Here is a 90,048-nt window from a genome sequence, read left to right on the forward strand (position 1 = left end):
ACAGCAAATGGCAATATGTCACCGATTAAATATGAAATATCTCAAAAGAGAGTGTCCGGTTGGAGTTGACCAGAACAGTCGGAGCAGTTTTAAGAAGAAATTCTCGTTAAACTAAAACGAAGGCGTTTTTATGCGTAAATCAAGATATGCCGACAGTCAGATATTGGCGATATTGAAACAGAATGAGAACGGCTTAGCCGTTCCTGAGCTTTGTCGATTAGCTTCAATACGACCCGCTGTGCTGACAGAAATGCTGGCTTTACTCGCTGCGACTTCTTGTGTGAAATACTCTCGTAACTTCATATATAACCTGATTTGCCTCCCAATAATGTGATGGCCCGACACTGAATTCCCTCCGAATTTCATTATCGAATCTTAACAGAGCGACCGTTCAAGATAGTTGTCTCTATTTGGCCAAGTTAATAGTCGCTTAATAGCTTGCCCTTAAATTTTAGAGTCCAATAAATCTAGAACTTTTTGTTTATGTGTAGAAAAGTCTATTTCTGTCATTAATTGAAATATCAACTGTCTAATTTTTAATGAACCGGTTATTTTTTTTGTTCTGGTACCATTATTTAGTACTTTTTTGGATTGTTTAAAATTACCTCGTAGAAACACGGAAATGTAACAACTATTGTCAAATGCTATATATCTTTCTGCTGGTATATTGAAGACATGTTCTTCTAAATCAATATTTTGTAGAGCTCTGTACTTAGGAAGTATTAGATTACATTTCTGTTCACTAAGGCAGGATAAGATCGCCACTCTTGCTAAAAATAATGGACTATCAAATATTTTTTCACTTTTAATCGCGGGTGACTTTAAATATGTAATCCCATTATAATCGAGAGGGGAGGCTTCATCGGATTTCAATGTGATTATGGTGTTTATTTTTCCTAATACGCTGGCATTTTTCAAGTCTTCTAAATGATATATTGCATAATCTGGAGTTTTTTTATACGAATCTAATTGCTGAGTGCTTAAAAAGTCAATTTTGTTAATCCATGAGAATTCACTATCTAGAATAAACTTCAAACTTTTCGTAAATATTGATGAGTCTGTAGCAATTAATATTGAACAATTTCCACAGTGGTTCTCTAGTTTCTTGCTTTCTCTTTTAATTATATTGAAAGAGGATACATCAAAATCCTCTTCTTCATTATCTTTCATTAGGAATTTGATATTTCCAATAGTTTCTAACCATTTTTCTTTTGTTTGGATAAAAGCCTTTGGTACGGACTTGGAGTGCTGAGGTGTGTTTTGTAACTTACTTAACAAGGCATTCGCATAATTTACAGTCCCATACAAATAATAAAATAATAACGACCTGCCATTTTTATATGATGTAAATAACATTTCTTTTTGAGAATTAATCAGTCGATTTACATCTTCTGTGGTTTTAAGTTCTACTACTAATAGTGACTCTAAAGCTTCAAGTTCTTTTATTAACAACTCTTGAGAGTAATGTTTGTCAAATTTATTGGTGAAGTTCGCGAGGCTATCTGTTGAAAAGACAACGGTTTTTAGTTGCTTAAGCAATTGCTGTTTTTGCTCAACAGTTGAAACGATTAATAAATTATCCGTTCTTATGGGTAATGTACCTTTAATTTTGGCCCCATCACTGCAGTTGTAAAAAGTTTGGTCTTTAGGTTTTGAACTTGTGACTTGTTCAATAACTTGCCTAGACACTTTAAATTCGTGTTTAGTATTAACGGTTGGGCGAAAATTGCCGGGTACAATTAACGAAGTATTGTTTTTCTCAGCATAGTCATAAGTCTCTTGTCCATTTTTTAGATAATAACCTGACGACTTTGAATGGTGATGTTTAACATCTACAAACCCCAGGTCAACGCCTAGTAGATAAATATTAGTAAACCCAATGGTGCTAAATAAGTCGATAGCAAAATTACTTACAGTGGGAAACGCATTGAGTAGTGTTGTAAAGTTCTCGCGACCTAATACGTTTAATGCAGATATGGTTGAGGATTCGCCTTCTTTAAACGCTATTAAAACATCCTTGTATAAGTCGCAAGTGTCGGGATGGATACCATTACACGATATAAGGGTAATGTTCTTTAAGTAATCTAAATCGCCTATTAGCACAGCCCAATCAAATGTGCTTCTGTTTTGCTCAATCTCTGCATGAAAGTCTGGGGTAATTCCATGTATATGCAAGGCTTGTAGTGCAGTGCCACAGCTAACTACAATGGCTTGACCTTGCCATTCTTTAATGGCTTCGATAGAGCTGTCTAAGGACGGGCCGTTACCAACGATAAATATTGGAACTTCTTTATCGTCATAACTAAGTTTACTCGTGGGATTTGCGGCCAATACAGGGATCTTCCGCTTCATGCTTTCTTTTGTATGAGCGATACCATAATAGGCGTGGTCGAAGTATTCACCCATGGATATCACTATTTGCAACTGCTCTCTGAGTTGGCTGATTGCAGAGTTTAAAGAGGCGTTGTAGTAACTTTGATAGAAGTATGTGCTATTTAGGATATAGGGGCCAATTGCGTAGAATTGCCTTAGTAAGTCTCTGAATAAATTTGTGCCGTCATCACCTATATTAAGGTAAATACGCGACTCTGATTCTTTGATTGTTTCGAATATATTTTGCCAATCGAGCGCAAATAGAGAGGCATAGAAAAAGTCAGGGTTGGGTTCACAAATGAAGATTTTTTCTACTGTATGTTCTATAAGTAATTTTTCTAATTGATAGCCTACCCCCAGTCCAAACATAATAATGGAAGGGACTTTATCAGGCAATGCACCGACTTCTTCTTTGGCCTCCTCTAATAATTTTTGTGTTTCATTAACAAATTGGTAGTGAATATAGTGCGCTAATTTCTTTCCTGTATAACCTAAAATTAAGCCATCTTTATTAGGTTGTTCGTTAAAGTTATCAAAATTCAAAAAACAATCTTGTTTGGGCGAGTCACCATACCAAGTATTTAAACATTCGGCCTTCAGTACATTTATTTCTGTAGATTGGCTCTTAATCGGCAACCATATTTTCGGTTTATAATCTTTGTACTGTGCATAAATATTCGGGAAGTATTTTTCGAATGCTGCTAAATTTTGCTTGAATAAGGAGTCTTGAATAGATACCGCTGACTGCGTTGATAAATCAACTTTAGGTGTCCAATTCGGTATGTATTCTAGATGATTTTTGACTGGCGAAATGGTAAAGCCACTATTGCATATATCTTTCCAACTACGTTCACATACATCACGATAAACTGAGTCAAAAACCTGATGATTGTAATGCTTATAAATATGAAAATGGGTAATTTCGCTGTGTTCTTTGAGTTCCGTTACATCACTTATTAAATCTCTGCCGTCTTTTTCAATCTGAAGAAATAATGCAGTTCCTTTTTCTTTCGCTAGAGCAAAAATATCTGACCATGAGATAGCCATCGTTGAGCATTGAAAGTATTGAATTTCAGGCTCATAAATGATCAAGTTTTTGATCGTACGCTCTTCGAGCAAACGCTTTATATGAAGCCCAAGACCACAACCTAATATAACCAGGCAATCGATCTCTTCTGGCATAGGGCTTTGGGCGTGTTCAACTTTAAAAGTCTTAAGCTGAGTAAAATCGAAAGGATCTGTTGGCGATTCGGTTTGAATTACATGTCCATTTGGATGAATGAGATTGATACGCGGACTGCGGCGCAGAGCTTGGAAAACTTGTTGCTCTATTTCTTGTTGTGGATGAAAGCCATAAAGTGTTCTGCCTACGCCATAGTCAACTATGTTCGTTTCACCATACTTATTGTTAAACAAAGATAAATTACTGAGCTTAGACTCAGTAATATACGGAAGAAGCGATGGGATATTCCGCTGAAATGCATTGATGTTATTTCTGCGTGTTTCAACAATTTTTTTGGCCAGAATATCATCAAGAGAGGCTTGTTTTTCTTCATCTTTTTCTAAGTGTAGACGTATATTTTTTAGCATGGCTCACTTAATTATTTTATGGGTTTTTAATTTAACTCATTTCGAGTGAAGGATATGAGTATTACTTACTAAAAATAGATATTTCAAGCTTAGCAAAAACTAGGCCTGTTTAGTTGTCGGTTAATTGACACAAAGTTTACCTAAGCAATTTTATAAAAAACAGGCTCGAGGGATTTGTACTTTTTATAATACGCACGCGGTATTAAAATATACTGTTTGTTATTAAATTGCATACACAACGATTGCTTACTTTTTGACCCATATATTGCTACACTCAAAAAAGGTTTTGAAGAGCTGCTAGGTGCAGTTCTGAGGAGGATAAATATGATTAACTTAAATACTGAATCGAACTCATCTTTGTTGCAGCAAGTTCAGAACAAGCAAGAGTCGATTTTTGAGAAGCTCGCATCAGGTAAAAAAGTTAACAGTGCGGCTGATGGCGCTGCAGCTCAGCAGATAATCGATCGGTTGACCTCTCAGGTAGAAGGTAACCGTCAGTCGGTTACAAACGCTTATGATGGTGTGTCGTTAACACAGGTAGCTGAAGGCGGCCTTTCTGGTATAAATGACGATGTGAGTCGCATTCGAGAGTTGTCAGTTCAAGCCGGCAATGGCATTCTCAATGATGCTGACCGACAAGCTATTCAAGCTGAAGTTACCCAACTTCAAGATAATATTTCGCAAACTATCGAGCAGACTGAGTTCGCAGGAAAGTCCCTTTTGAGCAGCGATAGCAATATTGACTTTCAAGTTGGGGCAAATGCAGGGCAGAAAATCGGTGTTGGCACACAAGATATCGCAGCTAATTTGACTGATGTGCTAAATGTCGATTTAAGCACGGCGCAAGGTGCGGAAGATGCACTGCTTGCCGCTGACGATGCCGCAGAGTTTATTGGTGCCGCTAGAGCGGATTTAGGTGCCACGCAAAATCAGCTTGAGAGCGCAGCACGCAATTTAACAGAATCTAATATAAACGTTGCTGCCGCTCGCGGTAGAATTCAGGATACCGACTATGCGCAAGCGACAGCTGATAGCGCATCAGCTAACATATTAGGGCAAGCGAGCATTTCGGTTCAGGCGCAGGCAAATCAACAACAAGGGCAAGTGTTAAGTCTATTGAACGGTTAATAACTGAGCAGATAAAAAAAAAGGTCATTTTTGACCTTTTTTTTTGCCGATTAAATGTCCAAATAGAGACTAAAAGCGTTAGCCATTAGTGTATAGCGGTTTTTTTAACTTGTTGTTATTATTAATATTTATTTTTTATTCCATGCGTAAAGATATTTAGGGTTCATTCCTCTATTGCTATCCACCAGTGTTTGGTTAAAATTAAAACCAGAAGTAAAACAGTTAATTAACAAGAAAAGATTGAGGGATGCATGAGTAATATTCTGATTATCAGTGGGCGACCCACGCTCGGGCATAATCTGAACACCATATTGACCTTTTTAGGCGAAAGCAGTTCTGCTATCGCCTTTGAACAGGCTGTCAGCACCCTCAAATCTCACTCAATATTTGATGCAGTATTGATTGACGCATTAAATATGGAATTGGCAGGTGAACTGTGTGATAAATTTCCCCAACAGCCTTTTATTTTAGTTGGTGATAAAGATCCTAATTTTAAGTCAGGTGCTAACCGAGTAGGCGCCGTTGACGAAGCAGTAACTTATCCCTTGTTAACGCAAATGCTGCATCGTTGCCAAGAGCACCGTCGTATGCAGCCCAACCGTAAAACGACACCGCAGAACAAAACAAAATTGTTTCGTAGTTTAGTCGGCAAAAGTAAGCAAATACAAAGCGTACGTCATCTTATTGAGCAAGTAGCTCCAACAGACGCTAATGTGCTTATTTTAGGTGAGTCGGGTACGGGTAAAGAAGTTATCGCGCGAAATGTACATTACTTATCGAAACGCGGTAACAACACCTTTATTCCTGTTAACTGCGGAGCGATCCCTGGAGAGCTGCTTGAAAGTGAGCTTTTTGGTCATGAAAAAGGCGCGTTTACAGGTGCTATAAGCGCACGTAAAGGGCGTTTTGAGCTCGCTGAAGGTGGCACTTTATTTCTGGATGAAATTGGCGATATGCCTCTGCAAATGCAAGTTAAATTATTACGAGTGTTGCAGGAACGCACTTACGAGAGAGTAGGCGGCATGAAACCTATTCGTTGTGACGTGCGTGTGGTGGCAGCGACGCATCGAAACCTCGAGGAAATGATTGAACAAGGTCGTTTCCGTGAAGACTTATATTATCGTCTCAATGTTTTTCCTATCGACAGCCCCGCATTACGCGAGCGTCACGAAGATATTCCACTATTATTGCAAGAGCTAGTTTCAAGAATGGAACGTGAAAATGCTCAAATTAAATTTACTGAAAACGCCATGAAGTCGCTAATGGAACATAGTTGGGCGGGGAATGTCCGAGAGCTGTCGAACCTCGTTGAGCGATTGATGATCCTTCATCCTAATCAGCTAATTGACGTTGGAGACTTACCGCACAAATATCGCCATTTAGATGTGGATGATTATGAGCCGGATTATCCAGAAGAAGTCCTAGAGCGGGAAGCTCTCAATGCGTTATTTTCGGCGGATGCACAAAGTGACGATGACGACGATGAAGTGGTTGATGACAGTATTAATTCTACCGAACTGCCGCCGGAGGGAATTAACCTCAAAGAATATATATCTGAAATGGAAGTCAGCTTGATTTCCCAAGCACTGGAACAACAAGATTGGGTTGTAGCCCGTTCTGCGGAAGTATTAGGTATGCGCCGTACCACACTCGTTGAAAAGATGCGTAAGTACGATATAAGCAAAGCTTAAACCCTTCATAACCATTTCTCATTCGACAAAAAAATGACACCTTAATATTCGCAAGTTACTGATTATAATCATTTAATTTATTGGCACAGGATGTGCTTACCTTATTGCTGTATTCAATCTGTCTAAGTTTTGACGTGAGGAACATATGGCACTAAGTAATTTACATACCGTAACGGCTAAACAGACGCCTTCCCAAAATGGGGCTGTCATATCGTTTTCTAATTCCGTCGAGTCTGCGAACGCCACGACTCAAAGCGCCCAAGAAATTCAGGCTTTGCGCCAACAAGCCACGCGTTTAGAGCATCTACTACAGGTAATGCCTGCAGGCGTGGTGGTTATTGACGGTAAAGGTTTTGTCAAACAGGCTAATCATTTAGCCAGATCATTGTTGGGTGAGCCTTTAGAAGGCCAAGTTTGGCGTAATATCATCAAACGCTCTTTTCGGCCTCAAGCAGACGATGGCCACGAGGTCTCTTTATTTGATGGGCGCAAAGTTAAATTGTCCATCACCCCTTTGGTCAATGAACCAGGCCAACTTATTGTACTGACAGATTTAACTGAAACTCGTCACCTTCAGCGACGTATTGGACACCTTCAAAAATTATCATCTTTGGGTAAAATGGTTGCGTCTTTGGCCCATCAAATTCGTACGCCTTTATCTGCTGCTATGCTTTACGCCGCTAACCTCGCGAGTAGTGATTTACCGCAAGAATCACGACGCCGTTTTAGCGAAAAACTATTGTCGCGACTGCGTGATCTTGAAGGGCAAGTGAATGATATGTTGCTGTTTGCAAAAAGTGGCAACGAACAGGTACTCACTGATATCTCACTCGAAGACATGATGCTAGACGTTAAGGCGGGTAGCGAAGCTATGCTCAATAGAAGTAATGCCGTTTTTGATGTTATTTTGCCCGATCCTAATATCCATTTCATAGGTAATAAAACGGCGTTATGTGGCGCTATTCAAAACCTAATCCACAATGCTTTAATTGCCAAGCCTTCGGATGCAAGGATCGTGTTCAGTGCTGAGCGTGACCCACAAAAACCGGATTGCATGCGCTTAACGGTTACGGACAATGGGCCTGGAATTAGTGAAGATAAAATTCAGCATATATTTGAACCGTTTTTTACTACTAGAAGTCAGGGCACTGGATTAGGTTTAGCGGTTGTAAAAACGGTCGTTCAATCTCATCAAGGTGAAGTCTCTGTATCAAATTTAGTTTCCGGTGGCGCGTGTTTTAGCATAGTGCTGCCCATTTTAACTCGAACCGGTGATGAACATTTACCCGCCGGAGCCACAAGCAATAACGCCCAACAGGCGAGGGGTTAATTATGTCTCAAACAACGATTTTAATTGTCGAGGACGATGCAGGTTTACGAGAGGCGTTGGTTGATACTTTGTTGCTCGGTAACTATAACGTGTTAGAAGCTGATTGCGCCGAGCGTGGAATGGTTATGATGGCCCAAGAGGCAATTGATCTGGTGGTCAGCGATATTCAAATGGGCGAAATGAGCGGGTTATCACTTTTGCGCAGTTTGAAAAATAAGTATCCTAATGTGCCAGTGTTGCTGATGACAGCTTACGCGACAATTAATGATGCTGTTGTTGCCATGCGTGATGGCGCAACGGATTATTTGTCAAAACCCTTCGCCCCAGAAGTCTTACTTAATCTAGTAGGCCGTTACGCACCTGCACAAAAGGTACTGTCTTATAGACCCATTGTAGCGGACCCGACTAGTATTAAGTTATTGAAATTGGCTCAGCGCGTAGCACAGTCAGATGCAACGGTAATGGTTTTAGGGCCCAGCGGCTCAGGTAAAGAGGTACTGGCGCGATATATACATGACCAGTCGTCTCGTGCTGATCAGCCTTTTGTTGCCATAAATTGCGCCGCCATTCCTGAAAATATGCTTGAAGCGACGTTATTTGGTTATGATAAAGGTGCATTTACCGGAGCTATTCAAGCTTGCCCTGGCAAGTTTGAACAGGCCCAAGGGGGTACCATTTTGCTCGACGAAATTAGTGAAATGGATTTAGGGTTACAAGCTAAGCTATTGCGTGTACTGCAAGAAAAAGAAGTGGAACGTTTAGGTAGCCGAAAAATGATCCCCCTTGATGTACGTGTGGTAGCAACAAGTAATCGTAATATTCGCCAGACGGTTGAAGATGGTTTATTTCGTGAAGATTTGTATTATCGCTTAAATGTATTTCCGTTAACATGGTCTCCTCTTGATAAGCGCCCAGGTGATATTGTGCCATTAGCAGAGCATCTGGTTGTGCGCCATCGCAGCAAACAGGGGGCGGGTAATATCGGCTTTTCGTCATCTGCTCGCAGTAAAATGCTGCAACATAATTGGCCTGGTAACGTTCGTGAATTGGAAAACGTTGTGCAACGAGCATTAATTTTGTGTGATGGTGAAAAAATAGAAGCTGAAGATTTAATGTTGGAATCTGTTGAAAGCGACTTGAGTCAAAATACTCAGCATATTATTGAGGAAGACGAGAGTAAATTAGGCTCAGAACTACGCCAACAAGAGCATCAAATCATTTTGGATACGTTACAATCTTGCCAAGGGCGTAGGAAAGATGTAGCAGAGCGACTTGGCATAAGCCCTCGTACATTGCGTTACAAACTGGCTAAAATGCGTGAAGTTGGGATCGACCTTCCTGCTTGATTAATAGTCGTTAACGGCATAATGGTATTGTCATCGAATAATTATCTACCGCCTATTTCCTAGGCGGTTTTTCTTACCTGATCTATTTTCCCAGTAATCCATCACGTCAATAAACCGTCATGGCATAAATCATTCTGTTTTCAGCCTTTAAATTATTGATATATATAGAATAAATTACTTGGCACTAACTTTGCTTTTGTCTTAAGTAAGACATAAAACCGTCATCTCGTTATTACGCCAGGAGCGCATCATGGATATCAAAGCACAGTCACTTTATCAAGATATGCAAAGCATGGCTTTACAAAGTAAAGCAGGGCTTGGTGAGCTTAATCCGGCCAGCTTAAACGGCGGACAAGTTAATCCTTCCGGTCAGAACTTTGCCGATATGCTTGGTCACGCTCTTGAGTCAGTTAATAGCATGCAGTTAGATGCGAAAGGCCAAGCGGAACGTTTCGAAATGGGTGATAAAAGCTTGAGCTTAGCGGACGTAATGTTGGCTAAAGAAAAGTCAGGAATAGCGTTCGAGGCGACGATTCAAGTACGTAACAAAGTACTGGAAGCTTATAAAACAATTATGAACATGCCGGTTTAGGAGCTAACACGTGGCTGAAGCAACAGGTACAGAATTGGCAATGAGTAACGCCAACGTAGATCAATACTCAGGCGGTTCAGATGCAGAGCAAAAATCTGGATTTATGGACTCATTGGGTTCGACTGATATGGTTCGTCAACTCACTTTAGTCGTGGCTTTGGTTATCTGTGTGGCTATCGCGGTGTTCATTATGATTTGGGCGCAAGAGCCTGATTATCGTCCATTGGCGAGAATGCAAACGCAAGAATTAATTGAAACGTTAGACTACTTTGATCAAAACCAAGTTGACTATCGCTTAGAAGGCAACACTATTTACGTCAGTTCTGATCAATACCAGAACATTAAGCTTGGGATGGCACGCCAAGGTTTGAGTCAAGGGGCCTCAGAAGGCACCGACATCATTATGCAAGATATGGGATTTGGGGTAAGCCAAAGGGTCGAAAAAGTACGCTTGAAGCATGCCAGGGAGCAACAGCTCGCACGAACGTTAGAAGAAATGAGTGCTGTCACGCGGGCTAAAGTGTTATTAGCATTACCAAAAGAAAATGTATTCGCTCGTCGCGAGAAAAAAGCCAGTGCCACTGTCGTTATCACGCCAAGACGGGGAGCTGTTATATCAAGTGAAGAAGTAAGCTCAATTGTCGATATAGTGGCCTCTGCCGTTCAAGGGCTAGAGCCTGAACGTGTCACGGTTACTGATAGTAATGGCCGGTTACTCAACTCAGGTTCACAAGACAGTGAAGCTGCGCGAAGCAAGAAAGAATTTGAAATGGAGCGCAAACGTGAAAGTGAGTATTTGCAAAAAATTGATTCGATTTTAATTCCAGTTCTTGGGTTAGGTAATTATACCGCGCAAGCAGATGTGACTATGGATTTTACCGCGGTAGAGCAAACTAAGCGTAGTTATAATCCTGATTTGCCAGCGATTCGTAGTGAAATGACCGTCGAAGATAACAGTATCGGTGGCGTCATTGCGGGCATTCCTGGCGCCTTAACCAACCAGCCTCCGCTTGATTCGAATATTCCGGAAGAAGCTAATTCTAGTAGTGCTCAAACGTCTACGCCGGGACGCAATCACAAAGAAGAAACCAGAAATTACGAACTGGATACCACCATCAGCCATACTAAGCAACAAACGGGTGTTATTCGTCGCTTAAGTGTATCTGTTGCGCTGGATCATGTTGCCAGCGTAGCCGAAGACGGCACAAATACATTTGTTCCTCGTTCTCAGGCTGAGTTACTTGATATTCGCCGCTTATTACAAGGTGGTATAGGCTTTGATGTGACCCGTGGGGATTCACTTGAGGTAGTCAGCATTCCCTTTAGTCGCGAAGGCCAGGTGGCGTTTGAAGAGCTACCTATATGGGAAGATCCCAAGTTTATGCCAATTCTCAAATTGGTTATTGGCGGGTTAGTTATTATTGTACTTATTTTAGCGGTTGTACGCCCAATGTTACGGAAACTAATATACCCTGAAGATACTAAGACAAATGATGACTTTGATGCCGATGAGGGACTAGACTTAGGTGATGAAACGATTAGTATGCTTTCGCAAGAGTTCGATGATTCTCAAGTTGGATTTGCGGCAGACGGCAGCTTTATGTTGCCAGATTTGCACAAGGATGAAGATGTACTCAAAGCCGTGCGAGCCTTGGTGGCAAACGAGCCTGAGTTATCGTCTCAAGTGGTAAAAAATTGGTTATTACAAGACGAATAAATATCGCTAATGTATGCAACGCATACCTATGTTACGAGTAAGAGATTAACACCATGCCAGATGAAATAGCAGCACCTGAAACGACTGGGGATAGTGGTTACGACGTTGGTAAATTAGAAGGCGTTGAAAAGGCTGCCATTTTGTTGCTCAGCTTAACGGAAGAAGACGCGGCACAAATACTTAAACATCTTGAACCTAAACAGGTCCAAAAATTAGGGCAGGCGATGGCCCAAATTGAAGATATGACGCAGTCAAAAATCACCGCTGTGCATAAGCATTTTATAGATGAAATTCAAAAATACAGTACGATTGGCTTCCAAAGCCAAGACTTCGTTAAACGTGCGTTAACCTCCGCTTTAGGTGAAGACAAAGCCGCTAACCTTATCGACCAAATTCTAATGGGCACAGGTGCTAAAGGTCTTGATTCACTTAAATGGATGGATTCTAAGCAAGTGGCCAGCATTATTCGCAATGAACACCCACAAATTCAAACCATCGTAATGTCTTACTTAGACGCGGAGCAATCAGCTGAAATTCTTGCTCAGTTCCCTGAAAAAGTGCGCTTAGATTTAATGATGCGCGTCGCTAATCTAGAAGAAGTTCAACCCGCTGCATTACAAGAATTAAATGAAATTATGGAAAAACAATTTGCCGGGCAAGCGGGAACCCAAGCTGCCAAAATGGGTGGCTTAAAATCTGCAGCCGATATTATGAACTACTTAGACACCAACATCGAAGGTCAGTTGATGGATGCTATTCGCGAGCAAGACGAAGAAATGAGCCAGCAAATTCAAGATCTTATGTTTGTGTTTGATAACTTAGCAGATGTAGACGACCGAGCGATTCAAGCTATTTTACGAGAAGTGCAACAAGATGCATTACTCAAAGCGATTAAAGGCGCCGATGAGGCACTGAAAACTAAAATCACCTCGAATATGTCTAAGCGTGCGGCCGATATGTTGCTCGATGATCTAGAAGCACTTGGTCCCGTGCGTTTAAGCGAAGTCGAGGCTGCGCAAAAAGAAATTTTATCCGTAGCTCGTCGTTTGGCTGATGCAGGTGAAATTATGCTTGGTGGAGGTGGCGGTGATGAATTCCTATAAGCTTGTTAATAGTAGCCGTAAGGTATGAACGATTTCGATAGTGAGCAAGATGAATCAGTCAGTGCTTGGGACTTACCTTTCGTCGAGGATGAACGTAAGGCCAGTGATACCAGTACGAATGCGTTAAACAAACGTTCGACTTGGAAGTATGAACCCCCCGAACAAGATTCAGAAGAAGAAGATCATTTCACTCCTCCTACTGCGCAAGAAATTGAATCGATTAGAGCTGCCGCACAAACTGACGGGTTTGAAGAAGGGCAAAAAGAAGGCTTTGAAAAGGGTTATAAAGAAGGACTCGAACAGGGCAAAGAACAAGGGCTTACCGAAGGCTTAGAAGAGGGAAAGGCGCAAGGACTCGCAGAAGCAAAGGAAGCAATTAATCAGCAATTGGAAAGTTGGCAATCGCTGCTAGCTACGTTACACAAACCGGTAGATTTGGTAGAAGAAGAGTTACAAAGAGAGTTAGTTTTATTGGCGGTATCTTTGGCTAAATCTGTAATTCGAGCTGAAGTTAAAACTAACTCAGATATTATTTTTAATGCTATTAGTGAAGGTATTAAAGCGTTACCAATCAATGAACGCGAATATCAAATTCATTTGCATCCAGATGACATTAAGTTAGTTAACGAACACTTTAGCGAACAGGAAATTGAAAAACATGGTTGGCAGTTGATCGAAGTTCCGACGTTGTCTCAAGGTGGTTGCGATATCGTAACGCAAAGTAATGCGGTCGACGTGAGCGTAGAGCGCAGAGTTAAAGATGTACTGGACAAATTTATGTTGGAGCAAGGCTTAGATACCATTCCCTCTGGCGAGGATGACTAGCTAGCGATGACACGCAATATATTAAAAAATATTAAAGCGTTGCAACAACAGGTGCCAAAAGCACCCGTTGTTGCAGCGGGTAAGCTAGTTCGAGGTATTGGTTTAACGCTGGAGGCCGTAGGCTGCCATATGCCAGTTGGAAGTCAGTGCTTAATTCAGACCGTAGACGGTGAGATTGAAGCTGAAGTAGTAGGATTTGCTGAGCATATTACCTACTTAATGCCCACTCAGGCAGTGAAAGGCATAGTGCCTGGCTCGCGAGTTCAACCTTTAAATCGTGAGCAAGGTTTACCTGTTGGTATGTCGTTATTAGGCCGAGTGGTCGACGGTAATGGCCAGCCTTTAGATGGGTTAGGCGCCATTAAAGCAGAGAAGCGTGTGCCCTTAACACGACCACCAATGAACCCGTTAACTAGAAAACCGATTAAAGAGCCACTAGATGTAGGTGTTCGAGCGATTAATAGCATGATTACTGTCGGTAGTGGTCAGCGCATGGGCTTGTTTGCAGGTAGTGGAGTAGGTAAAAGCGTTTTGCTTGGAATGATGACTCGTGGCACAACCGCCGACGTCGTCGTTGTTGGGTTAGTCGGTGAGCGGGGCCGAGAAGTGAAAGAATTTATTCAAGATATTTTAGGTGAGGAAGAGCGCAAAAAATCTGTGGTGGTCGCCGCGCCAGCTGATACATCGCCCTTAATGCGCTTAAAAGGATGCGAAACAGCGGTTACCATAGCGGAATATTTCCGCGATAAAGGCATGAATGTGTTGCTGTTGATTGACTCACTCACACGATACGCCATGGCGCAGCGTGAAATAGCATTAGCTGTCGGTGAGCCGCCCGCGACGAAGGGATACCCACCGTCTGTTTTCGCGCGTCTTCCCGCTTTAGTAGAACGTGCTGGAAACGGAGCAGAAAATCAAGGTTCAATTACAGCGTTTTATACCGTTTTGACCGAAGGCGACGATTTACAAGACCCCATCGCGGATTCAGCTCGAGCTATTTTAGATGGCCATATTGTGTTGTCACGAGAGCTGGCAGATTCGGGTCATTATCCGGCTATTGATATTGAAGCATCTATTAGCCGAGTTATGCCAATGGTGGTCAGCCCTGAACATCTTCAAGTTGCTAGGCGCATACGCCAAGTTTATTCCACTTACCAACGAAATCGCGATTTGATAAGCATAGGTGCATATACACGAGGTAACGACCCAAGAATTGACTTGTCCATAAAGGCAGAACCGGCGATCAATGCCTTTTTACAACAAGGTATGCAGCAAATTATATCTTTTGACGAGAGTGTTGAAACCATGAGTAAACTAGGCACAGGGTTAGGTCCAGCATAGCATTTTGTGGTAATGGTCTAATTTACTCGAAGACAAGCACATTAATGAGTAGCAACCGCTAGATACTAACCGCACCGAGTTAAGCTTAATAAGGAGCTCACTATGGCCGTGAATAAACAATTGCAAATGGTCGCCGATTGGGAGCGACGTAAAGAACAAAAAATGGCGACGGATTATCAGCTTGCTCAACAAAATGTGATGGATAACCAAAATAAACTTACTGGTCTTGAACAATACCGAGTTAACTACTTAAAAGAAGGGATCCGCAAGGGGCAGCTCGGTATAGCTGGGAAGAACTTTGGTCAACATCAATCATTCGTCGGTAAAATAGATGCTGCGTGCGAGCAACAAACTAAGCAAGTTAGTAATGCCTTAGTCGTAGCAGAACAACGTAAAACCCAATGGTTAGCACAACAGCGCAAGCGAAAAGCGGTAGAGATGTTGCTTGCCAAACAGCTGCTAAAAATTCAGCACCGCCAAGATAAAGCTGAGCAGCAAATGCTTGACGAGTTAGCGTTACAGAAATTCATCCGCTCAAAATAATGTTTATATCATCACTATCTTGTGTACTTTTCCGTTCAACTCAACTTTGTAACCTATGCTTACCCACTATCATTTAGTCGGAATAATTAATTTTATTCAAATTGGAACGAACATTGCTGTAATGGGTTACAAACGTAAAAACAATAAGGTTTTGTGATGAAAATACTATATCTACCATTCTCTATTATTGGTTTTTTCATCACAACCAACTGTTTTTACGTGATTAATTTACTATTTGCACGGTTGTGCCGAGGAGCTTAAATGCTGCAACAAATTGCCACCACTAAATCAGAGATTGCCGCCTTTACGGTAGAAGTTAGTGATGAAACAATGGCTAAACTGCAAAATTCTGAAGAATTTGCTTCTATGCTTGCTAAAGAAAATGCCCTGCACAACTTGCCGAAAGGGGCTGAGGTAAAAGCGAATGATACGAGCAATGCCGCTCAAATAAAGGCTACTGTATCTAAAAGTGAAACTGAAACTGAAACTGAAAGTAAGAGTAAGAGCAAAAACGAACCAAGCACTGAAGATGTTATCCCTTCCGAAAAAAACGATAAAAGTAGTTCGGACTTAACAGTTGGCAAACACGATGTCATCACTGGCGAGGCATCAACCAGTCTAGAAAATAAAAATAATGTTGTCAGGCAAAAACTGGTCAATGAGCCACATGTTTTATTACCCCATAACGTGACAAAACCAACTGCTAATGAGGCAAGCGATAAGACAATTAGTGAGGTTGACGTTAAAGTGCCAGGTGAAGAGGCAAATGGTATTGGCCTTGTCGTTGATGACACAAAGCGTGATACATCTAATGTCTTATCAACGAATACTGTGACTCTACCTTTAAACGATGGTGGCGAAATAGGCAGTCGAGAAGACAACAATAATGGCACTCATTGGTTGTCTATTGTTGAAAAATTGGTAGCAAGTAGTCTTGGTGATGATGCAGAAATTAGCCAAGTGCCTGTTACTGGTGAAGAGCTACCGCCGGTGATAGAAATAGACGATACAAATCTTCTCGGCAAGATTGAAGGTAAGAAGCAGGCTGCACTTCATACTCTATTGAGTAAAATAAACAATATGGTTGCCGAAACTAAAGACGTTGAGCAAGGCAATAATATCGTTAATACTCCTGTACTTGACGACAATAGCGAAATGTTGACCTTGCTGGAGAATAACCCTCAACTTTTTGAAGCACTAAAGCAGTTGCTATCAAGCCAAGAGAAAATGACTGCCAGCCCTAATATTGAAGAAATTGATAGAAATACCCAACTTCACACTTTGCTGAATAATGTTAATTTGGACATAGAGCCATCACCTGATGTCAATCCAGAACTTGATGTCAGCCCAGAGCTTAATGACGAAGAATTGACACACTTGGCCGATGTTCTATTTACCTTTATAGATTCAGAAAAAATATCATCGAGTACAGAGGCAACACCTGTCTCGAATTTATCTCCTTTTGATACAGCCGAGCAAATACCTTTAGAAAATAACCTCGCCTTGCAAGACACAAACGAGCCTAAGCAAAGTGATGATGTGAATATTGATACCGCTTCAACTAATAGTCATATTGTCCCTCCGGACAGCGATGTAATGGCGCTAAACGGCGAGCTCACCCAACAGGAATTAGCCTTATTGGAGAGCAACCCTGAATTGCAAACACTATTGCAGCTGCCCCCCGAGAAACTGGAGCAGGCGTTGTCGTTGTTAGCGAAACAATTTCAGCAGATAAATGGAACCGGAACTGAGAAAGAAGTTTCAGTTCAAGAGCGTCAAGATGTTAAATCATCAACTGCGTCGGAACTGACTATGCTGCGTCCTACAGCTGATTCTGCAGGGCTACCTGAATTCGTCGCAGCGCTCAAAGCGGGCTTAGCAGAAGTTAAAGTGCAGTTGGAAAAGGGACGTGAGCCGGGAATCGATTTAAAAGGTTTAGTGAGCGACGCCATTAAAGCGTCACCAGAGTTGGCAAGCAATATGCTTTCAGTCAAACCTGAACAGGTTGATTTGGCAACACGCTCAGTACTTCAGGTACTCGATGTCGCTCAGCTTATGAGCACAGCATTGGAGCAGTCAGCCCATCAGCAATCGGTGAGTACCACTTATCGAGAGCAAGGCATTAATATGGTTGAGCACAGTAAGGCAAGCCAATTACAGCAGGGGCAATTAGATAAATCGCTTAATCTGACCAAACCCGAAGCCCATCAACAGTTGGCCGAAAAGGTGCGTTTTATGGTTAATACCAACCAGTTGGTTGCGGATATTCGCCTAGATCCTGCTGAGTTAGGCTCGATGCATGTGAAGGTGACCGTGACAGGGGAATCTGCCAATGTCAGTTTTATTGTTCAATCTGCTCATGCAAAAGAAGCGATAGACAATGCTGCGCCTAGATTAAAAGAAATGTTAGCTGAGAAAGGAATAGAGTTAGGCCAATCATCAGTAGAACAAGAGTCTAATGAACAACAAGGTGAGCAACAAATGGCTGGTCAAAGAGATGGCACGGGTACTAACTCAGGATTAACAGAAGCCGATGTACCCGAAGGTGTATTACAGCAACCTATTGTTAATGGCGCATTAGGTGGAATAGATTACTTCGTTTAACGCAATGCGTTATGGGTTATCCATTGCGATTTTCTGCGTAAGCACGATAATACTGGCAAATTATTATACAAGGCGTGGTCATGGCTGAAGAAGAATTACAAATGGAAGAGGGCGGCAAGAAGAGTAAACTTATGATGATTATCATCATCGTAGTTGTATTACTTCTTGGTGGTGGTGCCGCTGCATATTTTTTACTCGGTGGTGAAGATGAAGCAGCCATGGTAGAAGGAACCGAACAGGAAATGGTTGAAGGTGACCAGGGCGAACCATCAGCTCAGCTTAAAGCGGGGGCCGCCTTGTATGTGTCAATCCCTAATCCAATCACATTTAATGTTCCAGGCACCGGTAGGGACCGATTAGTTGAAATTAAAGTTCAATTGATGGTGCGTGGCAGTGGCGCAGAAGAAAAAGTTAAAATGCACATTCCGTCGATTCAAGGAGCATTAAATCGGGCATTTAGTCAGGCGAATGCCGACGATTTAGTAACCGAGGCTGGTAAGGCCGCCATTCGCGTTAACGCCCTAAAAGAAGTACAAAAAACTTTGAAAGATGTCGCGGGCAATGAACTGGTAGAACAAGTATTGTTTACCGGTTTTGTAATGCAATAAGAATAAGCGAGAAAGAGTTTGAGCGATTTATTATCCCAAGACGAAATCGATGCGCTACTTCATGGAGTAGATGACGTTGATGAAGACGACGTTGAAGAGGCTATTGCAGATGGCACCGCTCTTGAATATGACTTTTCGTCACAAGATCGAATTGTTAGGGGAAGAATGCCAACTTTGGAGATCGTTAATGAACGATTTGCCAGACACATGCGGGTCAGTTTGTTCAACATGATGCGCCGTTCGGCTGAAGTGTCGATTAACGGTATTCAAATGATTAAGTTCGGTGAGTATATTCACACCCTGTTCGTGCCGACAAGTTTAAATATGGTGCGTTTTCGTCCTTTAAAAGGCACGGGACTGATCACCATGGAAGCTCGTTTAGTCTTTATACTTGTGGATAACTTCTTTGGTGGAGATGGGCGCTATCATGCCAAAATTGAAGGCCGAGAATTTACGCCTACCGAGCGCCGTATCATTCAAATGCTGCTCAAACTTATTTTCGAGGATTACAAAGAGGCTTGGGCGCCAGTAATGGATGTATCCTTTGAATATTTGGATTCAGAAGTTAACCCTGCAATGGCCAATATTGTTAGTCCCACAGAAGTTGTCGTTATCAGTTCGTTCCATATTGAACTTGATGGTGGTGGTGGCGATTTCCATGTGTCATTGCCTTACTCGATGCTTGAGCCGATAAGGGAGTTGCTAGATGCTGGTGTGCAAAGTGATAAGGAAGATACCGACTTGCGCTGGAGCAAGGCCCTCCGCGATGAGATAATGGACGTAAAAGTCGAGCTATCCACCCATATGATGGATTTAACCCTTAGCTTGAAAAAGATTATGGATCTTAAAGCGGGGGATATTATTCCTATTGATATGCCGGAACACATCACTGTGATGATTGAAGAATTACCTACTTTTAGAGCCAAATTAGGTCGCTCGAGAGATAATTTAGCACTTAAAATTACCGGAAAAATACCGAGACCCACATCGGTTAAATCGGAATTACAACTATTAACCAAAGGCGGTCGCAGAATAGATAGTGACGCCGAGTTACAAACCCTTGAAGATGATTTGTAACCAATCAAGAGGCAATTATTATGAGTGAAGAAGACGGCGTAGACGATTGGGCTGCAGCTATGGCTGAACAGGCCGACGTAGAAAGCAAAGATGGTAAAGCGACTGTTGCCGAATATGACGAGCTCGAAGAAGACAAAGACATATCGCCGGCGGAAAAACGTAAGCTAGACACGATTTTAGATATACCTGTGACTATTTCTATGGAAGTCGGTCGTAGCCATATCAGTATTCGAAATTTACTGCAGTTAAACCAAGGATCAGTTGTTGAATTAGACCGTGTAGCCGGTGAACCACTAGATGTGTTAGTAAATGGCACGTTGATTGCTCATGGTGAAGTAGTAGTAGTCAACGATAAATTTGGTATACGATTAACTGATGTCATTAGTCAACTGGAAAGAATCAAAAAACTCAGATAGACAAACCTCTTATAAAACAAGGGTTTGGATATTACTGAGCCCTCTGTTTTTAGCCCCTAATTCAGCTCTTGCTGAGGCAAAAACTCTCTCTGATCCCACTTCAATAGTGTCAATTTTTCTATCCTTACTGCTGGTTATAGCGGTGATTTTTATGTTGGCGTTTATAATGCGACGGTTTAACGTCACTGGTGGAAGTACAGGTCAACTTAAAGTCATTGCTTCTCTTGCTGCTGGCCCAAAAGAACGCGTCTTAGTCATTGATGTGGGAGGTGAGCAGCATCTTATTGGTGTGACAGCGCAAAACATCAACCATTTAGCTAAGCTAGATAACCCTATCGCGAATGATAAGCCCCCATCAGGTGAGAATTTTAAGGACAAGCTTAGTCTGTTTATGGCTGGAAAGTTACAGCCGACTGCCAATTCTGGCGCGAAAAAAAGTGCGGGAGAGCGCGATGAATAAGGTGATTCTAATTTTACTTGCAGGAGTTTTAATCGCCATCCCTAGTTGGGTATTCGCGGAGCCGGGTATTCCTGCATTAACCATGACTGAAAATGCGGATGGTTCACAAGACTACACGATGACATTACAAGTCGTGGCCATTATGACAGCGCTAAGTTTGCTGCCTGCTTTTATCATGATGATGACATCATTTACGCGCATCATCATAGTGTTATCAATTTTACGCCAGGCGATTGGCCTACAGCAATCGCCATCTAATCAGATTCTGATTGGTGTTAGCTTATTTTTATCAATGTTTATTATGGCGCCGGTGTTTGACAAAATTAATGAAACAGCGTTGCAACCTTACCTAAATGAGCAAATTACATCTATTCAAGCATACGAATTAGCCAAGGAGCCTTTGCGCGGTTTTATGCTCGCGCAAACCCGGGTGAAAGACTTAGAAACCTTCGTAAAAATAGGGGGCTATGAAGACCAGTTTCAGGAGCCAGCAGATGTGCCCATGAATGTGTTGATCCCTGCGTTTGTGACCAGTGAGTTAAAAACAGCTTTTCAAATTGGCTTTATGTTGTTTATTCCTTTTTTAATTTTAGATCTCGTGGTTGCCTCTATCTTGATGGCGATGGGGATGATGATGTTGTCGCCCATGATAGTGTCGCTACCGTTTAAATTAATGCTATTTGTACTGGTAGATGGTTGGAACTTAGTTTTCGGTACACTGGCTAATAGCTTTGGAATGGGGACTTAATCATGGCACCCGAGGTCTTTGTCGATATCCTAAAAGAAGCGCTCAATATGGTAATATTGTTGGTTTCAGCCATCATTTTGCCCAGTTTATTTGTTGGCTTGATTGTGGCAGTGTTTCAGGCTGCGACCTCAATCAATGAACAAACGATGAGTTTCTTACCGCGCCTAATTGTGACCCTTTTATCGCTCAGTTGGGGTGGCCATTGGCTCGTTCAAAAATTAATGGATTTTACCTTCACTATGGTTGAACGGATCCCGGAAGTGGTTGGTTAAGATGGAGTTTTCAGCGGACATTATTACTCAGTTTATGGGTGACATGTTACTGCCTTTTATGCGTATATCGGGCATGCTGGCGACAATGATCGGCCTCAGTGCTAAGACAGTGCCCACTACCGTGCGCGCATTACTAACCTTATTTATTACCCTTATTATTATACCCGTTATTCCGCCCGTGCCTGTGGCAGAGGTTTTTTCAGTGAGTACATTTGTATTAGTTATTCAGCAACTGATCATCGGTATTTCATTAGGCTTTATTTCCTCTATGGTGCTTGATACGTTTGTACTCGCTGGACAAGTTGTGGCGTTACAGACAGGTCTTGGTTTCGCATCCATTGTCGATCCGGTAAACGGTATTAGCGTTCCAGCAGTCGGGCAGTTTTATTTAATATTAGCCACTTTGCTTTTTTGGGCTCTTGATGGTCACTTAGCTATGATCCGCATGGTAGTCATGAGTTTCAGCGCATTTCCAGTAGGAGAGGCTTGGCTGCAACCTGAACAGTTTAGAGAAATTGCCCACTGGGCTGGCTGGATGTTTATTTCAGCACTAACCTTGTCGTTAGCCCCGATTGTATCGCTATTGATTGTTAATTTAGCCTTTGGCGTTATGACTAAAGCCGCACCGCAGTTAAATATATTTAGTCTAGGCTTCACCATCGCCCAGATCACAGGTTTGGTGATTATCTGGATAACTATGGATAATTTTACTTATCACTTTGAAATGCAGTGGGACCGAGCACAACAAATGATGTGTCAGTTGGTCAATGTATGTCCATAATGGAGGAGGGGCGTCATGTCTGATGCTAACGAAAAAACAGAAGACCCCACAGCCAAAAAAACAACTGACTCCCGAAAAAAAGGCCAGGTTGCTCGCTCAAAAGAGCTTTCTACTGCTTTAGTTTTAGTATTCAGTGCCGCCGCTTTTATTATGATGGGCGGGCAAATTGCCAAAGCGGTATATATTGTTTCCCAGCGTATGTTCACTTTGTCTAGGGACGAAACATATGATTTTACTCATATGTTTCAAGCATGGGGTTATGCCATTGAGGCTGTTAGTGGGCCTGTTATGTTGTATATGGTGATTATTACCGCGGCAGGTATTTACGGTAATATTGCATTGGGTGGGTATAATTTTACCTGGCAAGGTGCTGCGCCAAAGGCAAGTAAGCTCAATCCTATTGCTGGTATCAAGCGTATGTTTGGTATGAATGGTTTAGTCGAGCTGCTAAAAGCGATCGCTAAAGTGTTTGTGATCATGGGGATGGCCTACGTCGCAATGCTCGTTTTTAAAGACGAAGCTCTTCATCTTGACTTGGAGTTATACCCACAGAATTTGTTTCACGCTATGGATCTCATCTCATGGGCATTTCTTATGTTGTGTTGTGCGCTAATTCCTATCGCGGCGATTGATGTGCCTTACCAAAGCTATAAGCACAACAAAGAAATGAAAATGTCTAAACAGGAAATAAAAGACGAAAATAAAAATGCCGAGGGTGATCCACAAGTTAAAAATCGTATTCGCAGACTACAATTTCAGGCTGCAGCAAATCGTATGATGCAAGAAGTGCCGACTGCAGATGTGGTTGTCACTAACCCGACGCATTATTCGATCGCGTTGAAATACGATCAGCAGGGCAATCGAGCGCCTGTCCTTGTTGCCAAAGGAGTCGATGAAATGGCAATGCATATTCGAAAAATTGCTGGTGCTCACGACGTGCCGATTGTTGCTTCACCTATGTTAGCTCGTGCAATTTATTACTCCACGGAAGTTGAATCTGAGATCCCAGCAAAGCTATTTATGGCTGTAGCTCAAATATTAGCTTATGTCTTTCAATTAAAAGCCTATAAAAATGGCAAAGGCAAACGTCCTAAATCGATACCAAAAGACCTGCCTATCCCTTATGAATTAAGGCGTTAATGCAGTTGTTAAACATTTTGACAGCTCATATTTGTGGTGAATTGAGTTAGTTGGCGCGGTAGTTGCTTTATCAAGTTATACGTCCGCTAGGTGTCAAAAAATTCGCATTATGCAACTTACTGCTTATCTAAATAGTTTCGACAAAAGCCACTTCCAGTCAGTGATGTCTAAGATGGGTGCTCCTTTGGTCTTACTGGCCATCATGGGTATGGTTATTTTGCCCATGCCAGCGTTTCTTCTTGACGTTCTGTTCAGTTTCAATATAGCTCTATCCTTGGTTATTATCTTGGTATCGGTGTTCACTAAGAAGCCAGTGGACTTTGGTATTTTTCCACTGGTCTTGCTGATCGCCACTGTTCTGCGCTTAGCCCTAAACGTTGCATCTACTCGTATTGTGCTCCTTGAAGGGCATGAAGGCGGAGATGCGGCCGGTAAAGTTATCCAATCATTTGGTGAAGTGGTTATTGGTGGTAATTATGCGGTAGGTATCGTGGTGTTTGCGATCCTCCTTATCATTAACTTTAAAGTAGTCACCGCAGGTGCAGGTCGTATTTCAGAAGTGAGCGCACGTTTTACGCTAGATGCGATGCCTGGCAAGCAAATGGCCATAGATGCAGATTTAAACGCCGGTTTTATCGACCAAGACGAAGCACGCAAGCGCCGTTTTGAAGTCACCAGTGAAGCGGACTTTTATGGTTCAATGGACGGTGCATCCAAGTTTGTAAAAGGAGATGCGGTAGCGGGCATGTTTATCATGCTGATCAATATTGTGGGTGGTTTATTTATTGGTATCTTTCAACATGACTTGGCTTTTGGGCAAGCTGTTGAAATTTATACCTTACTGACGATTGGTGATGGGTTAGTCGCGCAAATTCCGTCGTTACTCTTATCGGTGGCGACAGCGATCATTGTGACCAGAGAAAATGATTCACAGGAAATGGGTCAAGAATTAACAAGGCAGTTGGGTAACCGTCAAGCGTTGTATATTACCAGTGGCATCCTTTTTGTTATGGGTATAGTACCGGGTATGCCTCATGTGGCCTTTCTTGGTTTTAGTGCGCTAGTCGGCGGTTATGCTTATTACCAACAGTGGAGTGAACAGAAACGCGCTTCTGCCCCCCAAGAACTTGTGCCTGTGCCTGAACGTGGTAATACCCAGCCTGCAGAAATTAAAGAACTCGGCTGGGACGATGTTCAGCACGTAGACACAATTGGTCTTGAAGTTGGTTATCGTTTAATTCCGCTGGTTGATAAATCGCAAGGCGGCGAGTTATTGACGCGTATTAAAGGAGTTCGTAAAAAATTATCGCAAGAATTGGGATTCCTTATTCCTCCGGTACATATCCGCGACAATCTAGACTTAAGCCCAAATAATTACACTATTTCAATGCTAGGTGTTACGGTTGGCGAAGCTGAAATTAGTCATGATGATGAGTTAGCTATTAACCCAGGCCAAGTATTTGGCAAGTTAGATGGCACAGTAACTAAAGATCCTGCATTTGGCCTAGATGCTGTTTGGATAAGAGCCAATCAGCGAGAGCATGCACAAACGTTAGGGTACACGGTTGTGGATAGCGCAACAGTGGTTGCGACTCATTTGAGCCAGTTATTGACTAATAACGCCTATCAGTTATTAGGCCACGAAGAAGTTCAGCAACTATTGGATATGCTCGCCAAACAAAGCCCTAAGCTGGTAGAAGGTTTAGTGCCAGATATTCTTTCATTAAGTACTGTGGTGAAAGTACTGCAAACATTGCTTTACGAAGGAGTGCCGATTCGAGATTTACGCACAATAGTACAAACCTTATGCGAATACGGCCCGAAAAGTCAGGATCCGGATGTATTGGTCTCAGCATTACGTATTTCTCTTAAACGTTTAATCATTCAAGAAATTAACGGCGGTCAAGCTGAACTACCAGTCATAACTTTGGCGCCAGAGTTGGAACAGATGTTGCACCAGTCTCTTCAAGCAGGTGGTGGGGATGGCGCTGGTATTGAACCTGGTTTAGCTGAACGTTTACAAAAGTCGCTAAATGATGCCTCTCAACAACAAGAATTAGCCGGTGAGCCTGCCGTATTATTAACGTCAGGTATGTTACGCCCAGTGTTATCACGATTCTTGAAGCACGCAGTACAAGGTTTACATGTATTGTCATACCAAGAAATTCCAGATGACAAACAAATAAAAATAGTCAGTGCGGTAGGTCAATAGTCCGTCACGAGATGTAAGTAGCAAGGGGTAAATTGTGAAAATTAGACGCTTTTATGGCAAAGATATGCGAGAAGCATTGAAACAAGTCAAAGATGAATTGGGTGATGACGCTGTCATTATGTCCAATAAAAAACTTAATGACGGTGTGGAAATTGTTGCCGCTTATGACAGAGAGCCGACGGTAAGCCCGAAACACGCTGCCCCAGCATCCGCACCTAAGCGTAAGGTTGAATCTACTCCAACGCTCAGCGAAATTATTGGTGACAGCGGACCTGATAGCTTACGTGCTCTTTTGGAAAAGCAAATAAATGCCAAAGAAGCGTCATTGCAAACTCACAAGCCAGAGGCTGTGCAAGCACAGCCACAACGTAATGCGAATCCACCCCCAGTTGCTCGGACTGCCGCTCCCCGAGTGCCTCAGCAAGAAGATGCACTTAATGAGATGCGTCAAGAACTCGCGTCGCTTCGAAATGTATTACAGTTTCAAGTGGCCGGTTTGATACAGCAAGATAAAAGCAGAAATCATCCATTGCACGGCTATTTAACCAATAAGTTACAGAAAATGGGCATTAGCCAAACGTTAGCTAATGAAGTGGTTTCGTATACGCCTGCAAAAGCTGATGAGCGTCAAGCTTGGTTGTTTTTGTTAAAGTTATTGGCAAATCGTATTCAGACTGAAGAAAGTAATTTGTTAGTAAAAGGTGGTATTGCGGTTTTAATGGGCCCTACGGGTACAGGTAAAACAACCACAGTTGCTAAATTAGCGGCACAGGCTGCGCAAAAGTATGGCGCTGAAAACGTCGGCTTAATAACGATTGATAGTTACCGTATTGCTGCTTATGAACAAATTTCTACTTACGCTCGAATCATTGGTTGCTCGGTTAAAAAAGCTCAAAATGCTGAAGAATTATCCGATTTGTTATTCCAGTTTAGAAATAAGCGTCTCATACTTATTGATACTGCGGGTTTTGGTCAAAGAGATGTTAGACTGATCAAACAGTTAGAAACGCTGAAACAAAGTACCACGTCAAACATCAGCAGTTATCTAGTGATGCAAGCAAATAGCCAGTATCAGGTTATGCAGCAAACTATAAAAGCTTATAAACAGATTTCGTTACAGGGTTGTATTTTCACCAAATTAGATGAATGCTACAGTCTTGGAGAGGCGATTAGTGCAGCCATCGAGCACAAATTGCCCGTGAGTTTTATAACCGATGGCCAAAAGGTTCCGGAAGACTTAAAAGTGGCTGAAGCAAAATTTTTGATTACCAGTGCCGCCAAGCTTTATAAAAAGCATGTATTAATTCATACTAGTGATAATTCATTAACTAACACAGCAGTGGCAGTATGATTGAGGACCAAGCAAGTAGCTTAAGAAGAATGAATCAATCGCGATTAATTAAAGTGATCGCCGTGACCGGAGGCAAGGGGGGAGTGGGTAAAACCAATGTCACCTTGAACACCGCAATATCTATGGCCCAACAGGGTAAGAGAGTGATGGTGTTGGATGCGGATTTAGGCTTAGCTAACGTTGATGTATTACTGGGCTTACGCGTCGTGAAGAATCTTTCGCACGTATTGTCGGGCGAGTGCACTCTGGACGAAGTGTTAGTTGAAGGTCCCTACGGCATTAAAATTGCCCCAGCGACCTCCGGTAGTCAGTCAATGACTGAGCTCACACCTACAGAACATGCAGGATTAATTCGAGCCTTCAGTGAACTCCGTTCACAAATCGATGTATTGATTGTTGATACTGCGGCAGGTATTTCTGACATGGTACTGAGTTTCTCGCGCGCAGCTCAAGACATTCTAGTCGTCGTGTGTGACGAACCCACTTCATTAACTGATGCTTACGCGTTGATTAAAATTCTGAATAAAGAACACGGCGTCTTTCGTTTTAAAATTGTGGCCAATATGGTGCGCAATATGCGAGAGGGGCAAGAACTATTTAATAAATTAACTAAAGTAACAAATCGCTTTTTAGATGTTGCTTTGGAATTGGTTGCCACCATCCCATTTGACGAGAATATTCGTAAATCAGTGCGCAAGCAAAAAGCGATAGTTGAAGCTTATCCGACTTCTCCTGCAGCGATAGCGATAAACAAATTAGCCCAGCAAGCGGCCAGTTGGCCGGTGCCGTCGCAACCAGGGGGACATTTAGAATTTTTCCTAGAGCAGCTTATTGTTAAAAAAGCAGTAGGCGACATCCGGTGAATAACAAAGCGTCTGCGTATCAGCAGTTAGATGATAGAAATGCGTTAGTGGAGCGTCATGCGCCATTAGTAAAACGTATTGCACACCATTTAATAGCGCGCTTACCTGCCAGTGTTCTGGTCGATGATTTGATTCAGGCGGGTATGATTGGCTTGCTTGAAGCTTCACGTAATTTTGATGGCACCAAAGGGGCGAGTTTTGAGACTTTCGCTGGTATTCGCATCCGTGGCTCCATGCTTGACGAAATACGTAAAGGGGATTGGACTCCCCGTTCAGTGCATAAAAATGGCCGTGCCATTACCAGTGCGATCAATCAAGTCGAACGTGAAACCGGGTGCGATGCTAGGGATGTTGATATCGCTAAAAAACTTGACGTGAGTATAGATCAATATCATCAGATGCTCGGGGAAGTTAATGCGGGAAAAATTATCGGCATAGAAGATTTGGGGGTGACCGAAGATGTGGTGACCAACGAACAATCCAAAGGCTCTGATACTCCGTTTGAAGATTTACTCCAAGGTTCGTTTCAAAAAGCCTTAGCCCATGCAATAACGACCCTACCTGAAAGAGAAGCGATTGTATTGTCGCTTTATTATGACGAAGAATTAAACTTGCGCGAAATAGGGGATGTCTTAGACGTCAGCGAATCGCGTGTTAGTCAAATACATAGCCAAGCGATGTTAAAACTAAAAAGTAAAATGCAAACTTGGCGTATTGAAGAATAAAACAAAACTCACAAATACTGTGATTTGCCCTGAGCGGAGATTATTTTGGACAAAAACATGAAAATTTTGGTTGTTGATGATTTCTCGACTATGCGTCGTATCATCAAAAACCTGTTAAAAGATTTAGGGTTTACCAACATTCAAGAAGCGGATGATGGAAGCACAGCATTGCCTATGCTGCAACAAGGTGATTTTGATTTTGTTGTCACTGATTGGAATATGCCAGGCATGCAAGGCATTGATTTACTTCGTGCGATTCGTGCAGATGAAAATCTGAAACATACGCCTGTGTTAATGGTGACTGCTGAAGCTAAGAAAGAACAAATCGTTGCCGCTGCACAAGCAGGGGTTAATGGTTATGTCATCAAACCGTTTACTGCAGCAACACTTAAAGAGAAGTTGACAAAAATATTTGAACGTTTAGGTTAATTTAGGCTTTTCAGAACAAAAAGGAAGGCCATATGACCTCAAGTTCTGCTCCAATGTCGTTAGAAGATGCAAAGCAACTCGTTGTGATGCTTGAAAATGGCGATAATCAAAGCGCTAGAAAATTACTCGATAGTGTCAGTGACAGTAATTCAGTTGAATTATTTGAAGAGGTGGGCAAGTTAACTCGTCAACTTCATGATTCGCTTAATAACTTTCAACTCGATGAACGTATCGCTAACTTAGCAAACGAAGAGATCCCCGACGCCAAAACTCGACTTACCTACGTTATTGAAACCACTGAGAAAGCGGCGAACCGTACGATGGATCTTGTTGATAGCAGCATGCCGATTGCAGAAAAATTCAACTCGGAAATAAACGCAATTCTCCCTGAGTGGAAGAAACTATTGGGTCGTGAATTAGCGGTAGGTGAATTTAATACCTTGTACCATCGTCTAGATACTTTTTTAGAGGAAGGTGAAGCTGAGTCGAGGAAATTAAATGAACTACTTACTGAAATGCTACTTGCCCAAAGCTACCAAGATATAACAGGACAAGTTATTCGTCGTGTTATTGAACTGGTTAAAGTAGTGGAAGATAGTTTAGTTCATATGTTAACTATGTTTGGTGGTGCAGAATCGCTGGAAATAACTCATATATCTGATAAACAAGCCGATAGTGTTAAAGCGGAAGGCCCTATTATCGATGCCGCTAACCGTGACGATGTCGCATCTGACCAAGATGATGTTGATGATTTACTATCAAGTTTAGGATTTTAGAGGCGTTAGAATATGGCGTTTGATGTTGACGAGGAAATTCTTCAAGATTTTTTGGTTGAAGCCGGTGAACTGTTAGAACAGCTTCAGGAGCAACTCGTTGAATTGGAAAACAATCCACAAGATGCAGAGTTACTCAATGCTATTTTTCGTGGCTACCATACCGTAAAAGGCGGCGCAGGTTTTCTTTCGCTCACTGAGTTGGTGGATATTTGTCACGGAGCCGAAAACGTATTTGACGTAATGCGCAATGGGCAACGTACTTTAACACCAGAACTTATGGATATTATTCTTCAAGCTACAGATGAAGTGGTGGCTATGTTTGAAGATGTTAAATCCCAAAAGCCGCTTGTGCCAGCGAGTCAAAATTTACTCGATACCCTACATCGTCTTAGCAAGCCTGAGTCAAAAGATGACATCGCTAACGTCGCACAAGCAGAATCACAAAGTAAAGCCGTACTGAAGTCTGAGCCTGCTACTAAATCAGAATCGGATGATTTTGATGAATCTGAATTTGAAGCATTGTTAGACGAATTACATGGTAAAGGCAATCCGGTTAGTAAAAGTGCCTCTGGTCAGTCTTCAGCTGTCGCCTCTGGAACCGCAGACGATAACAACGATATCAGTGATGATGAATTTGAAGCTTTACTCGATCAGCTTCACGGAGAAGGCCAATTCGGTGAAGGTCAAAATACCTCATCAGATAAGCTTGAAGCGCCTGTTGAAGTACCTACGGCGAAAACACTTTCAACTGATGATGAGGATATTAGCGATGATGAATTTGAGGCTCTGCTAGACCAGCTACATGGCAAAGGCAAAGCGCCTACCACTGATACAAAGCCCGATCCTGTTAAACCAGTTGTACATGAAAAACATAAGTTAGATTCAGCCGGCAGTGCTAGTGAACCCAGTGTGCCTTCGATCGCGCCTACCCAAGCCAGTGCACCTATAACTAATTCGCAGCCTGAAAAAAATAAACAGGCGGTGGCCAAACGAGAAGAAAAACGACCATCGGTTGCGCAGCCAGAAACTACGGTACGGGTTGATACTAAGCGCTTAGATCAAATTATGAATATGGTCGGCGAGTTAGTATTAGTGCGAAATCGATTACTTAGCCTTGGGTTAACGGTAAACGACGAAAGCATGTCTAAAGCTATCGCCAATTTAGATGTTGTGACAGGAGATTTGCAAGGCGCGGTAATGAAGACGCGAATGCAACCTATCAAAAAAGTGTTTGGGCGTTTTCCTCGAGTTGTTAGAGACTTAGCCCGCACATTGAATAAAGAAATTACCCTTGAGCTTGAAGGTGAAGAGACTGATTTAGATAAAAACTTGGTTGAAGCCTTAGCGGATCCATTAGTGCATTTAGTGCGTAACTCGGTAGATCACGGTATTGAAATGCCTGCAGATCGTATTGCCGCTGGCAAGCCTTCATTAGGAACCGTCAAATTATCAGCATCTCAAGAAGGGGATCATATTTTACTTAGCATCATCGATGATGGTAAAGGAATGGATCCTGAAAAACTTAAAGAGATTGCGATATCTCGGGGAGTACTTGATACCGACGCCGCTGCACGTATGTCGGATGAAGAAGCTTTTAATTTGATTTTTGCCCCCGGTTTTTCTACTAAAACCGAAATATCCGAAGTGTCAGGCCGCGGTGTAGGCATGGATGTGGTTAAAACCAAGATCAATCAATTAAATGGTTCGGTTAAAATTGATTCAGTGCTAGGTAAGGGGACAACGTTAGAGATCAAAGTACCGTTAACCCTAGCCATATTGCCGACATTAATGATAGTGGTCGGCGATCAAACGTTTGCTTTACCCTTAGGCTCGGTTAACGAAATAATTAATATGGATATGAGCAAGACTAATATGGTTGACGGACAGTTAACTAAAATAGTGCGTTCTAAAGCGATACCCTTATTTTATTTACGTGAGTGGCTAGTGCGCAAAAATGCTAAAGCAATACCGTTAGACCGCTCGAAAGGACATGTAGTTGTGGTACAAATTGGTACTCAACAACTCGGTTTTGTCGTTGACGCGCTTATTGGACAAGAAGAAGTAGTCATTAAACCACTAGATGAATTACTGCAAGGTACGCCCGGAATGGCGGGGGCAACGATTACTAGCGATGGTGGTATTGCGTTGATCCTCGATGTACCTGGTTTATTAAAACATTATGCTAAGAAAAAGGCTGATGCCATTCGGCAAGCGCGATAATCTCGAGGTTTTGAAAGAAGATACATGGCTTATAAGATTTTAATAGTTGATGATTCGATTTTTTTTAGGCGCCGTGTAAAAGAAATTTTAGAGCAAGACTCAAGTTTAGAAGTGATTGGTGAAGCCAGAAACGGGCAAGAAGCGATTGATATGGTCATTCGGCTCAATCCAGATGTAGTGACCATGGATATAGAAATGCCCATTATGGACGGCATAACTGCGGTTAAGAAAATTATGGCGCGTAAGCCAGTGCCGATTATTATGTTTTCGTCTCTTACCTCAGAAGGTGCTAAAGCCACGCTCGACGCACTGGACGCGGGCGCCATGGATTTTTTACCTAAGAAATTCGATGATATTGCCAGTAATCGTCGTGAAGCAGTTGCGCTGTTGCAAGCTAGAGTTAAAGGTCTTTGCCGCAAACATCATGGATTTCGTTCTTCAATAGCGGCTGTTGCGCCACCGAAAGCTATTTTGTTTAATAAGCCTGTTAGACGCAATACCAGCAGCTCTGCGGTGCAATCAACCAGAAGTTCCCCGGTTTCTGTAGCTGCTTATGCTTCGTCGTCTGCAGGGATCCCATCAGGCAAAAAATACCGCTGTTTAACGATAGGTACGTCAACCGGTGGGCCAGTTGCTTTGCAAAAAGTGTTGACCAATATCCCGAAAAATTTTCCTTATCCTATATTTATTGTTCAGCATATGCCTGGCGCTTTTACGCGTGCATTTGCTGAAAGGCTAAATCAACTGTCTAAACTTACTGTGAAAGAAGCCGAAGATGGAGAAACTGTTGAGGCCGGTGTGGCTTATTTAGCGCCTGGTGGGCGTCAACTGATAGTTCAAAATGATAGTCATAGAGTGAAATTTAGTGTTTATGATGCGCCAGACACTGCCGATATATTGTATAAGCCCTGCGTGGATATCACCTTTGAGTCAATTGCCAAAGTTTATGCTGGAGACGTGCTAGGCATTATTCTCACTGGTATGGGAGCTGACGGGAAAATAGGCGCTACTGAGCTGAAGAGAAAAGGCGCAAAAATTTGGGCTCAAGATGAAAGAAGTTCAGTGGTGTATGGTATGCCACAAGCAGTAATGTCTTCAGGGATTGCCGAAAGAGAGTTTTCTATTGATTCATTCGAAAGCAATATTGTAAAGGAAATGGTTTAGCGTGTTTTGTCCTGGCTGCCCAGGCAAATGTATTTATCTGCAACGCGACCAGAAAGCCACTAAAAGGTAATTAACGTGAAGGTGTGGACTGTTGCAAACCAAAAAGGGGGGGTCGGTAAAACTACGACAGCAGTTACCCTAGGAGGTTTGCTCGCGCAACGTGGGGCAAAGGTGATTTTAGTAGACACCGATCCTCATGCATCCTTAAGTTATTATTTTGGTATTGATTCTGACGATTTGACGCGCAGCTTATATGATATTTTTGTGCATGATAACCCCTTAGATAAAGATACGGTTTTGGACTGTCTGTGTTCAACAAAGCTTGATTCACTCTTCATCCTGCCAGCTAGCATGGCATTAGCTACCCTAGACCGTAAACTAGGTAATCAAAGTGGCATGGGACTCATTTTGAAGAAAGCGTTGGCACTACTCGATGAAGAATTTGACTATGCAATTATTGATTGCCCGCCTGTATTGGGGGTATTGATGGTTAACGCGTTAGCGGCATCCACTCGCGTTATTATTCCAGTACAAACTGAGTTTTTAGCCTTAAAGGGTTTAGATAGAATGCTCGATTCACTGCACATTATGCAGCAGTCTTTACGTAAAAAATTTAGTTACACGATAGTTCCAACTATGTTTGATAAACGCGTGAAAGCAGCAATTGCGGCGTATCAAACATTACGTGGAACGCATGGTGATTCAGTGTGGCAAGGGTTAATTCCTATTGACACAAAATTTCGTGACGCCAGTGCAAATCATGCTCTGCCGTCGATTCATGCTCCCAAGGCTAGGGGCGTATTAGCTTATACCAGTTTATTACGTCATTTACGTTTGTTAGAGGCAGCTAAATGAGTCGTAGAACATTTGGTAAGAAAGATGTCATGGAAGAATATTTGTCTTCTTTACTCACCGAAGACGATAGCAACTTTGAACCATTAGAGCGTGTTAGTAAATTGTTGAGCAGTGCAACAGCATTGGTTAATGCCGAGCCTGAAGATAGTGACGTTGCGCCCGAGCAAGCGATAAGCCAAGACAACCGAGATAAAAATATATTAGAAGCGTCGTTGATTGCTTCAGCTAGCGAATTACAGGCAGAAGTACCAAATAATAATTCAACGGTAGAAGTACGAGATGCCACAGACAGCATTATCGACCATAATGAACAAGATACAGGTGTATATTTAGAACCGTTTCAAACGCTTATTTTTGAAGTTGCGGGATTATCACTAGCGCTTCCTTTAACTGAGCTAGGTGGAATACATCAATTGGCAGACGTAACGCCTATTTTTGGTAAACCTAATTGGTTCAAAGGGGTCATGTTACACCGTGATGAAAAGATGAATGTAGTGGATACTGCTATGTGGGTTATGCCGGAAAAATGCAACGAAAAGCTAGCCGATTCAGCGAAAAATCAATATCTTATTATGTTGGACAATAGTGGTTGGGGATTAGCGTGTGAACGTATTATTGACACCATCACTTTGCAACCCGATGACGTAAAGTGGCGTAAGTTTGATGGCAAGCGCATCTGGCTTAGTGGCATGGTCAAGAAAAAAATGTGTGCCTTGGTAAATGTTAAGCAACTTATTCGTTTGCTTGACCAAGGTATGAATAGTAATGACAACTAGCAAAATGATGCTGGAGTAGCAAATATGACTGATGATAGAACATCAAGTAACGCATCTTCTGATCGCAACGATGAAGTATTGCAGTGGGTAACTTACAAATTAGGTGAAGAGACCTACGGCATTAACGTTATGCAGGTGCAAGAGGTTTTACGCCACACCGAAATTGCGCCAGTGCCCGGTGCGCCTGATTATGTGTTAGGCATTATTAACCTTCGCGGTAATGTCGTCACTGTTATTGATACGCGCGCTCGTTTTGGATTAGAGCCTACAGATCTAACTGACAGCACACGTATCGTTATTATCGAATCTGAAGAGCAGGTGCTAGGTATATTGGTCGACAGTGTTGCCGAAGTGGTTTACTTACGTTCATCGGAAATCGATAGTGCACCAAATGTTGGAACGGAAGAGAGCGCTAAGTTTATCCAAGGTGTGAGTAATCGCGATGGTCAGTTGTTGATCTTGGTTGATCTGAACAAACTCTTGAGTGATGAAGAGTGGGATGAGTTAACGAATATTTAATTCGTAACGCTGACTAGTAAAGCAACTGGACGCAAATGTGGAAATAAATCATCTGATTTACTTGGTTATTATTATCGCCATCGTGCTATTTATTGGTGTTTGTACGGTGCTGGCAAAGCGTATCGCGGGGTTGCAAGAAAAATGCGAACAACAGCAAATGCATATGGCGGCGTTACAAGAGCAATTGCTTGTTAATCAACAGGAATTGCAAGAAGTACGAGTGGGTAGTATCGGCATGGGGGACAAAATAAAAGCGTTGGTCACGACGGTTAAGCAAACTGCCGTTCAGCAGGAACAACTGGCCAATCAAGATCCGCAAAATCGTTTATATCAACAAGCGGCAAAGTTAGTTGCAAGCGGCTACTCGGTTGAAGATTTAATGCATGAATGCGATATGCCTAAGGCTGAAGCTGAGTTAATTTACAATCTTCATAAGGGGTAATCGTTACCATCTTTTCTTATTTCTATTCGATTACCTGAATCGTTTCTCCAATCCGTTTACTGTTTGATTTTTCTCCTTACCTTAAAGGTACTGCTCAGTTAATCGGTGCACTAGATGAAATTCGTTTAACATCGTCATTGGCTTTAGCGTATATCTGGCCGTTAAGATACAGCATTCAATAAAGGTATTTGTCTCTTTAATTACTGTGCAATGAGTCAATCTCGCAGTTGGCAATAATTTTAAATCGGTTGTCGTTTACACATACGTGTAATACCAATATTTTCAAATAGTTTACGTTTAGACGTCTAGACGTAAAGATGTTGACATTTATCTCGTTTTGCTCCAGATTTAGAGCCTCTCAACACAACTTGGAGCCATTATGCCTATTCGTATTCCTACTGAATTGCCTGCACAAAGCATTTTAAATAGTGAGAATATTTTTGTGATGGATACCGATCGCGCAGCCATGCAGGACATCCGTCCACTGGAAGTGGGTATCTTGAATTTAATGCCCAACAAGATGGAAACAGAGGTGCAATTTCTGCGTTTACTGTCAAATACACCACTACAAATCAATGTGGATTTAATTCGCATTGATAATCAAGCGCCAAAGAATACCCCTGAATCCCACATGAAAGCGTTTTATCAAAACTTTGATGATGTCGCTGATAAGCAATACGATGGTTTGATTGTGACTGGCGCGCCATTAGCATTGTTAGATTATGACGATGTAAAGTATTGGGAGAAAATGAAAGTAGTGCTGGAGTGGGCTCAGCGTCATGTGCAATCCACGCTATTCTCCTGCTGGGCTGCACACGCGGCCTTATATCACTTCCATGGAAAAAATCGTAGACTGCGTGACGAAAAGCTCAGCGGAATATTCGCCCATCAGGTGCGGGATGAACATAACGAATTAATGCGCGGTTTTGATCCGATTTTTAATGCTCCCCATTCACGCTATGGCGAAATTAGTATCGCTGATTATGAATCTGTGGACGGTTTGAAAGTGCTCGCGAGCTCTGAAAAAACAGGCGCATATATTGTTGCCTCAGAAGATAAACGCTTAGTGTTTGTTACAGGACACCCAGAATATGCCCCAGACAGTTTAGATCAAGAATACCAGCGAGACATCAACGCCGGTTTAGAGGCAATTATTCCCGAAAATTACTATCCTGAAGACGATCCTACACAAGCCCCTATGGTGACTTGGCGAGCTCATGGTAGTTTGCTGTTTACCAATTGGTTAAACTACTACGTATATCAGAACACGCCTTATGATTTGGCATCATTGTCAAAAAAAGACTAGAACAATTTATTTATCAGTTTTAAAGGAAATATAGTGTCAACAGTATCCTCAGAACAAGCCCTGCACGACGCTGCAAAAAAACGCATTCTTATTTTAGATGGCGCCATGGGAACCATGATCCAAGCTCATGATTTTCAAGAAGATGATTACCGCGGTGAGCGCTTTATCGATTGGCAAAGCGATGTCAAAGGTAATAATGATTTACTGACTTTGACGCAGCCAGATGCGATTTATGATATTCATTGCGCATATCTTGCTGCAGGGGCGGATATTATTGAGACCAACACCTTTAATGCCACTACGATTTCAATGGCTGATTACAATATGCAATCTCTTGCCAAGGAGATAAATATAGAGGCAGCAAAATTAGCGCGTAAAGCTGCCGATAAATATTCTGCATTAACACCGGATAAACCGCGTTTTGTGGCGGGTGTATTAGGGCCGACAAGTCGCACTGCATCAATTTCACCAAATGTGAATGATCCTAGTGAGCGTAACGTAACGTTTGACCAATTAGTCGAGGCATATGTAGAAGCAACGCACGGATTGATCGAAGGCGGCGCTGATCTAATCATGATAGAAACGATATTCGACACACTCAATGCAAAAGCTGCAGCTTTTGCCGTTGATACAGTATTTGAAGCGTTAGGCAAATCCTTACCGGTTATGATTTCAGGTACAATAACCGACGCATCAGGCAGAACGTTATCGGGCCAGACTGCTGAAGCATTTTATTATTCGATGCGCCATACTAACCCGTTTTCGTTCGGTTTGAATTGCGCGTTAGGCCCTGATTTGTTACGCCAGTATGTAGATGAAGTGGCTACTGTAGCTGAGTGTCTGGTTTCAGCGCATCCTAACGCTGGTTTGCCAAATGAGTTTGGTGAGTACGATCTAGAAAGCGATGAAATGGCAGAACATATCCGTGAATGGGCGCACTCTGGGCTAGTAAATATAGTTGGTGGTTGTTGTGGTTCAACCCCCGAACACATTGCTGCTATCGCAAATGTGGTAGATGGTGTGGCACCCCGTGTTATCCCTAAACGCGAGGTCAAACTGCGATTATCGGGACTGGAGCCTTTTGTGCATTAATTTGCAGCCAAAAGACGTAATGATCGCGGGTCGCTTGGTTACCAAGCCCCGGGAAGTAGTATATGAACAAAATTTAGTAGACTGAGTGACTTATGACCAAAGCAAGTGCATCTTTTATCAATGTCGGCGAGCGTACCAATGTAACAGGTTCTGCCATGTTCAAGCGCCTAATTCTAGAAGACGATTTTGAAAAAGCGTTAGATGTTGCTCGTCAGCAAGTAGAAAACGGTGCACAGATCATCGATATCAACATGGACGAAGCCATGTTGGACTCAGAAGCGGCCATGACTCGCTTCTTAAACTTGATTGCTTCCGAGCCTGATATTTCTCGCGTGCCCATTATGATTGACTCATCTAAATGGTCAGTTATTGAAGCGGGTTTAAAGTGCGTACAAGGCAAGGCAATAGTTAACTCTATTAGCTTAAAAGAGGGGGAAGAGAACTTCTTACATCAGGCGAAATTGCTTAAGCGCTATGGAGCAGCTACGGTTGTTATGGCGTTTGATGAAGCAGGTCAAGCAGATACTGAAGACCGTAAATTTGAAATTTGTCAGCGCAGCTATCGGCTTTTAACTGAGAAAATCGGTTTTCCACCAGAAGATATTATTTTTGATCCGAATATCTTCGCCGTGGCGACAGGTATCGAAGAACACAACAACTATGCAGTAGATTTTATTAACGCCACTCGGCGTATTACCCAAGAATTACCTCATGCCCATATATCCGGCGGCTTATCGAACGTTTCTTTTTCATTTCGCGGGAATAATCCGGTACGCGAAGCAATGCACTCGGTGTTTTTGTACCATGCTATCAAAGCTGGAATGGACATGGGCATCGTTAATGCTGGCCAACTTGAAGTATATGACCAAATCCCAGCGGAGCTCAAAGAAGCGGTTGAGGATGTGATACTCAATCGGAATGCCGAGGCAACAGATCGCTTATTAGAACTCGCGCCAAAGTATCAAGGGGATGGTAAGGCCCAAGTTAAAGAAAACCTTGAGTGGCGTCAATTGCCCGTTAATAAGCGTTTAGAGCATGCACTTGTTCGAGGTATTACCGATTATATTGATGAGGATACTGAACTAGCGCGCCAACAAGCTGAAAAGCCATTACATGTTATCGAAGGTCCGTTAATGGATGGCATGAACGTGGTGGGTGATTTATTTGGTGAAGGTAAAATGTTCCTTCCCCAAGTGGTTAAATCAGCTCGGGTTATGAAAAAAGCCGTCGCATATTTAAATCCTTACATTGAAGCTACAAAGGATGTGGGCAGTACTAACGGTAAGATTTTACTGGCGACGGTAAAAGGTGATGTACATGACATCGGTAAGAACATTGTGGGTGTGGTTCTGCAATGTAATAACTTTGAAATTATCGATTTAGGTGTAATGGTGCCTTGCGCAAAAATCCTGCAAGTCGCCAAAGACAAAAATGTCGACATGATTGGCCTGTCTGGCTTGATTACCCCTTCTCTGGACGAAATGGTCTATGTAGCCAAGGAAATGCAACGCCTAGGTTTAGATTTGCCGCTACTCATTGGCGGGGCGACTACATCAAAAGCACACACAGCCGTTAAAATTGAACAAAACTATGACCAACCCGTTGTGTATGTGCCCAATGCCAGTAGAGCGGTGGGCGTGTGCCAAAAACTTATTTCCAAGGAGCACCGCCCAGCATACGCGGTACAAATATCTAAAGAATATGATGTGGTACGTGAGCAACATGCTCGTAAGAAACCTCGTAGCCGCCCCGTCAGCCTCGAGAAAGCCCGGGCTAATGGGGCAGACATAGATTGGAGTCAATATACTCCTCCGGTGCCTAAACATTTAGGCGTGCAAACGGTTTCGGTCGATCTGGCCGATCTGCGCGCGTACATAGACTGGACGCCGTTTTTCTTAACTTGGTCGTTGGCGGGTAAATATCCGCGTATCTTGCAAGATGAGGTAGTCGGTAAGGAAGCGCAATCGGTATTCAATGACGCTATGGCCTTATTAGACGATCTATGTGCCAATAAAAAACTACAAGCCAAGGGGGTTGTGGGTATTTTCCCAGCTAATCGAGTTGATGATGATATTGAAGTTTACACTGATGAGCAACGCACAGAGGTGCAAGAAGTGTGTCATCACTTGCGTCAACAAACCGAGAAGGCTAAAGGTTATAACAATTGTTTAAGTGACTTTATTGCACCAAAATCTTCTCATAAAGCCGACTACTTGGGCGCGTTCGCTGTGACCGCTGGTATTGGCGAAGATGAGCTCGCCAACGCGTACATTGCTGATGGCGATGATTATAATGGTATTATGGTCAAAGCACTGGCTGATCGTCTTGCTGAAGGCTTTGCCGAATACTTACATGAGAAAGTGCGCAAAGATATTTGGGGATTTGCACCAGATGAATCCCTCAGTAATGAAGAATTGATTCGCGAGAAATATCAAGGTATCAGACCTGCGCCTGGTTATGCTGCTTGTCCTGAGCATACTGAGAAACAAGCTATATGGAACTTGCTCGATGCGCAAAAAAATACCGGTATGAAATTGACCGAAAGCTATGCTATGTGGCCAGGAGCGGCAGTGTCAGGTTGGTATTTTTCTCATCCTGAAGCACGTTATTTTGCAGTCGCTCAAATTCAAAGAGATCAAATGCTTGACTATGCTAAGCGTAAAAACTGGTCTGAGTTAGAAGCTGAAAAATGGCTTGGGCCAAATCTTAATAACTAGTATTGCAGCTGGTATCGCGACAAACATAAATTGGAAAGCGCAAGTTTAACCACACAAAGTGAAAGCACAAATAACCATGAGTGATAAACGTTTTAGCCCATCATGTGAAAATAACCGAATGCCTATTTTAGCGGTATTAAAAGAAGTACTGATTGATTGCACACATTTGCTCGAAATAGGCTCTGGTACTGGACAACATGCTGCTTATTTTGCTCCTGAATTAGCCCATTTATGTTGGCAAACGAGCGATCTGACGGTCAATCATCCCAGTATTCAGGCGTGGCTTGCGCATACAAATGCAACTAATATCCGTCAACCTTTGGCATTTCAAATCGGTTTGGATAAATGGCCTGGGCAGGTTGTCGATAGCGTATATACGGCTAATACTACGCATATCATGCAGCCCCATGAAGCGCAAAATATGATGGGACTAGTAGCGAACAATTTACCTTCAGGGGGCGTGTTTTGTCAGTATGGTCCGTTTACGGTTGATAACGCATTTACGAGCGAAAGTAACTTAGCTTTTAATCAGCATTTATTGAATGAGGGATGCGGCGGTATTCGCGATATCGACGAATTAGCAGGTTGGGCTAAGGGACTTTCTCTTACTGAAATGCGCCCAATGCCAGCCAATAATTTTATGTTGATTTGGCGCAAACCATAACGCTGAACATTGCTGTTCACAGCATGCTACCTTCCATATAAAACGCCTTTGCGTTATCACTACAATATAGTGTTCTACTCTTGTGTTGGGGCTTTAAACGGTAACAGTTCAGATGCGTTTGCTTTATAAGATTGTATATTAATATCTTCTTGGCGCAGAAAACGCCGAACTCCATCATGAAAAGCAGGTTCTGCTAACCAATGATTTGAATAGCAATAGACAGGTTCAAAACCACGCAATATTTTGTGTTCACCCTGGGTACCTGGATTGAAAGTACTGATATTGTGCTCTATGCAAAACTCAATACCTTGATAATAACAACATTCATAATGTAGATTGCTTATGTCTTCCAGCGCTCCCCAATAACGACCATAGAGTTGTTTATCGTCGAACATATAAAATGCGCTCGCTAAGGGAATATCATTACGTGAGGCGATAACAAGCAATATATTGCGATCCATTGAATGATAAAGTCGGGTAAAGAAATCTCGATTTAGGTATCCCTTGTGGCCACTGCGTTTCAAATACGTTTGCTGATAGCACTGATAAAAAAAGTCCATATGTTCAGCAGTGATTTTTTCACCATAAATTCGCTCAATCTGCACGCCCTGTTCGTATACTTTACGCCGTTCGTTGCGAATCGTTTTACGGCGCCTTGATGTGAGGGTCGCGCAAAAGTCGTCGTAATCTTGATAATTGCGATTAAACCATTGAAACTGAACGGCCCGTCGCATCAAATGCTGCTGTTGATTTAACGCCTCACTTAGTGATTCTGGTACAAATAACCAATGCATAGAGGACAGTCCGTTTTGTTTAGCGTGCTTCTGAATAGCGTTACATAGTTGGGGGAGCAATTGCCCTTGGTCGACATCTTTTTTCAACATTAAGCGCGCCCCTGGAACGGGTGTAAAGGGGATAGCGCAAACCAATTTAGGGTAATAATTCAGACCGTGTTCGCTATATGAATTGGCCCACGCGAAGTCAAATACATATTCGCCATAACTATGATTTTTGATGTACAAGGGTAGAATGCCTACCAACGTGTCGTTCTGATATATGGTGAGATGCTGTGGGTGCCAACCTGTTTGTGGTTCAACCGAATGTGAACGCTCGAGCGCTTGAATAAAGGCGTATTGATGAAACGGATCACATTGATATGCCAGCGCATGCCAACTATCTCTGTCGATTTGCCCTATGGCGCTTAGAAACTTAAAATTAAACATTTGGCGCATAACACTCTACAGGACCCTTAGATTGGGAGATTATATTACCTGATATGACAGATAACGATAGCAAGAACATTAAATATAGTATTACCAAATATTTATCTATGCGCGAGCATGGTTACCGTGAATTATTAAAAAAGTTATTAGCAAAGGGTTACGACAAGGCTCTTTGTGAAGCACGCATAAAACAGTTTAGTGACGCAGATATTCAAAGTGACTTACGTTTTGCTGAAATGATCGTTCGAAGTCGAGTGGCTAAGGGAGTAGGTGAACAACGCATTCGCAATGAACTGATTCAACATGAAGTGGCTCGCGAATTAATTGAACGGGCTATTGTTGAACAAGAAATTGATTGGGATGCATTGATATTGCAAGTAGCGTTTAAAAAATTTGGTCGTAAACCAGCAAAGGATTGGCATGAGCAGCAAAAACGTAACCGTTTTTTGCTGTATCGAGGGTTTAGTCACGAGCAAATTAATGCAGTGCAAAGCCGTTCCTAAGTGCAGTGAAGTCACTTAACAAGTCAGCAGAAAACATGCTATCGTTGCTAACTAATTAATAGTTAGAAATGGCCATTTGAGGCCATTTTTACCCTCAAATCAATAAATGTTGTTTCAGGATCATCAATGAGTAAGAGCACAGCGCAAATTCGGCAAACCTTTTTAAACTTTTTCGCTGATAAAGGGCATCAAAAAGTTTCTAGTTCGTCTCTGGTTCCAAGTGACGATCCCACTCTGTTATTTACCAACGCAGGAATGAACCAATTTAAAGACGTTTTTCTGGGCACCGAACAACGGAAATACACACGGGCTGTTTCTTCTCAGCGTTGTGTTCGAGCCGGTGGTAAACATAACGATTTAGAAAACGTTGGCTATACCGCGCGTCACCACACATTTTTTGAAATGCTCGGTAATTTTAGTTTTGGAGATTATTTTAAAAAAGAAGCTATCGGCTACGCATGGGCGTTTTTGACTGAAGAATTAAAGTTACCCAAAGATAAATTATTGGTGACCATCTACTCAGAGGACGATGAAGCATTTGATATTTGGCATAATGATATTGGTATTTCCAAAGAGAAGATTATCCGTATTGCCACTTCAGACAATTTTTGGTCGATGGGTGATACAGGCCCTTGTGGACCATGTTCTGAGATTTTTTACGATCACGGTGAACATATTTGGGGGGGACCTCCAGGTTCACCTGAAGAAGATGGTGATCGCTTTATCGAAATATGGAATTTAGTTTTCATGCAGTTCAATCGTCAAGCTAATGGCGATATGCAGCCGTTACCTAAGCCATCTATTGATACAGGCATGGGATTAGAACGTATATCAGCTATTTTACAGAATGTGCATAGCAACTATGAAATTGATATCTTTCAAAATTTGATTAAGGCCACTGCAGATTTAGTTGGAACGACAAGTCTTGAAGACAAATCTTTACGTGTAGTCGCAGACCATATTCGCTCTTGTAGCTTTTTAATTTCTGATGGCGTGATGCCATCAAATGAAGGTCGTGGTTACGTATTACGCCGTATCATTCGCCGTGCTGTTCGCCACGGAAATAAACTCGGCGCTCAAGGTGTATTTTTTTACAAATTAGTGGCCGCCTTGGCCGAACAGATGGGGGATGCTTACCCTGAGTTGATTGAACAGCGAGCGTCTATAGAGAAAGTGCTGCGCATCGAAGAAGAACAGTTCTCGCGTACACTTGAGCGTGGCATGCTTATTCTAAATGATGCCCTAGCAGATCTTGAGGGTAAGGTAGTGCCAGGTGAAGTGGTATTTAAACTTTATGATACATATGGCTTTCCAGCTGATTTAACCAATGATGTTGCCCGGGAAAAGGGTCTGAAAATTGACGAAGAAGGCTTTGAGCAAGCAATGGCTCAACAGCGAAAGCGAGCTCAAAAAGCCAGTCAGTTCGATGTCGATTACAACGAACAATTACGCAGCGAGCAAGAATCTGTATTTGTCGGCTACGAACACGAAGATAATGCGGCTCTAGTGCGCGAAATATTCTTTCAAGGGGAGTCTGTCAATGAGCTAGCTCCAGATGCAACTGGTACCATTATTCTTGATGAAACATCATTTTATGCTGAGTCGGGTGGTCAAGCTGGTGATACAGGGGTGCTAGTTACTGATAAAGGGGGATTCAACGTAACCGATACTGTGAAACTCGGTAAGGCGATCGCGCATAAAGGGGTGGCAACAAGTACCATACGCGTTGGAGATAAAGTCGAAGCTAAAGTTGATTGTGCTAGACGTCAGGCTATTAAACTTAACCACAGCGCCACGCATTTGATGCACGCTGCGCTGAAATCTATATTGGGCGACCACGTTAATCAGAAAGGTTCATTGGTGCAACCTGAGCGCTTACGATTTGATTTCTCTCATTTTGAAGCTCTTACGAAGAAAGAAATCTTAGCAACCGAAACGATGGTTAACGAACAAATTCTTGCTAACCATGCATTACAAACGCGTCTAATGGGACTAGAGCAAGCAAAAGAGGCCGGTGCAATGGCTTTGTTTGGTGAAAAGTACGATGACGATGTGCGAGTGGTGTCGATGGGCGATTTTTCTATGGAATTGTGTGGCGGCACGCATGTTACGCGTACAGGTGATATCGGTCTATTCAAGATTATTTCTGAAAGTGGCATCGCTTCAGGCGTAAGACGAATCGAAGCGGTTACTGGGTTAATGGCTTTACAACATGTACAACAGCAAGCTAGCGAACTAAGCTCCCTCAGTGGTGTCTTAAAAACAGACGTGAGTAACGTGGGAGAGCGAGTAGCGCAGCTTATCGAGCAAACAAAGACACTTGAAAAAGAAGTGACTCGTCTCAAACAGGACATTGCTAATAGTGCTGGAAATGATCTTTTATCTCAGGTTAACGAAATAAAAGGGGTAAAAGTCTTGTCTTATCATGTACAAGGCATTGAAAGTGGCGCATTACGCTCCATGATAGATGATCTGAAAAACCAAATCGGTAGCGGCATCATTTTATTAGGTGTTGCCAATAACGATAAGGTGAGTCTAATCGCAGGTGTGACGAAAGACTTAACTCAAAAAGTGAAAGCTGGTGAGTTGGTTAATTTTGTTGCCCAGCAGGTGGGTGGAAAAGGTGGTGGACGCCCTGATATGGCCCAAGCTGGTGGCTCTCAACCAGAAAATTTAGACCAAGCAATTGCTTCTGTTGAAGGTTGGTTACAAGACAGACTATAAGCGTAATATCGACTAATTTTTGAGGTGACAACAAGAATATGGAAAAGTCGGGTGTGTAATTCTTTGGTTATTTCAAAGAGATACGCTAGTTTTAAATTAGGGATTATTTTTTTGTAAACGGATAAGGAGCTTAGAATGCTAATTTTGACCCGTCGTGTTGGTGAAACCTTAATGGTCGGTGACGAAGTCACGGTAACGGTATTAGGTGTTAAAGGTAATCAGGTAAGAATTGGTGTGAATGCACCTAAAGAAGTATCTGTTCACCGAGAAGAGATTTACATGAGAATCCAAGCTGAGAAAAATGGTCAGCTGGCCGGTCATGAACAAGCAACATCAGACGAAGATAATTAATTTTATCGTTCACTGAAAAAAAAGCTGGGTTTTCCAGCTTTTTTTATGCATTCAATTTCCCTTTCATTAGAATAAATTGGTTGTTAGTTCGATGGATTATTGCTCGTTAAAGACGTTTTTTGTACGAACGGCTCAAAATACCAGCAAGTAGATTAAATCTTTCTAAAAAGTGTTTGACTTACTCCTGAGGCTCGGTAAACTTCGGCTCCAGATTTAGGAGAGACACCAAACGGTGAAAGGCGCTTCCCAAGCTAAGGAAGTTAGGTAAATTAGGCCTTTGTTAGATAGATATGTTTTGGCATAATAACTAACTCAAATAAATCAGTAGCAACAATTTGACGGTTTTCCGGAGAGGTGGGTGAGTGGCTGAAACCAGTTCCCTGCTAAGGAACCATACGTATTACTCGTATCGAGGGTTCGAATCCCTCCCTCTCCGCCATAACATAAACGGTAATCAATAGATTATTAAGAAGCTTAGACTAAAGGACATAAGCTTAGGTAAAACAAGGTAGAGTGCCTAGTATGTTTTACCGGATAACAATTTTGCGCATGTAGCTCAGCTGGATAGAGTTCCTGGCTACGAACCAGGCGGTCGGAGGTTCGAATCCTTCCATGCGCACCATTTTTAAGTTTAATATATTAGTCTAATATTAAATTACCCTGTTTGCGCATGTAGCTCAGCTGGATAGAGTTCCTGGCTACGAACCAGGCGGTCGGAGGTTCGAATCCTTCCATGCGCACCATATTAAAAAACCCACTATTAAGTGGGTTTTTTTTTACCTGCAGCATAATATCACTGTTGTTTAAGTACCTAGCGTCTCCAGCCATTAAGCGTTGAAGTTTTTACATCCCTATTCTCAGTTACATCATTCAGCGCAATCCAATATATAAATTTATCGATGATCTATAAGCTAGCGGTAGCTCTAGATACAGATTTGTAATGCGGCGTAAGGAGAAACCTTTACATTATCTATTTGGTTCAGGTTGAATCGGATATTTAGTATTAATGGCTATTTCTTGGGTAATAATGCAATAAAAGTGAATTGTTTCTTATTTTTTATTCTTTTTTGGTCACCCTAAAAAGTTGTTTTCTGCCAGCTCACATGGTACTTATCGAGTCGTTTTGTCAGTTACCGGAGAAATACTAACTATGCAACCTGATGTTATGTCGTTATTACTTGAAGCTGGGATGCTCCTTTTAGTGGGTATGTCAGTTGTTTTTCTCTTTTTGACGTTACTGATTGGTGCGGTAAACGTGATTGCTTGGGCTTCAGCTAAGTTTCCTGAAGAAGTCCCTAAGTCGGTCAACAAGGCTCGTAGCAGTAGTAGTCCAACGACCAATCAGTCAGGTGTGCCAGCGCCAGTTGTTGCAGCGATATCTGCCGCTGTCGAACAGTATCGCCGCCAACACTAAATTTTATTCATTGTTAATTAGGAACCCAAGATGTCAAAACCTTTAGCCATCACGGATGTTGTGCTGCGTGACGCACACCAATCATTACTCGCTACTCGCATGCGTATCGAAGATATGTTGCCCATTGCAGCGAAGCTTGATCAAGTTGGATACTGGTCATTAGAAACCTGGGGAGGCGCGACATTTGATGCGTGTATTCGTTATCTTGGTGAAGATCCTTGGGAGCGCATTCGGTTGCTCAAGCAAGCGATGCCCAAGACCAAACAGCAAATGTTACTGCGTGGACAGAACTTACTGGGTTATCGTCACTACGCAGATGACGTGGTAGAAAAGTTTGTAGAACGGGCTCATACGAGTGGTGTCGACGTTTTTAGAATCTTTGACGCGATGAATGATATACGGAATCTAAAAACAGCGGTCGGTGCAGCGATTAAAGTGGGTGCTCATGCCCAAGGAACTATTTCCTATACGGTCAGTCCGGTCCATTCCTTATCGCTTTGGTTAGATATGGCTAAGCAACTCGAAGATTTGGGCGTTCATTCCATTTGTATTAAAGATATGGCGGGACTACTTAAGCCGTATGTCTGTGAAGAGCTTATAACTCGCCTTAAGGAGACCGTGAGCGTGCCAATTGCTATGCAGTGTCATGCTACCACTGGGTTAAGTACTGCGACGTACCAGAAGGCGATTGACGCTGGAATTGATATTCTCGATACGTCAATATCTTCCATGAGTATGACCTATGGTCACACAGCAACAGAGACAATAGTCTCGATCGTCGAAAATACGCCTCGTGACACTGGGCTAGACTTGCCTTTATTAGCTGAAATAGCAGCTTACTTTAGGGATGTTCGTAAAAAATATGCCAAGTTTGAAGGCAGTTTAAAAGGCGTTGATGCTCGTATTCTAATTGCGCAAGTTCCCGGTGGCATGTTAACGAATATGGAATCTCAACTGGTAGAGCAAGGTGCTCAAGATAAGCTCGACGAAGTGCTTAAAGAGATCCCGCGAGTGCGTGAAGATCTCGGATTTATACCTTTGGTAACACCGACCTCTCAAATTGTCGGTACTCAGTCTGTGCTTAATGTGTTGACCGGTGAGCGTTACAAAAGCATTACCAAAGAAACCGCTGGTGTGTTGAAAGGCGAATACGGTGCCACTGCTGCGCCGGTAAATAAAGAGCTACAAGCAAGGGTGCTTGACGGCAAAGAACCCATTACTTGTCGGCCTGCTGATTTACTTAAAGATGAATTGCCCGTATTGGAGCAAGAACTGCTAGCAAAGGCAAAAGAACAAAACATCGCTTTGGCAGAACACAGAATTGATGACGTTTTAACTTATGCATTATTTCCACAAATAGGGCTTAAATTCTTAAAAAATCGTAATAACCCTGAGGCATTTGAACCAGCACCGAGTGCTGTAGAAGTGAGTGCAGCCCCGGTTGTTTCAAACTCTCCTAAGGCAGTTGAGTCATATTCAGTCCGTGTCGATGGCAAAGTTTACGCGGTAGAAGTAGGTCAGGGTGGTCAGTTAACTGATATTCAACCGGTCGGTGGTGCTGTGCCACTAAGCTCAGCTGCGCCCATTTTACCTGCGGGCCAAGGCGAAGAAGTGTCAGCGCCGCTAGCGGGCAATATATTTAAGATTTTAGTGCGCTCGGGTGAAGTGATCAGCGAAGGTGACGTTATTGTCATTATGGAAGCCATGAAAATGGAAACTGAAATCCGCTCAACAGCCTCAGGTACTATCAGCGATATATTGGTCAAAGAAGGCGACGCTGTGCAATCAGGCCAAACTATGCTGGTTTTGGGTTAAAAGGACGTATTAATGGATAAATTAACCTTACTTTGGCAAAGCACTTCACTGGCCCATTTTGAGATTGGTCAGGTAGTTATGATGGCTGTAGGGTGCTTACTACTGTTTTTAGCGATCGTTAAAAAGTTTGAGCCATTGTTGTTGTTACCAATTGGTTTTGGTGCCATTTTAACCAATATCCCGTTAGCAGGGTTTAGCGACCCTGGTGGTCTGCTTTATTACATTTACCATGTTGGAATTGAAACAGGCGTATTTCCTTTGCTTATCTTTATGGGCGTTGGGGCAATGACTGACTTTAGCGCCTTGATCGCCAATCCAAGAATGTTATTGCTTGGCGCTGCGGCTCAGTTTGGTATTTTTGGAACCTTGTTTGGCGCCATTGCGCTGAACTTGGTGCCTGGTTTTGAGTTTACTCTGAAGGATGCATCAGCTATTGCCATAATAGGTGGAGCTGACGGGCCTACGGCAATCTTTCTTGCGTCGAAGCTTGCGCCTGAGTTACTAGGTGCTATTGCGGTAGCGGCATACTCTTACATGGCACTAGTGCCTATCATTCAACCGCCTATCATGCGGCTGTTAACCACAGAAGATGAAAGAAATATCAAAATGGCGCAGCTTAGAGTGGTTTCTAAACGTGAGAAAATCATTTTCCCGTTGGCTGTGTTGTTAATGACAATTCTCTTTTTGCCCTCAGCAACGCCTTTGATCGGTATGTTTTGTCTTGGTAATTTGATGAAAGAATCAGGGGTAGTCGATCGTTTAAGCAATACTGCACAAAATGAATTGATTAATATCGTGACAATTTTTCTTGGCTTAGCGGTGGGATCGAAGTTATCTGCTGATAAATTTTTAACCCTTGAAACCCTTGGTATTCTAGGATTAGGCGCGATTGCGTTTTCAATCGGAACCGCAGCAGGAATATTAATGGCTAAAGCGTTGGGCAAATTTTCTAGTGAAAAAATTAATCCCTTGATTGGTGCTGCAGGAGTTTCAGCTGTGCCGATGGCTGCGCGGGTGGTAAATAAGGTTGGCTTGGAAACCAATCCTCATAATTTCCTATTGATGCATGCCATGGGTCCCAACGTTGCTGGAGTATTAGGTTCAGCTGTGGCGGCGGGTATTTTACTCGCATTAGTAGGGTAGGTAAGTCGTAGTTATGGTTTCACTTAACTGATTAGATGCATCTGCTAATAATCAGTTAAGTGATGATGGAATACCTTGGGAATGCCTTACTAATCTCGATGTACTCAATATTACTGGCAGTGTAAGAAGAGTTTTAAAGCTTAGTCTTGTCCATTGATTAAGGCTTGATGAGCGTGAACGAGCCTTTTGGTATATTCATCCTTTGGCCAATGAAAAATCACTTCTGTTTTACCTGACTCTACAACCTTGCCATGTTTCATCACCAATATTTTGTCACTAATGTGACGCACTATTCCTAAGTTGTGCGAGATAAAGATAAAGCCCAAGCCAAGTTCTCTTTGCAGCTCCATCAATAGATTAACGGTTTGCGAGCGTACTGATGGATCCAGTGCTGCGAAAGGTTCGTCTGCAACAATAACTTGTGGGTTCAGTATTATTGCTCTGGCAAGCGCTACGCGCTGTTTTTGTCCGTCAGAGAGCATATGACGGTAAAAAAAACGATGTTCAGGTAGCAAGCCAACTAGTCGTAATGTCTCTTCGACTTTTATGATCCTAGCTCGCCCATCAAGGTTGGTATTGAGCTTCAGTGGCTCTTCTAATATGGATCCTAACGTTATACCAGGATTCAGTGATTCATTACTATTTTGAAATACCATACGAATATTAAGCACGCGGTGTTTATTATCATACTGCTCTAGTTTACGTTCATTAAGATATATTGAGCCGCTATCTGGGCGCTCTAAGCCAACAAGTAACTTTGCAAGTAGCGATTTACCGGAGCCATTTGCGCCAACAATAGCTAACGTTTCACCTGCCTGAATACTGAAATTAACAGGACCTAACGTAAACCTTTTTTCCTTGTGCTGCCAACGTTTACCATGACAGTTTTCGAATGTTAGGTTTTCAACAGAGAGTAAATCGTTCACTTTTGATCTCGGTGTAATGGAAAATGACAACTATAAGTATGTTCATGAATTCGACGAACTTCTGGCACCTTTACGCATTCTCGGCGTGCCCTAGGACATCGAGGTCCCAACCTACAGCCTATCGGTAAATGTTGAAATGTAGGTATCGTGCCACCTAGTGAACTTAAAGGTGATTTAGGCGGCAAATCAGTACGGAAGCTTGGGGCACTTTCAAGTAATGCCTTGGTATAGGGGTGCAACGCCCGTCGACGTAGTTGGTTCATACGCCCACTTTCAACGGTTTGGCCACAGTACAATACGGTCATATGGTCCGCCATACTGGAAATAGCTAATAAGTCATGACTTACAAAAAGTATGCTGAGTTTTCGAACTTGATTGACGCGTGTCAGTAATTTCAATATCTGACTTTTGTCAGTGATTTCCATGCCCCGGGTCGGATCATCTGCAATAATTAATTTAGGTTGTGAGGCTAACGCCATGGCGATCATAAACTTTTGACAGATATCATTCGGAATTTGATGCGGTAGGCTGCGCATATATGCTTCATGATGTTTTATGCCGACCCGATGTAGCAGTTCCGATGCGTATTTCTTGCGCTGTTTTGCACGATTCCAAAACATACCTTTTTCAAGGTTGGTGGCCAAAATAACTTCTTTTAGCTGGTTACCCAAGGTCACTATAGGATCGAGCGAACTTTTTGGATTCTGAAATATGACCGAAATATCTGAACGAATAATTTTACGTCTTTCACGCACTGACATCTTGAGTAAATCTTGTCCTCGCCAAGTCATACGATCTGCGGTTATCCGCCAGCGGTCAGAAATAGCCCCTACGATGGCTTTGACGATAATACTTTTACCTGAACCTGATTCACCTACAAGTGCATGAATTTGTCCTTCAGTGATAACAAGATTTATTTTATCTAATGCTTTGATCCAACCACTTTGCGATTCGATTTCTAATGTCAGGTTTTTAATATCGAGCAAAATCATTAACGTAGCAACCTGTAACGTAATGCGGAGCGCAAACCGTCACCGACTAAATTAATTGACATCATCATGAAAAATATAGCCGCACCTGGTAGCGCGATATTCCAAGGTGTTACATAAGCAGTAGACAAGCCTTCGGATAATAATGCACCGAGTTCTGGGGATGGCGCCTGTGCGCCTAAATTTAAGAAACCTAGGGCACTAATATCAAGAATTGCTACAGATAATGCAAGGGTGACCTGCACAACAAGCATTTCAGCCATATTAGGCAAAATAGAATTGAAAAAAATATGCACTTTACCTGCACCATCTAATTGAGCGGCTAGCACGTATTCTTTTTTCATTTTTTGTCGCACGATATCTCGTGTTTGGTGAATAAATTGTGGAATTAGGGCGAGTGAGATAGCCCACATACTGTTAACAAGACCAGTACCGACAATCGCGATAATAATAATCGCGATAAGTAGAGTAGGGATGGCCATAATGGAATCTAATAAATGATTGACCATACTGGAGCGAAATCCTTTACTCATGCCAGCCATCGCACCGAGTGCTACTCCAATCAACATTGATACAACAACGAGTAATAAGCTTATCCCGAAGGTCATTCTACAACCGTAAAGAATCCGCGAAAGCATATCTCTGCCTAAACCGTCGGTTCCAAATAAATGGCTTATGTCACCGTTGTTGTCCCACGCTGGGGGAACCAACAAAAAATCAATATGTTGCTGAAGCGGATCAAATGGCGCTAAAAAGGGGCCAAATATCATAATAAATATAAAAAAGATAACGCAATATAGACTCACAACCGCGGCATGATTTTCTTTAAATTCCTTCCATGTATTTTGTATCGGAGAAGGATAAAATTCTTCTTGGTATAAATTAAGACGTGGCATCTTCAGGCCTTCTGCGAGCGGGATCAAAAATTTGGATGACCATATCGCTAGTGATGGTAAATGTTAGAACGAGTGCGGAAACCGCTAACATTCCTGCTCTAATAGCGGGAAAATCTCGCTGATAAATCGCTTGGATTAGGCCATTGCCAATGCCCGGCCAAGAAAATATAGTTTCGACAATCATGGCGTTAGTCAGCAAGGTTGTAAACTGCATTACCAGTAGTGGCAAAATGGGTATTAACGCATTCTTAATACCATGACGCACAAACACCTGTCTGGGGCTCAAGCCTCGTGCATAGGCCGCTTGAATATATTCGCTGTTCATTACTTCGACTACAGAACGACGTGTAATACGCAGTACTATAGTAGAGGTGACAATGGCAATAGAGACGCTCGGTAACACCAAATGACGCAAGGCATCTTGGAATGCAAATTCTTTATCTGGCACGTCACTCAGCAAAATATCGATTAAGATAAATCCTGTGTCGTACGGAATATCATAAAGAAGGCTAATTCTGCCAGAAAGCGGAAACCAACCTAGCTGGACTGAGAAGAGTAAAATTGCAATTAATGCTGCCCAGAAAACGGGAATTGAATAACCAATGACGCTGGCTGATAGAAGTGAATAATCGATAAATTTATGATGACGCAAACCGGAAAGAAAGCCCAGTGGTAAACCAATGACAAAGGAAATGATGAGCGCGTATGCACTGAGTTCAACGCTGGCCGCAAGGGAACGACTAATTTCCTCAGCAAGAGGCAGCCCTGAACTAAAACTTAATCCCCAATTACCGCTAAAAAGATTATTTACATAATGCCAATACTGACTAAAAAGTGAATCATTCATCGCATATTGTTGCGCTAATAGAGCGTAAGTTTGCTCTGAACTATCGCGGATACCGGTTAGATTAACCAACGGGTCTCCTGGAAAAAGGTAAGCCAAAGAAAACGAGAAAAAGCTCAGTATAAACAAGGTCAATATAAGTAAGCTGATGTGGCGTAACATAATTCTTAGCATTATGGCTTACTCACATTTCTAAATTGAATACCGCCATAAGGGTTTATCTCAATGCCAGTGACATCGTCTCGATAAGCCTGATATCGAAACGCGTGTGCTATTGGCATAAGGGGCATTTCTTGGCTAATAAGTTCAATTGCCTTACTGTAAAAGTAAGCGCGATCTTCTTGGTCTGTATAGGTTAATGCTTTGTCGATAAGGGTATCGTACTCTTTAGAGCACCAACGGGCACGGTTGGTACCTGAATCGATAGCTGCACAAGTTAACAGTGGTCGGAAAAAGTTGTCAGGATCACCATTGTCAGCTGACCAACCAATCAATACTGAATCATGTAAGCCCTGATTTAACCGCGCGCGGAAAGTAGACCATTCGTAGCTGATAATGTTTGCATTAATACCTACATCCCTTAAATAACGTTGCATTAGCTCGGCCATTTTCATGGCATTGGGGTTATATGCTCGCTCGACGGGCATCGCCCAAATGGTCATGCTAAATCCTTCTTCAACCCCGTTTTCACGCAATAGTCTAGTCGCTTCTAGGGGATTAAAACTTGTGTTTCTTGAGTCAGGTTGAAACGCCCAGGATGATGGAGGAATAATTGAAGCGGCAGGTATCGCGCTACCGAAATAGATAGCTTCAAGTATTGCGTTCTTATCTATAGCCAATGCTAGCGCACGGCGTACTTGGGGATTGTTAAACGGTGGTTTTGATGTATTAAACGCCCAAAACCCTACGTTCAAACCTGGTTTTTCGTCCAATATCAGTTCTTTGCGTTTACGAATGACATCTAGCTGGCTATGAGTAGGAAACGCCATCGCATCGCATTCGCCGGTCATTAACTTAGCAAGACGCAGTGAACTTGATGGGGTGATATCGAAAATAAGTTGCTCAGTGGTACTGCGCTCCCGCCAATATTCTGTGTGTGCGTCAAAGCGAACAAACCTGTCTTGGCGAAAGCTATTAAATTTAAACGGGCCCGTTCCTATCGGTTGAGTATCAATAAGTTCAGGCGTTCCTGCTGCTTGAAGTTGCTTCGCATATTCGGCAGATAAAATAATTGAAAAATCAGTGGCTAAGTTGGCTAAGAAAGAACTTTCTGGTCTAACTAACGTTACCTCAACTCGATAACGGTTGATGCGTTCAATGCTGCCTATTAAATCGTCCAAGCCTACGCTATTAATATAAGGATAACGACCGCCTGATACATCGTGGTAGGGATGGTTTTCATCACGCCAGCGGTTGAAGCTGAACACGACATCATCCGCATCAAATGATCGTGATGGCGTGAAATAAGCCGTACTATGAAAGGCGATATCTTTACGAAGTTGGAACGTGTAGGTCAAGCCATCTGCACTGGTAGACCAGCTGCTGGCTAACCCTGGTACTATTTCCCCCGTGATTAAATCAAAATCCAGTAGGCGATCGTAAATTTGATGAGAGGAAACGTCAACCGTGGTGCCCGATGTGTCGAGTTGCGGATTGAAGCTGGCAGGGTTACCTTCTGAGCAGTATATAATACCATTTGGCTGCTGATGTTCGGTATTTGGGGGGCTACAACCCATCACACCTAATATTCCACCTGAGACTAAACAGACGGAAATGAAGCGAGATAGATATTGCCGACATGCATTCATAGTGGCTATTCTCTGTCTTCTAGCGGATTGTCGAGCAAATTATACTTCTTCAAGTAACCACGTAACTGGTGATAGGTAAGTGACAGTCTATCTGCTGTTTTCTTTTGATTATATTGGCTTTCGGCCAATGCTTGCTTAATTAAATCAATTTCAAAATTTTGCGATAGCTCCTTTAAATCAACCGGGAATTGAAAGCTATTGTTCGTTTCTGCTACTGCATCATGTGTATTTTCCGGTAACGAAGACACTAGATTAGATGCATCCACGGGTAACTCCTGGGCGGATGCTTGCGCTAACTTAATACGATCAGATGTGCGCGTTCTATTGACTGGGCGAAAAGGCGATTCAAAAGGGTCGAGCACAATATTATGCACCGGTATATCAGGGTTATTTGACCGATAAACCGCGCGTTCCACAACATTTTTGAGTTCACGAATATTACCCGGCCAATGATGCTCAAGTAAAATTCGTTTTGCCGTTTCAGTGAAGCCACTGAAAAGCTCCATCTCCAATTCCCGGGCCATATTAATAGCGAAATGTTCTGCAAGCATCATAATATCGTCTTTACGCTCCCTAAGAGGCGGCAAAGTGATAACGTCAAACGCTAAGCGGTCTAATAAATCGGCTCTAAATTCACCGCTTTGGGCTAACGCAGGTAAGTCTTCATTCGTCGCAGCGACCAGACGAATATCCACTTTAACGCTCTTCGAGCCGCCTACGCGTTCAAATTCACCATATTCAATTACGCGAAGTAGTTTTTCTTGAATTAATCCTGATGTGTTCGCCAATTCGTCGAGGAATAAAGTGCCGCTATCTGCAGCTTCGAAGCGACCTTCGCGTCGTTTAGCTGCGCCCGTGAATGCACCTGCCTCATAGCCGAATAATTCACTCTCAAGTAAACTTTCGCTTAAGGCTGCACAATTGAGCTTTGAATAGGTCTGATCCCAGCGCTTTGACAGATAGTGTAATCGGGCAGCCACCCCTTCTTTCCCAGTTCCTCGTTCACCAATAATTAAAACAGGTTTATTTAGTGGAGCAATCTGAGAGATTTGTTCCAGCACTTCGAGAAAACTATTGGATTGTCCTAACAAATTATCTTGTTGGCGAAAGCGGTTCATCAATATCCTCAAAAAGTGGTGTAATCGACTAACTTGTGGTGTATGTAATTATAATTGTAGATCCCAGTACCCACAGAGTAAATTAATATTTGTTTAAAATCAGATATTTAGTAATTAAACTAAGTTGGCCTGCTAATTGAATACTATTAATCAACACGAGCATCCTGCATTTGTTTGATGCTCACCATTAGCCGACATTATATAGAGGTAAAGACTATGGGTATATTCTCTCGTTTCACAGACATAGTGAACTCAAATATCAACGCCATTTTGGATAAAGCTGAAGATCCTGAAAAAATGGTACGCCTAATCATTCAAGAGATGGAAGACACCTTAGTTGAGGTTCGTTCAGCATCAGCGAAAACCATTGCTAATAAAAAAGAAATCACAGGACAAATTGGTAAGTTGCGTAATGAGGGAAGTGATTGGCAGAGTAAAGCTGAGTTAGCGATCAGTAAAGAACGTGAAGACTTAGCCCGAGCAGCATTGCAAGAAAAGAAAAAATGCGATGAGTACGCACTGTCACTAGAAGCTGAATTGAATGCGGTTGATGAGCAAATCAATAAATTGCAAAGTGAAGTGACGCAATTACAAGATAAATTAGCCGATGCAAAAGCACGTCAGAAAACGATTATTATGCGCCAGAAAACAGTGAGTTCACGGTTGGATATTAAGCGCACGTTAAACGATGGTAAAGTGGATGCCGCGATGGGACGTTTTGAGCAGTATGAGCGCAAAATCGATGATCTTGAATCTCAAGTTGATGCATACGACCTAGGTAAGAAAACCTTGGCAGATGAGTTTGCTGACTTAGCGGTTGACGATGAAATTGATGATGCATTAGCGGCACTGAAGAAAAAAATGAAAAAGCAGTCTGTTGACGCTAAAACTCAAGACTAATATCGACTAAAGGAGAAAGGTTGTGGAGGATATCATTGGGATAATTATTGCGCCAATCATCATATTTATGGTGATTGTCGCCCCGATTTGGTTAATTTTGCATTACCGCAGTAAAAAACAGATTAGCCAAGGATTGACTGAAGAGGAATACGCTACATTGCAGGGCTTAGCGGATCAAGCAGACAAAATGGCTGATAGAATACATACGTTAGAGTCTATTTTAGATGCTGAGGCACCCCAGTGGAGAAATAAGGTATGAAAACGCGAGGCGAGTTAACACGGGATCCTGACAAAGGAAAGATTGCAGGGGTATGTGCGGGTGTTGCCGAGTATTTTGGTATCGAGTTATGGCTAGTACGCATTTTAGTGGTGTCAGCTTTCTTCTTAACTGCTGGTACATTTATTGTTGTTAGTTATGTCGCGGCCTGGTTTATTTTAGAAAAGAAATCTACACGCCACGGGCCTTCGCATTTCAAGGGCACAAGCAGCAATCACGGTGAATCTGGAACCAAAGGCAAAGGCTGGCACAACGCAAATGACGACGAAGATGAGAAAGTTAAAGTGAAGTCAAAAGTGTGGCAATCTGGTGAGCCACCCAAGCAAGCATTCGTTGACATTAAGCAGCGCTTTGAAAAAAATGAAGTGCGTTTAAGACAGATTGAAACCTATGTTACATCTGCCCAGTACCAGTTAAATCGAGAGATTAATAACTTATAAATTCAGCAGTTACACCTTAAATCGGCCTAAAGACGTTTTTAAAACGATAGGGCCGATATACTCCCCCTTTGAATTCCACATCTGGACTCCATATAAAATATCTAGCAGCTAATAACATTTGTTGCTCAGCGCTGGACGCACGTCAACTAGGAAGTCGCGATGAAAAAATACTTAAATAGCAATCATTTTATCGACAAAGTAAAACGAAACGTAAAGGTGACCGGAGCTCGGCTTGCTGACAGGCATCTTAATCTCGCTGTTACAGGATTAAGTGGCAGTGGAAAAACAGCGTTTATTACGTCTATTATCAACCAGCTCCTTGAGGCAAATGATAGCGCTGAGTTACCGTTTTTCTCGGTTGTACGTGAAGAGCGTTTATATGGAGTAAAGCGCGAAGCGCAGCCTAATTTAAGTTTGCGCCGGTTTGAGTACGAACGCGCAATGCAGGCACTTAATGCTAATCCACCCGTTTGGCCCGAATCTACTACCGGCATTAGCCAAGTAAGATTACATATTCGATATCGTAAAAATCATGGTTTATCACGTTACATTAGCGAAGATGCAAAGTTGATTTTGGATATCACCGATTACCCCGGAGAATGGTTGCTGGATTTACCATTATTAGAAATGGATTATTTACAATGGTCTGAACATTGCGAGCAAGAAATTCGCTCCAATGAACGACAGCCAATTGCGGCTGAATTTCTTGCGCTGCGAGAAAGCCTAAATTTAGGTGACGTCGGAGACGAGTTGCTGCTTAAAAATATAGCCAGTGTGTATACCGATTATTTACATAAATGCAGAGCTGCTGGTTTTCAGCTATTACAACCAGGGCGTTTTATTTTGCCTGGAGAACTCGCTGGGGCGCCAGTACTAGATTTTTTTCCGCTGTCTGAAGAGCAAATTCAGCAACTGGCGAACAACAATGCTAAAAAGGGTAGTAATAGAGATTTACTCTTTCGGCGCTATGAACATTATCAGGAGCAGGTAGTAAAGCCGTTTTATGTTCAACACTTTAAACGATTTGATCGTCAAGTGGTTTTGGTTGACTGTTTATCTGCATTGAATCATGGCAGTGCTCATTTTAACGATCTACAACGGGCGCTTAATTGGTTGTTAACCAGTTTCGAATACGGTAAATCGAATGTTTTATCTCGTCTTTTTTCACCTAAAATTGATAAATTAATTTTTGCTGCGAGTAAGGCGGATCACGTTACCCCTGATCAGCAAAGCAACCTAGTTAAATTACTTGATTCCATGTTACACAACGCCCGAAAACAGATGCAATTTGATGGTGTATCGACAGAATCAACAGCTATTGCTGCGATTCGGGCGTCTCGGGCAGGAAAGACAGTTCATCAAGGTGAAAATATTCAAATTTTACAAGGTAGCGATCAGGCTGGGGATCCTATCCGGTTATTCCCTGGGGATGTGCCATCTAAATGCCCAGACAATCAATTCTGGCAAAGTCAGGGATTTGATTTTCCTAAATTCGCACCGCCAAACCGAGCTGAAAATCAGGCGCTACCTCATATTCGGATGGATAGAGTCTTGGAATTTATTTTAGGGGATAAAATTCAATGAGCAGTAATCAAGAAAATTCGAAAAATACAGTTGATATAGCAATGAGTAATCCGTCGATTAAATCGAAGATTGTATTGCCTGCCGAATTGGACCCTAATCATGCTGAGAATATTCGCCAAGCAACCCCATTAGATGTGCAAATGGAGTGGCAAGCGCTTGATCAAGAAGAATACTATTTAGAGGAAGCAGACCGAACTGACTCGGGCACAGGGACGATTAAACGCAAACGCTGGATAGGAAAATTTATCGCATGCTTAAGTGTCACTGTGTTGGTGCTTAGTTTTGTCGAGTTGGGCCTTTTTATCCGCGATATGTATCTGCTTAAAGATTGGATAAGTGCCTTGTGGTTAGGAGTAGGGATTTCTATATTCGTGTTGCTGATGGGGGCAATTTATAGCGAGTGGCGGGGCTTACGAAGGCTTAAAAAGCAGAGCGCCTCCCGTCAAACATCCAAGGACTTATATGCTACGCCCGCCATTGGTTTAGCCAAACAACACTGTTTAGACATTGCCGAGACTTTACCGCCTGGATACGAAAATGCGATTGGATTATGGCAACAAAGTATCGATGAGCATCACACCGATAAGGAGGTGTTGAGTTTATTTGAGCAACAAGTTATCGCCAAAGTAGACCAAGAGGCCTTGGCTAAAGTGATGCGTAATGCTGGAGCATCCAGCGTGATGATCGCGGTGAGTCCGTTTGCATTATTGGATATGGCTATTGTGTTGTGGCGTAATATTCGGATGATGCAACAAGTCAGTGAAGTCTATGGGGTACATTTGGGTTATTGGGGACGAGTCGCGTTGATACGTCAGGTTTTTCATAGCATGCTTTATGCAGGAGCGGCTGAGATTATCTCAGATGCTGGTAATTATGCACTGGGCGCCAGCTTAACAGGAAAGCTCTCGACTCGTATCGCTCAGGGTATGGGGGCTGGTGTGTTAACCGCAAGGATTGGCTTAAACGCGATTCATAGTTGTCGACCATTACCATGGTTATCAGTAAAACGACCCGGACTAAATCAACTCAGTAAAAAAATATTGACCGACCTACACAAGCAATTGAAATAAAGACAATATAATTCAAAAGACCAGACGATTATGCCTAACACTTGTAGCCTAATGTTTACGATTTGTGAAATTATTGTTACTGCTGCATGACTTCAGATCTCGCCAGCTTTGGGTAAACTTGGCCCCAAGAATGACTCAAATATGGCAGTTTTGTTATTATGACTACGCAATCGAAATACACCTCTCACACAGCAGATGAAAATGGTTTTGTTCATTGGAGCGATTCTGAAAATAAAATTTGGCAACGCTTAGTCACCCAACAAAAAACATTGCTTAAAGGACGTGCCTGTGAAGAATACATTCGTGGATTAGCATTGTTAAATTTACCAAGTGACCGCGTACCTCAGCTACACGAAATCAATGCGGTGTTAGCTAGCACTACAGGTTGGCAGGTAGTACAAGTCCCGGCACTGATTAATTTTGATTCATTTTTTAAATTATTGGCTAATAAGCAATTTCCAGTTGCCACGTTTATTAGAAATAATGAGGACTTTGAATACTTACAAGAGCCAGATGTTTTTCACGAAATATTTGGTCATTGTCCGTTGTTAACGGATCCTGCATTTGCCCATTTTACCCATACATACGGAAAACTCGGCTATGCCGCCTCACCTAAAGAGCGGCAATATTTAGCTCGCTTATATTGGTTTACCGTGGAATTTGGCTTAGTAAAAACCGCAGGTGGTTTACGAATTTATGGCGGTGGTATTCTTTCATCGAGTAAAGAAACACAATTCGCCTTAGAAAATAACGATGCTATTCGACGAGATATGAACTTGTTAGATGCAATACGAACACCTTACAGAATTGATATTATCCAACCTATTTATTATGTGATTAACTCAATGGCGTCGCTTTTTGATCTGGCGAACTCAAATATTATGCAATTGGTAGAAGAAGGTCAGAGACTTGGATTAACCCCTGCTACATTCGAGCCAAAATCCAATTTGGCAGGTTAGTAATATTTACATTTGGTAACAACCTGCTGTGAAATAAGCCATCTAATAGCCCATTTTTGAGGCTAATTTGATGTGCTGCGCATGCTGATTGTGTAATAATATCTTTACAATAATTTGAAGTAAGAATTTTATGCGTCTGGAAATAAGTTGTCAGGATCGTTTGGGTATCACGCAAGATGTCCTTGACATTTTAGTCAGCCATGAAGTGGATTTACGCGGCATTGAAATCAATGAAATGGGAAAAATATACCTTAGTTTTCCTAATATGGATTTCGAAGATTTTAAACATTTGATGCCAAAAATCAGAAAAATAGAAGGAATCGATGATGTTAAAACGATTCCTTTTATGCCGCTTGAGAGAGAGCAAAACCAACTCCGTGCACTATTACAAACCTTACCAGATCCCGTTTTTTCGGTTGATACCAAGGGGCGCATTTTACTGGTAAATGATGCGGTGACGACGAGTTTAGAGTCTGAGCGCCAAGCGCTAATTGGCGTAGAAATTGATGAGCTGGTGAAGGGGTTCAACACTTTACGTTGGTTGGAAAGTAAACAGCGCAGCAATATTACCCAAAAAGTACGCTTTATAGAGCAAAATTATTTAGCGGATATTCTACCCGTTATGGTTCCTGATTCTGGTGGCGAACCGATTTTAGCTGGTGCGGTTTTTATATTGAAGTCAGAGCAACGCCTAGGGCAACAGCTTACGGTATTCCACGAAGCATCTTTAGACAGTTTTATGTCGATTCAAGCGTCTAGTAAAACCATGAAAAAAGTAATTCGGGAAGCAAAGCGTATGGCAGAACTTGACGGACCCATTATGTTATATGGCGAAACAGGCACCGGCAAAGAACTTATCGCAAATGCCTGTCACGAAGCGAGCCGTCGAAAAGATGCTAAATTTTTAGTTTTAAACTGTGCCTCTTTACCTGACAACGTAGCTGAAACCGAACTATTTGGATACGCTGCTGGCGCATTTGGTCAGACTTCGGGTAGAGAAGGATTACTGGAACTCACCCAAGGCGGCAGTTTATTTTTAGATGAAGTAGGAGACATGTCGCCGCAACTTCAGGCCAAGTTGCTCCGTGTGTTGCAAGACGGTAAATTTAGACGCGTTGGAGATACCAAAGAGGTAAAAGTAGATGTACGTTTTATATGTACTACGCAAAAGGATTTAGCGCAATTGGTGCAAGAAGGACGTTTTCGTGAGGACTTGTATTATAGGCTAAATGTACTGAGCTTGTGGATACCGCCGTTACGGGATCGAAAAATGGATATAATTCCTCTGGCTGAGACATTTTTGAAACAGCACAGTTTGAAGCTTGGACGTAAAGTACCTAAATTAACAAAATCTTGTGTAGATTATATTCAGGCCTATCCGTGGTTTGGCAATGTGCGACAATTAGAAAATGTACTTTACCGAGCAGTTTCGTTACTTGAAGGTGCTGAAATGGGTAAAGAGGATATTCAAATACCCTCTAGCGCTAATAAGATGAGTTTCATAACTGAGAACTTTGAGGGCAGTTTAGATGAAGAAGTTAAACGTTTTGAAAAGAGCATACTGCAACGTCTTTATCCTAGTTATCCTAGTTCTCGTTTATTAGCTAAAAAGCTTGGCTTGAGCCATACCGCTATTGCTAATAAATTACGTGACTATGGGATCAATAAAAAGTCCGTAAAGATTTAGCTACGCTGCTGTAGCGTAAAGCTGACAGAAAAGCTTGAGCAGATGGCGTACTATGCCGTATAAAACGGACATGTTGTTAATGTAAACCTTATGTTACTTATTGCACGGTTTTTCGTTTTTAGATTTCGCTCGCTTCGCCCTATCCAACACATTATTTTTGCGGTTTATTAGTGTTTTAACACAACTAACACCGAGAAAATAATGTGTTCAGACACCCACTACAATCCATTAAATACTGACGGTTTCGAATTCGTTGAATATACGGCTGCAGATCAAAATGGTATTAATGATTTGGCCAAGTTGTTTACATCGTTAGGCTTTGCCGAAGTAGCACAACATCGTTCAAAACGTGTGTGGCTATTTAAGCAGGGCGATATCAATTTTATCATTAATGCTGAGCCAGCCTCGCAAGCTGAAGAGTTTGCTAGGCTTCGCGGACCCAGCGTATGTGGCATGGCATTCAGAGTAAAAGATGCAAAAGTAGCTTTTGAACACGCAATTGAGAACGGCGCGAAACCGTTTAAAGGTAATCTTGGAGCAATGGAGCTTAATATACCTGCTGTTTACGGAATTGGCGAAAGCACGCTTTACTTCGTTGACCGATATGCTGATGACTCAATTTACGAGGTCGACTTTCGATTTTACCCAAATTGGCAGGAAAAAATGCGTCTATGTGACGCAGGACTCCAAACTCTCGACCATCTCACTCACAACGTTAAACGAGGCAACATGGCTGTCTGGGCCAACTTTTATGAGTGCTTAGGTAACTTTAGAGAAATTCGTTATTTTGATATTGAAGGTAAACTGACAGGTCTGGTCAGTAAAGCGATGACGTCGCCTTGTGGAAAAATACGTATTCCCATTAATGAGTCTTCTGATGATAAATCACAAATTGAAGAATTTATTCGTGAATATAATGGCGAAGGAATTCAGCACATTGCATTGTCAACCGAGGATATATACCAAACAGTTAAGACCCTACGTGATATAGGCGTTAAGTTTATGAGTACCCCAAATACCTATTACGCTGGAGTAGATGAACGAGTTTCTGGCCATGGTGAGAACCTGACCACCTTACGGGACTTGGGCATTCTGATTGATGGAGCACCGATGAAGGATGGTATTTTACTGCAAATTTTTACGGATACGGTTATAGGGCCGGTATTTTTTGAAATTATTCAACGTAAAGGGAACGAGGGATTTGGTGAAGGTAACTTCAAAGCTCTTTTTGAGTCAATAGAACAAGACCAGATACGCCGTGGCGTGATTGACGAAAATACAAAGACTGAAGTCGGTTCTCTATAGCGGTTCTGTTTTTTTCAGAGTTAACTGGTGTAGTAGACTGGCATGTGTAATTTTTAATTTGGCCTTGTCGTTGGTGAAGCAGGTGAACCTGCTTCACCAACGAAATCTATTGTTGTTTAATAGGCAGTTCAGTGGTGTTTTTTACCTGCTTCAAGGCAAATGTGGAGCTGAGATGATCCACTAAAGGTAAATGTGTTAATTTTGACTTGAGTAAGTGTTCATATTCTTCAATGCTTTCTACAATCACTTTCAATAGATAGTCTTTTTCACCGCTAGTAGTATGACACTCAACAATTTCATCAATACTTTGGACTGCCTTCTCGAAGTCATTTAATGACTCCCCATCATGGTTTTTTAACGTCACATAAATAAAAACAGAGACGCCTAAATTAAGTTTCTTACTGTTTAGTAAGGTCACTTTTTGCAAAATTATACCGTCTGCTTCCATGCGTTTAACACGTCGCCAACATGGCGTATGGGACAATCCGACCTTTTGGCTTAACTCAGCCATAGAAACGGTAGCATCTTTTTGCATTACTCTTAAAATTTCGCGGTCAAACTTGTCCAATTTCATCATTATTTTTCAATTTATAGCGAAGTAAAATTCGCGGCTAGCATGCTGAAAAATATTATCATTTTCAAGCACAGATATTAGGATGCATATCCTATATTAACTCTGGGATAATGACTACTGTTGCAGTGGGGTAATTACGGGATAATAACATCGCAACGCATGTCCTCTTTGATCTGAGCTAATATAAGCTACGCATTAAAAACCTAACTATGAGAAATAAATGTCTGTTTTTGACCATATCGAATTTGACGAACATGAGCATGTTGCTTTTTGCCACGACAAAGAATCGGGATTAAAAGCGATTATTGCCGTTCATAATAGCTATCTAGGCCCCGCTTTAGGCGGTTGTAGAATGTGGCCTTATGCGAGTTCAGATGAAGCGCTAAATGATGTGCTGAGATTATCAAAAGGTATGACATATAAAGCCGCCATGGCAAATCTTCATCAAGGTGGTGGTAAGGCCGTTATTATTGGTGATCCAAGGGTGCACAAAACCCCCGAAATGTTGAAAGCGATGGGGCGGTTTGTTGAGAGTCTAAATGGTAAGTACATTAGTGCAGAAGATTCAGGAATGTCAGTGAGTGATTTGCAGCTAATGGCACAGGAGTCTACTTATATAGCCGGTACGAAAGCTAGCTATCATTTTGCTGGAGAAGAGGCGGATGGAAATCCTTCACCATCGACTGCATACGGCGTGTTTGTGGGATTAAAGGAATCCGTTAAATATAAATTTGGTACAGACCTGCAAGGTAAAAAAATCGCTATACAAGGATTAGGTCATGTTGGCTATCGTTTAGCAGAGCACTTGCACCGAGAAGGCGCTGAGTTATATGTTGCTGATATATACCCCGAAAACCTTGAGCGAGCAAAAAAACATTTAGATGCTACGGTGGTATCTCCTTATGAAATATTACAATTAGATGTTGATGTTGTGGCGCCTTGCGCAATGGGCGCGATAATTAATCATCAGGCGATAGGTCAATTAAAAGCGAAAGTTATCGCCGGGGCTGCGAATAACCAGTTAGCGACAGATAACCTCGGTGAGTTATTGCGTGAAAAGGGGATTTTGTACGCACCAGATTACGTAATTAACGCGGGAGGCATAATTGATATATATCATCAGCAAATATCGAGTTCAAATGAAGCTCTGAAAACGCATTTAGAGAAAATCGGCCAGACCCTAAATGAAATTTATATGCGCGGGGATGCGCAAAATTTAGCCACAAACATCGTGGCCAATTCGATTGCTGAAGAAAAATTTAAAAAATAGTGTGGAAAAAGGAAACTAATCGCGGATGTGGCTTGCATCTGAATGTAGTTTTGTCATAATGCGCCGCCTAAATGATATCGAATAACATCATCATTTAGGCGAGTTTCTATGGTGGTCCTTTGGTCCCTCCGCAATGATACTCTGTGGACTCGGTCAGGCCTGGAAGGGAGCAGCCGCAGCAGACGACTCATGTGCCGGAATGTGGCTGGAGGACCGCCACCCAATCTTTTCAGACTTTAATTATTATTCTCACTTTTATCTAAAAAGCTTATCGCTTTATTTACAGCATTTTGGGTGTTCATTTCCATTTGCTGACGTTCACTTTGTGCTAAGTAAAATGACATATCGACTTCGTAACGAATGTAACGAGGAGGGAGTTGATTAAGCGCTAAACAACAAAGATCAGCAATGTAATCTTCCTCTTTATGTAAAGGCAAGTTTAACTGTGCAATATGGGCAAGCACCAAATGCTCATAGTAATTATGAATATCATCATCAAGTTTCATTTCAATCTCCACTTTTCTTGTTGAAAGCAAACGTAGCATTTAGCGCCGATATTTACTAAGTTTTTGGTAAGACATACAACATAACGACACTTAGCGTATTTCACTTAGAAAAATTTTAACCTAACTAAGCATTACTCGACACAACTTACTCCTACTTTATTCATCGAGAAATTCAGGCGAATTTGAAGGTATTGGAAGTCTCCCTAATGACCTTGACTAGGGATTAGCTGACAATCATCAAACACCAATATACGTGCGTCTAAGTGCGTCAATGCGCTTTTAAGCTTCCAACTTAGTGATTGACTAATAGGCGCTCTCATAAATGAGCGCCTTTTTTTGACTGATATTTGGAAAGGTAATATTAGTAATTTCTAACGTTGGTCTTTTATTAGTTTATGCCATGTGCAAAATATGGCGGTCTCCCACATGACGTTGTTTCATAACTACTGTTTATCAAGTTATATAATCAAATCCCCGCCCACTTTTGTAAATAATTCGTGACTAATTAGCGATATTTTTTGTTACATCTAATTGAACTTTTAAATATTCTTAAGTTTGATAGGTTGACCAACGTACTATCGTATGGATATTATGGATAAGAGGTTCACTACCTTTACTTAATAAAAAATCGCATTAGCGAATAAACACTAAACACATATAGTGGTCCAGGGAGACATACATGTTTACAAACTCAAAGTTGACGAAGTCGATTCGTATGGCTATGGCAGTTGGTGCCGTAACAGCCATTTCATCAGGTAATATACACGCTCAAGAAACTGCTAGTGCGGGTGACCAAGCTTCAATTGAAAAAATTCAAGTAACGGGTTCGCGGATTCAGCGCGCTAACATGGTTAGTGCTAGTCCAGTTACTGAAATTTCAGCTGCTGACATTAAAGTCAGTGGTATTACTCGCGTAGAAGATATCTTAAACGATATGCCAGCAGTTTTTGCTGGACAAACTTCGGGTACAGCAAACGGCGCGACTGGTACTGCAACAATCGATTTACGTAATCTTGGTCCTGAGCGTACGCTTGTTCTTCAAAACGGTCGTCGTTTACCATCTGGTTCACCTTCTGCTGGTGGTATTAGCGCTGATGTTAACCAAATTCCAGCTGCGTTGATTGAACGTATCGAAGTATTGACGGGTGGTTCATCAGCAACTTACGGTTCTGATGCGGTTGCAGGTGTCGTTAACTTTATTCTAAAAGATGACTTCGAAGGTTTCTCCTTTGACTATCAACACAGCTTTTACCAACACGACAATGATAACTCAGGTATTCAAGACCTAGTATCAGGCTCTGGTTTCCCAGTTGCTAACGGAAATGTTGATGACGGTAACGCTAACGATTTTTCGTTCTTGTTTGGTGCTAATACCGCTGATGGCCGAGGAAACGTTACCATGTACGGTACGTTCCGAGATATTCAAGCCGTCGTTCAATCTTCACGTGACTTCAGCTCTTGTGCAATAAATGGTTCACCTGATGATATGGCATGTGGTGGTTCAAGTACGACTCCTCTAGGTCGTTTCACTGATTTTGACACCTTTAACTACCAATTAAGTGGTGAAGAGTTTGTACCCTTTACTGACCTATATAACTATGGCCCGTTAAACTATTTCCAACGCCCGGATGAACGTAAAACATTTGGCGCAATGGGTCATTATGAAGTTAATGAGCATGCTGAGGTTTATGCAGAACTAAGTTACATGGATGACCGCAGTGTTGCGCAAATTGCACCATCAGGTAACTTCTTTAGTACAGACCGACTGTTCTGTGGTAACCCGTATCTTTCAGATCAGCAATTTGACGCAACTTGTGGTGCTGCTGGTCTGACTGAATCAGATTATTATGAAGGTTTTTACATCGGTCGTCGAAATGTTGAAGGCGGTCCTCGTCAAGATGATCTTCGTCATACGTCATTGCGTGGTGTGTTAGGTGTTCGTGGGATCATTGATGAAAATTGGTCTTATGATGTTTTCGCTAACTACGGAACAGTTTCTTATCTTGAAACTTATCGTAATGAGCTGTCTGTCGATCATATGAAGAAATCGTTAGACGCGCGAACTGATCCTGATTCTGGTGAAGTAGTATGTGCATCTGTGCTGGACGGCAGTGATCCAAGCTGTGTTCCATGGAATATCTTCAGTGAAGGTGGTGTCACTGATGAAGCATTAGCTTATTTAATTAAACCTCTTTATTCACGTGGCGACACTAAATCTACTCAAGTTAGTGGTTATGTAACGGGTGATTTAACTGACGCAGGTGTTGTAGTTCCTGGAACATCGACTGGTGTTGGTGTTGTTGCTGGTTTGGAATATCGTAAAGAGCAACTTATTCTTGAACCAGATTTTGGCTTCATATCTGGTGACGGCGCAGGTCAGGGCGGTCCTACAGCGGGTGTTCGCGGTGATTTTAGCGTAAAAGAAATATTCGGTGAATTAAACGTACCGTTATTAGAAGGTAAAGAGTTTGCTGAAGAACTAACATTAGAACTAGCATATCGTTATTCTGATTACTCTACTGATAAAACAACGAATACATACAAATATGCGATGAACTGGGGTATTAACGACCAAGCACGTGTTAGAGCTAGTTTTCAGCGTGCTGTAAGAGCCGGTAACATTCGTGAGTTGTTCCGTCCTTCTTCTCTTGGTTTATTTAACATGGATATTGATCCATGTGGTGTTGACGGTGGCTTTACGTTAGACCAGTGTCTTAATACAGGTTTGACTGAAGCTCAGTACCAAACTAGCGCGCTTGAAAGCCCAGCTGGTCAGTACAACAGTATTACTGGCGGAAATACTGAAGTAAATCCTGAAGAGTCTGACACATTCTCTTTCGGTGTTGCTTTATCGCCAGACTTCTTGCCGGGTTTCACTCTTAACATTGATTATTTCAAAATTGAAGTTAAAGATGCAATTTCATCAATTCCTGAAACAACAATACTTCAGTTGTGTGGTGACACCGGTAACTCTGCGTACTGTGATCTAATTAATCGTGGCCCTAATGGTAACTTATGGGTAGGTACATCTTCTATCACAGCTACCGATTTGAACATCGGTTACTTGAAAACGGAAGGTGTTGATTTTGATGCTAACTACGAGATGGACCTAGGTGAAGGTGGCGAGCTTAGACTTGGATTTATCGCAACGTTACTTGACTCTTTAGCGACACAATCTATTCCTGGTGGCGACATCGACGAGTGTGCTGGCTTCTGGGACAGAACAGTATGTGGTCAACCGACTCCAGAATGGCGTCATAATTTCAAAGCGACGTGGGTTTCTCCTTGGGACGTAAATGTTACGGCCACATGGAGACACATGTCTGAAGTTAATGAATATGAAGGTGTTGGTCAAGAAGCTGGACCTGGCAAAATTGACGCGCAGAACTATTTAGATTTGAGCGCCAACTGGCAGGCACACGAAAACGTTAGCTTACGCCTAGGTGTGAATAACATTTTAGACCGCGATCCACCTATCATTGTGAACGCTCCTTCTGGAACTGGTAATGGTAATACGTTCCCTGGATTCTACGACGCATTAGGTCGTTATGTATTTGGTGGCGTTACAGTTACTTTCTAATATTTAATTAGATTAATAAAAGGTCGGCTATTAAGCCGACCTTTTTTTTACGCTTTATTCGTCTATTTGATAAATAATATTGAGAGGGACGTCTTGGAAATTCCAGACCTAGATAACGTAATTGGTTTATTTCGAGCCAATAAGTTTAATGAAGCCAAAGAGGCTTGTTTAACCTTATTGAACGAAGGTAAAGTTGAAAAGGAGCCTTTATATATCATCTTGCTAGAGCTTGAGAATATGCAAGCAGACTATCCTTTTTCGTTAGAATACTATGATCATCTGATTGCGTTATTTCCTGACGAGTTAACTTACTATTCAGAGAAAGCCGACTTACTCAGAAAATTGTCAAAGCCAGAGGCAGGAATTGCATGCTACGAGCAATTTATATCTAGAAATCCATCAAATGCTAATGCTAGATATAATTTTGCTCTGTTTCTGAAAAAAGAAGGGCAAAGCGAGCGAGCAATAGCAAACTATTTGCGTGCCATTGAGTTTCATATCAATGACCCTGAAGAGGTTTATTTAAACATAGGCGTGCTCTATTCAGACCTCCATGATACCGATAACGCAATAAAATATTACTCCAATGCGTTAGCTATAAATTCACACTATGTACCCGTTTTGTATAACCTAGGGGGAATACATGAGGAGTTAGGCGAAAAAGAAATTGCCATTGAATACTATATGAAAATATTGGCCATTGAGCCCAGCAATATCAACACTTTATCGAGGCTTGTGTACGCTAAGAACGACTTGTCACTGGAAAGTAAAGAGGTGTATAAACTCAAATCTTATACTGATACCGTCAGTTATACTGCTAAAAATTCCGATACGTTAGAAACGGCTCTTTTTGCGCTTGGTAAGGTCCATGATGAAAGAAGAGATTATCCAAAGGCTTTTTACTATTACACAAGAGCCAACGAACTAGGTGACCAGCGGATGAGTCCCTATAATCCTAATGAAGTAAGTGGTGATACAAGGCTATTAGCAGCAAATTTTACGACATCGTGGCTTCAAAAGAATAGTATCAATAATGACTATCAACCAATTTTTGTGTGCGGCATGTTCAGAAGCGGTTCAACGCTAGTAGAGAGTATATTGTCTGAACACCCTCAACTCAGCTCAGGGGGGGAGTTAAGTTTATTAAATAAATGTATTAATGATGCAAAAAAAAGCAAAAATTCATTAAGTCCGAAAGATTATGGTGTAATCGCTGATAATTATAAAAAGCAGATAAGCAAACTATTTGGAACGCACAAAGTCGTGGTTGATAAAAGTTTGGATAATTTTAAAAATATAGGTTTGATAAAAGCTATTTTCCCCAAAGCAAAAATAATATGTACGGATAGAAACCCTTTGGACATATGTGTATCCATCTATTTTCAACAATTGGGTTCTTCGTTAAACTATTCTACAAAATTACATAATATTGCACATTATTACATGGAATATAAAAAAATATTAAAGTATTGGTTGAAAACGTTTCCGGGTGAAATTTTTACCGTGAATTATGAGCAACTGATTGAAAAGCCTACAGACGTCTGCTCAAGTCTATTTCATTATTGTGATTTAGAGTGGAGAGACGTTTATTTAGATTTCCATAAGTCAAACAAGCTAGTTAAAACGGCCAGCATTTGGCAAGTAAGACAACCATTGCAAAAGTTACCGTCCCGGAGTCAGAATTATCAGTCCCAAATTAAAGAAATCGAAGATTTATTAGCGCGACACTATTGATTCAAATTAAAAATAAGAAATATGATTTTTCATGCATAAAATTAAATTTCCAACGATATTAATGACAGTCTGCCTTGCAGTATTGTTGTTTGCATTAGGAAATAATAATATGACAGGGGAAATTCATTATAATTAAATAAAAAGTTTATAAAAAGGGAACACTCATGAGCATAAGAAAAATTATTTTTGTTGGCTGCATCGCATTTCTTTCAGCCTGCAGCACTAACAACAATGAAAGTGTCAATGAAAGCGGATCTAAAGATGCAGTTAGCGAAGCAGGTGAAACAACTGCAGCTAATAACCGTGGCGATTTAAGATGTAAAAACGTAACGGTTACCGGCAGTCGGTTCCCTGTTCGCAGATGCACTACCGCCGCTCAACGAGCTAGGGAGCTAGACGATGCTAAAAAAGTACTGAATGACGCTCGTAACAATGTCGGTGCACAAAACTAAGCTGATGCAGATTCTGTGGGCACATACGCTTTATGATTAGTCGTTAATCAAGTCTAATCGCCCAGACCTGAACTAATAGTGCGCATTTGTAAATAGTGCTGTTAGCGTAGGTCTGAGCACAATTATTGTATAGGAAACGTTACTCGCGAAGGGTTATAAATAAATTAGGTGCTTAGTTATTTATGTTACCTATGTTTTTTACGCAGGCGTTACTTCGTTCACATTGAAATCTCAACTGACCAAGCAAATGGTTCAGTCTCCTGATTTATTGACATTTTTCTGCGAACGATTTTATTAAAACCTTTTGCTTTGAATGCAATTAGGGCTTTATCTAGTGACGACTCACTTAAGGCACTTTCGCTCATCGATGACATTCGAGCGCGGTAATTATTAAGCTCTTCTTCCATGTTGTTCAACCATTGAATAATAGCAATGGTTTCGAATCTCGTTAAGTTTTCATACATGTAGCATGTATCGTTATATAACCTAAGAAGTAATCCTCCCATTAACTTTGGTTGCTCTGATATGGCGTGTGACAAAAGTGACAAAATATTCGTAAAGGTCATTTCAAGATGCTTTAAATGCACATCAGGCTTTCCAGTCAAGTTGGCATACAAGACTAATTGAGCGTACCTAAAAAACTCGATATCAGATAAAAAGTCTACAGCTTTTAAATTATTCGTACATTCAATATGTAGGGCTCCGTATTTGTAATGCAGTATCCCTATAAATTTCCCGCTCTTTTTCAATACGCGACTACACTCAAAAAAAGCATCGTGTCCAGCGTATTCAATACCAAATTGGCTTATTACTAAGTCAAAGGAGTTGGCGAAAAAAGGTAGATTGGCACAATCAGCTCGCACCACATCACTCGTTGGATAGGCAGATTTTATTTGTTGAAGAGCAGTCTTAGATAGGTCGACAGAGTAATATTGCATTTCATAGTCAGTTTGAGGCTGACTCTTTCTTACCACTTCTAAGAGCGCTCCGGGACCTGATGCTAAATCGAGTACTCGCTTATTATTAAAAGTAGAAGCGCCTAGAGTGGATAACCAATGACGTTCAATCACGCGATCGTGTATTGCGTCGGCAGAATGAGCAGCTCTGTCGCTGGTTTTACGCCAATGGTTGTCCCATTCATTAGTCAGCGATGAATTTTGTGTACTCACAGTATTTAACATCAAGAGACTCATTTACTAATTGCACAAACAAATAAATCTTAATTAATTTCAACGGCTAATAGTAATCACAAATTCATCACAAAATATAAACGTAATAGGTACAAGTTGCTAAGGGTGACTGGGGTTGAGGTGCTTAAATGACGTTGTATGAAATATAATTTTATTATTAAGTTACGACTAGCAGGTGAATAACTATAAATTAATATCTCGTTTTTTCCGATTCTTATAACTATTTACGTTTTTTTTGTATGAAATTTAGCCTTGCGAGGGTGTGGGAGCCAAATTTTGTTTGAAAATTAACAATATCTTTAAAAGATAGATAAATGTTAATGTATTTTGGTAATACACTTTGTGACGTATTATGTATGTGCTGCCTTGACAATTCGCAGGGTTCCGTGTGAATATCTTGAAGTCTTAGTGTTAATTTTCATTAGTACTAAGCCCCTAAAACTTATAAAGCTTAGAAGCCCCTTGCGACGTTTTTTTACCCGTCGGCGAGGATCCAAAACAAGAAAATTGGTTGGGAATTATGTCCAAAATGAGCAAGAGAAACCTTATTGCTTCTACCGTTATCGGTGCACTAGCACTCGGTAGTAGTGCTGTTGTCTCTGCAGATTCGTTGAATGACCTTCATCAAGAAGAAGCGAAGATTCACGTAGATGCAGCGAAATCTCAAGAAAAAATTAATAAACTGTACGAGCAATCGTTAGACATCTTTTCTGAATATCGCCAAGTCGTTGATGAAACAGAAAATTTGAAGGTTTATAACGACTATCTCGCAACATTAGTTGCTGACCAAGGCCGCGGTATCGATTCTCTTCAACGTCAAATCGACGGTATTGAAGGCGTTAAACGTGGTGTTGTTCCATTAATGTTCAGAATGATCGACAGCTTAGAACAGTTCATCGAGCTAGATATTCCAATTAACCTTGAAGAGCGTCATGCGCGTGTTGAGCGTCTTCGTGACATTATGGGCAACTCTAACGTAACAACGTCAGAGCAGTTCCGTCAGGTAATCGAAGCATATCAAATCGAAAATGAATACGGTCGCGGAATTCGTTCTTATCAAGGCAAACTTGATTATGAAGGAACTGATATTACGGTTGATTTCTTTAATCTAGGTCGTACTGCTTTAGCAGCGCTTTCTTTAGATCAGAAAAACGCTTGGGTGTGGGACAACGATGCAAGAGCATGGCAGAAACTAGGTGATGAATACCTAAGTTCTGTTATCAAGGCTGTGCGTATGGCCAACAAACTCGTGCCAGCTGACCTTATTAAACTACCCATCAAAGCTGCGGAGTAATATCGATGAAAACAATCTATAAATCAGTATTAGCTGCAGCATCGGTAGCGTTATTCGCATCTTCTGTTCATGCGGCAACATCTCTTGAAGACTTGTTGAAAGAAGTCAAGAGTAATCGTGTGTCTGAAGCGCGTATCAACAAAGATCGTGAAGCAGAATTTCAATCAGCCCGTGCAGATAAACAAGCACTTTTAAGAAAAGCGCAAGCCTCTCTTAAAGCCGAGCAAACTCGCGGTGATAACCTAACGAAGAAATACTCTGAAAATGAAGTTGCATTAGCAGAGAAAGAGCAAGAACTTAATCAAGCAACAGGTACGCTTGGCGAGATGTTTGGTGTGGTTCGTCAAGCATCATCAGAAGCTTTTGGTCAAATTTCGACTTCAATCGTTAGTGCTGAATTCCCAGGTCGTGGTAAATTCTTGAAAAACATGTCAGAAGAGTCGAAAGGCCTTCCTAACATTCAAGAATTAGAAGATTTGTGGTTTGCATTACAAACTGAAATGACTGAATCAGGTCAGGTTTCACGTTTTCAAACTGAAGTTATCAGCTTAGACGGTGGTTCAACTACTCAAGAAGTCGTGCGTGTTGGTACGTTCAACTTAGTCGGTGAGCAGGGCTATTTAGTTTATGATGATGAGAATGAAATTGTACAACCTCTTGGTCGTCAACCAGATGGTTACCTAGTTGATTCTGCCGAAGAATTGTTATCTGCTAAATCTGGTCTTGTACCTTTTTATGCTGACCCTTCTAGCGGTGGTATTCTTGGTTTGCTTAAAGAAAAAGCAACTATGATGGAACGTTACCATGCGGGTGGTGTAGTTGGTTACGTTATTACTGTTATGTTAGCGATTGGTTTGCTTATCGGTCTTTATAAGCTTATCACATTGACTATTATCAGCGGTAAAATGCGTTCACAGCTTAATAACACTGGCAATCCGTCAAGCAGTAATCCTCTTGGCCGTATTCTTCAAGTTTACAAAGATAACAAAACGTCTGACGTTGAGAATCTAGAGCTTAAACTCGATGAAGCCATTCTTAAAGAGCTGCCAAGCATCGAAAGCGGCATCAACATTATCAAGATATTCGCAGCTATCGCTCCGTTACTTGGTTTGTTAGGTACTGTTTTGGGTATGATCATGACTTTCCAACAAATTACATTGTTCGGTACAGGTGACCCAAGATTGATGGCTGGTAGTATTTCAATGGCATTGGTAACGACTGCTCAAGGTATTATTGCAGCACTACCATTGATTCTAATGCACAGCATTGTTGCTGGTCGCAGCAAATCAATTGTCCATATCCTAGATGAGCAGACTGCAGGCATTATTGCTGCACACGCTGAGACGGAGAAAGCATAAGATGTTATACCTGATAGAACTATGGGAGTCTGTCAGGGACTTTATCGCTGCCGGCGGTGACGTATTATACGTTGTCGCCCTAGCGCTCTTCTTAATGTGGGTTTTGATGATAGAGCGTTATTGGTATTTATCTTCCGTTTTTCCTAAAATGAGAAAAGAAATTGTCTCAAATTGGGATGCTCGAGAAGATACTACCTCTTGGTATGCGCATAGAATCCGTGACGCATGGATTTCGCAAGCATCCGATGGACTTAGTGCAAGAATGGTGTTGATAAAGACACTTGTTGCTATGTGTCCTTTAATCGGCCTTTTAGGAACGGTTACTGGAATGATCGGTGTTTTCGAAACGATGGCAACACAAGGCACTGGTAATCCGCGTCTTATGGCTGCTGGTATATCAATGGCTACGATTCCAACGATGGCTGGGATGGTCGCTGCTTTATCTGGTGTGTTTTTTAGTTCTCGTCTTGAGTCGAGAGTTAAAATGGCAAAAGAAAAGCTAGTTGACAGTTTGCCCCATCATTAGAGAGAGGAATTTATGGCTCGCAAAGTACGTGTTGAAGAAGAAGATGCTGCGATAGACATGACGCCGATGTTAGACATCGTGTTTATCATGCTGATTTTCTTTATTGTAACGACTGTTTTCGTCAAAGAGGCGGGCATCGAGGTTAACAAACCAGGTGCATCGCAAGCTATTATGCCTAAGAACGCCAATATCTTTATCGCAATCACAGAAGACGGTAACGTCTGGATGGATAAGCGCGAAATCGATGTTGATAGTGTTCGCGCTAACTTAGAACGTTTGTTAGCCGAACAGCCTTCTGATGTCGTAATTGTTCAAGCTGACGAAAATGCAGAATATGGCGTGGTGATCGAAGTAATGGATCAAATCAAATCTGCAGGTATAGATCGTATTTCTATTGCTGCTAAGGGGAGCTAATATGGGACGTTTAATTGTTTCTGTGCTCCTTGGTGGGGTAATTGCATTCGTATTATTTGTTATCATGGCTAAGTTGATTGCTAACTCGTCAAGACCAGCAGATAAAGTACCGCCTGCTCCAGTGATTGATATTGTTATGTCGACACCGGATGATTCTACTCAAACCAGAAATCGGGTTCCACCTCCGCCTCCGCCTCCGCCTCAACAGCCTCCTAAATTGGAACCAGTTGAGCCAGATACAGCGGATGCGAATACCGACGGACTAAGCTTCAATATGCCTGCAGTTGATATTGGTGGCGCATCTGTCGATATTGGTGGTGTAGGTGCAATGCAACGTGACGGTGATGCTACACCTATCGTTCGTATAGAACCTAAGTACCCTGCGCAAGCTGCTCGTGACGGTAAAGAAGGGTGGGTTAAACTTTCTTTTACTATCAACGAAGTGGGTGGAGTTGAAGACGTAGACGTAATTGACGCTGATCCTAAGCGTGTTTTTGACCGTGAAGCTAAACGTGCACTGAGAAAGTGGAAGTATAAGCCGAAGGTTGAAGATGGTAAGCCGATGAAACAACCTGGTATGAAAGTTCAGTTAGACTTTAAGTTGGATCAATCATGATGAATAAATATTTTAAAACATTTTTGGTTGGCGCAACGTTTGCCGCTACAACGTTAAGCTCCAGTTTCGTTAGTGCACAGTCTGCGGCGATCGTTTGTCCTGGTTACAAACGTGGTCCTACAAACATTCCTAGCGAAAGAACAGGTAAAAAAGTTCAGAAAGCTTTCGAAGCGTATAATGAAGACTTAGTTGATGAAGCCTTATCGATTTTGTACGATATTGATACTTCTCAGGCTTTCGATAGAGCATTTACTGACCGTTTTATCGGTAATTTATTAGCGACTAAATCGGAAACTGGACCAAAGGCTTTAGAGTATTTGGAAAAGTCAGTAGATTCCAAGGCACTTAATGACACAGAGCAGTCTGGTACATTACGTCTAATTGCAGATTTAAATATGCAAGAAAAGCGTTATGACGTAGCTGTAAAGCGTTATCAACAGTGGATGGACTTTACCTGTAAGGAAGATGCCGATGTGTATCTTCGTATGGGACAGGCTTTGTACGAAACGCAAAAGTTTGCTGATATGATCGCGCCGCTTGATAAATCGATCGCATTAGATGACAAACCTAATAAAAATGCTTATGCATTAAAGTTGACCTCTTTTTACAGTCGTAAAATGTATAAAGAGACTGTCGAAGTTGCCGAGGAAATGGTTAAAATCTTTCCTGATAATAAGGCTAACTGGACACAACTTGGTTTCTTCTACATGTTGGTTGAAGATTATAAGAAAGGTCTATCTACCTTTGAAATGGCTTACGATCAAGGTTACTTGACCAAAGCTGCTGAAATTAAGGCATTGACTCAGTTGTACGCGACTAATGAAATACCTTATAAAGCTGCGGTAGTGTTCGAGAAAAACGTTGAAAGTGGCTTAATCAAACGTGACGATAAAGCGTTAACAAATCTAGCGAACTCTTGGCATCAGGCTAAGAATCATTTAAAAGCGGCTGCATATTATGGCGAAGCGGCTAAGATGACCTCAGATCCTGATTTGTATCGCAAACAAGGTACGCTACTGCTAACTGCAGAGAAATATAGCGCTGCTTTGACTGCTTTACAAAAAGCACTGGATGAAGGTGCTGATGATCGTGGCCGTATTCATATGGCGATGATGGAAGCCAATTTTTATACTGGTAAATACAGAGAAGCATATAAGCATGTTCTTGAAGCCAGAAAGGATAAATCAACTTCACGTAGTGCGAGAAGTTGGGCTCCTTATATAAAAGAGAAAGCTAAGAACCGCGGTATTACACTATAATAATTTATTAATTCTAGATGTGATAACGAATGATAAAAGGCTCCTATATGGAGCCTTTTTTGTGCCTTATCATGGCGCTTTTTTATCAGCTTTTTTGTATCTATAGGTCTATCAAAGCGAGTCGTATATGTTTGTTTAACGCTTTTTTTCCACTCAAATTAAACTCCGTTATTAACGTCTCTGTTGGTTTAAATTGTAATAAGCTAGCCACTAGCAAATCTGTTCCGATAGGTATTTCACTGCTTGTCTTAACAGAGGATAATTTCATTAAAAGGTATTTTGCCAATACTTGAGAAAAAGTACCAAAGGGATTTTTCGACTCTAAAAAACACGCTATTTGATGTTTTTCATCAACGGTAAGTGGTTCACTTTTACAGTGTGTTAAAAGCCTAGTAAGTAATGCCGTGTTTGTCATTCTGTGGTAACGAGAGATATAGTAATGTAACTCTCTCGCAAATTGATCACGTAACTTTGATACCAACGTTGATGCGTACGCTGATAACGCGAGGCCTACAATCATACTTACTTCATCACTGGCTGCATCCCGTTTAAAGCCTAACTTTAGTGGTGAAAATATATTTTGAGTCCAAAAATTAAGTAAATTTTCTGATGCACCAAAGGAGCTTGTAAGTAACTCAACACCCTCATTTTTGGCCGATTCACTGATAGTGTTTAGTAATGCACTTCCAATGTTATTGCGTCTTTGGCGCTTATCAACAGCAATTCTTACTACACGCCATTGCTTCATACGGCAAAACGCCTGGTTGGCCGTATGTAAAGCGAGATTTTGGGCTACTAAGTGACCATTAACTCGTCTATCTCCTCGCGTAATAAGTGCTGAAAGTTTACTTAATTCATCCCCGCCTTCTTCGTTGATTAAGGCAACACCTACTACTTTGGAATTTAAAGTGTAAGTGAATAGGCGTTGTTCTGGGGCATCTAATAGTCTGACTAAATCATCAGGGCTTGTTTGATAATGGGCATTCACAAGTAACGAAAATGTTTGATGCAACAATATGGGGTCATCGACAAGCTGTGCGCGTGATACCTCTATGACATTATGAGCTTCAGTGTTAGCTATAATGGAGTCAAGAGGGATGGGTAGGACAGCCTCTGGAATAGCCGTGATGTGCTTGTCTGTAGAACAGGACGTAATGTCTTCCATCATAAAGCAGTGAAACCAGAACGCTTCTAAACAGTCATTTTTATACCAACGAATAGGCATAGTAAGTGTAAATGCCTTCCATCCTTTCTTATTCTTTTCTAGATAAGGTTTAAAGCGCAGTTCGAAGCCGCGGCCAGCACCTTCATATCCGTGCACGGTCGAACTCATTACAACCCTAGGAAACTTGTTTAAAAGTGCTTTCAGTATTGATGCAGGAATAGCGGCCGCTTCATCTATAAAAAGTAAATCAGCTTTATGTGGTGCGGCTAAAAGAGCATCGGGGGCGACAAACGCCAAGGGAACGTTTGTACTCGTACTATCTTGAGTTAATAAAGATGACTTTGCAAAAGCAAAAACGTGTTCCACATTCCTTTTATTTGGCGCGGTAATAATTATTTTTTTAGATTTCTTTTTTATTAGTTCTCTAGCAGCCAATCCCAATGCAGATGATTTACCGCGTCCTCTATCAGCAGTAATAACCAATGGACGGTCTTTATGACTATCAGACATTTTTAAGATACTAGTAATTAACGTTTGTTGTTCTGGTGTTGAGCTATTTAGCTTACGACCAATATCTTCTTGAGGCACGTGTGCATTATGCCCACTCATTTCTTCTGGTGTGATGATGATAGTATTTAAATCGTTTTTAATCAGCGAAATTAAACGACGCGTAAAATGGCTTAGATGGAGACTTTGCTCACAACCGTAAGATGACCGTTTACTCGCTAACGGATCGGGATAAACTGGCCAACGGGCAAACTCAGGACAAATAAGGATCATGATCCCACCTGCCATAATCGTACCGCTAAATGCCATCAACGCATTCGCACTAAGCCCTGTATACATGTTATACACCAGTGCATTGTACTCTGTGCCCAAGTGCTGCCGATAAGTATGACAATCTACGTTCAAGGTCGAACCTAAACGGTTTCCTACCCAAAGTAATTTTTCTTCTGGTATTTCAGCGACAGCGATTATTTCTTTAGATAGCCTCTGAGACCAATTTTCAGCTCCGCTAATTACCACTAACTGCCGATGGCATAGGTGGTTTTTTCTCGCTTTTAGCCAATCTTGTATTTTAAAGTGCAAATCCATGCTTATTTTATCTGTACAATGTGTCGGAAATTATCGCCAGTTTAAGCAAAGTTCCTAAGGAATACGAATGCGTTTTTTATCAAGAAGATTAGTTATGCCCAGTGATCTTAATTATGCAAACTCACTATTTGGTGGGCGTGCGTTAGAGTGGATTGATGAAGAGTCGGCGATATATGCTATTTGTCAGTTGGAAACCAATCAGTTGGTAACAAAGCATATCGGTGAAATCAGCTTTGAATCCCCCGCATTGCAAGGCGATGTGGTTGAATTTGGACTTGAGACAAAGAAGGTCGGAAGAACATCAATCACCGTGACGTGCTTGGTGCGCAACAAGGAGACAAAGAGAACGATTTGTCTCGCTGACGATATCGTTTTTGTGCGCGTCGATCGCGAAACTCGTTTGCCTGTAGCTCATGGTAAAACCTTTGATGAGTTAGCAGAACGAGCAAAACTGGAGATGAAAGGATTAATCTAATTATGCGTAATAGCCTAAATTTTTTAGCTAAGTTACCGGCGCTAAACAGCTTCAATTCAGGAGTAGTTGCCGCGAGCCTCCTCTTTATTAATAGTTGTGCGTTTGCAACGCAAGGGAAATTCGAAATTGTAGAAAGTGTATCTTTGCCAAGCGAATTAGAGGAAAGCTCAGCGCTTTACTGTTCGTCTGAGAGTAGCATATACAGTTTGAACGACTCTGGTAACGCACCGGTTGTTTTTCGTCTAGATGAAAACGGCCGTATTGTATCCACGTTAACACCAAAAAACGTTAAGAATAAGGATTGGGAAGCACTGACTGCGGATGATACCTTTTTTTATATTGGCGATATTGGGAATAATCGAGGCACCCGCAAGAAAGTATTTGTCTATAAATTTCCTCGTAGTACCGAAGTCCTCAACCGGGCGACAAAGCTTACTCTTACATATGAGGGAAATAAAACGTCAGAAAATGAATCGTTGAATCATGATTTCGATGCGGAAGCCTTAGTTGCTGTCGACGATCATTTGGTGTTATTTTCAAAAAGTTGGCGCACAGACCAGCTTAAAATTTATATTGTTGATAAGAATGTAGATAGACAAATACTAAGTGCGCAGACAGTTATAAAAGGGATCCCTGGTGTAATAACCGGAGCGGATTACGACAAAGTAAAACAACGTTATATTCTGGTTGGTTATCCGTCTAAACGGATGGGGTTTGGCGATCCTTTTATCGTAATACTAGATCGTGAATTCGCCTTAATTGACCAAATTCCTCTATCAGGTTTCGGTCAAGTTGAGGGGGTATGTGCACATCGGTCTGGGCAGATATGGTTTACTCAAGAATCTTCGATTTTCTCTAATAGTAAGTTGGTCAAGTTACAGCTTATAGAGTGATCTATTATGCTAGGGCGCTTTATTACCCGATAAAACAAGGCTTGCGCTGGATTACAATATTGCTACACTATCGCGGTTAACACACCTCAAACGTGTGTTTTATTACCAAGGGGTGCCGAAAGGCTGAGATTTATCTCGAGTTGAGATATGACCCTAACACCTGATCCGGATAATACCGGCGTAGGAATGGTTATTTCGTTCACATCATCCAATGTAAACATCTCCCATTTGTCTGCCGCATAGCCGGGTCTTTTCAAACCATCACTGAAGAGATCCCAATGAAGTTTTGTTCTACCTTACTCGCGTTATCTATTGCATCCAGTTTTACAGCCCACGCTGATGAGTCAAATGATCTTGAGCGCATTACCGTTAGCTCTGACTTCCGTCAGCAAGCATTAATGTTTCTGCCTGCCAGTGCGACTATTTTAAGTGAGTCGCAAATCGAATCCCGCCAAGCACAGCATCTTGAAGATGTATTAAATATTGGGGCGAATATTAACTTCGCTAGCGGAGCATCACGGGGTCGGTTTGTGCAAATACGCGGCATAGGTGAGCGTAGTCAATTCTCAGAGCCAAGTAATCCGTCGGTTGGTTTCTTGGTAGATGATTTTGATTTTTCGGGGATTGCAGGCGTTGGTACTTTATTTGATGTGCAGCAGGTCGAGATTTTACGAGGCCCTCAAGCGACCGAATTTGGCGCTAGCGCAATGGCAGGCGTGATAAAAATCAAAACAGTCGATGCTGGGCCTGAACAAAGCGGTAAGATCTCGTTTTCACTCGCAGAACAGAATACTTGGAGTTTAGGTGGCGCATACGGCAATGCCATAACAGATAATTTATTTTATCGGGTAGCGGTTCAACAGTACAAGAGTGACGGGTTCGTTGAGAACACCTTTTTAAACCGTGATGATACAGATAACCTCGATGAATTTACGTCACGAGTAAAACTGAAATATCTCGCCACTGATTGGTTGACGTTTGATCTTAATTATCAATATTTCGACATTGATAACGGCTACGATGCATTTTCACTTGAGAATAGCCGAGAGTCACGCGCTGATGAGCCGGGCTTCGATCGACAAGAAACCCATGCTTTAGGTCTAAAAACTGAGATAAACAGCGAATTTACCGACGTATTTATTATTCTAAGTCAGTCTGACTCAGATATGGGGTATAGCTATGATGAGGACTGGACTTATGTAGGCTTCCATCCCGACGAGTATTCTTCGGTAGATAGTTATTTTAGAGAACGTGACACTGATAATGTTGATATCCGTTTCCTATCGAATGATAACTCAACCCTATTTAATGGCTCAACTCAGTGGCTATTTGGCTTGTACTCTAAATCTATGGATGAAAGTTTGTTGCGTCAATATACCTACGCAGATAGTGACTTCACAAGCCGCTACCAACAAGACAACTTAGCTGTTTACTCGCAAATAGATACTCAGTTATCTGACACCCTTAGCTTGCGTTTAGGTCTTCGGGCTGATCGATTTGAAATTGATTATGCTGATATCAGTGGTTTCACGCAACGTACTGATAAAACATTATTGGGTGGAAAAGCGGTGCTCGATTATAGCCTCGATAGCGCTTCAGTTTATGCCAGCTTATCAAGAGGTTATAAAGCAGCTGGGTTTAATCCAGATGAGCGTGTGAGTGCTGAAAAGCGTATTTATCAACCTGAATACAATTGGAACTATGAGATTGGCGTGAAGGGAAACTTTATAAATTACGATGCGTTTATACGAATGGCTGTTTTCTACATGGACAGAGAAGACACTCAGGTTAGCGATTATGATGTGCAAACCCGTGCGGATGGCAGTGCTACTTTTATTGATATTATTGGTAATGCCGATACTGGGACGAATTGGGGGTATGAATTGGAGTCGGGTTGGCAAGTAGATGCAAACGTAAATTTACACGCTAATTTCGGTTGGCTCGATGCGACATTTGAAGGTTATACCTTAGCCGATGGGACTGTTATTAATAAGCAAGATCAGGCTCAAGCGCCACGTTATACCTTTAATATTGGTGCTGATGTGCAATTGTCCGAGCAAGTAAGCTGGACTATCGATGCTGACGGTAAAGACGAGTATAGATTCTCAGACGGCAATGATGAGAAATCGCCATCATACGTGTTGGTCAACACAGCTATGCGTTTTGATGTGCAAGATTGGTCTTGTTCGGTTTGGGTGAAAAATGTTTTTGACCGAACATACTACGTCCGCGGTTTTGGCGGCTTTAACAATGATCCTCGTGAAGGATATGCCACTCCAGAACCTTACTATCAGCTAGGCGATGGCCGCCAGGTTGGTGTTAGCGCCCAATACACTTTTTAAAACTAGGAGCTTAATATGAAATTAGTCGCCGAACTTTCAATGTATCCATTGAATGAGCAATACCTTGAACCAATACAAACGTTTATCGATCGCCTAAATGAATACGCATACTTAAAGGTAGTGACTAGCGCAACGAGCACCCTCGTCAGTGGTGATTACCAAGCCACTATGCAAGTATTGGCGAAAGAGATGCAGCGAAGCCATCAAGAAGTGGGGCAGGCTATTTTTGTCTGTAAGTTTTTAAACGGTGATAAAATGAGTAGTGACGTTTAATGCAATCGCTGGTTGACTTGCTGCAAGATATTGCCCAGCAGTTTGTTGCGCAGTCATGGTTAGAAGCAATGGCAGTGATACTTGCCATTGCTTACGTTTGGTTGGCTGCCAGGGAGAATATCTGGTGTTGGCCGTGTGCGCTAGTTAGTACTGCTATATATACTTGGTTGTTTTGGGAGGTATCGCTAGTTTTTCATACCTTGCTTAATGGTTATTATTTGATCATGGCCGTTTATGGTTGGCAACAGTGGAAAAAACAGGAAAGCGAGCATATACCGATTCAAAGTTGGTCAATGCAGAAACATCTAGTTCGGCTGATTATCCTCACTGGGGTTGCGTTCGGCATGACAGCGTTCGCGGGGATGTGGCTAGACTCAAAATATTTGTATCTAGATGCTTTTATAACGGTATTTAGTGTTTACACCACATTGATGGTTGCCCACAAGGTGTTGGAGAACTGGTTATATTGGATCATCATAAACAGTTTTGCCTGTTATCTATATTTTGCTAAAGAGATGTATCTTACCGGTGTTTTATTTATTTTTTACGTATTATTTGCCATTTATGGATATATCAATTGGCGCCAGCAACTCATAGGTAAACGATATGCCTCATCGGCATCAGCTTAAGCTCGCCTTATTGGCTGAACTTGTCGAGCTTGAGCAGTGCCGGCAGGGGTTTTCGCTTGAGCACGTTCAAAAGGGAGGGGCGGTTAATAGCAGTTTTTTATTAACGACGCCCACTCAATGTTTTTTTATGAAAACATTCGAGTCAGACCAAGTTAATCAACTTAATCGCCAAGAACTATTTGGTATTCAAAAAGTCATTTGGCAACAAGGTTTAGCTTGCGAGCCTATTTATTTGTCAAATGCTCATTCATTTCAGCTTGATGCATGGGTCCAAAGTCAGACCCTCGAGAATAGTAAACTTGGCGAAGAGCAAAAAAACATCCAGCTCGCCAACGCTTTGAGCCAAATTCATGGACTACAGATAGATGGCCCATTGCTTGATCTGCCGCGGCAATGGGCTAGTTATCTAAAATTATTACCTAAATCTAAGTTTATAAAAGAATATACGTTAGCGCAGAACTTAGCTGACATTTGGTATCAAGCACCGAAGAACGATTTAGTTTTTTGTCATAACGATTTATCGTTGCAACACGTAACCGTGCAAACACCGCTCACAATTTTTGATTGGGAATATTGTGCGTACTCTAACCGATATTTTGATATAGCAGCTTGCATTGAAGTAAATCAAATGAATCGTCATCAGCAAGAAAACCTGCTGATTCATTATGCAAAATTGAGTAATGTTGCACTTGATATACTGACTAAGAACGTCAACAATATGCTTCCTTTGGTCAATCTAACGAGCCATTTATGGTATTGCGCCGCCGACGCAGTGGGCAAGTTGCAGAGCCGTTCTGTTGATAAAATAAGCGGTTGAGCATAAACCGTCAGTTTTCCATGCAAAAGCACTTTACCTTTTAGACGTGTTACGTATAATTCAGCTCCTCAGCAGGGGTGTAGTTCCAATTGGTAGAACAGCGGTCTCCAAAACCGATGGCTGGGGGTTCGAATCCCTCCACCCCTGCCAATTTTTTATATTCTTAAAATACGCTAGCTTATTTACCTTCAGTATACTTTTATTTTTATATATCGTGATAATCTACGCGCATGAATTCAAAAACGCCTCAAGCACTTAGTTCATATCAAAACGCTATTCTCAGTGAAATGGGGATTGTTGTATGGCAACCTCAAAATTCTGCGATATCAGAGACTAAATTCGCGACGCAGGGGGTGGGCAGCAATCAAGATAGCGCCCAAAACGGTAATGTCGATTCAAATACCGCTGTTGCGCCAATTGCAGCTAACAAATCCCAAACCCCTATTCCTGAATCCATTAAACAATTTAGAACACAAAAAGCTACTCAGCCAGATAAGCGCTCTGTGCCGAATCATCTGGTCTTTGAATTTTCTCTTGATATGCTATCTAGCGCTTTGGTTGAGGATGTTTTATTGAGTATTGGTTTTGAGGGCAATAGCTTCGAACGGCTCTCAGAAATTGATTGTGAGCAACATATCGACTACGAGTTTGCCTGGAAAATAGGTAAAGGCATAACACTAGAGGGGAGGTTATTAACAACACCCTCGTTAACGCAAACGTTTTCTCCATCGGCTAAGAAACAACTTTGGTCTGTCCTGTCAACGCTCGCTAATGACTAACCTTATAAAGCTTACCTCAAAAAACTATCATTCTGCCTATACAATCCACTGTCAAGGGCATTCTCACCCATGGTCTAAATCTGTGTTTTCAGATTGTTTAACGGATCAATACGAAGCTTATGGATTACGCCAAGATAACGAATTTATTGGACTCTACGTAGCCCTTTTTGTGCTCGACGAAGCGACGTTAATGGATATTGGTGTCTCAAGTGATATGCAAGGTAAGGGCTTAAGCAACAAGCTTATGACGCATTTTATAACGCGTTGCGTTGATAACAACATGCAGTGTGTTTGGTTAGAGGTACGTGCAACCAATGGTGTAGCGATAAGCCTTTATCAAAAGCAGGGTTTTGAGTTGATAGAGCGCCGTAAAGGCTATTATGACACTGTCGATGGTAAAGAAGACGCGTTAATTATGAAACTAACACTTATCGATATTCAGGAAATGAGTGTTTAGATAAATCGACGAAGCCCTTTCGGGCTTCAGATCGAATACATTATCTACGCGCTGAAGAAATGTTTAGTTGTTGAGACGGATCTTGACGCTCAATGGCCAATTTCACGAATTTAGACGAGTTGTAATTACAACCAACGCACATAGCGATGAACTGATTCATGCTAGGGCTACCAATTTCTTTTTCCCAATTTTCATAGGTTTTACGTGTTTTAACATTAGCAAGTTTTGCCATTTTAACCGTAGTTAAGCCAGCGTCTTGTCTCATTTTTCTTAGATCTGCACCTGTGATATACATGCTTTTATTCCTCATAATATTATTGAAACTACAACAGAGCTGAAACAGCATATAAAAAAACTCTGTTTTTCTATTGTCAGACGCAGTGTATGTCAACAAATGTGGATTGGATTCCACAAGGTGAAATAATTTCACATTATTTACTTTTGATGGGGCAGAATCGTTACCAACTAATGAGTTATAAAAAGCAATATAAGCCCCAATCTTGTAACTGTCTTGTAAAAGACGTCTAGCCTAACTTAACATTCCATGGCAGCACCGATTCAATATCAGGTTCAGGCTG

The 90,048-nt window shown here is 41.8% G+C and carries 80 protein-coding genes, 4 tRNA genes, 1 other RNA gene, 1 pseudogene and 1 riboswitch; of the genes and pseudogenes, 73 read left to right on the top strand and 13 right to left on the bottom strand.

What is annotated here, in order from left to right; all coding sequences use genetic code 11:
• Positions 1-130 precede the first annotated feature (130 nt).
• Positions 131-229 (top strand): annotated as a pseudogene (locus tag GQS54_RS23540) (hypothetical protein); the annotation flags it as partial.
• Positions 230-444: 215 nt separating this feature from the next.
• Here GQS54_RS23540 and GQS54_RS15630 read toward each other — a convergent pair.
• Positions 445-3,963 carry a 6-hydroxymethylpterin diphosphokinase MptE-like protein gene (locus GQS54_RS15630; RefSeq protein WP_166424905.1) on the bottom strand — a complete coding sequence of 1,173 codons (3,519 nt, stop codon included), beginning with the start codon at positions 3,961-3,963 and terminating at the stop codon, positions 445-447.
• A gap of 324 nt (positions 3,964-4,287) precedes the next feature.
• On the opposite strand from GQS54_RS15630, the gene GQS54_RS15635 reads away from it, so the two are divergent.
• The 35 genes from GQS54_RS15635 (at position 4,288) to GQS54_RS15805 (ending at position 41,796) form a co-directional block, all read left to right on the top strand.
• Positions 4,288-5,091, top strand: coding sequence for a flagellin (locus GQS54_RS15635; RefSeq protein WP_166424906.1), 804 nt, complete (start codon positions 4,288-4,290; stop codon positions 5,089-5,091).
• 251 nt (positions 5,092-5,342) lie between these two features.
• Entirely contained in the window at positions 5,343-6,782 is a 1,440-nt protein-coding gene (locus tag GQS54_RS15640) for a sigma-54 dependent transcriptional regulator (RefSeq protein ID WP_166424907.1), read from the top strand.
• A 145-nt stretch (positions 6,783-6,927) separates the two neighbouring features.
• Positions 6,928-8,112, top strand: coding sequence for an ATP-binding protein (locus GQS54_RS15645; protein WP_166424908.1), 1,185 nt, complete (start codon positions 6,928-6,930; stop codon positions 8,110-8,112).
• Between the two features lie 2 nt (positions 8,113-8,114).
• The gene (locus GQS54_RS15650) at positions 8,115-9,458 is read left to right on the top strand and encodes a sigma-54 dependent transcriptional regulator (protein WP_166424909.1); all 1,344 of its coding nucleotides are present in this window, start codon (positions 8,115-8,117) and stop codon (positions 9,456-9,458) included.
• A 250-nt stretch (positions 9,459-9,708) separates the two neighbouring features.
• Positions 9,709-10,050 carry a flagellar hook-basal body complex protein FliE gene (gene fliE / locus GQS54_RS15655; protein WP_166424910.1) on the top strand — a complete coding sequence of 114 codons (342 nt, stop codon included), beginning with the start codon at positions 9,709-9,711 and terminating at the stop codon, positions 10,048-10,050.
• A 10-nt stretch (positions 10,051-10,060) separates the two neighbouring features.
• Positions 10,061-11,767, top strand: coding sequence for a flagellar basal-body MS-ring/collar protein FliF (fliF, locus tag GQS54_RS15660; RefSeq protein ID WP_166424911.1), 1,707 nt, complete (start codon positions 10,061-10,063; stop codon positions 11,765-11,767).
• Positions 11,768-11,820: 53 nt separating this feature from the next.
• The gene (gene fliG, locus GQS54_RS15665; protein ID WP_166424912.1) at positions 11,821-12,870 is read left to right on the top strand and encodes a flagellar motor switch protein FliG; all 1,050 of its coding nucleotides are present in this window, start codon (positions 11,821-11,823) and stop codon (positions 12,868-12,870) included.
• Between the two features lie 24 nt (positions 12,871-12,894).
• Positions 12,895-13,695: a flagellar assembly protein FliH gene (gene fliH / locus GQS54_RS15670; protein WP_166424913.1), complete on the top strand. Its 801-nt coding sequence runs from the start codon at positions 12,895-12,897 to the stop codon at positions 13,693-13,695.
• Positions 13,696-13,701: 6 nt separating this feature from the next.
• Positions 13,702-15,036 (top strand): flagellar protein export ATPase FliI, encoded by a 1,335-nt coding sequence (gene fliI / locus GQS54_RS15675; RefSeq protein WP_166424914.1) that lies wholly within the window; start codon positions 13,702-13,704, stop codon positions 15,034-15,036.
• A 102-nt stretch (positions 15,037-15,138) separates the two neighbouring features.
• The gene (gene fliJ, locus GQS54_RS15680) at positions 15,139-15,579 is read left to right on the top strand and encodes a flagellar export protein FliJ (RefSeq protein ID WP_166424915.1); all 441 of its coding nucleotides are present in this window, start codon (positions 15,139-15,141) and stop codon (positions 15,577-15,579) included.
• Between the two features lie 261 nt (positions 15,580-15,840).
• The gene (locus GQS54_RS15685; RefSeq protein ID WP_166424916.1) at positions 15,841-18,183 is read left to right on the top strand and encodes a flagellar hook-length control protein FliK; all 2,343 of its coding nucleotides are present in this window, start codon (positions 15,841-15,843) and stop codon (positions 18,181-18,183) included.
• A gap of 80 nt (positions 18,184-18,263) precedes the next feature.
• A complete protein-coding gene (gene fliL / locus GQS54_RS15690; RefSeq protein ID WP_166424917.1) occupies positions 18,264-18,791 on the top strand; it encodes a flagellar basal body-associated protein FliL in 528 nt (175 codons plus the stop codon).
• A gap of 18 nt (positions 18,792-18,809) precedes the next feature.
• Positions 18,810-19,868 (top strand): flagellar motor switch protein FliM, encoded by a 1,059-nt coding sequence (gene fliM, locus GQS54_RS15695; protein WP_158770740.1) that lies wholly within the window; start codon positions 18,810-18,812, stop codon positions 19,866-19,868.
• A gap of 20 nt (positions 19,869-19,888) precedes the next feature.
• A complete protein-coding gene (gene fliN, locus GQS54_RS15700; protein ID WP_166424918.1) occupies positions 19,889-20,284 on the top strand; it encodes a flagellar motor switch protein FliN in 396 nt (131 codons plus the stop codon).
• Complete coding sequence (fliO, locus tag GQS54_RS15705) at positions 20,244-20,744, top strand: flagellar biosynthetic protein FliO (protein ID WP_166424919.1); 501 nt, start codon at positions 20,244-20,246, stop codon at positions 20,742-20,744. The genes fliN and fliO overlap by 41 nt, the downstream gene beginning before the upstream one ends.
• Complete coding sequence (gene fliP, locus GQS54_RS15710) at positions 20,737-21,492, top strand: flagellar type III secretion system pore protein FliP (RefSeq protein WP_166424920.1); 756 nt, start codon at positions 20,737-20,739, stop codon at positions 21,490-21,492. Before fliO ends, fliP begins: the two co-directional genes overlap by 8 nt.
• Before the next feature lie 2 nt (positions 21,493-21,494).
• Positions 21,495-21,764 carry a flagellar biosynthesis protein FliQ gene (fliQ, locus tag GQS54_RS15715; protein WP_158770736.1) on the top strand — a complete coding sequence of 90 codons (270 nt, stop codon included), beginning with the start codon at positions 21,495-21,497 and terminating at the stop codon, positions 21,762-21,764.
• A 1-nt stretch (position 21,765) separates the two neighbouring features.
• The gene (gene fliR / locus GQS54_RS15720; protein ID WP_166424921.1) at positions 21,766-22,545 is read left to right on the top strand and encodes a flagellar biosynthetic protein FliR; all 780 of its coding nucleotides are present in this window, start codon (positions 21,766-21,768) and stop codon (positions 22,543-22,545) included.
• A gap of 15 nt (positions 22,546-22,560) precedes the next feature.
• Positions 22,561-23,685, top strand: a complete 1,125-nt coding sequence (gene flhB, locus GQS54_RS15725; RefSeq protein WP_166424922.1) for a flagellar biosynthesis protein FlhB — start codon at positions 22,561-22,563, stop codon at positions 23,683-23,685.
• A 109-nt stretch (positions 23,686-23,794) separates the two neighbouring features.
• On the top strand, positions 23,795-25,897 hold the full coding sequence (gene flhA / locus GQS54_RS15730) for a flagellar biosynthesis protein FlhA (RefSeq protein ID WP_166424923.1): 2,103 nt from the start codon (positions 23,795-23,797) through the stop codon (positions 25,895-25,897).
• Between the two features lie 34 nt (positions 25,898-25,931).
• On the top strand, positions 25,932-27,248 hold the full coding sequence (gene flhF / locus GQS54_RS15735) for a flagellar biosynthesis protein FlhF (protein ID WP_166424924.1): 1,317 nt from the start codon (positions 25,932-25,934) through the stop codon (positions 27,246-27,248).
• Positions 27,245-28,111, top strand: coding sequence for a MinD/ParA family protein (locus GQS54_RS15740; RefSeq protein WP_158770731.1), 867 nt, complete (start codon positions 27,245-27,247; stop codon positions 28,109-28,111). The genes flhF and GQS54_RS15740 overlap by 4 nt, the downstream gene beginning before the upstream one ends.
• Positions 28,108-28,836: an RNA polymerase sigma factor FliA gene (locus GQS54_RS15745; protein WP_166424925.1), complete on the top strand. Its 729-nt coding sequence runs from the start codon at positions 28,108-28,110 to the stop codon at positions 28,834-28,836. The genes GQS54_RS15740 and GQS54_RS15745 overlap by 4 nt, the downstream gene beginning before the upstream one ends.
• 45 nt (positions 28,837-28,881) lie before the next feature.
• Entirely contained in the window at positions 28,882-29,265 is a 384-nt protein-coding gene (gene cheY / locus GQS54_RS15750) for a chemotaxis response regulator CheY (protein ID WP_158770729.1), read from the top strand.
• 32 nt (positions 29,266-29,297) lie between these two features.
• Positions 29,298-30,041, top strand: coding sequence for a protein phosphatase CheZ (locus GQS54_RS15755; RefSeq protein ID WP_166424926.1), 744 nt, complete (start codon positions 29,298-29,300; stop codon positions 30,039-30,041).
• A 12-nt stretch (positions 30,042-30,053) separates the two neighbouring features.
• Positions 30,054-32,261 (top strand): chemotaxis protein CheA, encoded by a 2,208-nt coding sequence (locus GQS54_RS15760; RefSeq protein ID WP_166424927.1) that lies wholly within the window; start codon positions 30,054-30,056, stop codon positions 32,259-32,261.
• Between the two features lie 24 nt (positions 32,262-32,285).
• Positions 32,286-33,425, top strand: coding sequence for a chemotaxis response regulator protein-glutamate methylesterase (locus GQS54_RS15765; protein WP_166424928.1), 1,140 nt, complete (start codon positions 32,286-32,288; stop codon positions 33,423-33,425).
• A 75-nt stretch (positions 33,426-33,500) separates the two neighbouring features.
• Positions 33,501-34,280, top strand: a complete 780-nt coding sequence (locus tag GQS54_RS15770) for a ParA family protein (RefSeq protein ID WP_166424929.1) — start codon at positions 33,501-33,503, stop codon at positions 34,278-34,280.
• Positions 34,277-35,056 carry a chemotaxis protein CheW gene (locus GQS54_RS15775; RefSeq protein ID WP_205967787.1) on the top strand — a complete coding sequence of 260 codons (780 nt, stop codon included), beginning with the start codon at positions 34,277-34,279 and terminating at the stop codon, positions 35,054-35,056. The genes GQS54_RS15770 and GQS54_RS15775 overlap by 4 nt, the downstream gene beginning before the upstream one ends.
• Positions 35,057-35,080: 24 nt before the next feature.
• A complete protein-coding gene (locus GQS54_RS15780) occupies positions 35,081-35,575 on the top strand; it encodes a chemotaxis protein CheW (protein WP_166424930.1) in 495 nt (164 codons plus the stop codon).
• A 37-nt stretch (positions 35,576-35,612) separates the two neighbouring features.
• Positions 35,613-36,017: a DUF2802 domain-containing protein gene (locus tag GQS54_RS15785; RefSeq protein ID WP_166424931.1), complete on the top strand. Its 405-nt coding sequence runs from the start codon at positions 35,613-35,615 to the stop codon at positions 36,015-36,017.
• 379 nt (positions 36,018-36,396) lie between these two features.
• Positions 36,397-37,323 carry a homoserine O-succinyltransferase gene (gene metA / locus GQS54_RS15790; protein WP_166424932.1) on the top strand — a complete coding sequence of 309 codons (927 nt, stop codon included), beginning with the start codon at positions 36,397-36,399 and terminating at the stop codon, positions 37,321-37,323.
• Between the two features lie 33 nt (positions 37,324-37,356).
• Entirely contained in the window at positions 37,357-38,415 is a 1,059-nt protein-coding gene (locus tag GQS54_RS15795) for a homocysteine S-methyltransferase family protein (RefSeq protein WP_166424933.1), read from the top strand.
• Between the two features lie 92 nt (positions 38,416-38,507).
• Positions 38,508-41,132 (top strand): methionine synthase, encoded by a 2,625-nt coding sequence (gene metH / locus GQS54_RS15800; protein WP_166424934.1) that lies wholly within the window; start codon positions 38,508-38,510, stop codon positions 41,130-41,132.
• A gap of 76 nt (positions 41,133-41,208) precedes the next feature.
• Positions 41,209-41,796 carry a DUF938 domain-containing protein gene (locus GQS54_RS15805; protein WP_166424935.1) on the top strand — a complete coding sequence of 196 codons (588 nt, stop codon included), beginning with the start codon at positions 41,209-41,211 and terminating at the stop codon, positions 41,794-41,796.
• Positions 41,797-41,870: 74 nt separating this feature from the next.
• On the opposite strand, the gene GQS54_RS15810 is transcribed toward GQS54_RS15805, so the two are convergent.
• Entirely contained in the window at positions 41,871-43,028 is a 1,158-nt protein-coding gene (locus GQS54_RS15810) for a GNAT family N-acetyltransferase (protein WP_166424936.1), read from the bottom strand.
• A gap of 44 nt (positions 43,029-43,072) precedes the next feature.
• On the opposite strand from GQS54_RS15810, the gene GQS54_RS15815 reads away from it, so the two are divergent.
• The 9 genes from GQS54_RS15815 to GQS54_RS15855 all read left to right on the top strand — a co-directional run bounded on the left by GQS54_RS15815 (position 43,073) and on the right by GQS54_RS15855 (position 50,969).
• On the top strand, positions 43,073-43,522 hold the full coding sequence (locus GQS54_RS15815) for a regulatory protein RecX (protein WP_166424937.1): 450 nt from the start codon (positions 43,073-43,075) through the stop codon (positions 43,520-43,522).
• Positions 43,523-43,648: 126 nt separating this feature from the next.
• Entirely contained in the window at positions 43,649-46,246 is a 2,598-nt protein-coding gene (alaS, locus tag GQS54_RS15820) for an alanine--tRNA ligase (protein ID WP_166424938.1), read from the top strand.
• Positions 46,247-46,381: 135 nt separating this feature from the next.
• Positions 46,382-46,597 (top strand): carbon storage regulator CsrA, encoded by a 216-nt coding sequence (csrA, locus tag GQS54_RS15825; RefSeq protein WP_166424939.1) that lies wholly within the window; start codon positions 46,382-46,384, stop codon positions 46,595-46,597.
• 348 nt (positions 46,598-46,945) lie between these two features.
• Positions 46,946-47,036, top strand: a tRNA-Ser gene (locus GQS54_RS15830).
• 106 nt (positions 47,037-47,142) lie between these two features.
• Positions 47,143-47,219 (top strand) — tRNA-Arg (locus tag GQS54_RS15835).
• Positions 47,220-47,263: 44 nt separating this feature from the next.
• A tRNA-Arg gene (locus GQS54_RS15840) sits at positions 47,264-47,340 on the top strand.
• Between the two features lie 407 nt (positions 47,341-47,747).
• The gene (locus GQS54_RS15845) at positions 47,748-48,011 is read left to right on the top strand and encodes an OadG family protein (protein WP_166424940.1); all 264 of its coding nucleotides are present in this window, start codon (positions 47,748-47,750) and stop codon (positions 48,009-48,011) included.
• Positions 48,012-48,041: 30 nt separating this feature from the next.
• Positions 48,042-49,826, top strand: coding sequence for a sodium-extruding oxaloacetate decarboxylase subunit alpha (gene oadA, locus GQS54_RS15850; RefSeq protein ID WP_166424941.1), 1,785 nt, complete (start codon positions 48,042-48,044; stop codon positions 49,824-49,826).
• A 12-nt stretch (positions 49,827-49,838) separates the two neighbouring features.
• Entirely contained in the window at positions 49,839-50,969 is a 1,131-nt protein-coding gene (locus tag GQS54_RS15855; RefSeq protein ID WP_166424942.1) for a sodium ion-translocating decarboxylase subunit beta, read from the top strand.
• A gap of 140 nt (positions 50,970-51,109) precedes the next feature.
• On the opposite strand, the gene GQS54_RS15860 is transcribed toward GQS54_RS15855, so the two are convergent.
• From GQS54_RS15860 to pspF, 6 genes are read right to left on the bottom strand one after another with little or no spacing between them, the layout of a single operon-like run.
• Complete coding sequence (locus GQS54_RS15860; protein WP_166424943.1) at positions 51,110-51,895, bottom strand: ATP-binding cassette domain-containing protein; 786 nt, start codon at positions 51,893-51,895, stop codon at positions 51,110-51,112.
• Positions 51,892-52,887: an oligopeptide/dipeptide ABC transporter ATP-binding protein gene (locus GQS54_RS15865; RefSeq protein WP_158770710.1), complete on the bottom strand. Its 996-nt coding sequence runs from the start codon at positions 52,885-52,887 to the stop codon at positions 51,892-51,894. The genes GQS54_RS15860 and GQS54_RS15865 overlap by 4 nt, the downstream gene beginning before the upstream one ends.
• Entirely contained in the window at positions 52,887-53,780 is an 894-nt protein-coding gene (locus tag GQS54_RS15870; RefSeq protein ID WP_166424944.1) for an ABC transporter permease subunit, read from the bottom strand. The genes GQS54_RS15865 and GQS54_RS15870 overlap by 1 nt, the downstream gene beginning before the upstream one ends.
• The gene (locus tag GQS54_RS15875; RefSeq protein ID WP_166424945.1) at positions 53,767-54,798 is read right to left on the bottom strand and encodes an ABC transporter permease; all 1,032 of its coding nucleotides are present in this window, start codon (positions 54,796-54,798) and stop codon (positions 53,767-53,769) included. The genes GQS54_RS15870 and GQS54_RS15875 overlap by 14 nt, the downstream gene beginning before the upstream one ends.
• Positions 54,798-56,432, bottom strand: coding sequence for an ABC transporter substrate-binding protein (locus tag GQS54_RS15880; protein WP_166424946.1), 1,635 nt, complete (start codon positions 56,430-56,432; stop codon positions 54,798-54,800). The genes GQS54_RS15875 and GQS54_RS15880 overlap by 1 nt, the downstream gene beginning before the upstream one ends.
• A 5-nt stretch (positions 56,433-56,437) precedes the next feature.
• Positions 56,438-57,550, bottom strand: coding sequence for a phage shock protein operon transcriptional activator (gene pspF, locus GQS54_RS15885; RefSeq protein ID WP_166424947.1), 1,113 nt, complete (start codon positions 57,548-57,550; stop codon positions 56,438-56,440).
• A gap of 216 nt (positions 57,551-57,766) precedes the next feature.
• On the opposite strand from pspF, the gene pspA reads away from it, so the two are divergent.
• The 8 genes from pspA to hppD all read left to right on the top strand — a co-directional run bounded on the left by pspA (position 57,767) and on the right by hppD (position 65,772).
• Positions 57,767-58,450 (top strand): phage shock protein PspA, encoded by a 684-nt coding sequence (pspA, locus tag GQS54_RS15890; RefSeq protein WP_166424948.1) that lies wholly within the window; start codon positions 57,767-57,769, stop codon positions 58,448-58,450.
• 22 nt (positions 58,451-58,472) lie between these two features.
• Positions 58,473-58,709: an envelope stress response membrane protein PspB gene (gene pspB, locus GQS54_RS15895; protein ID WP_166424949.1), complete on the top strand. Its 237-nt coding sequence runs from the start codon at positions 58,473-58,475 to the stop codon at positions 58,707-58,709.
• On the top strand, positions 58,706-59,167 hold the full coding sequence (pspC, locus tag GQS54_RS15900) for an envelope stress response membrane protein PspC (RefSeq protein ID WP_166424950.1): 462 nt from the start codon (positions 58,706-58,708) through the stop codon (positions 59,165-59,167). Before pspB ends, pspC begins: the two co-directional genes overlap by 4 nt.
• 159 nt (positions 59,168-59,326) lie before the next feature.
• Complete coding sequence (locus GQS54_RS15905) at positions 59,327-60,751, top strand: YcjX family protein (protein ID WP_166424951.1); 1,425 nt, start codon at positions 59,327-59,329, stop codon at positions 60,749-60,751.
• Complete coding sequence (locus tag GQS54_RS15910) at positions 60,748-61,821, top strand: TIGR01620 family protein (protein WP_166424952.1); 1,074 nt, start codon at positions 60,748-60,750, stop codon at positions 61,819-61,821. The genes GQS54_RS15905 and GQS54_RS15910 overlap by 4 nt, the downstream gene beginning before the upstream one ends.
• 158 nt (positions 61,822-61,979) lie before the next feature.
• Positions 61,980-62,780, top strand: a complete 801-nt coding sequence (phhA, locus tag GQS54_RS15915) for a phenylalanine 4-monooxygenase (RefSeq protein ID WP_166424953.1) — start codon at positions 61,980-61,982, stop codon at positions 62,778-62,780.
• A gap of 130 nt (positions 62,781-62,910) precedes the next feature.
• Positions 62,911-64,467, top strand: a complete 1,557-nt coding sequence (gene tyrR, locus GQS54_RS15920; RefSeq protein WP_166424954.1) for a transcriptional regulator TyrR — start codon at positions 62,911-62,913, stop codon at positions 64,465-64,467.
• 201 nt (positions 64,468-64,668) lie between these two features.
• A complete protein-coding gene (hppD, locus tag GQS54_RS15925; RefSeq protein WP_166424955.1) occupies positions 64,669-65,772 on the top strand; it encodes a 4-hydroxyphenylpyruvate dioxygenase in 1,104 nt (367 codons plus the stop codon).
• Positions 65,773-65,878: 106 nt separating this feature from the next.
• Here the strand turns inward: hppD and GQS54_RS15930 are convergent, their stop codons facing one another.
• Positions 65,879-66,346 (bottom strand): Lrp/AsnC family transcriptional regulator, encoded by a 468-nt coding sequence (locus GQS54_RS15930; RefSeq protein WP_158772279.1) that lies wholly within the window; start codon positions 66,344-66,346, stop codon positions 65,879-65,881.
• A gap of 220 nt (positions 66,347-66,566) precedes the next feature.
• On the opposite strand from GQS54_RS15930, the gene GQS54_RS15935 reads away from it, so the two are divergent.
• Entirely contained in the window at positions 66,567-67,616 is a 1,050-nt protein-coding gene (locus GQS54_RS15935) for a Glu/Leu/Phe/Val dehydrogenase (RefSeq protein ID WP_166424956.1), read from the top strand.
• 117 nt (positions 67,617-67,733) lie between these two features.
• Positions 67,734-67,830: signal recognition particle sRNA small type (ffs, locus tag GQS54_RS15940), an RNA gene on the top strand.
• Positions 67,831-67,852: 22 nt separating this feature from the next.
• Here the strand turns inward: ffs and GQS54_RS15945 are convergent.
• Entirely contained in the window at positions 67,853-68,122 is a 270-nt protein-coding gene (locus GQS54_RS15945) for a late competence development ComFB family protein (RefSeq protein ID WP_166424957.1), read from the bottom strand.
• Positions 68,123-68,801: 679 nt separating this feature from the next.
• Here GQS54_RS15945 and GQS54_RS15950 point away from each other — a divergent pair.
• From GQS54_RS15950 to GQS54_RS15960, 3 genes are all read left to right on the top strand, one after another.
• On the top strand, positions 68,802-71,702 hold the full coding sequence (locus GQS54_RS15950; RefSeq protein WP_166424958.1) for a TonB-dependent receptor: 2,901 nt from the start codon (positions 68,802-68,804) through the stop codon (positions 71,700-71,702).
• A gap of 93 nt (positions 71,703-71,795) precedes the next feature.
• On the top strand, positions 71,796-73,436 hold the full coding sequence (locus GQS54_RS15955; protein ID WP_166424959.1) for a sulfotransferase: 1,641 nt from the start codon (positions 71,796-71,798) through the stop codon (positions 73,434-73,436).
• A gap of 164 nt (positions 73,437-73,600) precedes the next feature.
• On the top strand, positions 73,601-73,888 hold the full coding sequence (locus GQS54_RS15960; protein WP_166424960.1) for a hypothetical protein: 288 nt from the start codon (positions 73,601-73,603) through the stop codon (positions 73,886-73,888).
• Between the two features lie 218 nt (positions 73,889-74,106).
• Here GQS54_RS15960 and GQS54_RS15965 read toward each other — a convergent pair whose 3' ends face one another.
• Complete coding sequence (locus tag GQS54_RS15965; protein WP_166424961.1) at positions 74,107-75,069, bottom strand: class I SAM-dependent methyltransferase; 963 nt, start codon at positions 75,067-75,069, stop codon at positions 74,107-74,109.
• Between the two features lie 538 nt (positions 75,070-75,607).
• Between GQS54_RS15965 and GQS54_RS15970 the strand changes: the two genes are divergently transcribed.
• From GQS54_RS15970 to GQS54_RS15995, 6 genes are read left to right on the top strand one after another with little or no spacing between them, the layout of a single operon-like run.
• On the top strand, positions 75,608-76,372 hold the full coding sequence (locus GQS54_RS15970) for a DUF3450 domain-containing protein (protein ID WP_166424962.1): 765 nt from the start codon (positions 75,608-75,610) through the stop codon (positions 76,370-76,372).
• Between the two features lie 5 nt (positions 76,373-76,377).
• A complete protein-coding gene (locus tag GQS54_RS15975; RefSeq protein WP_166424963.1) occupies positions 76,378-77,730 on the top strand; it encodes a MotA/TolQ/ExbB proton channel family protein in 1,353 nt (450 codons plus the stop codon).
• A gap of 1 nt (position 77,731) precedes the next feature.
• The gene (locus GQS54_RS15980; RefSeq protein WP_166424964.1) at positions 77,732-78,256 is read left to right on the top strand and encodes a MotA/TolQ/ExbB proton channel family protein; all 525 of its coding nucleotides are present in this window, start codon (positions 77,732-77,734) and stop codon (positions 78,254-78,256) included.
• 12 nt (positions 78,257-78,268) lie between these two features.
• The gene (locus GQS54_RS15985; RefSeq protein ID WP_158770687.1) at positions 78,269-78,670 is read left to right on the top strand and encodes a biopolymer transporter ExbD; all 402 of its coding nucleotides are present in this window, start codon (positions 78,269-78,271) and stop codon (positions 78,668-78,670) included.
• Position 78,671: 1 nt separating this feature from the next.
• On the top strand, positions 78,672-79,286 hold the full coding sequence (locus GQS54_RS15990) for an energy transducer TonB (protein WP_166424965.1): 615 nt from the start codon (positions 78,672-78,674) through the stop codon (positions 79,284-79,286).
• A complete protein-coding gene (locus tag GQS54_RS15995; RefSeq protein WP_166424974.1) occupies positions 79,286-80,545 on the top strand; it encodes a hypothetical protein in 1,260 nt (419 codons plus the stop codon). Before GQS54_RS15990 ends, GQS54_RS15995 begins: the two co-directional genes overlap by 1 nt.
• A 100-nt stretch (positions 80,546-80,645) precedes the next feature.
• On the opposite strand, the gene GQS54_RS16000 is transcribed toward GQS54_RS15995, so the two are convergent.
• Positions 80,646-82,805 carry a GNAT family N-acetyltransferase gene (locus GQS54_RS16000; RefSeq protein ID WP_166424966.1) on the bottom strand — a complete coding sequence of 720 codons (2,160 nt, stop codon included), beginning with the start codon at positions 82,803-82,805 and terminating at the stop codon, positions 80,646-80,648.
• A 67-nt stretch (positions 82,806-82,872) separates the two neighbouring features.
• On the opposite strand from GQS54_RS16000, the gene GQS54_RS16005 reads away from it, so the two are divergent.
• The 9 genes from GQS54_RS16005 to rimI all read left to right on the top strand — a co-directional run bounded on the left by GQS54_RS16005 (position 82,873) and on the right by rimI (position 89,470).
• Entirely contained in the window at positions 82,873-83,280 is a 408-nt protein-coding gene (locus tag GQS54_RS16005) for a hotdog domain-containing protein (protein ID WP_166424967.1), read from the top strand.
• 2 nt (positions 83,281-83,282) lie between these two features.
• The gene (locus GQS54_RS16010; protein ID WP_240919972.1) at positions 83,283-84,173 is read left to right on the top strand and encodes a hypothetical protein; all 891 of its coding nucleotides are present in this window, start codon (positions 83,283-83,285) and stop codon (positions 84,171-84,173) included.
• Between the two features lie 98 nt (positions 84,174-84,271).
• Positions 84,272-84,377, top strand: a riboswitch (TPP riboswitch).
• A gap of 74 nt (positions 84,378-84,451) precedes the next feature.
• On the top strand, positions 84,452-86,515 hold the full coding sequence (locus GQS54_RS16015) for a TonB-dependent receptor (protein ID WP_166424968.1): 2,064 nt from the start codon (positions 84,452-84,454) through the stop codon (positions 86,513-86,515).
• Positions 86,516-86,530: 15 nt separating this feature from the next.
• Positions 86,531-86,788, top strand: coding sequence for a hypothetical protein (locus GQS54_RS16020; RefSeq protein ID WP_166424969.1), 258 nt, complete (start codon positions 86,531-86,533; stop codon positions 86,786-86,788).
• Positions 86,788-87,417, top strand: coding sequence for a nicotinamide riboside transporter PnuC (gene pnuC / locus GQS54_RS16025; protein WP_166424970.1), 630 nt, complete (start codon positions 86,788-86,790; stop codon positions 87,415-87,417). The genes GQS54_RS16020 and pnuC overlap by 1 nt, the downstream gene beginning before the upstream one ends.
• Positions 87,395-88,234, top strand: a complete 840-nt coding sequence (locus GQS54_RS16030) for a phosphotransferase (RefSeq protein ID WP_166424971.1) — start codon at positions 87,395-87,397, stop codon at positions 88,232-88,234. Before pnuC ends, GQS54_RS16030 begins: the two co-directional genes overlap by 23 nt.
• A 73-nt stretch (positions 88,235-88,307) precedes the next feature.
• Positions 88,308-88,384 (top strand) — tRNA-Trp (locus GQS54_RS16035).
• An 80-nt stretch (positions 88,385-88,464) separates the two neighbouring features.
• Positions 88,465-89,013 carry a DNA polymerase III subunit psi gene (locus GQS54_RS16040; protein ID WP_166424972.1) on the top strand — a complete coding sequence of 183 codons (549 nt, stop codon included), beginning with the start codon at positions 88,465-88,467 and terminating at the stop codon, positions 89,011-89,013.
• On the top strand, positions 89,006-89,470 hold the full coding sequence (rimI, locus tag GQS54_RS16045; RefSeq protein ID WP_166424973.1) for a ribosomal protein S18-alanine N-acetyltransferase: 465 nt from the start codon (positions 89,006-89,008) through the stop codon (positions 89,468-89,470). Before GQS54_RS16040 ends, rimI begins: the two co-directional genes overlap by 8 nt.
• A 40-nt stretch (positions 89,471-89,510) precedes the next feature.
• Here rimI and GQS54_RS16050 read toward each other — a convergent pair whose 3' ends face one another.
• Positions 89,511-89,765: a helix-turn-helix transcriptional regulator gene (locus tag GQS54_RS16050; RefSeq protein WP_158770677.1), complete on the bottom strand. Its 255-nt coding sequence runs from the start codon at positions 89,763-89,765 to the stop codon at positions 89,511-89,513.
• Positions 89,766-90,048: the final 283 nt, after the last annotated feature.

Origin of the sequence: Paraglaciecola sp. 20A4 (genome assembly GCF_011378905.1) — a bacterium.
GTDB lineage: Bacteria > Pseudomonadota > Gammaproteobacteria > Enterobacterales > Alteromonadaceae > Paraglaciecola.

Excerpts from the sequence above, each read along its gene's own strand:
- phhA (WP_166424953.1), top strand. The coding sequence starts at position 61,980 with ATGACTACGCAATCGAAATACACCTCTCACACAGCAGATGAAAATGGT.
- tyrR (WP_166424954.1), top strand. The coding sequence starts at position 62,911 with ATGCGTCTGGAAATAAGTTGTCAGGATCGTTTGGGTATCACGCAAGAT.
- GQS54_RS15760 (WP_166424927.1), top strand. The coding sequence starts at position 30,054 with ATGGCGTTTGATGTTGACGAGGAAATTCTTCAAGATTTTTTGGTTGAA.
- fliR (WP_166424921.1), top strand. The coding sequence starts at position 21,766 with ATGGAGTTTTCAGCGGACATTATTACTCAGTTTATGGGTGACATGTTA.
- GQS54_RS15635 (WP_166424906.1), top strand. The coding sequence starts at position 4,288 with ATGATTAACTTAAATACTGAATCGAACTCATCTTTGTTGCAGCAAGTT.
- GQS54_RS16000 (WP_166424966.1), bottom strand. The coding sequence starts at position 82,805 with ATGGATTTGCACTTTAAAATACAAGATTGGCTAAAAGCGAGAAAAAAC.
- oadA (WP_166424941.1), top strand. The coding sequence starts at position 48,042 with ATGTCAAAACCTTTAGCCATCACGGATGTTGTGCTGCGTGACGCACAC.
- pspF (WP_166424947.1), bottom strand. The coding sequence starts at position 57,550 with ATGAACCGCTTTCGCCAACAAGATAATTTGTTAGGACAATCCAATAGT.
- GQS54_RS15640 (WP_166424907.1), top strand. The coding sequence starts at position 5,343 with ATGAGTAATATTCTGATTATCAGTGGGCGACCCACGCTCGGGCATAAT.
- GQS54_RS16005 (WP_166424967.1), top strand. The coding sequence starts at position 82,873 with ATGCGTTTTTTATCAAGAAGATTAGTTATGCCCAGTGATCTTAATTAT.
- GQS54_RS15975 (WP_166424963.1), top strand. The coding sequence starts at position 76,378 with ATGAAAACAATCTATAAATCAGTATTAGCTGCAGCATCGGTAGCGTTA.
- fliH (WP_166424913.1), top strand. The coding sequence starts at position 12,895 with ATGAACGATTTCGATAGTGAGCAAGATGAATCAGTCAGTGCTTGGGAC.
- fliJ (WP_166424915.1), top strand. The coding sequence starts at position 15,139 with ATGGCCGTGAATAAACAATTGCAAATGGTCGCCGATTGGGAGCGACGT.
- hppD (WP_166424955.1), top strand. The coding sequence starts at position 64,669 with ATGTGTTCAGACACCCACTACAATCCATTAAATACTGACGGTTTCGAA.
- alaS (WP_166424938.1), top strand. The coding sequence starts at position 43,649 with ATGAGTAAGAGCACAGCGCAAATTCGGCAAACCTTTTTAAACTTTTTC.
- fliI (WP_166424914.1), top strand. The coding sequence starts at position 13,702 with ATGACACGCAATATATTAAAAAATATTAAAGCGTTGCAACAACAGGTG.
- GQS54_RS15845 (WP_166424940.1), top strand. The coding sequence starts at position 47,748 with ATGCAACCTGATGTTATGTCGTTATTACTTGAAGCTGGGATGCTCCTT.
- GQS54_RS15990 (WP_166424965.1), top strand. The coding sequence starts at position 78,672 with ATGGGACGTTTAATTGTTTCTGTGCTCCTTGGTGGGGTAATTGCATTC.
- GQS54_RS16010 (WP_240919972.1), top strand. The coding sequence starts at position 83,283 with ATGCGTAATAGCCTAAATTTTTTAGCTAAGTTACCGGCGCTAAACAGC.
- GQS54_RS15865 (WP_158770710.1), bottom strand. The coding sequence starts at position 52,887 with ATGATTTTGCTCGATATTAAAAACCTGACATTAGAAATCGAATCGCAA.
- GQS54_RS15935 (WP_166424956.1), top strand. The coding sequence starts at position 66,567 with ATGTCTGTTTTTGACCATATCGAATTTGACGAACATGAGCATGTTGCT.
- GQS54_RS15970 (WP_166424962.1), top strand. The coding sequence starts at position 75,608 with ATGAGCAAGAGAAACCTTATTGCTTCTACCGTTATCGGTGCACTAGCA.
- metH (WP_166424934.1), top strand. The coding sequence starts at position 38,508 with ATGACCAAAGCAAGTGCATCTTTTATCAATGTCGGCGAGCGTACCAAT.
- flhA (WP_166424923.1), top strand. The coding sequence starts at position 23,795 with ATGCAACTTACTGCTTATCTAAATAGTTTCGACAAAAGCCACTTCCAG.
- GQS54_RS15685 (WP_166424916.1), top strand. The coding sequence starts at position 15,841 with ATGCTGCAACAAATTGCCACCACTAAATCAGAGATTGCCGCCTTTACG.
- fliL (WP_166424917.1), top strand. The coding sequence starts at position 18,264 with ATGGCTGAAGAAGAATTACAAATGGAAGAGGGCGGCAAGAAGAGTAAA.
- GQS54_RS15650 (WP_166424909.1), top strand. The coding sequence starts at position 8,115 with ATGTCTCAAACAACGATTTTAATTGTCGAGGACGATGCAGGTTTACGA.
- GQS54_RS15910 (WP_166424952.1), top strand. The coding sequence starts at position 60,748 with ATGAGCAGTAATCAAGAAAATTCGAAAAATACAGTTGATATAGCAATG.
- GQS54_RS15985 (WP_158770687.1), top strand. The coding sequence starts at position 78,269 with ATGGCTCGCAAAGTACGTGTTGAAGAAGAAGATGCTGCGATAGACATG.
- csrA (WP_166424939.1), top strand. The coding sequence starts at position 46,382 with ATGCTAATTTTGACCCGTCGTGTTGGTGAAACCTTAATGGTCGGTGAC.
- GQS54_RS15875 (WP_166424945.1), bottom strand. The coding sequence starts at position 54,798 with ATGCTAAGAATTATGTTACGCCACATCAGCTTACTTATATTGACCTTG.
- GQS54_RS15870 (WP_166424944.1), bottom strand. The coding sequence starts at position 53,780 with ATGCCACGTCTTAATTTATACCAAGAAGAATTTTATCCTTCTCCGATA.
- GQS54_RS15930 (WP_158772279.1), bottom strand. The coding sequence starts at position 66,346 with ATGAAATTGGACAAGTTTGACCGCGAAATTTTAAGAGTAATGCAAAAA.
- fliP (WP_166424920.1), top strand. The coding sequence starts at position 20,737 with ATGAATAAGGTGATTCTAATTTTACTTGCAGGAGTTTTAATCGCCATC.
- metA (WP_166424932.1), top strand. The coding sequence starts at position 36,397 with ATGCCTATTCGTATTCCTACTGAATTGCCTGCACAAAGCATTTTAAAT.
- GQS54_RS15905 (WP_166424951.1), top strand. The coding sequence starts at position 59,327 with ATGAAAAAATACTTAAATAGCAATCATTTTATCGACAAAGTAAAACGA.
- GQS54_RS16050 (WP_158770677.1), bottom strand. The coding sequence starts at position 89,765 with ATGTATATCACAGGTGCAGATCTAAGAAAAATGAGACAAGACGCTGGC.
- fliE (WP_166424910.1), top strand. The coding sequence starts at position 9,709 with ATGGATATCAAAGCACAGTCACTTTATCAAGATATGCAAAGCATGGCT.
- fliG (WP_166424912.1), top strand. The coding sequence starts at position 11,821 with ATGCCAGATGAAATAGCAGCACCTGAAACGACTGGGGATAGTGGTTAC.
- GQS54_RS16020 (WP_166424969.1), top strand. The coding sequence starts at position 86,531 with ATGAAATTAGTCGCCGAACTTTCAATGTATCCATTGAATGAGCAATAC.
- GQS54_RS16015 (WP_166424968.1), top strand. The coding sequence starts at position 84,452 with ATGAAGTTTTGTTCTACCTTACTCGCGTTATCTATTGCATCCAGTTTT.
- GQS54_RS15805 (WP_166424935.1), top strand. The coding sequence starts at position 41,209 with ATGAGTGATAAACGTTTTAGCCCATCATGTGAAAATAACCGAATGCCT.
- GQS54_RS15950 (WP_166424958.1), top strand. The coding sequence starts at position 68,802 with ATGTTTACAAACTCAAAGTTGACGAAGTCGATTCGTATGGCTATGGCA.
- rimI (WP_166424973.1), top strand. The coding sequence starts at position 89,006 with ATGACTAACCTTATAAAGCTTACCTCAAAAAACTATCATTCTGCCTAT.
- GQS54_RS15630 (WP_166424905.1), bottom strand. The coding sequence starts at position 3,963 with ATGCTAAAAAATATACGTCTACACTTAGAAAAAGATGAAGAAAAACAA.
- GQS54_RS15880 (WP_166424946.1), bottom strand. The coding sequence starts at position 56,432 with ATGAATGCATGTCGGCAATATCTATCTCGCTTCATTTCCGTCTGTTTA.
- GQS54_RS16030 (WP_166424971.1), top strand. The coding sequence starts at position 87,395 with ATGCCTCATCGGCATCAGCTTAAGCTCGCCTTATTGGCTGAACTTGTC.
- GQS54_RS15645 (WP_166424908.1), top strand. The coding sequence starts at position 6,928 with ATGGCACTAAGTAATTTACATACCGTAACGGCTAAACAGACGCCTTCC.
- GQS54_RS15765 (WP_166424928.1), top strand. The coding sequence starts at position 32,286 with ATGGCTTATAAGATTTTAATAGTTGATGATTCGATTTTTTTTAGGCGC.
- GQS54_RS15755 (WP_166424926.1), top strand. The coding sequence starts at position 29,298 with ATGACCTCAAGTTCTGCTCCAATGTCGTTAGAAGATGCAAAGCAACTC.
- fliO (WP_166424919.1), top strand. The coding sequence starts at position 20,244 with ATGTCATTAGTCAACTGGAAAGAATCAAAAAACTCAGATAGACAAACC.
- pspC (WP_166424950.1), top strand. The coding sequence starts at position 58,706 with ATGAAAACGCGAGGCGAGTTAACACGGGATCCTGACAAAGGAAAGATT.
- GQS54_RS15740 (WP_158770731.1), top strand. The coding sequence starts at position 27,245 with ATGATTGAGGACCAAGCAAGTAGCTTAAGAAGAATGAATCAATCGCGA.
- GQS54_RS15965 (WP_166424961.1), bottom strand. The coding sequence starts at position 75,069 with ATGTTAAATACTGTGAGTACACAAAATTCATCGCTGACTAATGAATGG.
- GQS54_RS15810 (WP_166424936.1), bottom strand. The coding sequence starts at position 43,028 with ATGCGCCAAATGTTTAATTTTAAGTTTCTAAGCGCCATAGGGCAAATC.
- GQS54_RS15945 (WP_166424957.1), bottom strand. The coding sequence starts at position 68,122 with ATGAAACTTGATGATGATATTCATAATTACTATGAGCATTTGGTGCTT.
- fliN (WP_166424918.1), top strand. The coding sequence starts at position 19,889 with ATGAGTGAAGAAGACGGCGTAGACGATTGGGCTGCAGCTATGGCTGAA.
- GQS54_RS15855 (WP_166424942.1), top strand. The coding sequence starts at position 49,839 with ATGGATAAATTAACCTTACTTTGGCAAAGCACTTCACTGGCCCATTTT.
- GQS54_RS15960 (WP_166424960.1), top strand. The coding sequence starts at position 73,601 with ATGAGCATAAGAAAAATTATTTTTGTTGGCTGCATCGCATTTCTTTCA.
- GQS54_RS15780 (WP_166424930.1), top strand. The coding sequence starts at position 35,081 with ATGACTGATGATAGAACATCAAGTAACGCATCTTCTGATCGCAACGAT.
- flhB (WP_166424922.1), top strand. The coding sequence starts at position 22,561 with ATGTCTGATGCTAACGAAAAAACAGAAGACCCCACAGCCAAAAAAACA.
- GQS54_RS15980 (WP_166424964.1), top strand. The coding sequence starts at position 77,732 with ATGTTATACCTGATAGAACTATGGGAGTCTGTCAGGGACTTTATCGCT.
- GQS54_RS15995 (WP_166424974.1), top strand. The coding sequence starts at position 79,286 with ATGAATAAATATTTTAAAACATTTTTGGTTGGCGCAACGTTTGCCGCT.
- GQS54_RS16040 (WP_166424972.1), top strand. The coding sequence starts at position 88,465 with ATGAATTCAAAAACGCCTCAAGCACTTAGTTCATATCAAAACGCTATT.
- GQS54_RS15815 (WP_166424937.1), top strand. The coding sequence starts at position 43,073 with ATGACAGATAACGATAGCAAGAACATTAAATATAGTATTACCAAATAT.
- fliQ (WP_158770736.1), top strand. The coding sequence starts at position 21,495 with ATGGCACCCGAGGTCTTTGTCGATATCCTAAAAGAAGCGCTCAATATG.
- pnuC (WP_166424970.1), top strand. The coding sequence starts at position 86,788 with ATGCAATCGCTGGTTGACTTGCTGCAAGATATTGCCCAGCAGTTTGTT.
- pspA (WP_166424948.1), top strand. The coding sequence starts at position 57,767 with ATGGGTATATTCTCTCGTTTCACAGACATAGTGAACTCAAATATCAAC.
- GQS54_RS15775 (WP_205967787.1), top strand. The coding sequence starts at position 34,277 with ATGAGTCGTAGAACATTTGGTAAGAAAGATGTCATGGAAGAATATTTG.